The sequence below is a fragment of the Nibrella saemangeumensis genome (assembly GCF_039541915.1).
Classification (GTDB): domain Bacteria; phylum Bacteroidota; class Bacteroidia; order Cytophagales; family Spirosomataceae; genus Nibrella; species Nibrella saemangeumensis.
On record NZ_BAABHD010000084.1, the window covers coordinates 346029 to 461371 of the forward strand.

Here is a 115343-nt window from a genome sequence, read left to right on the forward strand (position 1 = left end):
CCGACGTGGCCAAATGTTTTAATGCCACCGGGTATGAGATTATGTTAGATCCTCATTTTGGTGATCAGGCTGCCGATATGTTTGTTTGCGGACCCAGCCGGAAGGCAAAGCAGGTAGCTACACAACTAGCCAAAGACATCGGTTTTGGCGAATGTTACGATCTGGGTGGTAGAGACAAATTTTCGCTGATCGAGCAATTAGCGTCAGTATGGATCGAACTGGCTCTGGTGCAGGGCTACGGTCGAAAGATAGCCTTCAAATTGTTGAAACGATAAGTTTGGCTGAAATAGCCGGTTCATAGTTACCGGCTATTTCAGCGTTGCTTATGGTGTTGTCATTATCCCGGCTTCTTTCATTCGTTCCCGCCGGATCTGCCGGGGGGTAGGGTCGATCATTTCAAATTCGGCTCCTAAGTCGTAGTCATCCTCCTCAACTATTCTTCTTCGTTTGAAAGTGCCTTTGGGAAGGTGTCTGACCAGCACGGCCAGTTTCGCCAGCGCCAGGGTACCTGCCACACCGGCCAGCAGGTTATTTTTTCCGTACTGCTTTACCGCGATGCCCGCAAAGCCCCAGGCAAACGGGACAAGGTAAACCGGATCGTTCAATCGTCGGGCGGCTACGTAACCTAGTCCTGCCGTGGCGGCCACAACCACAGCAGCCAGCTCTTCGTCCTGCTTCGGCCGCTTCCAGGTGCCTGAAGCAATCAGCGTTCCCGCACCCGCTACCACAGAGGCCACCGACAGCCAGCCGGCATACAGGCTCACGGGAATCCGGACGTACCGCTCCGGTGGCTGTACCGGTGTTTTGCCAATCTCCAGCGCCCGGTGCAGCATCACGGCCGGCGGTAAGGATAAGACCGTTACTATATTGGAGCCGATAATGCTTTTCTGATCCTGACGCGAGAATAGGTAGCCAAACAGGGCATTCAGGCTGTAGCACAACATCAGCCACGGCCTGGCTTTTTCATAGCGGGGATTTGCTTCTTCCGCCGGCAGCGCCTGGTGAATACTCAGGCCAATAGTACCGGCGTAGATCGTCGGCCAGATGGTGTAGAAAGTCCAGTCGGCCGGCGTCAGCAGGTTCTTGTCGGCCAGCCGCCGGTATTTAGGCAGCACCTCCGAATGCAATTTGCTGGACGACCGGCGTTGATAGGCACCAAAGGCGTAAGTGCTGACAATACCCCCGATTACGGCGCTGGCCGCACCGATTTGCCACAACAGGTTCTTTTTCATACGTGAGCCGATTTATGGGTTACTGCTATAACTATTTTTACCTCGTTTGGTCTGTACAGGAAGGCTATGATCGAATTTTAGCCGCTCTTCTATCGTTTAGTAGTTACAGAAAACAACAACGACTAATGAAAATGAAATATGGATTTGTGGTATTGCTGGTGCTACTGGTGGCCGGATGTTCGCCGTTCCGGATTGTCCGGAACCAGGCCGATCCAGCCGCCCAATGGTCGGAATACCGGACGTTTGCTTTTGTCGATACCAACCGGATCTCCGGCACACCGGGTGCTACCTACCAGGCAGCCGTCGACATGATCAAGCAGGCTGTATCGGCTGAAATGCGGGAGCGGGGTTTCCAGCCTTCGTCCAACAATCCTGATCTGCTGGTCAACTTTGGTGTGGTGGTACAGGAAAAGACGCAGACCCGCCAGACTACCATTCAGGAAGCTCCGCTCTATATCGGGCAACGCCGGTATCACTGGCAGAGCAGGGAGGTGCCGGTGGGTAATTACGAGGAAGGAACCATTAACATACACGTGGTCGATGCTCAACGGGATGCCCTGCTCTGGGATGCCGCCGTCGCCAGTGTAATTACCCGGCGCAGTACCGATCCGGCACGGATTGGCGAGGCTGTCGACCGCTTGTTCCAGAAGTTCCCGGTTCGGCAACGGTAAACTGCCGGAGGGGAATACAGGCTGTTGGGTAAAAAAAGAGTTTATTTTGCCCGCAACGGTGCTTTTCATAGTACATTCGGCGAATTAAGTTTGATGACCTATGGATACGGTTACCCGTTCAGCATCGTACCTGCAGCAAATTGTGGATAGTACCCTTAGCGGAATTACTGTTTATGATTGCGTACGCGATGAGAACGGCACCATTGTTGATTATCAGATTGTCCTGATTAATCAGGTGGCCGCTGCATTTAGCGGCCGGTCTGTGGAAGAGCTGACCGGCCGGCGATTTTTTGAGGAGTTTCCGCGTCTTCGGGAAACCCAGATTCCCGACCGGTACAGGGAGGTAGTGGAAACAGGGGTGCCGCAGCGGTTTGAACTGGCCTACCGGCTCACGCACCGGCCGGATACGAATTGGTTCGACGTATCGGTGGTGAAGCAGGCTGACGGCGTCGTTTCCAGCTTTGTCGACATTACCGCTACTAAAGCAGCGACAGCGTCGCTGGCGCAGCAGGCCACCCTCCTGGATAAAGTCTTTTCCAATTCCACCAACGGCATTATCGTGTTCGATACCGTACGGGATGCCGGCGGACAGATTGCCGACTTTCGGGTCCGATTGTGCAATCAGTATGCCCAGCGGACCAATGGGTATGTCATGTCGCTGGAGGCTGGCCGGCTGCTGACCGAACTATACCCGAAAACAAAGGAGCAGGGTCTGTTTGCCCGGTATGTCGCCCTGCTTGAGACCGGTGAGCCATTTACGGGCGAACACCACTACCCCCATTCCGGGCAGTGGATTCAGTATTCCGCTGTAAAACTGGACGATGGATTCTTATTATCGTTCTCGCTGATTACCCAACAGAAGCGGCTGGAGCAACAGGTACGCGAGGAGGCTCAGTTTTCGCAGGGGCTGCTGGATGGCTCCATGGCCTGTATCACCTCGCTGGTCCCCTTGTATGACGAAACTGGCGCTATCATCGATTTTGTTTATACCGCCGTTAATCAGGCTGCGGTTGTGCTGGAGGGACTACCCGCCGGACAGATGATTGGCCGGCGGATTACGCAATTGTTCCCCGGTGTGGTTACCTCTGGTTTGTTCGACCATTACCGGCAGGTATTTGAAACCGGCAAAACCCGGCGGTTAGAAAATTATTACGATGCTGATGGGTATACGGGGTGGCTCGATATGTCGGTCATACGGAAGGAGAACAGCCTGATCCTGACGTACCTGGATATTACCGAAACCAAAAAAACACAACAGGCTTTGCTGGAAACCGCCGAGTCCCTGAAGGGGGTACTGGACGGTGCGCCCAGCGCTATTCTCTTGTTAGATACCATTCGGGATGAGCAGGATACCATCACCGACTTCCGGATACAGGCGGTCAACCAGACCGGGGCTGATATGTGTGCAATGTCCATTAAGGAGGCCATTGGAGTACCCCTGTCGCAGGTATTCACCCGTTACAAAGAGAAAGGCTTGTTTGAGCGGTTGTGTCAGGTGGCGCAATCGGGCGAGGCCCAACGGTTCGAGAGTTTTTATGATCCGGACGGCGGTCGCATCTGGCTTGATGTATCGGCCGTGAAGCGGGGCGATGGTTTGGTGATGAGCTTGCTGGACATCTCGCACCTGAAAGACACCCAGACCCAACTCGAACGGCAGGCGAATTTGTTGCGCAGCGTATTGGACAGTTCACCCAACCTGATTATTGGCTTTGATGCTGTACGAGACGAGGCCGGCCGGATAGCCGACTTCCGCTATGTTGTGCAGAATGACTTGGCCCGGCGCTCGGTACCGCGCACCGACGAGGACGTTATTGGCCATACTATGCTGGAGTATTTCCCGTCGGTAACGGAGAATGGTCTCTTTGATATGTATGTTCGGGTGGTCGAAACGGGTCTGCCCCAAAAGCAGGAATTGTACCACGATACCGATGGGCTGACCGGCTGGTTCGAAGTGTCGGCCGTGAAGCGCGACGATGGCATTGTGCTGACGTTGCTCGACAAAACGGAAGCCTACCAGGCTGAACAGCAGCGAAAAGAGCTGGTGGCAGCACTGCAGCGCTCCAATCAGAACCTGGAGCAGTTTGCCTACGTAGCCTCCCATGACCTGCAGGAGCCGCTGCGCAAGATCGAGTCGTTTGGCGATGTGCTGACGGACCAGTACCGGGACCGGCTGGACGAGAATGGGACTGATCTGGTTCGGCGAATGCAACAGGCCGCGAGACGTATGTCGGTGCTGATCCGCGATTTGCTGGCGTACTCCCGACTGACCACGCAGCGACAGACGTTCACAGCTGTGCCTCTCGCGTATCTGCTGGACGATGTACTCACTGATCTGGAAGTAACCATGCAGGAGAAGCAGGCACAGGTTGAGGTCGATTCGCTGCCGGTAGTCTGGGGCGATCCGGTGCAACTCCGGCAGCTACTGCAAAACCTCCTGAGCAATGCCCTGAAATTTACCCGGTCGCAGGAGCATCCGTATATTCGGGTGGCGGGCAGACTGGCCAAAGGGGCCGACGTTCGGGAGCCGGGAGGGCTACTTCCCGGTCAGCAGTACGGCATCATTTCGGTTAGCGACAATGGCATTGGCTTCGACGAAAAATACAAGGATCGGATTTTTGGACCCTTTCAGCGGCTGCACGGCCGGAGCCAGTATCCCGGTACCGGTATTGGGCTGGCGATTGTGCAGAAGGTAATCGATAACCATAGGGGGAGCATTGACGTCCATAGCCAGATTGGTCAGGGCACAACCTTTGTAGTTGCCCTGCCGGTGGAAGCCAGCCCCGAGTAAGGGCAGTAAACAAAAAACGGAGCAATTCGCTCCGCCTTTTGTGCCACTTCGAAACCCAATTTAACCTGTTATCGATATCTCCTCTTCCAGGTGATGTAAAGATGGCCGGTCAAAGCGGCAATCGGTATGACCCCGCTTACCCGCCTGGTTGATTTATATCATACGTGTAAAGCACCCTAAAAAAGAAACCGCCCGAAGGCGGCTCTGTGTCAGTTAATTAAGGGAGGGCGTCAGCGCATTGGTCAACGACTGCAACTTCTGTTTGTACCGTCGTTTTTCGTACCAGTTGGCATTTTTGGACGAGGCCGTCAGAAAGATACCGGCGGCCAGCACTACGGTAGCGATTCCCAGACCAATGGCCAGTGGTGTTAGCGATTCGCTTTCTTCGTCCTCTTCCTCTTCGTACCCCTTCTCGTTCATCATTTTGCGCATCGCTTCCGATACCACCGTATCCGGCAGAACGTGGCTCATGGCTACCTGCATCTTGTTCTTGAAACCGGATACCACTTTATCTTTACCCTGCATCAGCGCATCGTACCCGTCTTTGGCAACCTTGGCCGGATCAGCCAGACCGGAGTCGGTAACGCGGGCGTTCTGCGCCCCGGCCTTGTTGAAGAAATCGGTATCGGTGGCTCCCGGCATCAGCGCTGTAACGGTAACATTGGTGTCCTTGAGTTCATTGCGCAATGCTTCGGCAAACGAGTAGATGAATGATTTGGTTGCCCCATACACCGCCATCAGCGGATTCGGAATGGCCGACACTACGGAGGCCAGCATCAGGATTTTGCCTTCGTTCCGCTCCACCATTTCTTTCAGGTAAAGTTTGGTCAGGTGAACCAGCGAGGTGGCATTGAGCTGGATAATGCTCAGTTCTTTCTGTAAGTCAGTTTCGGTGGCAAATTTGCCGTACTCGCCCATACCGGCGTTGTTAACCAAGACATCAATGGTGAGTCCCTGCTGCTTGGTTTCCTGGTAGATCTCTTCGGGCGCGCTGGCCTCCATCAGATCTTTGGCAATTGTTGTTGTTCTGATATTGTATTGCTGCTCAAAGTCGGAGGCTACCCCGCGCAGACTATCGTCGTGACGGGCCACCAGTACCAGGTTATAGCCATCCTGGGCAAACAGCCGCGCTAATTCAAGACCAATTCCGCTTGTCGCCCCGGTGATCAGGGCCGTTTTTCCGGTCTGTGATTCCATAACGTTCTCGTTAAATGTCAGAGGTTATACGCCTGCGGTGCCTTTCACCGCTTAGGCTATCAACCACATTACATCACAGATGTTACAAAAATGTTTTCAGACGGAGGGTTGGGGCTCTGGCTCTACTTTTTTACGTTTAGGCGAATACGTTCGGAAACCAATGAACTGATAAATTGGGCACCAGGTCAGGTAGGCCGTTAGCGCCAGCGCTCCGGCAACCACCATCAGGACAATGCCGATGGGCTGAGGAAACGTATTGGTATAATACAGGGTCGCAATAACAACGGCTGTAATGAGCCGGGCCGCAATATCAGCATTACTCAGGTTACGTTTCATGACCAGAAATTTTTGGTGTTATTAGATATCGTAAAGATAGGCTGGGTAGTAACCTGCTGTGAATGAGGAAAATCATACTGTGCACTGACTGTTCTTCTCCCCGGCTGGCGGCCGGCCTGCTTACCTTGCAGCCATAAACTCTTTAGCCGCATCTGGTTATGGCCCTTGTATTTTCATCGGTTTGCCGAACGCTCTCTGCCTGGTTTCTGGTAGGAGCACTTACAACCTGCACTTGTGTTAACAGTGTTGCGCAGGTTGACATTGACGCTGACAATACGCTAACCCGGCAGGCGTACGAGGACCTGCTGCGTTATGCATCGTCGGTAGGTATTCAGGCGTCGGACCGGACAGCCTTACATCCGGAAAGGCACACGCTGGCTCTCCTGCATGAACTGGCCTATGGTCGTTCGGTGAGGTTGTCGTATCAGGGTGTCAGGGAGGTAATTGATTCAAGTCGTATTAAGCTGGCCTACACCCGACTGCTGGCCGGTGAAGATGCCCAGTCGGTGGCGGTAGCGCTGGAGCCGGGCGATAACCGGTACTGTACACTGGTCGAGAGTTACCGGTATGTGCTGGATGAGACGGAAACCGGTAAGTTACTGTCCGTGCGCGAACGGCGGGAGCGGTTGGCGACTACGCTGAATACCTATCGCTGGCTGAACCGTTTTCCGAATACGGATAAGATCCTGATTACTATTCCGGCGGCTCAGTTACTGGCCCAAACCACACAGGGCGTAGACGTTCTGTCCATGCGCGTTATTCTGGGTAAACCCGCTACGCCGACCCCAACCCTGGCGTCTACCCTGACCGGCGTGGTTATCTACCCGTACTGGTATGTACCGAAGAGTATCGCGACGAAAGAACTCCTGCCGAAAATCCGGAAGAATCCGGCAGCGGTGCTGGAGCAGATGCGGATGCAGGTGCTGAATGCGAAAGGACAGGTGCTGAATCCGGAGCAGATCGACTGGAAAGCCCTCGGACCTGGTAACTTCCCGTATGTGCTCCGGCAGTCGACGGGCTGTGACAATGCCCTGGGTATTCTGAAATTTGCGTTTCACTCACCGTTCGATGTGTACCTGCACGACACCAACCAGCGTGAGTTATTTGAAACCACCAGACGGTATCTGAGCCACGGCTGCATTCGCGTTGAAAAACCGCTTGAACTGGCCAACTGGCTTCTCCGGGACCGGCAGCTGACCAACGCACAATTGTCCTGCAAAGTCGAGCGGCAAAAACCAACCACCTTGCCGGTGCGGGCCGGGGTAGCCGTTTTTGTCATGTACCACCTGGTAGATGCCGACGCGGATGGGTGTCTGACCTGGTACGACAATGTCTATGGGCGTACGTTATAAATGAAAGGCATCGCCACGAAAAAGCCCCGGCAGGTATCTGGCCGGGGCTTTTCTAAACAGCGTCGGTCACGTTATTTCAACACGACCCGCACATCAATCTTCCGCATGGTAGGCCGGCGCACGGCGGTAGAGTCGCCGGGGGTAATGGTCACGCCGGTACCTTTACCGACCGCATCGACCCGGTTGTTGTCGATCCCCGCGTTGAGCAATTGCTGTTTAATGGCATACGCCCGCTTCCGGGACAGGTCCATGTTGGTGAGTCCGGTTCCCGAGGAGGCATCGTTGGCATACCCTACCAGTTGAATCTGGGCGTTGGGATGGGTGCGCAGTATGTTTACCAATTCCGTAATAGCTGCCTGAGAGGACGGGGCTAAGTCCATCGTACCCGGCTGAAAGGCCACTGCCGGCAGGGTAAACACCCGGCCTTTCGGGGCGGTTGGATTACTGAGGTACGGCGTCAGTTGATCGGACAGTGGGCCGCGAGCCGCCGTGGTGCTAACCACCGGACTTGCACCGGCGACTGATGTAGAACGGGCCGGGGTGGTAGCACCCGGAGCCGGCGGAACGGCCAGCGAGCGGGCGACTGTATCGGCCTTGATGGTGTCACTCGACAGGGTAGAGGAGCCACTAACCTCTTCGCTGCCGTCGGAATACCGTTCAGTGTTTTTCCAGATATAATAACCACCAGCCGCGACAACCAGCAGCAGCAGGATACCGACGCCCCATTTGGCTAGTGAACCGGCATTATCGCCGGATTCAACTTCCGGTTCGAAGGTAACGGGGGTGGGAATTGTGCGGGTAGTCGTAGTGCGGGGTGAGGCTACCCGAGTTGCAGCCGATACCTGATTGACACGTTTGGCGGGGGCAGCTACCCCGGCCACAATCTGATGCAGGCTGAGTTTTTCGATCAACTGCGGCAGTAGCTCTTCGGGAACTGCGTTGACGAAAGCCTCCCGCTGATCGAACAGGTAGGCCGCTAGTCCGTCGGCGTCCAGGTTTTTTTCTTTCACATGACGTCCCAGCACATCCAGCACAACGGCGGTCACCAATCCGAGCAACGAGATAGCGGAAGAGTTACGGATGTTGGCGTACCGCGACACCATGTTGCCGATGGAGCTTTTCATGGCCGGCAGCAGGTGACTGATGTCCTCGTTACCGGTAGTGATGAAGGCGTGCGTCTGAGCCGCATCTTTAAGCGTGCTGTTCAGGTTGGCAACCAGGTGACCGTCGTAATGGCCTCGTTTGATCTTGTTGTAGAGCTGATCTACGCCAATTTCCGTTGTTGTTCGTTTCAGCATCCCACCAAAAACCACGTAAACCTGGGCTTCGGTCGCTTTACGGGCTTTTTCATTCAGCTCATCTACGTATAATGCGATCTTCGACGCTATTTCCGGATTGAGTACTTCGTCAATTGTGTTAAAGAAATTCATTGTAAGTAAGGAATCATCAATGGCTATTCGGGACAACGCGCGCTCACGAAACTATTTCTGCCTCTGTTGTGCCTGTGTTGGTCACGCTGGGGTTTTCGTATACTGTCTGGCTGGTAGCGACGGTATAAAATTAGGCAGGATTACCACATCGGACAAAACAAATGAACTATAAAATTATCGCTTCGGCATCTTTTCGATAATCTCCTGATACTCTCCTTCTACAGCCCGTAAACGCTGCTGACAGAAGGTGATGAGTTCGGTGGCCCGCCGGATTTTGGCGGGCAGATCATCCAGCGGAACTTCTTCGTTTTCGATTTCGTCAACCAGGGTCAAAAGCTGGTCGTAGGCATCCTGGTACGTCATTAGGTATGGGGGGCTATCTCGGTTACGGTGGCGGTAATCAGGCCATCGTGCAGTTGAACTTGTATGGTATCGCTGGTTGCCAGATTGGCTGCCTGGGTTTGGACCCGGCCGTTCCGGAGCAGCAGCGCATAACCCCGCCGGAGTACGTTAGACGGGTCCAGGTGGCGGACGGTCACCGCCTTTTCGGTTAATTCAGTCTGCCGGTTGCGCAGGTAATTGTGGCTCACAAACCGCAACCGCTCCGTGGCCATGTCCAGATGCTCACGGGCCGACAGCAGCGCTTCGCGGGCGGCTGCGGCCAGCCGATCACGCAGGAGCAGGCAGGATTCTTCAAAACTGCGGTTATGGTCAATCAGCCAGGCGGCTGCCTTTGTGGGCGTTTTTACGCTCCGGTGGCAAAGCATATCGGTGATACTGACGTTCCGCTCGTGCCCGATGCCTGCCAGTATAGGGCGTTCAAAGCCGGCTACGGCCAGTCCCAGCAGGTAGGTGTCGAAGGAGCCGAAATCCAGCTGGGAGCCACCACCCCGCACCATGACAACGGCATCATACGGTACCTCGCTGCCCCGGATTTTCTCCAACTGCCCGACAATAGCCTGTTCGGCTCCCTGCCCCTGCACCTGACACAGGTATTCGTCGACCGTAAATTGATAGCCGAAGAGGTTATGCTGCAACTCGTGCCGGAAGTCGCGCCAGCCGTCGGAGCCGGGGGCGGCAATCAGGGCTACCCGCTGGATCACGGGCGGACAGGCGAGAACCTGATTGGCGGTTATGTACTCGCCGTTTTCCACCCAGACCTGGTCCGGATGGTCGCGTACGAGGGCATCCAATGTTGCCTGTCGCTCCTGTTCCAGATTTCCCAAGGTGTAGGAATGATCGATTTTGAGAATTTCCAGCCGAAGCCCGTACACCGGATTAAAGGCCACAGAAACCAGCAGCAAGAGTTTGATATTGCGGGCGAAGGCGACCTGCGTGGCCGCTTCAAACTGCTCGATAATAGGGTAGTGTTTCCGCCAGATACATGCTTCCAGCTTGGCCAGCGTATCGCGGCCGTCGCGCTCCACCAACGTCAGAAAGCAATAACCCCGGTCGGGATACTTCTTGATGTCACTGGTTTCGGCAATGACCCAAAACGCTTTTTGCCCAAAGGCATCATCCATCAGGGCCTCAATGGTAAACGCAAGATCGGAAAGGCGGATGGGAGACATAGGGGATTGAGTGATTGAGTGATAGAATGATTGAGTGAAGATTTGCCCGTCAGTATTTCACTCAATCATTCTATCACTCAATCACTCATTAATTTTTAGAGTCCTTCAAACTGCCGCAGGAAACGCACATCATTCTCGGTAAAGAGCCGGAGGTCGCGCACCTGGTATTTCAGCATGGTGATGCGCTCAATACCCATACCGAAGGCGAAGCCGGTAAATTCGTCGGGATCGATGCCGCAGTTGGCGAGTACATTGGGGTCTACCATACCGGAGCCGGCAATCTCGACCCAGCCCGTCTGCTTGCAGACGTTGCAGCCTTCCCCTTTACAGATCAGGCATGAAATATCAATCTCGGCGCTGGGCTCTGTAAACGGGAAGTACGACGGCCGGAACCGGATTCTGGTGTCCTTGCCGAACATCTCTTTTACAAAGTGGTACAGCGTATCTTTCAGGTCCTTAAAACCCACGTTGCGGTCGACATACAGCCCCTCTACCTGGTGGAACAGGCAGTGCGCGCGGGCCGAAATGGCTTCGTTGCGGTACACGCGGCCGGGCATAATGGAACGGAGGGGGGGCTTCTGCCGCTCCATCAGCCGGATCTGGACGTTCGACGTATGCGTTCGCAGCAGCATATCCGTTTCGGAACCCTCACTCTTTTTTTCAATAAAGAACGTATCCTGCATCTCCCGCGCCGGGTGGTTGTCGGGGAAGTTCAGCGCCCCGAAATTATACCAGTCCGTCTCGATTTCCGGACCATCGGCCACGTTAAAGCCCATCCGCTCAAAAATCTGGATGATGCGCTGGCGGGTTATGCTCAGCGGGTGCTGGGTACCCGTCAGATTTGGTATAGCGGGCAGCGTCAGATCAACAGCAGGACCGGCTGCGGTGGCAGATGCCTGCTCTTCCAGCATCTGAGTATAGGTCTGGAACCGTTCGAGAGCAAAGTCTTTTAGTCCGTTCAGTTCCTGTCCTACGGCCCGGCGATCTTCCTGGGGTATGGTTTTGAGTCCTTCAAACAGTTCGGTGATGACACCCTTCCGACTCACAAAACGTAGCCGGAATTGTTCGAGCTGGTCTTTCGTATCAACGGTGTAGTCTTCAATCTCCCGGTATATTTCTTTTACTTTCTCCAGCATAGCCGCCAATTAGGATTCATCTGTAACAACGGTCGCAAAGATACAGAAAAGTTTATTGAGGTGTCGGGCCGACGGCCGGCCAATTTGGTGCATGAATTTTCGGTAAAATGTAAAAAATAAAGGTATTGAACCCCGGATTTGATACCTCCGTTTGGCAAAAATTATAAAGTATAGTAAAAACATATTTTGTAATAGGTGAATATAGGTCTGATTGTTGCTGTAGAGAATTGTAGAAAAGCTGCCACACTCTATACAAGAATAGTACAGGTGCTATACAGTAATAGGAACTGTGGCTTACGCAAGCTATTGATTGTCAAACCAAATCGTTCAAACACTAACCTCACTCAATTTATTATGAAAACGACGACCAGCGAGTCCATCTTCGACCACATGTCTATGCCATTCCACAAAAGTGTGGAAAAAGATTCCAGTTCCTCATGTCTGCAAAAATTGCTTATTCCGTTTTATGACCGTAAACGTACCGTGGCAGTAGATGAAATTGTTCGGTTAGAAGGCTCTGGTAACTACACCAACTTTTTCCTGAAGGATGGGACAAAAATGCTGGTGTCCCGTACGCTGAAAGAGTACGAAACACTGCTCGACGGTCAGGCTTTTGTACGGGTTCACAAGTCGTGCATTGTTAACCTCGGTTTTGTGCGGAAATTCTACGTTAAAAAGGAAGGTGAACTGGAGTTGATGGATGGTCAGCAGGTAAAGATCTCCCGCCGTCGGGCTCAAACCTTTATCGATCGTATCCGCGAATTCCAGCCGGCCGCGCTGAGCTAAGCCTTAGGCGGGAAATATACCGTGCCGCAGTGGCGTAAGAAGCCGCAGGGTAGTACTACGTAGTTCTACGTAATCGTGCGGGTAGATTCACCCGAAGTACTGCGAAGAGTTTTTTATAACGGACTGACCTTCAGCAAAGTGACTATAACGGTTCTGCTGAGGGTCAGTCCGTGTTTTTACGGGTATCCCTGAGAAAAAGTAGCTTTGTATTGTCTCTTTACACCAAAGCAAACACTCAAACGCTACTGCAATCATGGATGCTAACCTCCTCTCTCTCAACCAGACAACGCCGGTCGTTCCTTCTTTTCCGGCATCGTACCAACGTGGAATCCAGCGCATAGCTCTGCCTTACCTGAACCGGACCATCATGGTCTCGGTTGATGACATCATGTACCTGGAGGGCGAAGGAAACTACACGTTTATCTTTACCCGTGACCGGAAACGGTTTCTGGTGTCGAAGACGCTGAAGGAGTTTGAAAAAATGCTGAACGAGATCGTGTTTATCCGGATCCACAAATCCTATATGGTAAACCTGGCCTACGTGCAGTTCGGGGTGTTGAACAAAGACCGCGTAATCCGGCTGACCGATGGTCGCGAGGTTACTATTTCGCGCCGGCGTATGAAGGAGATTACGTCGCTGCTGAATACCTATATCCAGAGTACCATGAACTAAGCAGATAACCGGTATAGCTTACCGGGAATTTACCTGCCTGTTCAGACGATATACTTTCCTCAATTATTTAGTGGGTTAATTGAACGGACAACCGTTGCCACACACCCTTCGGGTAGATGGCAACGGTTTGTTTTTGTTTTTAGAAGAGCCTGTAAGCCAGCGTAACCTGCCAGGATTTCAGCTTCTGGCTGAACTGAGCCGAATTGCCGGAGGCCCCCAGGTTAACGGCTGCCACATCCGAAATGCTGCCCTCGCGCCGGACATCAATACCCAGTTTGCCCAGGTCCAGCCCCGCACCAAGCTGGTAACCGTAATAGGCCTTGGCCCAGGCATCGTTGAGCGTACCGGTGGTATAGTCACGGAGGGCGTCCTGCAGCCGGCGGTTGTCATCGATCCGGAACGATACGACCGGACCGGCAACCACGCGGAAAGGACCGCCCTTCAGGCCCAGGAGAACCGGTACATCAAAACTCGATACGCTGACGTTTATAGTGGATGGCTGTCCATCGCGGACAATCTCGAAGGTACCGCTCTTGCGGGAATAAAGAAACTCTGGCTGCAGGTATAGATTCCTGCCAAAACGGGTGTAAATACCAAAAACGGTACCCGTACGGCTGTCGAAGCTTTCGCGGAGGTTGTCCCGGATTTCCTGACCGCTTACGCTCACGGCCGGTGACCCATTGGCATTCAGCCGGGTGGTAACGAACTCACCGAACGTCAGCCGCGACAGGTTGACTCCTCCCTTAATACCAACACTGAATCCGGACTGTGCCTTTGACGTAAGGGGGGACAGAAACAGCGCTGCGGCCGCGAGAGCAAACGAAAAAAAGGTTTTTTTCATGATTGGTTGACGATTGAAATGGATATTGAGATAGTAACGAACAGCCTAGGTAAACGATACACCAAAACCAACTTTTTTAGAGAAAGGAATGTTGATAAAACAGGGATACAATGCCTTTCTTGCAAAAGAAGCGCCTTAGCTGCGGCTGCTCGTTCACTTCGACCGCTAAGACAGCGCAACGTTTAATTACCCCCATCGGATTTTGCAAAAATCTTTTCAATGGCTAAAATTAAAACCACCTATTTCTGCCAGAGCTGTGGTTATCACGCGCCCAAATGGCTGGGTCGCTGCCCTTCCTGCGGGGAGTGGAATACCTTTGTTGAAGAGGTTATTCAGAAAGAGGAGCCGGAACGCGGTAGCTGGCGAAGCGGTACCGTGACCAAAACGGCCCCCAAACCCAAGGCGATTCACGCCATTAATTTTGAAGAACAACCCCGGCTGAGCACACCCGACAACGAACTGAACCGCGTGCTGGGCGGAGGCATTGTGCCCGGCTCGCTGGTGCTCATCGGTGGCGAACCGGGTATTGGCAAATCGACCCTGATGCTCCAGATTGCCCTGGGCTTACAGGACCTGCGGGTACTGTACGTATCTGGCGAAGAAAGCGAGCAGCAGATCAAGATGCGGGCCGAGCGGTTGCCGGTACCCACCAGCGATTGCTACGTGCTGACGGAGACTTCCACGCAGAATATCTTCCGGACCATCGAGCATTTTGAACCGCAGGTGCTCATCATTGATTCGATCCAGACTATGCAGTCGTCGATGGTGGAGTCCGGGGCGGGTAGTGTATCCCAGGTACGTGAATGTACCGCCGAATTGATGAAATTTGCCAAAGAGAGCGGTACGCCGGTATTTATGATCGGTCACATCACCAAAGAAGGCTCGCTGGCCGGTCCTAAAGTGCTGGAGCATATGGTGGATACGGTGTTGACGTTTGAGGGCGACCGGCACAATACGTACCGCATTTTACGTACGAACAAAAACCGGTTTGGCAGCACTTCCGAACTGGGCATTTACGAGATGCTGGGAACGGGGCTGCGGCAGGTAACCAATCCGTCGGAAATCCTGATTTCGCAGCGTGAAGAAGCCCTGAGCGGCATCGCCATTGGTTCCATGCTGGAAGGCAACCGGCCACTGATGATCGAAATTCAGTCGCTGGTGAGTATAGCCAATTATGGAACGCCCCAGCGGAGCAGTACCGGTTACGACAACAAGCGGCTGCAGATGCTGCTGGCCGTGCTGGAGAAACGGGGTGGTTTCCGGCTGGGTCAGCAGGACGTCTTCCTGAACGTAGCCGGTGGTCTGAAAGTAGAGGACCCGGCGATTGACCTGGCGGTATGTGCGGCCATTGTGTCGTCGTACGAGGACATCGCCATCGCGCCCTCCATCGCCTTTGCGGCCGAAGTGGGCCTCGGTGGCGAAGTCCGGGCGGTGAGCCGTATCGATTCCCGTATTTCAGAAGCCGAAAAACTTGGTTTTAAGCAGATTTACATCTCCAAATACAACACCAAAGGCCTGGATCTGAAAGGCTACAGAATCGGCATTAAACCCGTAACCAAGCTGGATGAGGTGTTTCAGGGGGTACTTGTTTAAGAATGTTCAAGGTTTCATGTTACAAGTTGGGAACATGAAATCTTGAACCCGAAACTACGAACTCTCCCCAAAGGTCAGCAAGTTTCCATTCACATCAACAATGGAAAACTCCCTGACGCCCCAGGGACGTTCCTCCAACTGGCCTTGTTTGGCCAGAATGTTGTGGGTCAGACAGGTCTGGTAAAAAGCATCAATACCCGAAATCCGCATGTAGCACATGCCGTAGTTGTCGAGCGGGTTAAGCGTAGGCAGCAGGAATAGGTGCAGTTCTACGTTGTCTTTCCGAAGCATAAGGTAGTCTCCGTAGTCGTTCACCAGGGTAAATGAGAGCTGATCGACGTAAAAGTTTCGGGTGGCTGCCGGGTCGAGCATTGGCAGTTTCGGGGCAATGGAGGTGAGCTGGAAGGTCATACGTGTAGTGATTAGATTTCCCGGTACGAACGCACATATTGTGAGGGTGTCTGCCCCGTAATATCTTTGAACTGCCGGTTAAAGTTCGATAAGGTTCGGTACCCACTTTCGTAACTAACCTGCGTTACGCTTAGTTTGCCGTCCATCAGCAGTTTACAGGCATGCCCGATCCGGACTTCGGTGACAAACTCCGAAAACGTCTTGTTGGCGCGGGTCTTGAAATAGCGGCAGAAGGCCGAAGGGGTCATATCGGCCAGGTCGGCAACGGTGTTCAGGCTGATCTCATCCTGAAAATGCCCCAGCACATAATCATGAACCATCTGAATGCGGTCGGTTTCTGAGGGTTTCACGGTATTGGTGTACCCCAGACTGGTAATGAACCGGTAGTCGTGCGTTTGAGACAGGTGGTCCAGCAGCGTAAGCAGTGTCATGACCCGCTGAAAACCAACGGGCTGTTCGGCAAGCTGGTGCAGGTAATTGGCGGCACTGGAGCGGGTAGAGTTCCGCCATTCCAGTCCGCGCCGGGCGTGTTCCAGCAACTGCCGAATCAGGGTCATCTCCTGCCTCTGGAAAAACTCATGCCCCAAAAAATCTTCTGGGAAATACACTACAATACCACGGGCCTGCAACTGTGTTTTCCGTTCGAAGTATTCCTGATCGCTTCGCCAGAGGTGGGGCAGGTTTGGTCCCAGAAAGACCAGGTCTCCGTCTGAAAAGGGCTGAATCGAGTCGCCAATGAAGCGGGTTCCGGTACCTTCTACCACCAGAAAAAGCTGAAAGTGCGGATGGAAATGCCAGTTAGGGTCAAAGAAAGGGTCGCATAGCTCCTTCACAATAAAGGAGGAACTAATCGGTTCGAGGTCCTTTCGGAGTGCATTGCGCATATATTTACCGATTTTTGAAAAATCTGGCTCATATTTTCCTTGAATGGGTAAAATAGTGCCAGAGCCTGTGAATAAAAGCTTATAGGCTCGGATAATTACTGATCAGAAGTATATAAATGTTTATCGGTAAGTGAGCAGATATTGGTTATTCGGCTCCGTGTATAATCGCTGAATATTTCAGACTTTATCCAGAAGTTGTCAGCTATTTAAGGCTTTGCCCTGAGCCATCTGCCACGTATATTCGCGCCTGGCAACTGGCTAGCCTGCATACCTTTCCATTCCCGTATTAAAAGCTCTCTGGCATATGAAGCATCGTGTACTACTGGTTATCGGATTCTGTCTGGTTTTATTTAATTGCCGTCGGCAACCGGCGAGTACGCCCAGAGATTTCGAAGGGCGCCCGCGAATTTCTGCGGTATATCCCATAAAAAAGCCCGTTATGAACGGGCTGGAGCAAAGTCAGAAGGAGGTAGGGCAGTAGGGTTACTGGGCAGGTGCCGTATCCGGTTTGGCCGGGGCGGACGTGCCGTTGCCGTTTGAGGGGGGTGTATCGGTTGAAGCAGTACTTTTGGGCTTGGCGGTCGATTTGGCTGGAGTCCGGCGGGCGGCTGTGGCTGAAGCGGTTGTTTTGGCGGAGCGGTTGGCCGAAGAGGCTTTAGGCTTTGCTGCTGCCGAATTAGCGGATTCGGCGTCGGTTGCTGATTTGCTGGCGGCCCGTTTTGCGTTCTTCTCGGCTTTAGCCTGATTTTTCTCCTGTTTCTGCGCGTCTTTTTTGGCTTTCTTCTCGGATTTCTTTTCTGCTTTTGCAGACTTCTTTTTCTTCTTTTCTTCTTTTCCGAAAATGTTCAGGATCTCATCCGCCAGCCGGCCGGCGGATTTGGTAATTGCTTTTTTAACCTTCCTGGACTGCTCACCCGCTTCGCTTAATTTGGCTTCAATGGTGCTGGCAATCTCCTCCGTGAGGGACTTTTTTTTAGCTTTCATACTTGTGTTGGTTTGAGAGAATAAAATCTACAAAGGAATACATAAAAAACAGGGCGTTCAAAAGCCTGGTGTTAAGTTTTTGTTACACTTTGTGAGGAAGTCCCAGCAGAGAATACCGGCGCTGACGGCGATGTTCAGCGAATGTTTTGTCCCGAACTGAGGAATTTCCAGGACGACATCGGCCTGCTCGACGAGGGGCTGTTTTACGCCGGTAACTTCATTCCCAAAGACAAACGCATACCGGTTATCCGGATCTGGTTGAAACGTATCCAGGTTCACACTACCCTCTGCCTGTTCTACAGCGGCAATGACCCATCCATCCTGCTTCAACTGTTGTGCCAGCGTAACGACATCGGGTACATATGTCCAATTAACTGATTCAGTGGCCCCCAAGGCAGTTTTAGTGATGTCGCGGTGGGGGGGCGTGCCGGTAATGCCGCAGAGGTAGATTGTCTGTGCCCGGAAGGCATCGGCCGTGCGGAACACAGAGCCGACGTTGTTAAGGCTGCGCACATCATCCAGGATCAGGCAATACGGGTATTTGGGTGCTTCCCTGAACTCGTCTACCGATAAGCGGTTTAATTCATCGAGACTTAATTTTCTGGGCATTTCTGAATAACTTGGAATCTCTATACAGGTTTTATTGGGTCAGAATTCTGAGCCAGTAGTCGTTCAATGGAACGGAGGGAATCCCGGATTTCGGTGAGCAATGTCTGATTGGTGTCGTTGGGTGCATAGGTTTGCCCATACCGGCTTGCTATAAGCTTCTGTCGCTGTTCGATGATCCGGTTGCGGAAGGTCTGCGCGTCCATAATACCGATGAGCTGCATATCATTGGCCTGCCCTTTGCTCTGCCCGGCCGTCTCAAATTTTAAAATGCATAGGTTAAAGTATTTCAGAAGGGGCCCTTCCACAAACGTAACATCCTGAATGTTTTCCAGCGGAATGGTCTTCTCGGTCTGCACAATAATGCCTTTTTTAAACCGGAGCGACCGTTCGGATAGCTCGCATTCCAGCAGATCAAAGTAATGACGGCTCCACCACTGACCCACCCCCAGTAGCCAGAACGGAAGAAGTATTATGCCAATGATGGAAATCATCAGAAAAAAGGCAATGTACAGAAGCAGATACGACCGGATGAGCGGATTAAAGGCAGCTTTCAGCAGCACGAAATTTGAGGTGGCTTCCACGTCTTTAGGGGTTAGCTAAGGTTCAGAATCGGGGAAAAGTAAGGGCAGTTCGCCTGAAAATTGGTATATTTGTTAAAATATCCCTGCTTCTTTTTGTGAATACGTCCACTAAAGAAAAGCCGGCAAAGAAGGGGGCCGAAACCCCCCTGAACCGGCAATATAATCAGATTAAAGCGAAATACCCCGGAGCGATGCTGCTGTTCCGGGTGGGTGATTTCTACGAGACTTTCGGCGAAGATGCGGTGAAAGCCAGTAAGATCCTGGGTATTGTTCTGACCAAGCGGAACAACGGCGGCACCGGCGAGACCGAGCTGGCCGGCTTCCCCCATCACTCCCTGGATACCTACCTGCCCAAGCTCGTCCGGGCGGGAGAGCGGGTGGCCATCTGCGATCAGCTGGAAGATCCGGCTATGGCCAAGGGGATCGTCCGGCGGGGGGTAACCGAGCTGGTGACGCCGGGGGTATCGTTCAACGATAACGTGCTGGACACCCGGCGTAACAATTATCTGGCGGCCATTCATTTTGCCAAGGACGATCAGTTTGGCATAGCCTTTCTTGATGTATCGACGGGGGAATTCCTGACGGCGCAGGGCAACGCGGCTTACGTCGATAAACTGCTGCAAAGTTTCAATCCGTCGGAGGTGCTGTACTGCAAGCGCAACCGGCAGGAATTTACGGCCCTGTTCGGCAGCTCAGCATCGGGCGATAAGTTTCACACCTACTCGCTCGAAGACTGGGCCTTTACCTACGATTTCGGCTATAACTTCCTGAAGCAGCACTTCCAGACCTCGTCGCTGAAAGGCTTCGGCATCGAAGGCATGCCCGACGGCATCATCGCGGCCGGCGTTATCCTGCATTACCTCAACGAAACCGAGCACAAAGACCTCCAGCATATTTCGCGGATAACACGGCTGGAAGAGGATCGATACGTCTGGCTCGACCGATTCACCATCCGCAACCTCGAACTGGTAGCCTCCACGCAGGAGGGAGGGGTACCGCTGATTCAGATTCTGGATCAGTCGGTAACGCCGATGGGTGCCCGGCTGATGCGCAAGTGGCTGATGCTGCCGCTGAAAGAAAAGTCGCTGATTGAGGAGCGGCTGAATATGGTGGACCTGCTGAAGGAAGATGCCGACCTGCTGGATACCATGGTGCAGCACCTGAAGCAAATTGGCGACCTCGAACGGCTGATCTCCAAAGTGGCCGTCCGCCGGATCAGTCCCCGCGAAATGGTGCAGCTCAAAAAATCCCTGCAGCATATTCTGCCGGTGAAGGAGATGCTGCTGACGGCCCTGAGCCAAAAGCCTGATTCGCCTTCACTACGCAAATATGCCGATCAGCTGAACCCAGTCACGTTCCTGCTCGACCGGATTGAAAGCGAACTGCGCGACGATCCGCCGGCGCTGTCGAATCAGGGTGGGATGATTAAGAGCGGTATCAACGCAGAGCTGGACGAACTGCACGCCATTGCGTATACGGGTAAGGATTACCTGCTGCAACTCCAGAACCGCGAAGTCCAGCAAACGGGTATTTCGTCGCTGAAGGTGGCCTACAACAAAGTATTCGGCTATTACCTGGAAGTAACCAACGCCCACAAAGACCGCGTGCCGGCCGACTGGATTCGGAAGCAAACGCTGGTAAACGCCGAGCGGTATGTGACCCCGGAACTGAAGGAGTACGAAGAGAAGATCCTGAACGCCGAGGAGCAGATTTTCAGCATTGAGTCGCGGATGTTCAACGAACTGGTGCTCGCGGCCGGCGAATACGTTGGGGCCATTCAGCAGAATGCCCGCGTGGTGTCCATTCTGGATGTGCTGTCGTCGTTTGCCCGGATAGCCGTCAAAAACAAATACGTGCGGCCGGACATTACCGATAGTAAAGTGCTGAGTATTAAAGATGGCCGCCATCCGGTGATTGAGCAGCAACTGCCGCCCGGCGAGCCGTATGTGCCAAATGATATTTACCTCGACGACGAAACGCAGCAGATCATCATCATCACCGGTCCAAACATGGCGGGTAAGTCGGCCTTGCTGAGGCAAACGGCCCTGATTGTGCTCATGGCGCAGTCGGGTAGTTTTGTGCCGGCATCGTCGGCGGAGATCGGGCTGATCGACAAGATTTTTACGCGGGTTGGGGCTTCCGATAACCTGTCGCGGGGCGAATCGACCTTCATGGTGGAAATGACCGAAACGGCCAGCATCCTAAATAACCTCAGCGACCGCAGCCTGGTGCTGATGGACGAGATCGGGCGGGGTACCAGTACGTACGATGGAGTATCCATTGCCTGGTCCATTGCCGAATTCCTGCACGAGCATCCGCAGGCGCGGGCCAAAACCTTGTTTGCCACCCACTACCACGAACTGAACGATCTGGCGAATGATTTTCCCCGCATCAAGAACTACAATGTAGCGGTGAAGGAAGTCGGCAACAAAGTAATTTTTGTCCGTAAGCTCAAGGAGGGTGGGAGCGAACACAGCTTTGGTATTCACGTGGCCCAAATGGCGGGTATGCCGCCGGGTATTGTCAGCCGCGCCAACGAAATCATGCACAAACTGGAGTCATCGTCTATCCGTGAATCCAACAAGGAAAAAATCCGGGAAGCACCCCGTCAGAATGAATTGGCCCTGAAAATTCTGGAAGTGGGTGATCCCAAATCGGAAGCCATCAAGGAAAAGCTTAGAAATATCGACGTAAACCGGCTTACCCCGATTGAAGCGTTGCTCAAGTTGAACGAATTAATGAAATTGGCGGAATAAACCTTAAACCCTAACATGAACCTAACTACCCGCGTACAATTATCGCTAATGATGTTCCTCCAGTTCTTCGTATGGGGAGCCTGGTACGGACAGATGAGTAAATACATGTTTACCCAATTGGGGGCCACCGGCGATCAGGTGGGAAATGCCTACACGGCGTTTTCGCTCGCCATGATTATTGCCCCCTTCTTTGTGGGTATGATTGCCGACCGGTACTTTGCCGCCGAGAAAGTGCTGGGTATTCTGAACCTGCTCGGGGCCGGTGTTCTGTACTTCCTGATCCAGGAAAAGAACCCTGATACGTTCTTCTGGCTCATTCTGGCATATTGCATCACCTTCGCCCCGACGCTGGCCCTGACGGCGTCTATTGCCATGCAGCAGATGACCAGCCCTGAGAAGGAATTTCCGGGCATTCGGGTATTGGGCACTATTTCCTGGATCGTGGTGACCAACATCGTTGGTTTTATGAATGTGGGCGATAAGGTGACCATTTTCCAGCTTTCCATGTTCTCGGCGCTGGCGCTGGGCGTGTTCTCGTTCTTCCTGCCGAACACCCCGCCGAAGCAAACGGGTGGCGCTACGGTGTCGCAGATTCTGGGTCTGGATGCGTTTAAGCTCTTCAAGGATCGTTCGTTCGCCATTTTTTTCCTGTCGTCAGTGCTGATTTGTATTCCCCTGTCGTTCTACTACGCCATGGCTAACCCCTCGCTGACGGATTCCGGCATGACCAACGTAGAGAATAAAATGTCACTGGGGCAGGCCTCGGAAGTAATTTTCATGCTGCTGATTCCGCTGGCATTCGTGCGGCTGGGCGTGAAAAATATGCTGATTGTGGGTCTCATTGCCTGGATTGTTCGCTTTATCCTGTTCGGCTACGGCGACGGCAACACCAGTGAGTGGATGCTGTACATCGCTATCATCCTGCACGGCGTCTGCTACGACTTCTTTTTTGTAACGGGTATGATCTACACCGACAACAAAGCCGGCGAAAAGATCAAGTCCTCGGCCCAGGGTCTGATTACCCTGGCCACGTACGGCATCGGTATGGGTATCGGCTCCAAATTATCAGGTCTGGTTGCGGATATGTACACAGGGGCCGACGGCAAAATTGACTGGACCTCGGTCTGGATGGTACCGGCCGGTATTGCCGGTGTGGTGCTGCTGTTGTTTATCTTCATGTTCACCGATAAGCAGCGGTCCGGTGCCATTGACCACACCAGGGTTGATGTAGCGTTCGAAGATGTGAAGTACGAAGAGCATTCGGGCCGGGCGGGTCGGAAAGCAAACCCGTAACACACATTCGCCTATAAAGCAGCAATGGGCGCGGACAATCTGCGCCCATTTTGCGTTTTAGAATTATATTTCGCAGGGTTAACCAGCCGTCGCCGTTATGGAGAAGAAAAAAAGGATTGTATTTTACGATAACCTCAACGGCCCTCATGAAGCACAGGTCCGGGAAAATGCCGCTCTCACGCCGGAACAGTGCTGGGCAGCCTTTCAGCGGATGAAGAGGCTACATGAATTCCTATTTAAACGTCCCGAAAAACGAGCAGAAAGAATCCTGATAGAAAAGCCGTCATGGAAGTAGATGTGGATGTGGATGATATAAATATAGATCACAATAAATTAGAAAGTTAATTCATTTTGCGCATCCTTACCTACAACGTCAACGGCATACGTTCGGCGATCAACAAAGGCCTGCTGGCGTGGCTGGCTGAAAACCCCACGGATATTCTTTGCTTCCAGGAAGTAAAAGCTACCGAAGATGTGGTCAGCCTCACCGCCTTTGAAGACCTTGGTTACCAGTACCACTGGCATTCGGCCGTCAAAAAAGGCTATAGTGGGGTAGCTACTTTTTCCAAAATCAGACCCGATAATGTGGTGCTGGGCTGCGGCATTGCCGAGTACGACTGCGAAGGCCGTATCCTGCGCACCGACTTTGGCGACTGGACCCTGCTTAACTGCTACTTTCCGTCGGGCACGACCGGCGAGGTCCGGCAGTCCGTAAAAATGCGGTTTCTGGATGACTTTACCAGCTTTGTTGACGACCTCCGCCAATCCCGGCCAAAGCTGATCGTTGTGGGTGATTACAACATTGCCCATACGGAGCGGGACATTCATGACCCGGTGCGGAACAAAAACACCACCGGATTTTTGCCTGAAGAGCGTGCCTGGATGACACAATGGTTTAATAACGGCTTCACGGATGCGTTTCGGTACAAACATCCCGACGAGGTAGAATATAGCTGGTGGAGTTACCGGGCCGGGATGCGGACCAGCAACCGGGGCTGGCGCATTGATTACGTGTCGGTGACGGATAACCTGAAAGAGGCCATTGCCGGTGCCGGGCATCACCGCTTCGCCGTCCACTCCGACCATTGCCCGGTGTGGGTAGAACTGAATGTGTAGCGTAAACTGTTATCTTTACAAAAAGAACAGCCAGGTATGTTACTCGAATTTCCGGTGGTTTTGAAGAAATTAGATACGATGACCGACGACGAATTTTTCGCGTTCTGTCGGGCCAACGATCCTATGGAGTTCGAACGGGATAAAAACGGAAATATCATCATTGTGTCACCCACCGGATCTAAAACAGGACTTCGTAATATCACCCTAGGCGGTGAACTGTACGCATGGAATAAGTACCATGATCTAGGCTATGCCTTTGACTCATCAACGGGGTTCAACCTGCCCAATGGCGCTACCCGTTCGCCGGATGCCGCCTGGATTGTCAAAGAACGGTGGGAGGCTATACCCGAAGAACAGCAGGAGAAGTTTGCGCCCATCTGCCCGGACTTTGTAATTGAACTTCGCTCGGCTAGTGATGATCTGAAATACCTCCAGAACAAAATGGAGGAATTCCGGGAGAATAACTGCCGGCTCGGCTGGCTCATTGACCGGAAAGAGCAGAACGTGCATATCTACCGGCCAGATCAACCCGTCGAGACTGTCCAATCCTTTGACAGTATGCTATCCGGTGAAGATGTACTGCCGGGTTTTACGTTTGACCTCCGTTTGCTGAATCGTTGAAACCATCTCCGTACCGCTATTTCCTGATCTACAAGCCCTACCTGATGCTCTCCCAATTTTCGAAGGAGGGCGACAAACCCACGCTGGCCGATCTGGATTTTCCGTTTGAGAAAGACATCTACCCCGTTGGCCGGCTCGACAGCGACAGCGAGGGTCTGCTGCTGCTGACCAACGACAAGCAACTAAATCACCGACTGCTGAATCCGAAGTTCCGTCACCAGCGCACGTACTATGTGCAGGTAGATGGTCAGATTACCGATGAGGCCATTCGGCAGCTTAGCCAGGGCGTAACCATAGCCGTTGATGGGAAGCCTTATGCAACACTGCCGGCTCAGGTGCTGGCCATTCCGGAGCCGGTGCTTCCGGAGCGCAATCCGCCCATCCGGTACCGGGCCAATATTCCCACCAGTTGGGTGGCCATTACCTTACAGGAAGGCAAAAACCGGCAGGTTAGGAAAATGACAGCCGCCGTGGGATTCCCGACGCTCCGGCTGGTGCGCTGGGCTATTGAGAAACTAACGGCAGAAGGGATGCAACCCGGCGAGGTACGGGAACTGGACTGGCCTGCGGTAAAGCAGGGATTGACGCTATAGAATCTGAGCCAGAGGAAGTAAGCATGCTGAAAAGAAACGTAACTTTACGGAAGGTGTTGTCTAGCAAAACCCTATAATACGTTGATAAGGTAAAGGTTTGTATGAGTGAGGTGTTGATGACATACGATAGCATACGGACATTCCTGGATGGAATGCTGTGTATGATGGTCTGCTACGCGTTATTTACTTATGTTCAGTACCGCATACCCCTCTACTGGCAGTACGCCTTGTATATCATCTGCATGGTGCTGAACTTCCAGTTTATTGACCAGAGCTATCGTGACCCAAATTACCGGCCTGGTCAGGATGTGTGGGTAGTGTTCTTTGAAACGGCCGCCCTGGTAATGTACATCCGGTTTGTAGTTTTGCTAATGGACATTCCGAAGCGGGATCCTAAAAGTTTCCGTTTATTGAAAGGTATGTTGCTGGTGTTGGGAGTGGGCCTGCTGATCGATATACTGTTGTATCTCTGGGGAGCCTCGGTACCTGTCCGGAGCACGATCTACATCGCCAACCGTTACCTGTTATGTGCCGGCGGGCTGGTGTTTTTTGCCAGAGTGATACGGTTACGGACACCAGTAACGGTCTATTTTATTACCGGAACCGCCTTTTTCCTGATAGGCTGTCTGGCGGCACTCTCCATGAACTTTGTTCCGCAACTGTTTCTTCGGAATCCCGCCAATCCATTTTCTTATCCACTCACTGTGCTAGAGATTGGGGTCGTTGCCGAAATTCTTTGTTTTATCATGGGAATTTCACTGCGGTCTTATCAGAACGAACGGGATAAGCTGCGCTACCACGAGCAATTGGTAGAACAATTGCAGGAGAATGAACGCAAACAACAGAAACTCCTGCGCATCCGCGACGATATTGCCCGCGACCTGCACGATGATGTCGGGGCTGACCTGAGTGCCATATCGGTGCTGAGCAAGGCGGCCATCAAGCAGGTGCATTCGCAACCGGAACATGTTGCCGATGTATTAATGACCATCAGTAAAACCGCCCGGCGGGTGATCGAATCCATGCGGGAGATTGTCTGGAGCCTGAACTCGCAGAACGATTCGTTCGATAAGCTAAGCTACCGCATGAAAGAAGTAGCATACGCTTTATTTGAAGACACGCCCGTTACGCTGCACCTGAATCTGCCCCCCGCCGACCGGCAGGGTGTGTTTCCGGCCGATATGCGACGCGACCTGTTCCTGATCTATAAGGAAGCCCTGAATAATGTGACCCGCCACGCCGGGGCGCAGAATGTCTGGGTTACATTGGCTTATGCAGAAAATGCGTTGCGACTGACTGTTCAGGATGATGGCGTTGGGTTTACCCCGGAGAGCGTCAGCAGCGGCAATGGGCTCTTCAACCTTCGCCGGCGGGTAGCGGCCATCAATGGTACACTGAATCTCGAAAGCCAACCCGGCAAGGGCACCATGCTCACCGTTGGCTGTCCGGTGGTGGTGCAGCCGTACGAGCTGATGAATGTACAGTAAGCTTATAAACTTATACGCATGGCATTGGCGAGTTTGAATATTTCTTTGAAGCATTGGGCGGTTAGTACTGCATCTTCCAGCGCGTTGTGAAATTCGTCTTCACGCTCCAGCCCGAAATAACCGGCGATGTCTTTCAGACTTAGGCCGCGAGGGACTGATTTGCCGTTCTGTTTCAAGATGCGGAAGACAAAGTAACCGAGGGTGTGGGTATCCAGCAGGGTGCGGGAGTAAGGCCACTTCATCTTCTCCAGGCGGTAAGCTTCGCGCATGAAATTGATGTCGTTGATGACGCTTTGCCCGCAGATGATCACATTTTTCAGGTAAGGCGTTTTGTCCAGCTGCCCGGCCGGCAGACGGATGTTCAGTTTCTCCAGAATCCAGTTTTCCAACTCTGGCAACACATCGTAGATCATCGGGGCATCTTCCAGTTCTTTGAGGGAGATGTTATGTACTTTTTCCGAATAGAGGGAAAAGGCTTCTTCGTTTTCAGGGTAGACGTTAGTCAGGTAGCGTCCCTTCTCGTGCCAGTCATCATCGAACAAAACGCCCCCAATTTGAATAATTTCGTTCCAGTCCGGCTCCGGGCCGGTCATCTCCAGATCAAGTACAAGAAACGGCATTTCGGTATAGCTATTATTCAGGCCGTAAAGCTAAGGGGAAAGCCGGTACCTGCTGATCGAAAAATTGATAAACTTTTTTTGAAAAATAGCTCTGTTGTTTTTTAAGGCACACAATAAAAGAAGAACTCCTGCGTTATTGGTATAATTCTGTCGCTAAAAAGCCCCGGTCGCATCACGGCCGGGGCTTTTGTGTTGCTTCATGTGTATAAGAAGAAAGTACCCTGATTGCTCTTGTCTTCTCTTACTAACCTTGACCACCATAGCTCTCCAAAATTGGAAAAGTCCTGATTTTAGGCCTGAGTATAGTTATTTATAAGGTATTTTGAAAAATTATACATTTATTTTTCAAAGCAGAAACATTGCACCTAGCATTGGTGTTTTATAGGTGTGTTTCATTCAAAAGCCCCGGTAGTGTACCTGCCGGGGCTTTTTATTTTCTTCGCGCTGTCGGCATCTACCTGTGCATAGTCAAAATATTTCACCGAAATAAAATTGTCCTGCCCTACCTTTGCGGCCGAAATCGCTGAACGATTCGTCCAGTGTCTCTTATCCAAAGTCTAATTATCAAAACAATGGATTACCGCATAGAAAAAGACACAATGGGCCAGGTGCAGGTGCCGGCCAACGTTTATTGGGGTGCGCAAACCCAGCGCTCCATCGACAACTTCAAAATTGCCCAGGACATTAATAAAATGCCCAAAGAGATCATCCGGGCGTTTGCATACCTGAAAAAGGCAGCCGCCCTGACCAACCTCGACGCGGGCGTCCTTCCCCAGGAAAAATCAGACCTGATCGGCCAGGTGTGCGATGAAATTCTGGCAGGTAAGCTCGACGACCAGTTTCCGCTGGTGGTCTGGCAGACCGGTTCGGGTACACAGTCGAACATGAACGTCAACGAGGTAGTCGCCTATCGGGGGCACGTCTTGCAGGGTGGACAGCTTACCGATGAGAAGAAGTTCCTGCACCCGAACGATGACGTTAATAAATCGCAATCGAGTAACGATACCTTCCCGACGGCTATGCACATTGCCGCTTACAAGATTCTGGTGGAGGTAACGATACCCGGCATCGAGAAACTGCGGGATACGCTGGCGGCCAAGTCGAAAGAGTACATGAACGTGGTGAAGATTGGCCGGACGCACTTTATGGATGCTACTCCGCTGACGCTGGGTCAGGAATTCTCCGGCTATGTGTCGCAATTGGATCATGGTCTGCGGGCTATTCGTAACACGCTGGCACACCTGTCGGAGCTGGCACTGGGTGGTACGGCTGTTGGTACCGGTATCAACACCCCTCCGGGCTATTCCGAAAACGTAGCGAAGCATATTGCCAACCTGACCGGACTTCCGTTTATTACCGCCGAAAATAAGTTTGAAGCCCTGGCTGCGCACGACGCCATTGTGGAAGCGCATGGTGCCCTGAAAACCGTAGCGGCCAGCCTGATGAAGATCGGCAACGACGTGCGGATGCTGTCGTCAGGTCCGCGTTCCGGTATCGGTGAAATCTTTATTCCTGACAATGAGCCGGGTTCGTCCATCATGCCCGGTAAGGTAAACCCCACTCAATCGGAGGCCATGACGATGGTAGCCGCGCAGGTCTTCGGCAACGACGTGGCCATCAACTTCGGCGGGGCCATGGGTCACTTCGAACTGAACGTGTTCAAGCCGGTGATGATCTACAACTTCCTGCACTCTGCCCGCCTGATTGGCGATGTCTGCGTATCCTTTAACGATAAGTGCGCCGAGGGTATCCGCCCGATTGAGGAGAATATCACAAAGCACGTGAACAATTCGCTGATGCTGGTAACGGCGCTGAACACCAAGATCGGCTACTACAAAGCCGCCGAAATTGCCCAGACTGCCCACCGCGAAGGCTCAACGCTGAAGGAAACAGCCGTTAAACTCGGCTACCTGACGCCCGAGCAGTTTGACGAGTGGGTGAAGCCGGAGGATATGGTTGGAGAGATTAAAGTCTAAGGAGTTCAGAGGCCGGCGCACCAACCGGCCTCTTTTTGTTTCAACTTTTTTAAAAGCCAGCAGCTTGCCCGTCTTTGCGAGACTCGGTAGCCCCGTGGTAGACTTTGTTTTTGGCATCATACATGATAGCCTGGTAGCCACCGTAGCCGCCCATGCCGTAGCCAACCTTGTGGCCTTTCTTCATTAGATCGCGGATGGTTTCGTAGGGGTAACCGGCTTCCAGGGTGATCATACCGGCGTCGGTCATCTTCTCACCCGTCGGCTCCGATGAGCCCTGGTGGTCGATGCGGGGGGCGTCGCCGGCTTCCTGCGGATTCATGCCGAAGTCGATGATGTTCATCAGGATCTGAACGTGGCCCAGGGGCTGGAAACTGCCGCCCATCACGCCGAAGCTCATAAACGGCTGTCCGTCTTTGGTGACAAAGGCCGGGATAATGGTTTGAAATGGGCGTTTGTGGGGAGCGTAAGTATTGTTCTGTCCTTCAGTCAGGCTGTAGAGTTCGCCCCGGTCCTGAAGCATGAAGCCCAGGCCGTCGGGGACCATGCCGGAGCCAAAACCCCGGTAATTGCTCTGAATCAGCGACACCATATTGCCTTCCTCATCAGCCACCGTCAGGTAGATGGTATCGCCGTCTCGCAGGGCAGGATTACCAGCCTCTACCCGGCTGGCGGCCCGGTCGGGGTTGATGAGAGTACGCCGTTCGGCTGCGTAGGCTTTGCTGATGAGCTCCTGCACCGGAATTTTGGCAAAAGCGGGGTCGGCATAGTATTTAGCCCGGTCTTCAAAGGCCAGTTTTTTGGCTTCCACAAACTGGTGAATATGCTCGGGACTACCCCAGGCTACCTTTGAAAAATCGTACGGCTCCAGCAGGTTCAGCATCTGCAATACGGCAATACCCTGGCTGTTAGGCGGCAACTCCCACACATCGTAACCCCGGTATTTTGTCGAAACCGGCTCCACCCACTCCGAAGTGTGATCGGCTAAGTCTTTGGCGGAGAGGTAACCACCTGCTTTCTTCATGAAGGCATCAATAGTCCTGGCAATGTCGCCCTTGTAGAAGGCATCGCGGCCACCTGTAGCGATCTTTTCCAGCGTATTCGCCAGGGCAGGATTGCGAAAGATGTCACCCCGCTTCGGTGCCGCTCCGCCAGGGGCGTAGGTTTCTCTAACGTTTGGGTATTTGCCGAAGCGGGTAATCATCGACGGCCAGTAAAAAGCGGCTTCGTCGTGTACGGGGTATCCCTCGCGGGCGTAGCGGATGGCGTGCGACAGAATCTTCGGCATGGGTGTTTTGCCAAACCGCTTGTGCAGTTCAAACCAGCCGTCTACACAGCCCGGCACCGATACGGGTAGCGGACCATCCGATGGAATATGCTTCAGCCCCCGTTTCTGAAACTCAGCCAGGGGCAGGCTGTAAGGCGAGCGCCCCGAGGCATTAAGGCCGTACAGCTTTTTGGTTTTGGCATCCCAGAAAATAGCGAACAGGTCGCCACCAATGCCGTTGACGTGCGGTTCAACCACGCCTTCCATGGCATTGGCTGCAATGGCGGCATCAATGGCGTTGCCGCCGTTGCGTAATACGTCGATAGCGGCCTGGGTCGATAGCGGGTGCGAGGTACAGGCCATGCCTCGCTGGCCCATAACAACCGAACGGGTAGCAAAAGATTTTCCGGACAGACGATCCTGGGCAACAGTAACAGCAGACAGGCAACTCAGCAAGCAGAGTGTGAGTAAAGGCTTCTTCATTTGTTAACGGAATGGGTTGGCCGAATATAGTAAAAGAAAAGCCAGCTGCTACCCTTCCGTTTTCATTATCGCCACTGTTTCAGGTTTGCAGGGAGGGATGCATTACTTGCCTGCGTTGCTTCTGAACCGTTGCCCGTTTCCAGATAAAATAGGTAATGACCCACAGACATAAGACAGTAGGCAGGATCTGGCTGTAGGGCTTGAACTGGGGGAGCACCGTGCCCGTGAATGCCGAGACGATAGCGTTGTAGGCTGAGCACATTTTGTAGATATGCTCGTACAGCCACCAGGTTCTAAGTCGCTCAAAGAACCAGACATGTTTAACAATATCATAGCCGGTCATCAGGACCAGGGCCGATAAAGTCGGATAGACAACCGCTGGAGACCAGTTGCGGTCGGATAACTGCACATGAGCCAGATACAGTACCCCAGTCAGTAAAACGCCAACCGCAATCAGCACATCAATAGGAGTGGCTGGGCGTTCGCGACGCCTGACGGTGCGGTAGCCGGAGTAGCTGCCGTAGCCGCTCAGGAGTGTCAGCATGAGCAGGAAAGGAGTCGATCGAAAAAAGATTGTACCCAGAAAAGCGGTGCCGACTACCACGCTCAACAGGTAGAGAAAATAGCGTCCGAAGCGAATATGCCGACTCGGCCGGTTTTGATTTACCAGGGCAATCAGGCCGATTACTAAAGCAACTGTCCCAAACAGAACGTGTACAAGGATGTTTAATTTATGCAGTAAGGTCATACAAAATCGGCTGCCGGATCTTAATTGTCAGGTACATCTCATCCGGGTTTGTGGCCCGGCAGCCTTTCGTAAAGTTGGCGGGTATTCTGGAAGGCGGCAACCGATTCGTGACCAGGAAACTTGGTCTGTGACGAACGCCTTTCGTCACGTAATCGCTGTAGAAAGTGTATCTGTGCGTTAAATTGCCCGAATGAAGATTAACCGGCTCCTCGATCATGTCTGGATTCGCAACCTGATGGGCTTAGCAGTCTTACTGGCGGTGCATCTATTGGCGGACATTTACGCCATTGGCCGGCGGCCCGGTTTAACCAAGGTTACACCTTACTTCTATCTGGTATTGTTGTACGGCTGGCTGGTTTTTCATAATCGGATTCTGTTCGAGGGGTTATTTCTCCGGGGCCGGAAGACAGCCTATTTCGGCTGGCTGCTGTTGTTAGTGGCATTTAGCTCGTTCAACATGAATTTCATCCTGCATACAGAGTTTGGTATCTCGCGGTCACTGCCGTATATCGTCAGTTTTTGGGTGTATACCGTCACCGGATTAGGAGTCTATATCACTTATAAATACCTGCGCTCACTCAATCAGCCGGCAACGCCTGCCTCGCCACCGGCTACGTTGGATACCGTGCAACCAGTCACATCCGGACCTGCGCCTGAGGAGCCTGCTTCCTTTTTGTGTATGGTGGATGGTGAGCGCCTGGATATTGCTTACCCGGATATTCTGTATATCGAGAGTCTGGAAAATTACCTGAAGATTTTCACAAAAACGAAACCCTATATTATCCGGCTGACCCTGAAAGAAGCCGAAGCCCGGTTACCCAGGCGGCTCTTCGTAAGGATCAGCCGGTCGCATATTGTTAACCTCACGCATGCTACGCGGGCCGATCAGGACACAGTCAAAGTGGGAGAGAAGGAGTTACGAATCGGTAAGGTGTACAAACGGCATGTTTTGGAGCAACTGCCGGGCTAACCAATTTGCTTACTTGACATACCCTAGCTTCCGGGGAATGGTATAAATCTCCGTCTGCCGGCCGTCGATGTAGCGGAACTGCTTACCGTCAAAATAGCCGTCTTCTTCCAGCATAATGCGGACAGTCTTTTTCCATTCGGGTATTTCTACGGCTGCATTTAGTTCAATAGAATAGGCCGTATTGGCGAACAGTGGGTAATCGCCGGGGCCGGGTACGCCCTGCTGCTGGTCCCACATCCCAATGGTCGGGCCGGCCGCGTGGCCGTGTACGCCGATCGGGTGCGTGTAGATGGTGCCCAGGATGCCTTCTTTTTTCGCCTGCTCCAGCGCTTCTTTCAGTATTTGGTTGCCCGTTTTGCCGGTCTGAAAGCGCTCCGTCAGGATGTCCTGTAGCCGATTGCCCTGCTGGAACGCTTTGCGGATGGATTCCGGCACGTCGGTTTCCCCCGGTCGTAGTACGTAGGCGTGTTGCTGCTGGTCGGTGTTCAGGCGGAGGTAGGTAATGCCGAAGTCGACGTGGAGCAGGTCGCCGGGCATGATGACCTCCCCGGACGGGCGTTTGGCAAAGGTACGCAGGTGATCGAAGCGGGCGGCATCAGGGCGTTGCACATCCACGGTCGGGTGGAACCAGGTATCCAGACCCAGTTCGGTGATGCGCTGCCGGAACCACCACACTACATCGTCGGTGGTGGTAACACCGGGCTGGATCACCTGCTCCGAGAACCCTTCCTGAATAAGCTGGTGTGAGAGCCGGCAGATGAGCGGGTAAATGGCCATTTCCTTCTCGGTACGCGTTTCCAGCCAGGCTACGGCCAGCCGCTCGGCCGAAACGATACGTTTCTGGTAGTCGGCCGGCAGTTTCTCCATAAACTCGCGCTGCTCGGTGTAGGAGAGACCGTCGGCGTGGGCGTAGTTGGTCGAGAAGTTGAGTCCAATCTTTTTGGGTTTCCGCTCGCGGATCATATCCACCAGCGCTTCCCACTGGTTCGGTTTTACATTGATGTCCCAGGCTCCTTTGAGCAGGTTACCGACATCGTACCGGGCAATCGCCAGTTTTTCAACCTCCCCGGCACCGCCATCAGTCCCGGCACCTTTGTCGTAAAAGACCATGATGGTGCGCCGGCGGGCCGACAGCCAGGTAGCCGGCAGCATGGTTTTCAGGACCGGGTCTTCGTTGTATTCGCGGGAGATAATCACCCACATATCAATGCCTTCCCGGCGCATCAGTTGCGGCAGCAGGTTGGTGAAGCGGTCTTCCAGGATCTCATCGACAACCCTGGCACGTTCGCGTTCGCTCAGAATGGCGGAGGGACTTTGGCCGAAGGTTAGGCCAACGCAAAACAGACAAAGCAATAAAAGGAGGAGTGGTAAACGGTAGGTCATACGGCGGTCTATTTGGTCAACAATATAACAAATAGACCCTTGGAGTAGTAAGCGATACGATTTTTTTGCAGATTACCGCTGCTTTGCAAGACCTCCTCTCAACGGGAATTCGTAGAAAAAAGAGCGTAAAGCCGCCCAAGTATGAAGCAGATACTTTACAAAAGTTTGTTTTTAGTAGCCCTGCTAGAAGCAGGATGTGAAGGACTTCCGCTCTGGGGACATCGAAGTGAGGGAAATCATTTACCAGAGAGTCCACTTAACCTGAGCGACATCAACTCACCCGATGATGACTTTAACTCTGAGGCCCCATCCTATGGCGAGATAATACCGCTTGTGTTTTCGTCTAAGCGGGGCGGGAAGTCCCATTTTGATTTTGTGAAAGAGTCGATGGACTACGGATACATCCGGAAAAGTGGGACATTTTATACGGCCTTCAACCTCTATGGCGGGCTGAGTGCGATGGAAGAACAGAGGCCGATCGACTGGGCAGTTTCGGCGGCCAACTCACCGGCCAATGAACTCGGGCCTTACATTCGCTCTTATGACCAAGATCTGATCCCGAATAATAAACGGGGGCATTATGGCGAATACCTGATGTTGTTTGCTTCCGACCGGAGCGGTCAACTGGATATTTACCTCACGCACAATTACCAGGCTACACCGGTACCACCGACAACCAGCGGCAGCATACTGGGAAACAAGGTATTTAATGTACCCGTGCCGATTGCGGCTTTGAACTCGTCGGCTGATGACGCCTATCCGACGTTTAACAAAGATTACAATGAAATTTATTTTACTTCGAACCGTAACGGCACGTTTGATATTTTCCGGGCTATACTACCTGATTTCTCCGCAACCGAATTGCACACTAAGCTACCGGCCTTATCGACTTTAGCTATCGAAAAAGTGACTGCGCTATCGGGTGCGGCTGATGACAAATGCCCGTACATTAACGGCAATACGCTGGTGTTCACCTCAAACCGGCCGGGTGGGTTGGGTGGTTACGATCTGTACTATGCAACCTATCAGGACGGCAATTGGTCGGAGCCGGTAAACTTTGGCCCACGTATCAATTCAGCGCACGACGAATACCGCCCTGTTTTGCGGGAGCCGGCCCTATACGCTCAGGAGCGTCTGCTGATTTTCTCGTCAAACCGTCCCGGCGGAAAAGGAGGTTTTGACCTGTATCTGGTTGGGGTGCCTAAATAAGCAACAGGTGCCTGAATGTACCCCGGTCTGGTCTACTCTCACTTCCGTCGCAGCCGCGTCAGCAGCCACAATAGAAACCGCTGCAACAGTACCAGCACCAGAATGATACCCAGGGCTAATGCAAATAGCACCAGGTTGTTTTCGTTGCTGGCTTTAAAGGCAAAACTCAGTGAAGTAGCCACGGCCGGTGGATGCACCACGTCGGCTACGATCATCAAAACAATGGTTAATACCATAGCCAGGCCGCCTGACAGGTAGCTGGGTCCCAGCAGCACAAATGTCACCAGCCCGATAAGGGCCGCCATCATCTGCGAAATCAATAAGGTTCTAACCGTATTGGTGCCGTGTTCCGGATCCAGGTAGATCAGGAAGGCACTGGCTGCCAGGGAGGCAAACAGCAGACGCTGGTTACTGAGCAGCTCAACAAACCCAAATACGATCAGCACAACAGCCGTAGGCGCCAGAGCCAGCATCAGCTCATCTTTCAGCTTCAACCGCCGTCGTGCTTTACGCGTTGCTCCTTTTTGGGGTTCTAAGCTTTCCATGGTTGTATGTAGACCGAACCGGGGCGCCGGTGCGCTTGTACTCCGGTTCAGGGACGACTCAGAATGAAATCGCGTCGGCGTCCCGGTCCAAAACGCTTACCGCGTCACTTCCGGGATAAGTTCGATGTTGGGCAGGTCGAGGATACGGCTGGTGTGCTCCCGGATCTGCTGGAGTAGTTGCGCATCCTTCGCCAGCGATTTTCCGAAGGAGGGGATCATCTCCTGTAATTTGTTTTGCCAGGCTTCTGACTGCATCTGCTCCGGGAAGCAGCGGTTCAGCAGGTCGATCATAATGGAGACGGCCGTAGACGCACCGGGCGAAGCGCCCAGCAGGGCCGCAATGCTACCGTCGGCGGCATTGACTACTTCCGTACCAAATTCGAGAACACCCCCTTCTTCCTCATCTTTCTTGATGACCTGCACCCGCTGACCGGCTACCTCCAGTTCCCAGTCTTCCATCTTCGCGTTGGGGAAGTACTCGCGCAGCGCCGAGAGCCGGTCGTCGGGCGACTGGAATACCTGCTGAATCAGGTAGCGGGTGAGCGGTACATTGTGCAGCCCGGCCATTAGCATCGGGGCGATGTTGGTCATCTGAATCGACTTCGGCAGGTCCATGTAGGAGCCATGTTTCAGGAACTTGGTCGAGAAGCCGGCGTAAGGACCAAACAGCAACTCCTTCTTGCCGTTGATCATCCGCGTATCCAGGTGGGGCACCGACATCGGGGGAGCACCCACCGAGGCTTTGCCGTATACTTTGGCCTGATGGCGCTCGATAATGTCGCGGTTGAGGCATTTTAGCCACTGACCACTAACGGGGAAGCCGCCGTAGCCCCGGCTCTCGGGAATATCCGATTTTTCGAGCAGCCGCAGCGACCCGCCACCGGCCCCGATAAAGAGAAAACCCGCCCGTACATCGCGTACCTGACCCGTTGTAATATTTTCAACCCGGATTTTCCACCCACCCTGGCTCTTGGAGCGCCAGAGATCCCGCACCTCATGGGCAAAATACAGGTTGACACCGTCCATGCGCTGCAAGTGGTAGAACATGGCGCGGGTAAGCGCCCCAAAGTTCACGTCTGTACCGATGTCCATCCGGGTAGCCGCCACCTGTTGATTTGGCTCGCGTCCTTCCATCACCAGCGGCACCCAGTTGGTTACCTGGTTGGGATCTTCGGTGTACTGCATGCCATGAAAGAGATGCGACTGCATCAGCGCGTCGAATCGCTTCCGGAGGTACGCTACATTGTCCGGGCCCATGACAAAGCTCATATGGGAAATCGGGCGGATAAAGTTAGCGTCGCTGAGAAATCCCTGCTCGACCAGGAAGGCCCAGAACTGCTTGGACACTTCAAATGATTCGGCAATCTTAACGGCTTTGGTGGTTTCGATGGAGCCGTCGGGGAGTTCCGGTGTATAATTTAGTTCGCAGAAGGCTGAGTGGCCGGTGCCGGCATTGTTCCAGGCGTCGGAGCTTTCGGCGGCTGCCACGTCGAGCCGTTCGTAAATATCAATGGTTATATCGGGTTGCAGTTCTTTGAGCATCACCCCGAGGGTTGCGCTCATGATGCCGGCACCAATCAAAATAACATCCGGACCTGCGTTTGTCGAAGTTTTATGTTTAGCCATGCGGGTATGTTCGTACTTGCTTATCTAAACAGGTACAAATTCGGATGGCCTCTTGTTCCGGAATTTTATCGCTGAACGGCTATAGTCTTGGCAAGGTGAAAAAAGTTCATGGTATTGTGAAGCGATGCTCGTCCTCAATTGTGCTCGTCCGCGATTGTATCGCGAGACGGGCGAGGTTCGCGTTTGTAACGCGAGGGAAATATAGCTCGATTTATAGGCGCGTCACAGACGCGCACCTCGCCCGTCTCGCGATACAATCGCGGACGAGCAGAGCTTAGCTCTCCTTGAAAATTTTCTCCAGGCACTTCACCGTAATCAGGTACGTCGGTTTTACCCCCAGTGTGCCGAGGCTTCCGGACGCCAGCGTAGCGCCCGTGAGCAGCGGGTTGTCCGATGCGTAATAGGCGTAACGAATCTTGACATGGGCGGGCACGCTGCCGCGTATTTTCGACTGTGCCTGTATGGCTTTCTGGTAGTGGGCTCCCTCCATTTCCAGCCCGACGGCATTCCAGGAGGAGTTGCGGAAGTAGCTGAGGATCTCTTTGTTTTGCAGCGAGGTGCCGAGTACGGTAATCATCGCACCTTCGTACACGCCGATGCCGTGGCCCTCAAAATCGGCTTTGGTAAAGTCGTTGTCGAGCGGGTAGTTATCGGCGGTACCTTCGAAGATGTGCGACGAGGGAATCATCAGATCGCCCTTGTCGCCGGTCAGGATACCCGCTTTGCCCATGATCGAGATAGACGCTACGTTAAGCAGGTAACACTCACCGCCAGGCTCGTAGGGCTTCAGAAGTTCATCCATAGTCTCAAAGGCCTGCTCGCCAAACGCGTAGTCCATCACCAGCAGCAGCGGCTGCGTTTTTTTGATATACGCCCGGTCGTGGGCAATCTCCGGCGAGAGGGTCTTCAGGTCGATTTTGGCCGTGTCGATTAGCTGTACCAGCAGGTTGGTGCCGCCGGTATCTTCCAGTTCGTGCAGACCGTGGGCAAAGGCGTATTCGCGAACCTGCTGGCGGAATGCTTTCTGCCCCGACTGGCTCAGTTTCAAGGCCAGGTCGAAGAGGTTTTCCCAGGAGGTAGTGCCAGCCAGCGCGTGGGGGGCGTACAGACAGTTGATGACGCTGTGCGGATTAGCGCTGATGATGTGAATCGGACGATCCTGCAGGTTGCTGGCCCAGATAAATTCTTTGATGCGGTTGGCCCAGCGTTCACCGTACAGGTGCTGACCAATGCGTTCCCGCAGCATGGGGGTAAAATTAACTTCCCGGTCGGCATTCTCCTGCCGGATTTCCTGCACCGACACGCGGCCCAGACCGTAAACAATCTGAAACAGGCCGGTGTTAGTGCCCGCCGTTTCGGCAAACCGAAGGTACGCCCGCTGGGTCTCCTCGAAGGTACGGCCCAGAATGGAGCTCAGGTAGGTGAGGGCCAGTTCACGTTCTTCCTCCTCAACGTTGCCACCCGCTTTGACTATAGCTTCCAGTTTTTCCCATTCGCGGGTTTTGCCGCCCCGGTCCAGAAACACATTACGCCGGATCTTGTCGGCCTCCATGAACATAAAGGTGAGGTGCGTCAGGATGTCGTAGATCTCGCTGCGGCCGTTGGTCACCTCGATCACCATCTGTTCTTCGTCGATGCGGTAGCAGTTCCGCCGGCGTTTGGCAGGTATCAGCACCGGAAACTGTGACTTCTCGAAGCCTTCCCGCGACACCAGCGTAATGATCCGGCACGATTCGATGCCTTTCGGTAGCCGGTCCATCACGTACACCAGGCCGTCCAGTTCCACCCGGTGCGGATCATTGACCGAGCCGTAGATCTCGGGCCGGAGGGTTAGCAGGGCCTCGCGGATTTCTTCGCCCGATACCCCCGACGGTTTATAAAACCCCCGGTTGAATAGGTGGCGCATGGTTATATAAAGCCGCTCAATGGCTACCCTGGATTCCTGGGCGCGGTTGAGCGGGGGCGATTGGGTTAAACTCATCGTAGGTAGTAATGAATTAGAAAATTTGGCTGCAAATTACAGCATCTATGGAACACAACCGTAGATTTGGGATTAACTCTCTTATTCATCCATGCGCAAACTAATTTATCTACTGCTCCTCAGCCCGGTCTGTTTACAGGCGCAGCATACCCGCATTGGTCAGAATGGCCAGCCTGAACCCTTTGCCCATACCTTCTCCATTGTAGCCCGCGACGAGCGCACCGGCGACATGGCAGTGGGCGTACAAAGTCACTGGTTTTCGGTAGGCACGACGGTCTCCTGGGGTGAGGCCGGGGTAGGGGTGGTGGCTACCCAATCGTTTGTTAATAAATCATTTGGGATACGTGGTCTGCAACTCCTGAAGCAGGGCAAGACGGCGCAGCAGGCGCTGGATGAACTCTTGAAAGGGGATGAAGGCCGGGATGTCCGGCAGGTCGCCATCGTCGATGCTAAGGGGAATGTGGCGGTGCATACCGGAAAAAAATGTGTGGACCATGCCGGCCACTGGAAAGGCAGAGGCTTTTCGGTACAGGCTAATATGATGCTGAACAATACCGTACCGGCCGCTATGGCTACTGCTTTTGAAAAGAACGCGTCGCTGCCCCTGCCCGAGCGGGTCATGAAAGCCATGGATGCCGCCCAGGCAGCCGGTGGCGACATCCGGGGTAAACAATCGGCGGTGCTGCTGGTGGTACGGGGCAAGTCCACCGGTGCACCCTGGGATGATAACCACCTGGTCGACCTGCGGGTAGATGATAACCCCCAACCGCTACAGGAGCTGGGCCGGTTGCTGCGGGTACATCGGGCCTACGAGTACATGAACAATGGCGACCTGGCGGTTGAGAAGAACGACATGAAAACAGCCATGACCGAGTACGGAGCCGCCATGAAAATGTTTCCCGAAAACCTGGAAATGAAATACTGGACCGCCATTGGGCTAGCCAATTCCAAACAGGTTGCCAAAGCTGCCGATTTGCTCCGCTCCATCTACGCCAAAGACCCCAACTGGCGCGAACTCACCCGACGGCTGCCCAAAGTTGGACTGCTGACGGTGTCGCAGAAGGAGTTGAGGGAGTTAGTGAAGTAGCTACCCCTGCCTACGCATCATCTCCACCACCGGTCGGAATGCCGTTTCATATTGCTGCATGACAAAGGCTTTGTCTTCAGGTTTCAGCTGGACGAGTCCTTTCGTATTTTTATCAGCCTGCTCCGGGGTGCGGATACCGGGTATGATGGTGGAGATTTCCGGAAAACTGAGAATGTAGCTCAGGCTGAGTTCAGCGGGGCTTACCCCATACTGGCGGGCCAACTCCCAGACCGGTTGCAGCGCCTTGTTTGATGTTTCAATAAGCTCGGGTGTAAGCCGGAAGCTGCGGTGGTCGTTGGCGTCGAAGGTGGTGCTGGTGTCGAACTTGCCGGCCAGCAGACCAAACTGGAGGGGCATTCGGGCGATGATGCCGTAGCCCTGCGCCTGCATGTTGGGCAGGTAGGAGAGGATATGCTGGTTCAGGATATTGAACACCACCTGGAAGCCATGGCCGATCTGGTGCGTCAGGAAGAAGTCGGCTTCGGGTTCGGGCGCAAAGGTATTGAGCGAAATACCCCAGTAGCGGATTTTACCTTCCTGCTGTAACTGCTCCATGGCTTCAATGCATTCGCCCTGCTCCAGATGCGCTACTTTGGCGATATGTAGTTGGTGGTAGTCGATGGTGTCGCGCCGGAGCCGGTGGAGACTGTCCTCGCAGGCTTGCATAATGTAGGCTTTGGAGTAGTCGATCTCTACTTTGTTATCCCCCAGCTTCTGCCCCACCTTCGAGGCAATAATCACATCGGAGCGGTTGCCGAATACCCTGCCGATGAGTTCTTCGGAGTGCCCCAGGCCGTAGAAGTCAGCGGTGTCGTAGAAGTTGATGCCCAGATCAAAGGCGCGATGTAAGGCTTTTTCGGAGGTAGTATCGTCGGTTTCGCCCCAGCCGATGGGCATGGTGCCGGCAAAGGCGGGGCCGCCGATGGCCCAGGCTCCGAAGCCTATTTCGCTAACCTGCAAATCGGTCCTTCCAAATGAGCGGTAGTTCATGGTTGTGGCGTAAAGAAGTAAACAGTGATGTAAGCGACAGATAAGGGCGTAAAGCTACCTCACTTTACTGACTGTTTTAGCCCATAGGGTAGGCCAAAGCATAGGAACGCGTTGCTGATAATGCCGGTACGTACTGCCAAACTCACGGAGGAGCTTTTGCTCTTCAAAATAGATGCCGATCCGGATGTACAGCGTCGTCAGCACGAACAGCATGCCATAGCTAAGGGTTGGTGACAGCAGAAAAAGGCCAAGTACCAACAGAATGGAACCGGTATATAGCGGGTGGCGGACATACTGCAGCAAACCGGCCTGCACCAGAGGCTGAGGGCTTACCTCATGCTCAGGCCGGAAAGCATCAAGTCCGGTAAAATCACCCAGATCGTATTGCCGGAATGCCAGTACGGCTACGCCAAATCCCACCACCAGCAGTACTGCACCCACAACCCGGCTCCACAGGTTTAGTGCCCACAGGTAATCAGCAGGAGCCGTCCGGTGAACCGCAAGTACCAGCACAAATGTTATTACCGCCAGCCCGTTGTACAGCAGCCGGTAATACCGGTAGTAGTTCCTGATGTATTTTCTGAACCAGTCCTTTACGGTATTACTTGCCGTCAGGCTGTGTAAGGAGCCGAACAAGACCCAGGCGAGAAGGATGGAAAGATACGGGTTCATAACAAGGTTCGCAGGGAAATACGAATATAACAGTCAGTTTGAAGTTTACAGTGGGCAGTTTGCAGGGCATAGGGGCCGGAATGGAGAACGATCAGGCGGCTATGTAACATTAGTCACGGAATGGCCGCGTTGCATATGCTTGATTTGCTGAAAAATTAAGGCAAATCAAATGAGTACAATCGAACTAGTTGGGTTTTCATCATCCATTCTGATTGGGATCAGTCTGGGACTGATCGGGGGGGGCGGCAGCATTCTGACCCTGCCTGTGCTGGTGTATCTAATGGGCATCAATCCCATTATGTCAACGGCTTATTCCCTGTTTGTGGTGGGGGCAACTTCGCTGGTGGGCTCTGTTAACTATATGCGCCACCAGCAGGTCAACTACAAAGCTGCTTTGGTTTTTTCGGTCCCTTCGTTCCTGGCGGTATACCTGACCCGAAAATTCCTGGTACCTGCCATACCCGACCCAATTTTTACCACGGCCGCTTTTACGCTGAGTAAAGATGTAGCCATTATGTTATTCTTTGCGCTGGTCATGCTGGCGGCCTCTATCTCCATGATCCGCGACAAAAACAAGGCGCAGAAAGCCGAAGGGCCGGTGCAGTTTAACCTGCCCCTGATTGCGCTGGAAGGGGCCCTGGTCGGTACGCTGACCGGTATCGTTGGGGCGGGCGGAGGTTTTCTGATTATCCCGGCGCTGGTGCTGCTGGCACGACTGCCGATGAAAATGGCCGTTGGCACCTCGCTGCTCATCATTGCGGTCAAATCGCTGATCGGTTTCCTGGGCGATTTATCGAATATTCCGGTCGACTGGCCGTTCCTGCTCGAATTTACCGGGCTATCCATCATCGGAATCTTTGTGGGCTCCTACCTGTCCCGCTTTGTACCGGGCCAAAAACTGAAAAAAGCGTTTGGCTACTTTGTGCTGGTCATGGGGGTTCTTATTCTTGTTAAGGAGACACTGCTTTAAGAACGGCTCCGGTGACAAATGTTACAGACTAGGTGTTTAACGGATAGTAACTTTGTATCATTCAATCAAAAACTAAGTAAAAAAGTCATGAAAATCGAGCAGATATATACCGGCTGCCTGGCCCAGGGAGCCTACTACATTGAAAGTGAAGGCGAAGTAGCCATTGTAGATCCCCTGCGCGAAGTAAAGCCGTACATCGAGCGGGCTGAGCGCGACGGGGCTACCATCAAATACGTGCTGGAGACGCACTTCCACGCCGACTTTGTATCGGGTCATATCGACCTGGCGAAGAAGACCGGAGCCGACATTGTGTATGGTCCCAACGCCCAGACGGGTTTTGCGGCATACGTGGCCAAAGATGGGGAAGAACTGTCGCTGGGTAAGATAAAGATTCGGGTGCTGCACACCCCTGGGCACACCATGGAGTCGACCTGTTACCTGCTGATCGACGAGAAGGGTAAAGAAATGGCCCTGTTCAGTGGCGATACCTTGTTTATCGGTGATGTGGGCCGTCCGGACCTGGCGCAGAAATCAGACCTGACCGTGGATGACCTCGCTGGCTATCTCTTTGACTCGTTGCGGACCAAGGTGATGACCCTGCCCGACGATGTCATTGTGTATCCGGCGCACGGAGCGGGTTCGGCCTGCGGCAAGAACATGAGCAAGGAAACCACCGATACGCTGGGCAATCAGAAGTTATTCAACTACGCCCTCCGGGCCAATATGAGCCGGGAGGAATTTATTAAAGAGGTGACGGACGGCCTGCTGGCTCCGCCCCAGTATTTCCCGCAGAACGTGATGCTGAACAAAGAGGGGTACGAAAGCATCGACACCGTCTTGAGTCGCGGAGCCCAGCCCTTGAATCCGGAAGCCTTCGAAGCAGCCGCCAACGAAACCAGTGCGCTGGTGCTCGATGTCCGGCCGGCGCAGGTGTTCAGTAAGGGATTCATTCCAAACTCTATCAATATAGGCTTAGGTGGTCAGTTTGCCCCCTGGGTAGGTGCGTTGGTGCCGGATGTTCGTCACGAACTGCTACTGGTGTGCGAACCAGACCAGGTGCAGGAAACCCTCACGCGGCTGGCGCGGGTAGGCTACGACAATGTGCTGGGTTACCTGGAAGGCGGCTTTGCGGCCTGGCAGGCATCCGGTAAGGAGGTGGATACCATCACTTCGATCTCAGCCGGTGAGCTGGCTGACCGGCTGGAAAAGGAGCAGGTAACGGTTGTAGACGTACGCCGGCCGGGTGAATTTGAGGCCGAGCACGCCGACGGTGCCAAAAACCTGCCACTCGATTATATCAGCGAACACATGGCTGAATTCCCGAAAGACGAAACGTTTTACGTCCACTGCGCAGGCGGCTATCGCTCCATGATGGCCGCGTCGATTCTGAAGGCGCGGGGATACGACAACGTCATCGATGTAGCGGGTGGATTCGCCGATATGCAGAAAACCGGCCGGATTAAAACCACCGATTACGTGTGCCCGACTACGATGAAGAAAGGGTGAAAGAGTGAAAGAGTGATGCTGTGGTGCCGTCTACCAATCTGAAAACCGTCAATTGCTATGGACTTCCACGCTATTTGCCGGACGCGGCCCGCACTCTTCCACTCTTTCGCCTTTCACTTAGGGATGAATAATTGCCCAGCCCTGTTGCTGGCGGATGATGAGTTCACCGTTGGCGCTGGGGGTATACAACACAAAGGGATACAGCTCGTCTTTGCTTATCTTCCGTTGTTGTAAGGTATTTTCGCACTGAACCAGCAGGGTGCCCTGCTTCTGTAGGTCCAGCAGGGTTTGCTCGTATGGACTGCCTTTCCGGAAGAGGGCTACCCCGGAGCCGTGTACCACCAGTTCAACGTCCAGCTTTCCTTTAAGCCTTGGGTCGGTCAGCGCATTCTGAATATTTTGTAACGTGCTCTTTATCTTTTCTTCATTATCGGTATTAAGTTGGTAGGCAACGTAATACCTTGGTTTGGTGGCTTCTGCTCCGTGAAAGGGAGTTTGCGCCAGGGCAGGTTTGACCAGAATCGTTGCCAGGATAAGCAGGAACGTTGCGAAGGGGTTCATAATTGCGTTTGACTGGATTGATACAGGCCGGTACTAGAAATATAGTTCGGTTACCGGCGGCTGCGTGTAGGGTTGGTATTGACAGTCTAAATATACAAGTTTTATGCAAAGTCTTTTGAAAAACTGGACGTTCATGCGGGTTATCCGGCTCGTGGCGGGGGGCCTGATTATCTGGCGTTCGTTTGTCGACGGGCAGCCAGTGTTGGGCTTGCTCGGGGGACTGTTTTTGGTACAGGTCATATTCAATACCGGATGCGGACCCGCAGGTTGCAGTATACCGGACTCTCGCCAATCAATCCGCCAATCGCCTAAGAAGATTCACCATGAAGAGGTATAGCGCTAAGGAGCGAAACGGAGCCGACCTGCTGGGTAAATCCATGCTGGTATGGGTGGGTTTAACGACCATACCGCTCGCGGCCGGAACCTCCTGGATACTTTCTCCGCCCGTGTCCAGGCCGGCTCAGTCGGTCAATAAAATCCGGACGGCTACCCGCCGTTCACCGGACCAGACAAAAAACGATGCCGAACTGGTGACGTACGGTAAAGAACTTATCGTAAACACGGCCACCTATCTCGGCCCGAAAGGCAAAGTGGCGTATCTCTCCAACGGTATGAATTGCCAGAACTGCCACCTGGATGCCGGCACCAAACCCTGGGGGAATAACTATAAGGCGGTGGCCGCTACGTACCCTAAGTATCGCGAACGCTCCGGCACCGTCGAAAGTGTCGGCAAGCGGGTCAACGACTGTATGGAGCGGAGCCTGAACGGCAAGGGGCTGGACAGCAATAGCCGCGAACTGAAGGCCATGGTGGCCTACATCAACTCGGTGGGTCGTAATGTGCCAAAGGGTGTTACCCCAAAGGGAGCGGGTATCTGGAAAGTACCTTACCTGGACCGGGCTGCCGACCCCCGGAAAGGCCGGATGGCGTACCAGCAAAAGTGCGTAGCCTGCCACGGTGCTAAGGGTGAAGGCATTGCCAGGCCGGACGGAACGGGCTATACCTTTCCGCCTTTGTGGGGAAACCACAGCTACAACCAAGGCGCCGGGCTGTACCGTCTGTCGCGAATGGCCGGCTACATCAAAACCAATATGCCGCTGGGCGCTACCTCTGAGGCTCCGCAGTTAAGGGATGAAGAAGCCTGGGATATTGCCGCCTTTATTAATTCGATGCCGCGTCCGGCCAAAGACCTGCGCAACGACTGGCCGCACATAGCCGGAAAGCCAATCGACCATCCCTTTGGCCCCTATGCGGACGGCTTTTCGGAGAAACAGCACAAGTATGGGCCGTTCAAACCCATCCAGGCCTGGCAGGACCAGCATAAAACCCGGCTGAAATAAATCAAATAGGAGTCGGTTCTGTAACCTTAGTCACGGAAAGGCGGCAGGCATCGGTGGTAACTTTGTAACATCAATAACGATTGCAAAGGATATGACCAGGCGTTTTCCGTCTTTTTTGTTGGTATTCGGGCTGTGGGCGACTGCGCTCACCGGCCGGGCCGAACAGCCTGATACGCTAACCAGTGGTTCTCCCTGGCTCCAGCGCGACCGGTTTCCCATTCGGGTCCGCTCGCTTTTCATGGCTACCGACAACCAGCCGGGCCTGACCGATGCCTATGCCTGGGGTGTTGGGGTAGGACTGGGCTACCAGACACCCCGCCTGTTTAACCACCTGCAACTTGGCGGAACGGCCTTTTTCCGCGCCAATGTGCTTTCGTCGGACCTGGCCGCCCGTGATCCGCAAACAAACGCGCCGAATCGGTACGAAGTCGGTCTGTTTGACCTGCAGCGTCCCGGTAGCCACGCGCTGATTAGCCGGATTGAGGAGCTGTATGGGCGCTACCATCTGGCGAAGAAATCCAGCGTCACGGTAGGCCGGCAACTACCGAAGTCACCGTTTATCAACGCACAGGACGGCCGGCTTTCCCCGACCTTTGCCGAAGGTGTATCGCTGGAATGGGGCGAGTGGGCAAACACCCGCGTGCAGGTCGATTACTGGCGTCGGATGGCACCTCGCTCAACGGTCGGCTGGCATGGCATAGGTGAAAGCATAGGTCTGTATCCGGTTGGGGTGGATGGTAGCGGGCGGCCATCGCAATACGCGGGCAATACCCGGTCGGCGGGCATTTTTCAGCTTGGCCTGACGCATAAACTGGGGCTGGTGGTGCTGCAGGTCTGGGATACCCACGTAGCAAACGTGTTTAACCTAGCCTACGTCCGTGCCGATGCTACGCTGCCCGGCAGCGGAGCCGGGAAGTGGATAGCCGGTCTGCAACTGGCCCGTGAATGGGCAACCGGCAACGGGGGCAATGCGGATGAGGCAAAGGCGTACATGGCTCCGCAGAACCGGTCGACAATCGGGTCGGGGCGCATCGGGTTTCAGGCACTCCATTGGGCGATGCATCTCAATGCCACCCGAATTACGGCAGAAGGGCGGTTTCTGATGCCCCGCGAATGGGGCCGCGAGCCGTTTTATACCTTTCTTTTCAGGGAGCGGAACGAAGGCTTTGGCGACGTTATCGCCTTTAGTACCAATCTTATCCTGATGCCGGTCAAACGACTCAAAGGCGAAGCCAGTGTCGGGTATTACCAACTCCCGGACGTAAAGAATGTGGCGCTGAATAAGTACGGCATGCCCGCTTATTTGCAGGCACACCTGAGTGTCAATTACCGGATTGTGAACGGCCTGGATGCGCAGTTGGTTTATTTATATAAAGCTGCCGCCGGCAATACCTACGACAGTGCCCGCTATGTGTACAACAAGGTAGGTATGAACCAGCTAAATGTAATGCTTAACTATCATCTATAAATCAGTTTCATGGAGTTATTAGAGTTGATTCGGAAGCCCTGGCCCTGGTATGTGGCAGGGCCGCTTATCGGGCTTACAGTGCCTGTGCTGTTGCTGATCGGCAACAAATCATTTGGAATTTCATCGTCATTGCGCCATATCTGTGCGGCCTGTGTGCCGGCCAACATTCCTTTCTTCCAGTACAATTGGCGGAAAGAGGTCTGGAATCTGTTTTTTGTGGTGGGTGTGCTGGTGGGTGGTTTTCTGGCTACCCGGTTTTTGGCCAACCCCGATGCGGTCCAGTTGTCGGCGGCTACGGTGGCCGACCTGAAGGCGCTTGGCATTCAGGATTTTTCCGGGCTGATGCCGGCTGACCTGTTTGATGTATCTAATTTGTTTACCCTCAAGGGCCTGATTTTCTTTGTGCTGGGTGGATTTCTGGTAGGCTTTGGCACCCGGTGGGCGGGGGGGTGTACATCTGGCCACGCGATTATGGGCCTGTCTAACCTGCAATTGCCCTCGCTGGTAGCAACCTGCTGTTTTATGGTCGGTGGTTTTGCCATGACGCACCTGATTCTGCCGTACCTGATGAAGTTAGTTTAATTAATCCTGAAAAGATCTGTACTGCAATGCAAAAGATAGATGTTTCCCCATCCATGGTGTGCGATGCACCCAACGATATGCAAAAAACGGAACACTGGACGGCCAATCTTAAATATATGGTCGTTGGTATCCTGTTCGGTATCGTCTTTGTAAAGGCCGAAATCATCTCATGGTTCCGGATTCAGGAAATGTTCCGCCTGCAAAGCTTCCATATGTACGGCGTCATCGGCTCGGCCGTGGTGGTGGGGATGATTTCCGTGTGGCTCATCAAGCAGTTTCACATCAAAACCATCGCCGGCGAGACGGTTGAGTTTCACCCGAAAAAATTCACGAAAGGCCAGGTATTTGGCGGACTCATGTTCGGCCTGGGCTGGGCCATTACGGGTGCCTGTCCGGGACCGCTGTTCGCCCAGATTGGTAGCGGCTATCTGATCGTCATTGTGACGCTGCTGAGCGCCATTGCCGGCACCTGGACGTACGGTTACCTGCGGGAGCGGTTGCCGCATTAAAGGTGAAAGAGCGAAAGAGTGTGGCCCGCTACTAAACACTCTTTCGCTCTTTCACTCTCTGTGACAAAGGTTACTGACTACCTCTTTTTCAGGCGCTACCTTTAACCGGTACTTAACTTTTTTCGTCATGAAAAGAAAATATCAGGTATTGATCGTTGGAGGTGGCAATGCCGGTTTGTCAACGGCCGCCCAGTTGCTGCGCAAAGAGCGGGCACTGTCGGTCGGTATTATTGAGCCGTCGGAAAAGCATTATTATCAACCCGCCTGGACGCTTGTCGGGGCCGGGGAATTTGACGTACGGGATACCGAAAAAGCCGAGCAGGATTATATCCCGGAAGGAGCCGACTGGATTCGCGACGCCGTCGACTCGTTTCAGCCTGAACAGAATCAGGTGACCTGCCGGAGCGGGGCTGTGTACACCTACGATGCGCTGGTGGTTGTGCCGGGTATTCAGCTCGACTGGAGCAAAATCAAAGGACTGCGTGAAACGCTGGGGCAAAATAACGTAACGAGCAATTATGCCTACCAGACGGCCCCCTATACCTGGGAACTGATTAAGAACTTCAAAGGTGGAGTGGCCGTGTTTACCAATCCGCCGACACCAGTAAAGTGCGGGGGCGCTCCGCAGAAAATCATGTATCTGGCCTGTGACTACTGGCAGAAGAATGGTGTGCTGGACAAAACCGAAGTGCATTTTGTATCGGGCGGTACCATCATCTTCGGCGTAAAGGAGTTCGCCAAAACGCTGGAAGGGGTCGTCAAACGTTACCGGATTAAAACGCATTTTCATCAGACCATAACCGAGATCGACGGGCCGAACCACACCCTCTACTTTGAAGGGAAAGACCCTGACGGAAGCCTGGTGAAACAGTCCCTGACGTTTGACATGGCGCATATTACGCCCCCGCAGTCGGCACCCGATTTCATCAAAAGCAGCCCGCTGGCCGACCCAACGCAGCACTTAGGCTGGGTAGAGGTCAATAAGTTTACCTTCCAGCATAGTCGTTTTTTCAATATTTTCGCCTGCGGAGACGTCAGCAATGCGCCTACCTCCAAAACCGGAGCCGCCATCCGGAAACAGGCCCCGGTGATGGTCGAACACCTGTTGGCCTTTCTGCAGAAGACGCCATCGAATGCGCAGTATGACGGCTACACCGCCTGCCCAATCCCAACCGAATATGGCAAACTGATGCTGGCGGAGTTTGACTATTCCAACAAGCCCAAAATGACGTTCCCCTTTGACCAGACGGTGCCGCGCTGGACCATGTGGCTGCTCAAAAAATACGTGCTGCCGTGGCTGTACTGGCACCGAATTCTGACCGGAAAAGCCTGAGTTGTTGACTGGTTAATTGGTTCATTAGGGTGGTCTCGCTAATCAACTGATGAACCATTTAACTAATTAACCAATCAACGAGTCAGCCTAAAAGTGGTTACTTTGCCGCATGAAAGCTCGCTTTATAAACGTGTTTCTGCTGTGGACAGCGCTTTTTATCCTGACGTTACCGTGTTCGGCCCAGTTTCAACCCATGGGTGGGCAACCCGCTCAGGACGGTATCCGGCAGGGGCGGTTTATTGGGGTGGTAGCGGGTACGGCTCTGTTTTACGGCGTGACGCTGGTCATGCTCAAAAAAACGTGGTATAAAAAGAAAGTCAGGTTTCATTCCTTCAACGACAACCGCGAGTGGCTGCAAATGGATAAGATTGGCCACGCGGCCACGGCCTACTGCATGAGCCGGGGTGGTTACGAGCTCATGCGCTGGAGCGGGGTCAGCGAGCGGGCTTCTATTCTGACCGGCGGGCTGCTGGCGCTGCTGTTTCAATCGACCATTGAAGTATACGACGGCTATTCGGAGGGCTGGGGGTTCTCCAAAATGGATATGGTGGCCAATGTGGCCGGTACGATGCTGTTTGTGGGGCAGCAGTATGGTTTCGGCGAGCAGAAAGTGACCATGAAGTATGGGTTTCGGAAGAGTATTTACCCGCCGTACCGCTCCGACCTGCTGGGCCGTAAAACGGGTGTGCAACTGTTGAAAGATTATAACGCCCAGCAATACTGGCTGTCGCTGAACCTGGCGTCGGTGCTGCCGGTTGGACCATTGTTTCCCCGCTGGCTGAACCTGGACCTGGGCTACAGCGGCAGCGGCATGATTGGCGGGCACGAAAATCCCATTGTGTTTGACAAAGACGGCCGCGAGGTGAAATTCCAGCGGTATCGTCAGTTTTATATATCGCCGGATGCCGACCTGTCGCGGCTGCCGGTCAATTCGTCGCTGCAGCGCTTTATCGGCACGGCGCAATTCTTCAAGATACCGGCACCAACCGTTGAGTTCAACCGGATTCATAAAGTTCGGTTCCACCCACTGTCCCTGAGCAAAGACTAAACAGGCTGCCGTTCAACCCGTCAGGGAACCTTTTATCTACTCTCTGCTTTTAGTGGATAAGATTTGACCCGCTCCCGACAAAAACAAGATGAGTGAGAATCCGTTTTTGCAACCGTACCGCACCCCACACGAAACGGTACCGTTCGACAAAATCAAGAACGAGCATTACCTGCCGGCCTTGAAAATCGCCATTGAGCAAGGGAAAAAAGAGGTTGACGCTATCGTTACTAACCCGGCCAAACCGACCTTCGAGAACACGATTGTGGCCCTGGAACGGGCCGGTGAGCAGGTAAGTAAGGTATCGGCGGTGATGTTCAACCTGAACAGCTCCGAAACCTCCCCCGAACTGCAGGCCATTGTCCGCGAAGCTTCGCCGTTGCTAACCGAATATGGCAACGACATCTCGCTGAACGAAAAACTCTTTGCGCGGGTGAAAGCCGTATATGAGCAGCGGGATAAGCTGAAGCTGGACACGGAGAGCAAAATGCTGCTGGAGAAATCCTACAAAGGGTTTGCCCGCAACGGCGCTAACCTGAGCCCGGCCGATAAGGAGAAGTACCGGGAAATCAGCAAGGAGCTCTCGCAATTGTCCCTCAAGTTCGGCGAAAACGTGCTGAGCGAGACCAACGAGTATATGCTGGAAATTACCGATGAGAAAGACCTGGCTGGTCTGCCGGATTTCGCCCGTGAAGCGGCTAAGCAAACCGCCAAACAGAAAGGCAAAGCCGGTTGGGTATTCACGCTTCAGGCTCCGAGTTACCTGCCGTTCATGCAGTATGCCGAGAACCGCGATCTGCGGAAGAGACTCTTCCTGGCCTATAACTCCCGGGGTTTTCAGAATAATAAGAATAACAACGAGCAGACGATTCAGCGCCTGGTGCAGCTTCGCTACGATCGGGCTAAATTGATGGGCTACAATACCCACGCCGATTACATGCTCGAAGACCGCATGGCCGGTTCCAACAAGCGTGTGCAGGAGTTCCTCGACGAAATGCTGGGCTACTCAAAGCCCGTTGCCGAGAAGCAGTTGGCGGAGCTGACGGCATACGCAAAGGATAAAGGTTTCAAAGGCGACCAGATCGAAAACTGGGACTACAGCTTCTACGCCGAGAAACTGAAGAAGGAGCGCTACAACCTCGATGACGAGATGCTGAAGCCCTACTTCAAGCTGGAGAACGTGCTGAACGGGGCTTTCACGGTGGCTAACAAACTGTACGGTCTTACCTTCAAGGAAAACAAGGACATTCCGGTATACAATCCGGAGGTCAAAGCCTACGAGGTATTCGACGAAAACGGCAAATTTCTGGCGGTATTTTACGGTGACTTTCACCCCCGCTCCGGCAAACGCGCCGGTGCCTGGATGAACGGAATTCGGGGGCAGGAAGTGGTTAACGGTGTTAACATCCGCCCCCACGTGGTAAACGTCTGTAACTTTACCCGCCCCACGGAGACACGTCCTTCTCTGCTGACCTTCAACGAAGTAACTACGCTGTTCCATGAGTTCGGTCACGGTCTGCACGGTATGCTGGCCAACGGCAAATATAAGAGCCTGTCGGGTACCAGCGTGGCCTGGGATTTTGTGGAACTGCCGTCGCAGGTGATGGAGAACTGGTGCTACGAGCCCGAAGCGCTGCGGCTGTTTGCAAAGCACTATCAGACCGGCGAGGTGATTCCGCAGGAACTGATCGACAAAATCCGCGCCAGCCAGAACTTCCTGGCCGGTATCGGCAACCTGCGTCAGGTACGCCTGGGCCTGGTGGATATGTACTGGCACAGCCAGAAACCAACCGGCGAATCGGTATCCGATGTAGAGAAGAAAGTAGACGAGAAAACAAAGCTGTTCCCGACAGCTCCGGGTGTAGCCATCAGTACAGCCTTCTCGCACATCTTTGCGGGTGGGTATTCGTCCGGCTACTACAGCTATAAATGGTCGGAGGTGCTGGATGCCGATGCGTTCGAAGCCTTTAAAGAAAAAGGAATCTTTAACCGCGAGGTAGCCACCAAATTCCGCAAGAACGTGCTGGAGAAAGGTGGCACCGAAAAGCCGATGGAACTGTACAAGAAGTTCCGGGGCCGGGAACCGTCACCGCAGGCCATGCTGCGCCGGAGTGGCTTGGTGCTGTAAGAAGAACCAGCGTAAATGGATTTTAGAAGAAGCCGGCTCTCACCGGCTTCTTTCTTTTTGCTCGTCCCCGACGGTTCTAACTATCCAGCCAACTCTTAAAGGCCTCCGCTTTTTCGCGGCTGACGAAAATTTCCTCATCGGTGGGGCGGTTGTGCAGCCAGAGCCGCAGGCGGCCGTTGAAGTGCGGCTCGATGCGCTCAATAGCGCCCAACTGGCTGATGTACTTCCGGTTGATTCGGTGGAAGAGTTTAGGGTCCAACTTGCCCTCTAGTTCGTCCAGCGTTTCGTCAACAATGAACTTGCGGTTTTCGCTGGTGACCAGAAACACTACTTTTTCGTCGGCGTAGATGTACTGGATGTCGCGGGTATCCACTACCTCAAACCGGCCACCCTGTTTCAGGAGAAAGCGGCTTTTGTAGGCAACGGGTTTTACGCCGTAGGCTTCGAGTACCTTCGTCAGATTTTCGGGAGTGGAGGTCTGCTGGTTTCGCTTGAACTTGCCGATCGCCAGTTCCAGTTCGTCCTTTTCGATGGGCTTAAGCAGGTAATCAACGCTGTTGACCTTGAATGCCTTCAGCGCGTATTCGTCATAGGCGGTAGTAAAAATGACGGGCGTAGTGATGTTAACCTGCTGAAAGGCTTCAAAACTCAGCCCATCGGCGAGCTGAATATCCATCAGCAGCAGATCCGGTGCCGAACGTCCTGTATCCTGGTTAGTCTGCCACCACCGCACAAGGGCCCGTACGCTTTCCAGACGGTCCATCACTTCAGCCTCCGGCTCTACCTCCTGTACCAGCGATTCCAGCCGTTTGGCCGCCAGCGGTTCATCTTCCACAATTAGTACTTTCATATTCTGGTCGTAAGTCAGAGCGGGTCGTCGCCAGGCAGTCTGGTATTAGCCCTATCGACTGGCGACTACCCACTATTGACTTTATAAGAGTGGTAACCTGACAATAAAATCCTTCTCCGTCTGCTGAATTTCCACCTGCCGGCCGGCGAGTTGAGCGTAGCGGCTTTGCAGGTTACGCAGACCAATACCCGTGGAAACGGTATTCAGGCGGCTTTTCAGCTGAAGGCTGTTTCCCACGATGAGGTGCTGGCCGTCTGAGGTGATGCCCACCGTTAGCGGGTTCTCCTGCGAGCATTCGTTATGCTTGACTACGTTTTCGAGCAGGGTCAGCAGGCCCTGGGTGACAATCTGCTTCTGTTTGTCTTCGTCGGCAAGCTGAATGGCGTACCGGAAGTTGTCTCCGAAGCGCATATGCTGAATAAACAGGTACGATTCGGCAATGCGGAGCTCCGTGGCCAGCTCCACCGTGTTCTGGTCGGAATGCTGCAAATTGTAGCGAAACATCTTCGACAGCCGCTCCACAAACTGCACCGCTTTTCGGGAATCCTCCGGAATCAGGGCGGTCAGGATGTTCAGCGAATTGAACAGAAAGTGTGGGTTTATCTGATTCTTCAGCGACTCGAATTCTGCCTTCAGCACCGCTTGCTTCAAGCCTTCCTCCATCAGCAGCAGGCCTTTCCAGCGTTCCACAAACGACTTCAGGGAGTACACGGCGGTGATGGCCGAGGTAATGACGGCAAACATCCCGCAGGTAAAGAAATAATCCTCAGCCGCGAAAGGTACCTGCCACATGACCCCGATCATGTTGAGCAGAATAAATCCGGTTATGGCAGCTACAATGCCGCTGGAGGTAAGCGTTACGGCCACGAATCGTTGCGGGGAGAGTTGTTCGGCAGTCCGGTTGATCAGGTAAGGCACCACCCAGGCCAGGAGCAGGTAAATCGCAAAGCCGGTCGCAATCACGAGCCCTATTAGTTGAAGCTTTATGGCAGTGGGTACGGCGGTATCAACGGTAAGCAGAAAATACGCTAACAGCAGGGCTACCAAAGCAATACCAATAAACCGGCCAAATCGATGTTTCATGAATATTGATTATTCTCCTTACCGGAACCAAGCCCCTTAAACCCGGCCAATGGAACTCGCTCCTGAACTTTTGAACTGAATGCGGGGCTCTCCGCGATACTGAATCTTACTGGCTCCCGTAGCTTCTGCCCACAACTGATTGAGCACATTCAGCCGGGCTGAACAGGCTCCCGTTACATCAATCCTGGCTTCGCTGACCTGAAAATCGAACGCCTGCAACTGCGAAGCGCCCGTCAGGTCGGCCGACAGCCGCGCACCGTGACCAACCAGCGTCAGCCGCGAGGCTCCGGATACATCCGCCGTCATCTGTTCGGCTTCGCCATCGTAGTTGATGTTGCAGGCTCCGCTAATGCTCAGGTCCATCGTCTGTTGTTTGGTGAATCCATTGAGTTGCACGGCGCAGGCTCCCGATACGTCGAGCTTCTTAAGATCGGGCGTAGTGATGGTCAGGAACAGATCACGCTGCCGTCGCCAGAAGCCGAAGCGGGAACCTAGTTTCAGGGTGCGGCCATACTGCCGGACCCGCAGGCAGTCGATAGCCCGGCGCGTGCCGCGCAGGGTGATGGTTGCGGTGTTGCCGGGCGTTACCAGCACGTTCAGCGCTCCCCAGATTGCCAGGGAGTCAAACGGGCTGAGGTCGCGGTTCTCGGTGACATCTTCGTACGATTCTTTTCCCACCTGCCACCAGACCGTGCCGATCAGGGCCAGCAGCCCGACCGACAGCAGGACCAGGTGAAGGTAATGGGTAACCGCATCCGGCGCTAACAGGTCCATAGCCAGTAAATTAATAGTCAGTAAAGTACTCATTTTCTTTTTTGGTGTGAATAGTTTGTCGAATCAAAGTTGGCGGAACTGGTTGCTAAAATCAATTGAAGTTCGATGAAGCACCAAAATGGGCGGATGATTGCCGACGCTAAAAAGATGAGCCGTCGGGCCTCCTTCATTCCCCGAAAAGGTTATTTTTGCTCCCCTCATTAGAAGGCCGAGTGCCAAACGTCAAACGTCGACCATCAAAACTTAAACGCAAAAAGATATGCCCAGCTGGTTTTTAGGGAAAATACGTTACCAACAAACCGACGATTCGCTGACCGATACCCGTAAAGACGGTTCCGGCGAACTACCCCGGCTCAAGACCATCAACGAAGCTTACCTGCTTGATGCCGTTTCGTATACCGACGCCGAAGCCCGGCTGTACCGGCTGGTTGCCGACAATACGCCCGAATTCAGCATCACCGCCATCCGGCCCATGCGGCTGAGCGATGTGTTTCATTTCGAGGGCGGGGAAAAGTGGTATAAGTGCAAGGTTATTTACATGACCGAAGATGAACGCAGCGGTAAGGAGAAGAAGGTCATAAACATGATGCTGGTAAATGCCGGAACCGTAAAGGAAGCTCACGCCCGCATTGAAGAGAGCCTCCGGACCATGCTGGTGCCGTTCGAGATCACCGACATCAACCTGACGCCGATTCTGGAGGTCTGGCCATACGAGCCCGAAGAAGAGAAAATTCCGGCAAACCTCCGGCCGTTGAGTGAGGTAGCCGTTCAGGCGTAACTAAACAGCAATCCCCGGCCTGCCAGGCCGGGGATTGCTGTTTCTGAGGATTGGATTTACCCTTAACGGGTCACGTGATCCGGTCCTTTTCTGATGGTAAGAATTCCCTTTTTGTAGCGTACGGCGAGCGAGACCGTAGAGCGAATCGGAATGCCGTCAAACGTAGCCGGCTTCCAGTTGGGCATGTCTTCAAAGGCATCCATCAGAAACGTTGGCTCATCATCGTTGGCCGGCTTAAAGGGTTTGGGCGAATTCACCTGGCCTTCCTGCGATGGGAAGATAAAATACAGGTTTTCGACGGCACCGTCTGTACCGACATCAAAGCGGACCAGCATTCGGGGGGCCCGCAGGGGATGCAGGTCCCGGTCCATGTAGGTCTGCAGATGGGTAATCAGTTGCTGCGGATCCGCAGCAAAGCGCGCTTCCTGCAGGAAGTCGGTGCAGGGAACAACCTCACCGGCCTGACCATAGCAGATCGCTTTTTTGCGTGTTCCGTTTTTATAGTATTCCCGTCGCTTGAGGGTACCGTCTTCGGTGTAAACCAGGAAAGCACCATGCCGGACATTATTGCGGTAATCGCTGATCCAGTACAGTTTTCCGCTTGGATACCAGTATTTGGTAAATCCATTTTTGATCCGTTTTTGGTAATCGCTGTACTGCTCTTCCATCTGCAGCACTCCGCCGGTACTATACGTCCTGAGGGTAGCCAGGAGGTTGTTGCGGTCATGATAAACAACTTCTTCGATCCGGTTGCCACGATCATGACGTTCTTTGCGGGCATACATCCGGTCATCCGGGGTGACGGAGAGCAAACTAACTACTAGAAGTCCCGTGAAGGACAGCAAAAAAGGGCGTTGCGTTGCCATAAGTGTGAGGGTTTGGGTGTGGTAAGCTGGACTTTACCCAAAGACAACGGAACTGGCTAAACGTTGCAGCATTCAGGAAATTACCCGTAGCGGTTTTCAGGCTGATTTTATTAGAATTTACTGTTATGAAAGAACCCCTCTTTAAGGCGCATCAACCAGCAACTACGATTTACCTGGTTGATGTGCCCTAAGAGGGGTCCGGAAGGCCTAGTCGGCTTATTGACGAGCGGGATTACTACTGGCCTAAGTCACCCGTCAGGTTATAGATGGCCTTAATTTCTTCTAAGATGCTTTTAAAGTCAATGTTCAGATCAATAATACGTCCGGTTCTCAGATCAAATACCCAGCCATGTACCTCAGGATATCCTTCTGTTGCATAGGTTACCTGGAGGGCCGCCGTTTTGATGATGTTTACGCACTGCTCTTTTACGTTTAATTCAACTAAGCGGTCGTATCGCTTATCCAGGTCGGTTATGGCATCGAGTTCTGCTTTATGCAGTCGATACACATCGCGAATGTTACGCAGCCAGGGATTGAGGATGCCTAAATCCTGCGGAGTCATGGCCGCTTTAACGCCCCCGCAGTTATAATGGCCGCATACGATTATATGCTTTACCTTTAAATGCCGGATCGCATAGTTAAGCACAGACATTACATTAAGGTCAACATTATTGACCAGGTTTGCGACGTTACGATGCACAAATACCTCTCCCGGCCCCAGGCCCATCAGATCTTCTGCGGTGACCCGGCTATCGCTGCAGCCAATGTATAGGTATTCCGGCGTTTGCGTTTTTGCCAATTGCGTAAAGAAATCTTCACTGCTGCTTTTTTTCTGCTCAATCCATTTCTTGTTGTTCTCAAAGATTTGCTCGTATGAGGTCATAGTATATGGTTTTGGGGGTTAAATTCTCTGGGTGGTCGACGTGCGTATTTGCTCGTCAAAAAAGGGTACTTCGCCGGTCGGTCTGCTCGTATAGCGCCCGCGCTCAATTTTCATTTCGCCTTTGTCAATAAACTCAGCAATAATCGGACTTGTTTCTTTAATCGGCTTTATTGTTAAATGTTCATTTAACCCGGACAACTTTACATGATTGACAAACCGATCATTGCCTTGAAGGGCTAGTTCGGGCGTGATCTGGCGCTGAGCCTCCTTGACGTGTTTACACATAAAAAGGGTTAAATCGGTTCTACTAGAGAATATAGAACTCATTTGGTTTTGCCGGCTCCGGAACATCCGTCTCGTTTAAAAGCTGCCGGATATTGATTTCTATCGTTCGGGCGATTGCTGTTACCGATACATCGCTTGGACGGTTCCGGAATGGGTCCTGCAAGTGATAGGCACTTTTCTCGATTAGAAAAAATCCGACCGATATGACCAGCAGGAGCGGTATTTCAAAAATAATTCTGACGTCCTGTAAGGCAATAGATAACGTGACCACAAACAGGTAAATAATAAAATGCAGAAAGTGGCGGTATGTGGCCGGAAAAACGGTGCCGTTAATGCGCTCGGCTTTACCCATGGCATCAACCAGCCGGACCAGTGTGTTATCCAGTTGTAAGTGCGGGAAAATCTCTAACCTGTTGTTGCTGCGCAGGTCTCTGATATCCCTGGCATTAAGCTGAATAAGGGCCAGTGGCTTGTTGAGGTGCGTTTTTATATAGGACTGATCCGTTTCGGAAAGCAGATGACCGACACCTTCGACCGGATCCAACCCCCGCAGCGACTGACCCAGCGAATAGCACCAGGCAATCTGCCGGTAGGCTAGTTTCCGGATTAGGTCGGTCTCATCTCTTCCCAGCAGGGACTGCAACTGGATCACAAAGCTCCTCGAATCGTTGACAATCGCGCCCCATACTTTACGGGCCTCCCACCACCGGTCATACGACTGGTTCATTTTGAACGATAACAGAATAGAGATAGCCGTTCCCAGAAAAGCCGGAATGGAGAGCGGCATTTCCGGCAGGTATCTGAACGACTTCTGGGTAAGCACGTTCGTTACTAAACCAATCAGTAGCACAACCAGAAGATCATATTTAACTTTGTTGGCTATGTACTTTAAAGGGATTTTTTTATCTAAAAGCATTGGTGAATGGCCTTTTCAACGTAACTGCTAAACACCCGTTCTGTTGCGCTGCCGTCCAGAAACTGAGGATAGAACACGCTGCTGCGGCCTTACTGGCTTGTGAATAGTGCCTGATAATCAATCCGATGCTTAACTGAATGGGTAAACTTCACCTGACCGCAATCTGAACGCTTTCAATAAAAAGAAGTAGCCTATCACCATCCCAGATGCTAAAACCGATAACCGACCGATCAAAGAAAAAAAGTAAAGAATCGATTACGAAGTGTCATAACCTCTAAATTAGTCAATTAGTAGGGCCTGAATGGTACGCACAACCTGGCGTATTTTCCGTATTTACGACCTCGTTAGCTGAAGGGAGTACGTAGCGTTTTCTTCGTTTTCTTTGTGTCCTGCCGGCAATCACTCGTACCCAATCTCCGTCAGGTACGGCAAGTACGGCTCCAGTTTATCAGTGGAACGGAAGGCGGTTACCTGCCGAAGCTGGTTGGTATAGGCATCGTGGCGGAGTTCGACAAAGAAGTCGGCCAGGCTGTAGAGCAGGAAGATAAATTCGTCTTCGTACCGGTTCGCCAGCAGGTCGCCCTCGAAGTAGAGGACGTCCAACTGCTCGCTTTTGGGAAGTTCAGTAAAGTCGGCGGGGGCCATGGTGTTTGGTATTAAGGGGCCAAAAATACGCAATCCTTACAGCTTTACGCGCTTGCCGGTGTCGGCCGCTCTATAAATGGCTTCGACAATGCGGATGTCGCGCAGCCCTTCTTCACCCGGTACCTGCATCGGTTTGTTCTGCATAATGCTCATGGCATCGTCGTCCATCTGCTTGGCCTGCTGAAAGGGAACCTGGTACTGGTGGTTAAACTGGCCCAGCGGGCTGCTGCCTTTTAGCCCGGCATAGCCCTGGTAAGGCTCAACACGGATGTCGCCTTTCTGGCAGTTGATGGTCAGGAAGTTGACGTTGCGGCCGAATGTCGTTTCAATATCAGCCATCACCCCGCCCGGAAACTCCAGCGTGGCTACGCAGGTTTCGGCCAGCCCGTTTTTGTAGATCTCCGGCCGGGTGGTCGAGGTCTTCGCCGAAACCACGGCAATGGGTTCCATACCGGTACCCAGCCGGGCACTCTGGATGGAGTACACCCCCATGTCGTGCATGACTCCGCCCCCCATTTCTTTGATCTGCTTCCAGTGGTTAGTGCGGTTCTCGCGATACCCGGCCGCCGAGCTCAGCTTCTGTACCTTGCCCAGCAGCTGCTGATTCACAATTTTGCGGTATTCCTGCGTGTTGGGTTCGTGCTGGAGCCGGTAGCCAATCGCCAGCGACTTTTTGTTCTTGCGGCAGGCATCGATCATGTCCTGGCACTCTCTGGCATACACCGCCATCGGCTTTTCGCACCAGACGTGCTTACCCGCATTGGCCGCCCGGACTACGTATTCCCGGTGCATCGACGGCGGCAGTACCACATACACCACGTCAATGTCGGGGTTGTTGGCGATCTGGTCGAAGTTCTGGTAATTGTAGATGTTTTTGTCGGGGATGTTGTACTTCTGCTTCCAGGTTTCGGCTTTTGCCGGTGTGCCCGTTACAATTCCGGCGAGGTAGCAGTTTTTGGTCTGTTGCAGAGCCGGTGCCAGCAGGTCGGTGCTGTAGTAGCCGAGGCCTACCAGCGCTACGCCCAGGCGCTCTTTCTGCCGGCTGGTTGCCGCCAGTAATACATTGGGGGAAAACAGGGCGGAAGCACCGCCTAATGCCAGGGATTTGAGGACGTCTCTGCGGGAAAAGAAGGTCATTGATTGGGGAGTTTGGATTGCTGGAGGCTAAATAAAGCGAAAAGCAGGGAAAAGACAAGTTTGTGTATGGGTTGCCCCCCTGCTGATCCGGACTGGAGACTACCTAATCAGCGCCAGGCACGGTGTTACCAGTAACTAAGGTTTTCCGCTGAAAAGCAGGATGAGATAAACTGAGTTGCCGCCTGCGCTGTTTACCTGGAAAATACTCGCGCTATGAAATCATCCACAAAGGTGTCGTGTCTGATACCTTTTTACAATGAAGGAGAGCGGGTCTTTGACGTCCTGGATGTAGTAACGAAAGTTCAACAAATTGATAAAATTATTTGCATTGACGACGGTTCTGAAGATACCGCTTACCGAGATATACAGAAGAAATACCCGGACGTGGAGGTGCTGCGTCTCGCCCAGAATGGAGGGAAGACGGCCGCCATTAAAGCGGGACTGGAAAACGTAGATACCGACTTTGTGCTCCTGATGGATGCCGACCTACAGAACGTTGACCGCCGGGAGCTGGTGAAAGCCATTCGGGCGGTTCAGCGCTACCCGTTCGTCGATATGGTCATTCTGCGCCGGGTATACGCCGACTGGTTTGTAAAGTTTAACCGGGGCGACATCCTGCTGTCGGGTGAGCGCATCATCCGGACCAGTGACCTGCGGGCCGTCCTTGAACAGCCGGTGGAGGGCTTTCAGCTCGAAATGGCCATCAACGAATACATGCAGGAGCAGAGCAAGATGGTTCGCTGGTTTCCGTGGTCGGCTACCAATACCTACAAAATGGAAAAACGCGGACCGGTGGAGGGCTTCATCCACGATTTCAAGATGTACGCCCATATCCTGCAATATGTCGGACCTGTAGGTTTTGTGAAGCAGGTCGTGACTTTTGGCCGGCGCCCCATGCGGCTACCAAGTAAATAATACTGCCCCACCCCGTTCGGGGTGGGGGTAATCAAATTTCCCCAAACAGCAGCACCGGATAGACCTCGCCGGCAGCAAACTCCGACTGGTCTGCGGGGAGCTCCATAAACCCGTTGGCGTCAATGAGATTAGCGTAGTCGCCGGAGCCGCTGCCGGGCAAGGGGTACGCAAGCTGACTGCCGTCCGGCTGGCTGGTAAGCCTGACCGGCAGAAAGTACGTTAAGGCAGGTTTGAAAAGAACCTGCTCCGCCAGGGTGGCATATCGCGTGGATTCCGGTTGCCCCTTCATGGATGCGTTCAGAAAGGGTAGCAGGTAGCGGAAAAGGCACATGGTCGTAGAGACTGGATTGCCGGGTAAGCCAAAAACCACTTTACCGGTATCCGTTGTGCCGAACCAGAGCGGTTTACCGGGACGCTGGGCAATCTTGTGAAAGCGTTCGCGAACGCCAAGCGCCATCATGACCGCCGGGACAAAATCGGCCATCCCCGCCGATACCCCTCCGCTCAGGATCAGCAGATCATTTTCTGCCAGAATCGATGACAGCCCTCTGGTCATTTTCTCCTGATCGTCGGGCAGATGGTTCAGCGAAGTTTCTATGCCCAGTGTCAGCAGGGCCGCCTGCAGCATATAGGTGTTGGAGCCGCGAATCTGGTGGGGGAGAGGCATTTCGTCGACGCCCACCAGTTCGTCACCGGTAGAGATGAGAGCAACCCGCGGGCGGGCGCTGACCGCAACCGTTGGTTTACCAACCGAGGCTAATACCGCGATTTCGGTAGGGCGGAGCCGGGTACCGGTGGTGAGCAGCACTTCGCCGGCCTGCCGGTCGGTTGCCTGGCGGTGAACATTCTGGCCGACAGAAATTTCCTCAATCGTGATCGTAGCCATGCCGTTTTCCGTTGTAAGGTCTTCGTACCGTATAACGGTATCCGTGCCGTCGGGCAGTACGGCCCCGGTCATGACCTCCAGACATTCGTTTGCCGAGGTCAGGCTGAACAGCGGCTGGCCGGCAAACTGCGTGCCGGCAATGGGAAAGGTCCGTTGCCCGCTGGCAAAGGCCTCGTAGCGGATGGCAATCCCATCCATCGTTACCCGGTCGAATGGCGGGAAATCGCGGTCTGCCTGGATGTCTTCCCGCAGGATACGGCCAACGGCTCTGGTTAGCGGAACGGTTTCGGCGGGCAGCGGATGACTATGGCTGAGAATGTGGGAGAGGGCTTCGGTAACAGATAGCATGCTGGGGTTGGTTGACTCGGTGACTGTAAAACGGGTAAATAAACGGATTGCGTGGTCAAATTACTATTTCCTGTTGATTTGCGCTAAAGTATAGCCGCCAATTTGGCTGCAACGGTTTTTCTTCTAATTTTAACCTGAATATTCCTAAACGCTTACCGGGTAGTTCTTATGTGCCAGTTTCGCTTGCTTTTTATCTCTGTTCTGTCTGCGCTGCTTTCGTTGCCTGCCGCTTACAGCCAGCCGCCCAAACCTACGCCAAACCAGGCGACCGAAAAAGTAGACCGTGATTATGAGCTGGAAGCGACCATGCTGGGTTACTTTGGTAAAGACGGAGCCCGTAATCCTACGCTCAAAGCCAACAAAGGGGACCGGGTTCGCATTACTATCACTAATGGCGAGCAGATGACGCACGACATTGCACTGGAGAAGTCGGGGGTGAAAAGCAAGACGCTTCAGGAAAAAGGCACCCGTACCAGTATCACCTTTACAGCGGGGCAAAGTGATACCTATTACTGTACTGTACCAGGGCACCGGACGGCCGGCATGGTCGGCAGTTTTCAGGTGGTGGATGGTGTGATCTCCGATGTCACGGTAGCCGGGCAGATACCGGTGAAAAACGGGCAACCGGTTAACCTCAATTTTGAGACGGGCAGCCTGAAAGACTGGACCGCTACCGGCGATGCCTTCACCAATCCGCTGGTCAGCCAGGAGCCTTCGCCGGTTCACGAAAAAGATATGGTCATCGGTCGGGAAGGGACGTATTTTCTGAGCAGCGGGGGTAATGTCAACTACAAACTTACCGGCACCTTAACCTCGGTACCCTTTACCGTTACCCAGCCTTTTGCTGCGTTCCGCGTGTCGGGCGGTGCCTTGCAGGACACCCGCGTCGAACTGGTACAGGCAGACAATAATAAAGTGATCTTTCTGATTACCGGGCAGGGGCGGGCCACCCTCCAGCCGGTGGTGGTTGATCTGCAACCTTACCTGAACAAAGGTATTTTTATCCGGATCATTGATAATGAGACAGGTATCTCACAAATACCGTATATACCCAACGACAAGTGGGCACACATCAATTTTGATGATTTTCGCTTTTACGCCAGCCGTCCCGACTTTCCCAATGAACTGAAGCAAAAGGACATCATCATTCTGCCGCCCCTCGATCCTGTGCTGAACGCCGGCCTTTCCGGCACCGATGCGGCTAAGGCGATGACCCCGCCGAAAGGGTTTAACGTAACGCTGGCAGCCGCCGAGCCGGACATTATTCGCCCCATTGCATTTACCATCGACTGGCGGGGCCGGCTGTGGGTAGTGGAAGGGCACACCTATCCTGTACCGGCACCGGAAGGACAGGGCCGCGACCGTATCCTGATCTTTGAGGATACCAATGGCGATGGCACACTCGACAAGCGAAAAGTCTTCATGGAAGGGTTGAACCTGGTCAGCGGTATCGAAGTCGGCATGGGTGGGGTATGGCTCGGGGCGGCACCGTACCTGTTGTTTATTCCGGCCGATTTTAAAAACGATAAGCCTGCTGGTGCTCCGCAAAAACTGCTCGACGGCTGGGGTACCCAGGATACCCACGAAACCCTGAACAGCCTGCGCTGGGGACCCGACGGCTGGCTGTACGGTAACCACGGCGTTTTTACCCATTCCAACGTAGGGAAGCCGGGCGCGCCGGACGCAGAGCGAACAAAGATTAACGCAGGTGTCTGGCGGTACCACCCGACACTGCACCAGTTTGAAGTATTTGCCGAAGGGACCAGTAACCCCTGGGGCATCGACTTCAACGACTATGGGCATGCGTTCATTACGGCCTGCGTGATCCCGCATATGTACCACATGATCCAGGGCGGGCGTTACCAGCGGCAGGCCGGCAAGCATTTTAACCCCTACACCTACGACGACATCAAGACCCATGGAGACCATGTACACTGGGTGGGCGAACGGGGGCCTCATGCCGGTAACTTCCGGTCGGCCTCGGCGGGTGGTGGCCACGCCCATGCCGGGGCGATGGTGTACCTGGGCGGCAGCTGGCCGCAGGAGTACCGGAACACCATTTTCATGAACAACATCAACGGCGCCCGGCTGAATAACGACCAGCCCAACCGCGCCGGGTCGGGTTATCAGGTTAGCCATAGACCCGATTTTCTGGCCATGAATGATTCGTGGTCGCAATGGCTGAATATGAAATACGATGCCAGCGGATCGGTGTTCGCGATCGACTGGTACGATAAGAACCAGTGCCACAGTTCCAACCCGGATGTACATGACAAAACACTGGGCCGGATTTTCAAGATCACCCACGAGAATGACAAATGGGTGCAGGTTGATCTGGCAAAGGCGTCGGATCTGGAACTGGTGAATTACCAACTGCACCCGAACGAATGGTATGTGCGGCAGGCCAGAATGCTTTTGCAGGAGCGGGGGCCTAACAAAAAAGTGCATAAAGCCCTGAAGGACATGCTGGCGAAAAATCCGGATGTCACCCGGAAGCTCCGGGCGCTCTGGGCCCTGCACGTGACCAAAGGCCTAACCGAAAAGGATCTGACGGATTTGCTGGCCAATGACAACGAATACGTCAGAAGCTGGGCCGTTCAGCTACTGGCAGAGGATAAAAGTGTTGCGCCTGAAACGTTGAAGCGTCTGACCGCAATAGCCCAGTCCGACAACTCGGCGCTGGTGCGGCTTTACCTGACATCGGCCATGCTCCGGCTGGAGCCGGCTCAGCGGTGGGGAGTAGTAGAGGCATTGGCTCAGCGGACGGAGGATAAAGACGATCATAATCAGCCACTGATGGTCTGGTATGCCGCCGAGCCGCTGGCTGCGGTAGACGCGAAGCGGGCGTTGCAACTGGCCGAAAAAGCTAAACTGCCAAAGATTTTGCCGTACACTATCCAACGCATCGGGGCCATTGGTTCAGAGGATTCAAAAAAACTGCTGCGCGAGTACAACGACCGGCTAGGCAAGCTGGATCATTCGCACCAGAACCACGAAATTCAGATGCTAATCAGCAAAGCGTTGGAGAAGTAGAATTTCGTGTTTTTGTAGTCCCGAAGAATGAGGGATGACAAAATAACAGGATGATAAAGCTTGATTTTCGAATATCAACATATCCTTAACCAGATGAATCTGAACACACCAATGAATAGAAACGGATGGCGAATGCTGATGAGCTTATGCTTGTTGGGCTGGGCCACGCTAGCAAACGGTCAGGCTGATAATCAATCCAAAGAAATATTCAAAATACGCCAGCAGCAGGCAGCCAATCAGGCCACAAAAGCTCCAGACAAACCGGCCCTTCCGGAAGGCAATTTTAAGAAGACAACCCTTACCCGCGACTTCATCTCCGAAGGGGTAGCGGTGGCCGACCTGAACAAAGATGGCAAGATGGACATTGTGGCCGGCTACTACTGGTTTGAAGCCCCCAACTGGACCCGGCACGAGATGGCTCCCTCCCGCGTGTTTGATCCGCGCAAGGAGTACAGCAATTCGTTCCTCAATCTGGGTATGGATGTGAACCAGGACGGCTGGGATGATGTAGTAATCGTCGACTTCCCCGGTAAACCGGGCTTCTGGTTTGAGAACCCAAAGAACAAATCCGGTGAATGGAAGAAGCACATTCTGGCCGATTCGGTAGGCATAGCCAATGAGTCACCCGCGTTCGTTGACATCGATGGCGACGGCCGGCTGGATATTCTCTGCGGAGATCCGGCCAAAAAGCAGATTATCTGGCTGAAATCACCCTCCAAACCCGGCGAAACTGCCTGGAAGCGGTTTGCGCTGAGTCAGGAAAAAGTACCCGGCACCGAGCCGTTTTCGCACGGCATCGGCTACGGTGATATCAATAAAGATGGCATCAATGATGTAATCGTGCGGGAAGGCTGGTTTGAAGGTACAAAAGATACTAAAGCAGGCAGCTGGGTGTTTCACCCGGCCAGCCTGGGCGAACCCTGCTCGCATATGCAGGTGCTGGACGTGAATGGCGACGGCAAGAATGACGTGGTCAGTGCGTCGGCGCACGCCCTGGGTGTCTGGTGGCACGAGCAGGTGAACGATGAGCAGGGTAATATCAATTTCCGGACCCACCTGATAAGCAATACCACGGCCCAAACACATGCTTCTATCATGGCTGATCTGAACGCCGACGGCCGTAAGGACTACATCACCGGCAAGCGCTTTCTGGCTCATCATGGCCGCGACCCCGGCGACAGCGACCCCGCTATTCTGATGTGGTTTGAATTTACGCCCGGTAAGGAGCCTTATTATAAAGAGCACATTATTGATAACGATTCAGGTGCCGGCCTGAACATCACGGTCCGCGACATGAACGGTGACCGCAAACCGGATATTATTGTTGCCAATAAAAACGGGGTTTTCCTGTTGGAGAACCAGATTGGAAAGTAGCGGGAAAGGTTGCGTTTTTTCGGCCTGATAAATCAGGGGGAAAGTGTGCGCTTCCGCTCAGTAAAAAATAAACTTATTTGCCTTATAGGCTAAAGGTCTGCTTTGGTTAGGGTATCTAAAGTCGGCCATTCGACGCAGGATTTCGGAAGTACCGGTTATGAATTCAACCTACAGGCGCTATTCAGATGAAACAATTCTGACGTTAATCGCCGAAAGCGATGACGAAGTGGCCTTTACTGAACTTTATCGCCGGTATTTTCGAGTCCTGTTTAATTATGCCTTCAGCAAAGTTGACGACCGGTTTGCCGCCCAGGAAATTGTGCAGGAGTTATTTGTTTCGCTCTGGCAGCAGCGGCATAAGCACGCTATTCAGGCCTGTCGCACCTATTTGTTTTCCTGCATTAAGAACCTCATTATATCCCACTATCGGAAAGAGTTTACCCGTACCCACCATTACAACCAGTGGGAGATTCAGCACAACCCCTATATGGAGTTGGCGGACCAGTTGATTCTTACGGCTGATCTCCAGGATCGGTACGAAAAAGGCCTTCACCTGTTATCCCCAAAATGTAAGGAAGTCTTTCTGCTGAGCCGTAGAGGCCTTTCGAACCGGGAAATTGCTGACCAGTTGGTGATCTCCGAAAAGACAGTTGAGCAGCATATTACCAAAGCGCTGCGCATTTTAAAGGATTACCTGAAGGAGCATTTTGTTTATATTTTTCTCCTGGTTCCACTTTTTTAACTTTTTTTTCAAATCGGCTAAGGGTTAGCCGGCTGGCAGGCGACTTAGGGTTCGTTACGATCACTACCCGATGCCACCCCCTAAAATTTCTCCCGCTTTACTCGACAAATACCTCCGCAACCAATGCACGGATGAGGAAAAAGAATTGGTTGAGGCCTGGTATGCATCGTTACAGGGAAAACCGGACTATCTGGACTCTTTATCCGAAACGGAGCAGGGGGAGTTACAGTCCGAAACCTTCCAGACGATTCAGGATCAACTCCATATTGGCCAGCAATCCGGGACCAGACCATTGCCGGTACGCCGATTACTCTGGCTGGCGGCATCGGTTAGCCTGATAATGGGGCTATACATTACCTACCGGTATACGTCTCGTCAGGATATCTCGCCTACGGCGGTATCGTATGTAGCGCCCACGAGGAAAAACGTTGCGGAACGTGCCATCGAATTTACTAATCGGGAGCCACGCCCGGTACGGCACCTGCTTCCTGATAGTAGTTCGGTCTGGATGCAGGCCGGGGCGTCTATTGCCTACCCCAAAAAATTTGATTCCAATAAACGAGTCGTCAGTTTTTCAGGAGAAGGGTTTTTTCAAGTCAGAAAGGATCCGTTAAGGCCGTTCCATATACAGAGCGGGGTGATGCGGGTAAAGGTGTTAGGCACGAGCTTCAATGTCAAAGCGCCGGTCTCTCACAAGGTTTTCCAGATTTCGGTGGTAACCGGCCGGGTAGAAGTAAGCGCCCCAGACCGGCAGCAGAAGCCGCAGCAGGTTATTCTAAAGCCGCAGCAACAGGCATTTTTTGAAACTGAGTCCGGCCGGTTGCTTTCTTCGCCTGTCCCTGTTCAGGTCAAAAAAGAAATCTACGAGTCTGTCTCCGTCGTGTTCAATAATACACCGTTAGATCGGGCCATTGCCCAGTTGGAGAAGCGGTTCAATATTCAGATCAGGTTAGCCAACCCCGGTCTCTCATCCTGCCGGGTAAGCGCCGATTTTGAGCAACAGTCGTTGCCCTTGATCATGGAAATGCTTTGCACCGCGCTGGATGCAACCTATACCATGTCTGGAAATACTATAGTCATCGACGGATTGCCCTGCGAATAAACAGAAAATAGGATAAAACATTACTAACCATGCACCAACTGGCTTAGCTACACCAACTGGTAACATAAACTTAACAATTTCCCTAAACCTTTAACGATCCGGCAATATGAGCCTATTTACATTTGCAGCATCAAAATCGGCAAGCGCAGTATTCAGCTCCTGCATCATGTGTCATCCGGATTTTCTACCGGCAGGCTGAGTGACCTAAGTCAGTACGTATACAGCCATACGGTACATTGAAAAGAAAGTAAAATCCATATCTATCAAACCTCATATCATGCAATACTCACTACTTAAAAACTCTGTAGACTGGGGTAAAATTATGCGCATCGGTTTACTGCAATGTACGCTGGTCATTTTACTGGCCGGCCTGGCCCACGCCAGAGATATCGCTGCACAGTCGATCCTGAGTAAGGATATGACGCTTCAGCTTTATAATGTTACGCTCAAGGAGGCCCTGGAGCAGATTCAGGAAAAAGTCAATACCAAATTCGTTTACAGCAGTCGTGTTTCGCTGAACGAACAGGTGTCGATTGATGTAAAGAATCAGAAGCTCTCAAAAGTGCTGGATCAGTTGCTTGTGCCCAGAGGCATCACCTACAGGGTCATCAACGAACAAATTGTGCTGGCCCGGGATAAAGGGTTTAAAGAAGCCTCTCTAATACCTACCCTTGACAGCAAAATGCAGGGTTACCTGAATCAGGAAATCCGGATCAGGGGTACGGTTTCGGCCGCCGACGGCCAAGGCACGCTGGCCGGGGTAACCGTGGTACTCAAAGGCACCACAAAAGGAACGACCACTGATGGCGCTGGTAATTACGAAATTTCGGTACCGAACGCGTCGGCTGCGCTGGTCTTCAGCTTTGTGGGTTATTTGCCGCAGGAGGTAACGGTGGGCAACCGGTCGGTGGTAAACGTAACCCTGAGTATCGATAGCAAAACCCTGGAAGAACTCGTCGTAGTGGGCTACGGTACCCAGAAAAAGGTGAACCTGACCGGTGCGGTATCGCAGGTACAGGCGAAAGACCTGGAGAACCGACCCCTGAACAATATGTCACAGATTCTGCAGGGTATGCTGCCGAACCTGAATATCACGTTCAGCACCGGACAGCCTGGGCAGGGCGGGAGCCTGAACGTTCGCGGTGAAACCTCTATCAACGGAGGTGGTCCTCTGGTGCTTATCGATGGCGTACCGGGTGATATCAACCGCATTAACCCCAACGACGTAGAGTCAGTATCGGTGCTGAAAGATGCCGCAGCTTCGGCTATTTACGGGGCCAGGGGTGCTTTCGGGGTCGTGCTGGTAACAACGAAATCGGCCAAAAACGGCAAAACCAGCGTGTCGTACAGCAACAACTTCGGCTGGTCGACACCCACGGTGAGCACCCGGTTTCTGACCAATGGCTACGAGCACGTCAAGCTGAACGATGAGGCCTTTATTCGCGCTACCGGTAACAGCTATACCCGGTATTCCGAAGAGGATTATAAAGAACTGGAGGCTCGTCGGTACGACAAAGTGGAGGATCCGGCCCGGCCCTGGACGGTAGTCAAGAACGTAAACGGCAAAGACATATACAATTACTACGGGAATTATGACTGGTGGAATACGCTGTTTAATATGACACAGCCGTCGCGGCAGCATAATGTGAATTTGTCCGGAGGAACCGATAAAATTAATTATTTTCTCTCCGGGTCGATTTTCGAGAAGGAGGGAATCATGAGGACCAACACGGATAAATTCACCTCCTATACCCTGCGGAGTAAGATCAACGCCCAGGTAACGCCCTGGCTTCGCATCAGCAACAATACGCAGTACTTCGACTCCAAGTATAAATATCCGGGTCTGGAAGGTGGAGCCAATGCCAACTTTGTGGCCATTACGGTACACGCCATGCCAGCCTATGCGCCCCAAAATCCGGATGGTACGCCCACGTATAATACGTTGAAAAATAACTATTCGATCGGTGACGGCTTATTCGCCAACCTGTTGAAAGGCGTGGCCGGCGGTGAAAAGAAGGTGCATGAACTGACTACGATCAACTCCGTTACCATCGACTTCACGAAGAACTGGAATCTGGTTGCCAACCATTCCTATTCGTTCTACATCGCCGATGACTGGTACCGGTCGGCGGTAGCACAGTACTCTATTCAACCGGGTATCATGACCACGGTACCGAATTACAATACCGATCAATTACGGCAGACCATGTGGTTCGACCCGATGAACGTGTCGAACCTGTACACCTCATTTAACAAAACGTTCGGGAAGCATTATCTGGCGGCAACGGCCGGTATGAATTACGAGTCCAAGAAGCACCAACGCTTGTTTGGCGCCCGTAAGAACCTGCTGTCCGAAAGTCTCAATGATCTGAACCTGGGAACCGGCGAACAACTCTCCGGGGGCGATTCATACCAGTACTCGCTGTTCGGAGCTTTTTACCGGGCCAACTACGACTATGCCGGTAAATATCTCCTGGAAGTAAACGGTCGGTACGACGGAACATCGCGGTTTGGCGAAGGCCGGCGGTATGGTTTCTTCCCATCGGTATCGGCCGGCTGGCGGATCAGCGAAGAGGAGTTCTTTACGCCGGTTCGCGGCATTGTCAATAACCTAAAAGTCAGAGCCTCTTACGGTACGTTGGGTAATCAGCTGCCGTCGAATAGCAATTCGTCCAGCTTTTACCCGTATATCTCTATCATGCCAACTGCGCTGTCGAGCTGGATTAACAACGGTCAGAAGCTGACGTATGTAAACAGTCCGAACCCGATCTCTCCATTTCTTACCTGGGAAAAAGCCACTACCTCCAACCTGGGTCTGGATGCGGATGTGTTGAGAAACCGGCTGAATATTTCGTTTGATGCCTACATCCGGAACACCACCGACATGCTGGTGCCGGGCAGAGTGCTCCCGGCCGTGTTTGGTGCAACCGTACCGACCGAAAACGCGGGCGATCTGCAAACCAAAGGTTTTGAATTGGCCCTCGCCTGGCGCGACCAGTTTAAAGTGGCTGGAAAGCCGTTATCCTACAATGCCTCCTTTATTCTCTCCGATTCTAAATCGACCATTACCAAATACGACAATCCGAACAAGATTTTGTCGAGTCGGTACGTAGGGCAGGTAATTGGGGAAATCTGGGGTTACCCGATTGATGGCTATTTCAAAACAGACGAAGAAGCGCAGTCGTATAAAGTAGACCAGACGATCGTGAACCGGCAGCGGCTGAGTGCCCCCGGCGAATGGAGTAAATTACGGGCCGGGGATCTCAAGTTTATCGACCTGGATGGCAACGGCAAAATCGATCAGGGGGCCAACACCCTGGCCGATCACGGCGACCTGAAAATAATCGGCAACGGCCGGGCCCGCTACCGGTACGGCGTTAACCTGGGTGCCAACTGGAACGGCTTCGATCTGTCCGTATTCGCGCAGGGTATTATGCGTAAACACTGGTATCCGGGCAACAATGCCGATAAGTTCTGGGGACCTTACTCCCGTCCCTACTACTCGTTCATTCCGGAGGATTTTGCGGATGATGTCTGGACGCCGGAGAACCCCAACGCCTACTTCCCCGTGCTGAGAGGCTATACCGCCCTGAACGCGGGTGGCGACCTGAACGCCCCCAACGACCGGTACATCCAGAACGTAGGGTACCTGCGGCTGAAGAATGTGGTGCTGGGGTATACGTTCCCCGAAAGTTTAACAAAGCGCATCTATATTCCCAGAGCCCGTGTCTATGTAAGTGGAGAAAACCTGCTTACCTACACACCCCTGCGGACCAAATACATTGATCCGGAGCAACTTGATGGTGATGGCACCAACGGACGGACTTACCCCTTATCCAAAACGGTTTCCGCCGGTCTGAGCATCAATTTCTAACCCGACTTTCCTTTTATTGCGATGAAAAAAGTAATCAGTATAATCGCCATTTCCCTGGGTCTGGTCTCGTGTGATCTGAACCTGCTGCCGCAGGATGCCATCTCGCCCGAAACCTTTTTCAAAACAGAGAGTGACCTGCAACTCTTCACGAACTCCTTTTATAACGCGCTTCCTTCCGCCGAAGACATTTACAACGAGGACGTCGATAATGTGGTTAAGAACAGTCTGCGGGATGAATTACAGGGAACCCGGGTGGTGCCTACCAATGGGGGTGGGTGGAGTTGGAATACCCTCCGGAATATCAATTATTTCCTGGCGAATTCTAACAAGTGCCCCGACACCAGGGCCGTAGCCAAATACAATGGGCTGGCCCGTTTCTTCCGGGCTTACTTCTATTTCAACATGGTCAAGCGCTTCGGTGATGTGCCCTGGTATTCTCAGGCCATCGAAGCGAACGATGAAGCCATGCTGACCAAAGCACGCGACCCGCGAACGGTAGTGATGGACTCGGTGATGGCCGATATCAACTATGCTATTGCTAACCTGGACGCTTCCCGGCAGGTATATTCCGTTACGAAATGGACGGCGCTGGCGCTGAAATCCAGAATCGGCTTATACGAAGGTACCTTCCGGAAATACCATCCCGAGTTTAATTTGCCAGGGGCAGATAAATTCCTGGATGAAAGTATTTCGGCTTCGGATGAACTGATGAAAAAAAGTGGCTATACAATTTATAAAGCCACACCGTCTACGGCGTACCTCAGGCTCTTTTCGTCGGACAACGCGATTCCCGAGGAGGTCATTCTGGCGCGTGATTTCAGCGATGAATTGCAGGTATACCATAACCTGAATTATTACACCATGACGGCCTCGTACGGCCGGCCGGGTCTGGAGAAGAAATTAGTGAACAGCTACCTGATGGCCGATGGTACCCGTTTTACGGACATCAAAGGTTACGAAACCATGCAGTTCCACGATGAGGTCCAAAACCGTGATCCGCGTTTATCGCAGACCATCCGTACGCCGGGTTATACCCGTATCGGTGAAAACACCCCGCTGGCACCGGAATTTGGTGCGACGGTAACGGGCTATCAACTGATCAAATTCGTGTCGGCGCCTAAGTGGGATACGTTCTCCAAGGACATTACCGATATGCCGATCTTCCGGTACGCGGAAGTGCTGCTGAACTACGCCGAAGCCAGGGCCGAGCGGGGTATCCTGACGCAGGAAGATCTGGATCGTTCCGTCAAACTGGTCCGCGACCGGGTGGGCATGCCCAATATCAATTTGGCCAAAGCCAATGCGAGCCCTGATCCCTATCTGGCCGATCAGTACACGCAGGTGAAAGGCAACAATGCCGGGGTGATTCTGGAGATCCGGCGAGAACGGCGCGTAGAACTGGTGATGGAAAACTTCTTCCGCTGGGATGATATCATCCGCTGGAAAGAAGGCCAGCTGCTGACCAAAACCTACAAAGGCATGTATTTTCCGGGGCCGGGCAGTTATGACCTGGACAAAAACGGAAAGGTTGATCTGGTGATCTACGAAGGTACCAAGCCAACCGTGCCCGGCGCACAACTCCTTAAATTAGGCAGTGAGATCCTGCTTGAAAATGGTAATAAAGGGGGTAACATTGTTATCAACGGGCATATCAACAAGAAATTCAATGAGGCCCGTGATTACCTCTACCCGATCCCGAGGCAGGAGCGCTTGCTAAATCCCAACCTGACGCAGAATCCTAACTGGGAGTAAAGGGTAAAATTACGATTGGTACAACGGTCATCCGTCCATAGTATTATAACCAGTCCGTTGGTCGGTGTACCGGCGGACTGGTTATAGTGCCGGAAAAGACTGCCTAAACCTTGACTTCAATGTTTTCAGATAGAAGAGCATTCCTTGAAAAAATGTCCCGGCTCGGGACACTAAGCCTGTTACCGGCTTCCACCGCCCTGGCCGACACGGCACCCGCAGAAACGGTGGAGGAGAAAAACCATTTTGTGGTGGGGCCGTACCTGCAGAACATAGCTGCCAATGAGGTAACGATTATGTGGCTCACCCACAAAAACTCGTTTAGCTGGGTTGAATACGGGGCGGGTACGTATACCAGCAAGCGGGAATTTGGGTATACCAACGGATTGATTGAGGCTAACAACCGGATTAATAAGATAACCCTCTCCAATCTTAAGCCCGGTACTCCTCATAAATACCGGATCGTTTCGACTGAAGTTCTGGGCTATAAAGGGTCGAAGGTCGAGTTTGGCGAGACCATCACCAGCCCGATGTATGAGTTTAAAACGCCGGCTGACAACGAGGAAGAGTTTAAGATGGTTATCTTCAACGATATCCATGACCGGCCGCAGATTATTCCGCAACTGCTGTACCGTCATGGCTACACCGGTAATAAGCGGGATTATGATTTTGTGGTGTTCAACGGCGACTGTTTTGATCACGTTTCGGATGAACGCCAGATGGTCGATCACCTGATTAAGCCGACGGTGGATATTTTCGCCACGGAACTACCCTTCATCCTGATCCAGGGCAACCACGAATGTCGGGGCAGTTTTTCCCGGCATATACCGGCGTATTATGCATATCCGGAAGGTAAGTACTACTACGCTTTTACGCGGGGACCGGTCCGTTTCGTGATTCTGGATTCGGGTGAAGACAAAACCGATAATAGTGTGGAGTACGGAGGCTTATCCGCCTTTGACCGGTATCGGGAAACGCAGAAGAAATGGCTGGAAAAAGAAATAGAAAGCAGTGAGTTCAAAAAGGCTGCATTCCGGGTAGTTCTGATCCATATTTCTCCGTATCACTCGGGGGACTGGCATGGCCCTATGCACTGCCAGGAGGTATTCGGCCCGTTGCTGAACAAAGGGCGTATTGACCTGCAGATTTCAGGGCATACGCACCGCTACAAAACCCATGATCCGGATGCGAGCCATAACTATCCCATCGTGATCGGTGGAGGGCCGCTGGAGGGTAACCGGACCCTGATAAAACTTCACGCGACGACTAAAGAGCTTAACCTGAAAATGATTCGTGACGATGGCGAGGTTGTTGGTAAATATACCTTACCGCGTAAAGGTCAGAGCCTGACGGAAAATGTGCCCAGCTCATCTAAAAAATAATTCTTCATCGATTACCCATCCTATGCGTACGATTCTTAGCCTGTTTTTTAGTATAGTCTCGATAGTAGCCTGTGCCAACGATGGACCAGACGGCCGGCCCGCCAAACGGGTCAAAAGCCTGAAGGTAATGACTTACAATATTCACCACTGCAATCCGCCCTCAGCGGGAAACAAGATCGATGTACCGGCTATCGCCCAGGTTATTCGTAAAGAAAAGCCTGATTTTGTAGCCTTGCAGGAGGTCGACGTTAACACCGAACGGTCCGGCAAAGGAATGCATCAAGCCCGCGAACTCGCCAGGTTGACCGGTATGCACTATTTCTTTTCCAAGGCCATCGACCATCAGGGCGGAGATTATGGCGTGGCGGTGCTGTCGCGATTCCCTATTCTCGACTCAACCCGGTTTATTCTGCCGGTAGACCCGGTCCTTGGGGGCGAAACCCGCACCATTGCTGCGGTTACGGTAGAAATTGCCAAAGGCAAACGGGTGATCTTTGCTAGTACCCACCTCGATCTGAAAGAACCGAACCGCATCAGTCAGTCGGAGCGTATTATTGCTCATTTTAAAGACTCAGGTCTGCCGATGATCATTGGGGGTGATTTTAACGCCCGACCCGAAAGCCCGGTGATTAAACTTTGGGACCAGCATTTTACCCGGAGTTGTCAGGAGTGCGCGCCTACCATACCGGTAGAAAAGCCTAACCGCACCATTGACTTTATCATGTTCAAGCCGGATGGGGCCTTCAAAGGCCAGTCGACCCGGGTGATTGATGAGCAATACGCATCTGATCACCTGCCGGTTGTGGCGGAGTTGAAGGTTAACTAGCCTTGTAGCCGTCGACACATAAACAGAAAAAGTCCAGGAAACCCACCCGAAAACGTTACTTCGGGTGGGTTTCCTGGTATAATGCTTCATGCGTTTAGTCCTGCTTTTCGACAATTCAACCGGCTGATTCAACAGTACGGTTTTTCTTTTTTTCGGGAGGAAGTTGCCTGCATGACCTTTGAGCAACAATCAGCAAAAAGGTTCATGAAAAACTGGTCATTCGTCTTTAGTCTCCTCTTGGCCATACCTACACTGGCGCAGGTAAAAATCGCCGGCTCTGTGACCGACACTAAAGGCGAAGCATTGCCAGGGGTCAGTGTTTTTCTTAAAGATACCTACAGTGGGGCCAGCACAAACGAGAAAGGGGAATACCGCTTCACGGCAACGGAAAAAGGCTCTCAGATGCTGGTCGTTTCGATGGTGGGCTACAAAGAGGTGCAGCAGCCAGTACAGCTTGATCAGGAGACGGTCATCGTTTCGGTTACACTGGAAGAAGCAATAAACAGGCTGGAGGGAGTCACCATTACCGCCGGGAGCTTTGAGGCCAGCGACGGGAAAAAAAGTGTGATGCTGAAGCCGCTGGATATTGTCACCACGGCCAGCGCAGTGGGTGATCTGGCGGGAGCCATCAATACCCTGCCGGGTACCCAGAAAAATGGTGAATCCGGACGGTTGTTCGTCCGGGGTGGCGCCAGCAACGAAGCGCGGCTGTTCATCGACGGTCTGTACGTGCAGAATCCGTTTCAATTGTCGGCCCCCAACCTGCCAACCCGCACTCGCTTCTCACCGTTTATCTTCAAGGGCACCAACTTCAGTACCGGCGGATACTCGGCAGAATATGGTCAGGCGCTTAGTTCCACCCTCGTACTCAATACCATCGACTACCCCGCCCGGACGCAAACCGACCTGTCGTTGCTGTCGGTGGGGGGCAGCCTGTCGCATACGCAGCATAGCGAGAGAACATCGGTCACCGCAGACGCATCCTACTTTAACCTGGCACCGTATTACGGCCTCATCAGCCAGAACGTTCGCTGGACAAAGCCACCTGTATCGGCAGACGGCTCGCTGCATCTCCGGCAGAAGGTAGGGAAGCAGGGGCTGCTGAAGGTCTATTCGCTGATCAGCACCGCCCAGTCAGCCCTGTACCAGCCAGACCCGGCGAATATTGACCGGGAGCGGAGCGTAGCACTGAACAACCGCTATGTGCACCTGAACAGCAGCTATCGGGATGCTCTGAGCGCGAACTGGTGGCTGAAAGCAGGGCTGGCTTATTCTTTTCTGAATGACCAGACTCAATTGGCACCGGCCCAAATTGGCCGGAAGGAGCGGAGCCTGCACGGCAAACTAACACTGGTAAATCAGGTAAGTCAGAACATTTCACTGAACATGGGTGCCGAACTCATTGCCAGCGGTTACCGCCAGCACTACCGCGACAGTGCAGCGGCTTCACCAAAAACAGCTTTGTTTAGCGAGAACCTGGCCGGTGCGTTCATAGAGGCTGATGTGTACGTTACCCCTAAACTGGTTGCCCGTATCGGCAGCCGCACCGAATACTCTACGCTGCTGCAGCGGGGTAACTGGTCACCCCGCATCAATCTGGCCTATAAAACCGGCCTTTATAGCCAGGTGTCACTGGCTTACGGTTCATTCTACCAGAGTCCGGAGAATGATTTGCTAATCCGGAGTAGCCGGCTGGATTTTGAACGGGCCAATCACTTCATTCTTAACTTCCAGCGTGTTCGCCAGAAGCAGGTACTCCGGGTAGAGACCTATTACAAGCAGTACGAACACCTGGTAAAGTTTGACAAAGCGGGTTCAAGGAGGTACGACAACAACGGTTATGGCTATGCGCAGGGCGTGGATCTGTTCTGGCGGGACACCAAAACCTGGCGGGGTACGGATTACTGGGTGTCGTATTCGTTCATCGATACAAAACGAAACTACCGCGACCTGTCGGCATTACAAACCCCTTCGTTTGCGTCGGCGCATAACCTATCTATTGTTTTTAAACGATTTATTGCCCCTTTGAAATCGCAGGTAGGCTTTACCAATTCCGTCACCAGCGGCCGGCCCTATTCAGACCCGAACGTAAGTGAAGGGGAGATGCGAAAAACACCCGTTTACCACGACCTGAGCGTCAACTGGAGTTACCTGCACCGGTCCAACATCATTTTGTACGCATCGGTCAGCAACGTCACGGGCCGCAAAAATACCTTCGGTTACCTCTACAACCCAACCCCGGACGAAACTGGTATTTATCGCCGTCGGGAGATTGGGCAGGGTGCAACCCGGTTCGTATTCGTCGGACTGCTGGTTACCTTTTCAACAGACAAAACCGCTAATCAATTAAACAACCTCTAATACCTAAAATCATGAAACTGATTAAACAAGTAGTCGTCCTGTTGACCTTAACCCTGTTCACTACCTTCACCGCGTTTGGCGAAGACGGCGTTTATGAAAAGGCAATGGCCAAAGCCATTGAAACGCTATATACCACTAAACAGGTGGATGAACTGATCCCGGTTGCCAACCAGTTCAACCTGATCGCCCGGAAGGAAACCAGCCAATGGCTGCCGCTGTATTACGAAGCCTTATCGTACCTTTGGCTGGCAGGCCGGTCGAAGAACGCAGCCAAACAGAGCGGTTATCTGAACCAGGCCCAGGCGGTGCTGGACAAAGCGCAGACGCTGAAGCCCAACGATTCGGAGTTGGTCACGCTACAGGGGTATCTGTACATGATTACCGTAGCCAGTGACCCGGCCACGTACGGCCCTACGCTGGCTGGTAAGGCCATCGGCACATTGCAGAAAGCCCATCAGCTTAACCCGGAGAATCCCAGGGCTATGCTGCTGCTGGGCCAGATGCAGATCGGTACGGCGCAGTATATGGGCGGTTCCACCACTGAACCTTGCGAATTAGTTGCAAAATCACGTTCTTTTTTCGCAAAAGAGCAGGGCCAGACCGATCTGATGCCACGCTGGGGGCAGTCGATGGTAGGGAAGGTGATAGAGGGGTGTGGGCGGTAAGCTTTATAAAATGTTCATTTTATGTCCAATCAATCAGCCAGTCGTGTCCATCCTTTGCTACTCTTTAGCCTGCTCTGGCTGATGGGCATTCCTACAGGTTACCTGAACTGCCGGTCCTGTTACTCGTCCTGGGAGGGTGCGCTGACCATGTCTATTTTTACGGGAGCGTTCTGGGCGTTTCTCTGGACGGGTAACGGGCTGCTTACCGATTATCTGAATACGAAAATTGACTGGGTACGCGAGCCCGGCAAGCGGTTTCTCGCCGGTATCGTGGGTACTGTTATTTTTTCGGCCATCATTATCTTACTGATCAATGCCGCTTTTCATATTATCTGGCTTGGAAAATCTGCTACAGGGTTCTTTGCTGACAGTGGAGTCATAGGGTCTTTTATCAGTTCATTTATGATTACCACACTGGTGTCGCTGTTCCTGCACGGGAGGTCCTTTTTGTTCTCCTGGCGGCAGTCGGCTATCAATGAGGAACGGCTGAGTGCCGAGATCTTGTCGTCGAGGTACGAGTCACTGAAGAGTCAGGTCAACCCGCATTTCCTGTTCAACAGTCTGAACGCCCTCACCAGCCTGGTGTACAAAGACCAGGATCAGGCGGTATTGTTTATCCGGAAACTGGCCGATGTGTACCGGTATGTGCTGGACACGCGGGATACTGAATTGGTGCCGCTTCGCCATGAACTGGCCTTTGTCAATGATTATGTATTCCTCCAGAAAATCCGCTACGACGAAAGCCTGCAAATCGACATCCGGGTTGACTCCATGTTAAATAGTCACATACCGCCCCTGGCACTGCAGATGCTGCTGGAGAATGCGGTAAAACATAATATCATTTCGGAAGATGATCCCTTGCAGGTTGAGGTGTTCATTGAACAGGATTATTTGGTGGTGCGGAACAACCTCCAACCGAAGAGTACGATGGAGGAAAATACGGGCCTGGGTCTGCAAAATATCGCTGCCCGGTACGAATTTCTGTCTAACCGAAAGGTCCTGGTCGAGGCCACACCGAAATACTTTGTCGTAAAGCTGCCTATCCTGCGTAGTCAGCCCAGCCCCGAAATCACTGCCGTTACCTCATGAATGTACTGATTATTGAAGACGAAAAACTGGCCGCCGAACGACTCCAGCAACTGGTAGAACAGCTGGATGAAGCCATCACCGTACTGGCACGCGTAGATTCAGTAAAGAAGGCGGTGCAGTATCTGTCGGCAAATCCCCCGCTGGATTTGATCTTTATGGACATTCAACTGGCTGATGGCTTAAGCTTTGATATTTTTGAGCGGGTCGAGGTAGCGTGTCCGGTAATCTTTACCACCGCCTACAACGAATACGCCATCAAAGCCTTTAAGGTAAACAGCATCGATTACCTGCTGAAGCCGATTCAGGAGTCCGATTTACAACAGGCGTATGTCAAGTTCCGGAAGCTGAGTCCGCAGGAACGGCTGTCGCGGCAGCAGGAGAGCATCGTCAAGCTCGACGAAGCGTTCCAGCGCTTGACCAGACAATACAAAAGTCGCTTTGTGGTAAAGGTGGGGGAGCACCTGCATTTTGTGCCCGTTGAGCAGATCGACTGCTTCTTTAGCCGGGATAAAGGCACCTTTATTCAACGGAGTGATAAACGAAATCTGGTGATCGATTATCCGCTGGAGGTAGTCGAGGAGTTGGTGAATCCGACGTTGTTTTTCCGGGTAAGCCGGAAGTTTGTTGTCAATCTCAACGCCATCAGGGATGTAGTGGCGTATTCCAACAGCCGGCTGCGCCTGTTCCTGAAAAGCGGGGAGCCGGAAGAAATCATTGTGAGCCGGGAAAAGGTGCAGGCCTTCCGGGACTGGCTGGACAGCTAGCTCAGAGCTGTTACACAGAGATACGCAGAGAAGCACGGAGGTATATTAAAAAACTCTGTGTACCTCTGTGTATTCTCTGCGTATCTCTGTGTAATAACCCTAACTTTGCTTGCAAAGAACCGCTATGAAAGAGTTTTCGCACCTGGACCCCAAAGGCAATCCCTCTATTGTCGACATCAGCGATAAGAAAGTAACCAAACGCTCAGCCCGCGCCCGCAGCGTTGTGGTGCTGGGCGAGGAGGTAATGAAGTTGCTGGATGGTAACGATATTCATACCCGCAAGGGGCCTGTCTTCCAGACCGCCATCATTGCCGGTACCATGGCGGCCAAGCGTACCGATGATCTGATTCCCCTTTGCCACTCCTTAGGCCTGGAAAACTGCCATATCACCATCGTGACACGAGGCCACGACGCGATTATTGACTGCCACGTCACCACCGAAGGGAAAACCGGTGTGGAGATGGAAGCCCTGGTTGGAGCCTCGGTGGCAGCCCTCACGATCTACGACATGTGCAAAGCGATTTCGCACGATATAGTGATTTCTGAAACGAAGTTGATGGAAAAAACCGGTGGCAAACATGACTTCCGACGCGACAACTAAACAGCATACCAAACATGCAAAGCTGGGCCGGCCGGCGCTGGGTACCTTTGCCCGCACCGAACTGGCTATTCTGGGTACGCCCTGCGGCAACATCAAAAAACTGGCGTACGAATTGACCCAACGGCTGAGCGCCGAAGCAACGGTCGCCTACGTAGATGCCGACCATAAAGGGGAAGATACCGTAGAAACGATACCGGCGCTGTCGGCGGGGGCTTCTATGGTGTTTACCGATAAAATTACCTTTAATCGCTTCGACCTGAGCCGGCCGCTCAACGACTACCAGTGGAAGCCGCTGTTTACCGATTATGACCTGGTGCTGGTCAACGGCAATCATTTTACCGCTCAGGTTCAGATTGCGGTGGTCGACCCGAAGAAGCCGCTGGAGAAAAAACTGGACCGGTTGACCGACGTACAACTCCTGTTACTGAAAGATACCGACACCGTTCCCGACTACCTGCAAACGCACCTTGGCGAGAAGCTGTCGGGTATCCCCATGTATCACTTTGACGAAACCGACCGTATTGCCGACTGGGTGCAGGCGTATGTACGGCAGCAGGCGGCCCCCTTGCTGGGGCTGGTGCTGACCGGTGGGCAAAGTACCCGTATGGGCCGCGATAAAGCTACGCTGGCGTACCATGGGAAACCCCAGCGGGAATATGCCTCCGACCTCCTGGCAAAATACTGCGAAGAGGTATACTGGTCCGTCAACGCCGAACAGGCGGCTGAACTGAACGGCCAGACGCAACCCTATATCACCGATTCCTTTTTGGGCTTAGGTCCGTTGGGTGGTATTTTGTCGGCGTTCCGGCAGCGTCCGGATGCAGCCTGGCTGGTGTTGGCCTGCGATTTACCATTGCTGTCCGAAAAAAGTCTGGATGCGCTTGTGGCCGGGCGTAACCGTTCCAAAATGGCCACGGCGTTTCTGGACTCCGACGGGCGTTTTCCCGAGCCGCTGGTCAGCATCTGGGAGCCCCGTGCTTACCCGGTACTGCTGCAATTCCTGGCGATGGGCCACTCTTGCCCCCGCAAAGCGCTCATCAACAGTGATATTGCGCTGCTGAATGCGCCAGACGTGCAGGAACTCACCAATGTTAATGATCCCGCGACTATGCAGGCCGTGTCGGCGCAGCTAAACGAATAACATATTCTGCAAACGAGCGGTTGTATGTCTCAGCCAGCTTCCCGGCCGGCTTTTAACCAAAACGGTCACTTTAAAAAGCCAGTCGCGAGGCTGGCTGAGACATATGAAACGTACCTGTACCCGTCTGGTGGCAGCAGCCATCTGGTTATTGTCGGCCTCCTCCGTCATCGCGCAACCCTCCGTAACCGACCTGCGTGAATTCAGCCGGCAGCGTTACCAGCACCAGAAGGCCCTGAGCCTGACACTGGGCGGATATGCCGTAGCCAATATGGCCGTGAGTGGCATAGCAGCCACGCAGACCACTGGCGAAACTAAATACTTTCACCGCATGAATACCTACTGGAATGCGGTAAATGCAGGCATAGCGGGTATCGGGTTACTCGGTCTGCGCAACCGGCCCGAAAACGAATCGCTGGGTCAGGCGGTGCGGCAGCATGAAAACATCAAACAGTTTCTACTCTTAAACGCCGGTCTGGATGTCGCTTACATAGCCGGTGGCCTCTGGCTGATGGAGCGGGGCAACAACCGGCCCGATCAGCGGGATAAGCTAAGGGGATTTGGCAAAGCTGTTCTGGTGAACGGGGGCTTTCTGTTAGCCTTTGATGTCGTCAATTATTTCATCTTTAAAGGGCGTGATAAGCGCCAGCAGCAGTTGCTGGAAATTTCTCCCATCGGCGGTCGTATCGTACTGCCGATAAAGTAAAGTATATTTAGGGTTTACAATACCCTCAACGCCCTTCAGGGGTTTGGGGAATAACTATGAATCAGGACGAACGATTTTTACGCGAAGCCATCCGGCTGGCCCGTGAAGGTATGAACAGCGGGCAGGGCGGCCCGTTTGGAGCCGTTGTCGTGAAAGACGGCGAAATCATTGGCAGTGGCCCCAACCGGGTAACGTCGACCAATGACCCCACCGCCCATGCCGAAGTGGTGGCCATCCGCGATGCCTGCGAACACTTAGGTACCTTTCAACTGGAGGCCTGCACCTTATACGCATCCTGCGAGCCCTGCCCCATGTGCCTCGGTGCTATCTATTGGGCGCGTCCGAGTCGGGTAGTGTACGCTGCCCGCCACGCTGATGCCGCCGAAGCCGGTTTCGACGACTCATTCATTTATGAGGAAATAGTCAAACCCCATGAGCACCGACGCATTCCCATGCAGCAGATGCTCGCCGACGAAGCCAAAACTGTTTTTAAGGAGTGGATAGTAAAGGGCAGTAAAATACCATATTAGCCTTGTCTTCTCACCATATTGTACGCGACAAACAGGAGCCGGCTTTGTTAATTGCCAACGGCGAAGGCTGTGATCCGGAGCTGCTGGGGCAGTTGCTGGAGTGGAGCCCCTTTGTGGTGGTGCTCGACCATGCCATTTGGCGGGTGTTCGCGCTGGACATCAAAGTAGATGTGCTGCTGGGCGATTTTGACCGGAAAGTAGATCTGGACACCGTTCGGGAGCGGCAATATCCCATTGAGATTGTGCATGCGCCCGACCAGGACAAAACGGATCTGGAGAAGGGCATTGAACTGCTGATCGAACGCGGGTTCCCGGCGGTCAACATCGTCTGGGCTACCGGCCGCCGGGCTGATCACTCGATTACGAATATGACCAACATTGTGCGGTACAAAGACCAGATCCGCATCGTCATGTACGACGACTACTCCAAAATCTTTCCCCTGCACCAGACCTTCGAGAAATGGTACACCAAAGGCACGCCCATCTCGCTGATTCCGGTAGGCAAAGCAGACGGTATTGTCTCTCAGGGCTTGAAGTACAATCTGCACGACGAAGCCCTCATACTGGGCTACCGTGCCGGAAACAGTAACGAAGCGGCCGACGACGGCTTCGTCCGCATATCTGCCCGCGAAGGCGACCTGCTGATTATGGAGTGTTGGGATTGATGGAGTATGGCTAACGACAGAAGATACTTATTCCCTGTTATTACCGCCATGGTTTGTGTTCTACTATATATGTTATATATGTGGTTGCAGCCAGTATATACTTATATTGTATTGGATAAGAGATTTGATGCCCACCAGTATAATGCTTTATTTCAATTTATGGCAGGGCAAACACAATCGTTGGCCGTGTACTTTCCATTTAATGGGCGTTTGCTAGTGCCTTTCCTGGCTAGTTTGATCTCCTCCTATGATGCAGTCTTTGCTTTTCAATGGATAAACGCCATCAGTATTATAATTACTTTTGGTTTTTTGATTTACCTATGGAACCAGGAGAATCTTCACCCGGCCGCTATCGCTGCTGGTAGTCTCTGGTTTTTTGTTCACTGGAAAGGTCCAGTCCGGATGTACCTGCCAGACCCTATAACAGCCGATGTGCCAGGGTACTGGCTGCTTACTCTATGGATAATTCTATTGAACCGGTTTACTGGAGGGTTTTGGCAGTGGAGTGTCTTAATTATTACCGCCTGTCTTGGTACACTTCAGAAAGAATCGTTTATCGGTATAACAGCCGCATCCATATTGTGGTGGGTGTGGAAACAAAAAAAGGAGGGCTTTCCGGTTCAGGTTCAATGGCCTATACTCACAATTGTCCTTACTATAATTACCCGAGCGCTGGCAAGTTTTTATTTTCCTCCGGTGATACAGGGGTGGAAACAAAGTTCATTCATTACCGTAATCAAATCGCTTTGGCTGTATATCCTCGAACCGCAACGGGTGCTTCTACTTCCAATGTGGTGGCTAATGGCTTATGGAGTCTTCTGGATAGGTTTGCTGCTGACAAACGTTAAAAGGGATTTGTTTTATATTCTCAGTATAACAGGAATCTTGCTCAGCGCTGTCGGAGGTAATGATGTTTCGCGGTATGCCACTACTTTTTTTCCGGTCTTAATGACCCTTATTCTCCGGGGGGTAACAGCTTCAAAAAATCCTGGGCAAATGGCTGCCCTTATTTTACTGGCATCCCTACCCCTCTCCCGCTTCTGGGAACTTGAACCGGATCTAGGCAGATTTCCTCAGCAACGTTATCAGTGGTGTGTTGAGTGCTGGTCATTGGCTGAGACAGGACTCTGGGCAACCTACATTTTGCTGACCGGCTGGGTCCTTTATTTGAACAATAAAAGACAACAATTGCGGCTTAGCGAATCAGAATAAGCTTGCCGGTTTGTTTGTTCTGCGCCCCTTCACCGAGCGGCAGGTCTGTTCCCTGATTGCTGATCGTTAGCCGGAAAAGATACATGCCGGGAGCCACACGGGCGCTATTCTCATCGGTCCCATCCCAGAACCATTCATTTAAACCAATACGGACTGGTTTTTGAAACCGACGTATGGGACGACCATTTATGTCGGTAATCTGCCAGACGGCCTCATCCGGAGCCTGGGAGCCGGAAAGCTGAAAGGAAATCCTCACCCGATCGGTAAACGGATTCGGATAGGTGCTGATGGATTCTACCTGGGGAGCGCTATTAACCCTGAAGGTAACCTGATAGGGTGGCGCAACATTGCCGGCCATGTCCCGGCCTCTGGCAGTTAACTGGTAGCTCCCGTCCGCTAATCTGTCAGAAACATAAGTAAGGCTGAATTCATTCGTCGCTGCGTTTGCCTGCTGTTTTACGTTTGGATTCAGCCAGTTAATACGTCGTGCCGGACATTTTTCGCACGGACCCTCCAGATAAAGATCAATACCACTGGTATCCTGACGAATCAGGTATTTGTTTTCATCGGTAAGTTTAAGGGCAATTAGGGGAGTAGCGGAAACCACATCGCCGTCTTTAATTCGGGCCTCATCAATGGACACCTCTAAAACGGGTGCCCACTTATCCGGTACCACATAGAACGGCACATCAAACGTATTATTTAAATACGACTGTTCGGCCTGAAGCTGCGGGTTAACGGTTACCACAAGTTGATTCTGACCGGGTATCCCCCTGGTTTCTACAGGAATGCTCAGGTTCGTAGTTAAGCCAGGTTCCGGTGCCGGCATTCGCTTATCAACCGTTCCGGCTTGCGCTGAATTTTCGCTGTACAATGTATACCGAACCAATACCGAGTCGGTAAATGACCGGGCAGACAGGTTGGTAAAGTTGACCAGTAAGGTAGTTTTCTCGCCTTGCTGTAGGGTAGGGCCTATTGGTTTTGCAGCAAAAGCATACCCTTCAGGGACACCGATATAAGCTACCTGCCAGTCGCGAAAAACTGACTCCTGACTTTTCAGGCGTAGAAAAGGATACCGTTCGGATGAGATGGAACTGAGCGACGTAGACCGGTTGCCAGTACGCAGAAGTAGCGTTTCACGACCGGCTTTATCGATGCCCCAGATCTCAACCGGGGCAGGTGAGGTTGATTGGCGGGTCCAGGTCAGGTGCTCCCAGGATTGGGCGGGTCCGATGGCTGGGGTTTCAGTGGCGGTTGGGGTCACCGTGTTTCTGGCAAACTGCTCCGGACGGCGTTGCCACCAGCCTTCCGGACCGTCTTGCATAATGGTAAAGGAACTTGTTACCCAGTCAGATTCTCTTTCTGTTGCCTGCCCGGCGCGTTTTACCCGCCAGAAATAGGTAGTATTTTGCGTTGGCAGTGTTGGTTTCCACTGGATAAGTGCGCCTGCCAGGAGTGTAGCCGATTGAACCGCCGAACTGGTAAACTGAGCCGTTGTATCCAGTTCAAGGATGTACTGTTGGATTTCGTCTCTGAACGTCTGGGCTACTAAGGTCAGCGAACGTGAGCCGTTGGCCGGGACCTTTAGCAAACTAAACGCTTCCGGCAACAGCGGAACGATGGCCGGACCTGGCAGATTGACCTCTACCCAGGCTTCATTGTTCCCGAACGTTTCTTCCGCAATAAGTTCATCCGGGTTAATGCGGGCCGTAAATCGGTTGATGCCAAAACTATTCCGGTCGTTGGGAATGGTTATCAGAAAGGTGTCTTTAAACGCGACCGCTTCAGGAACGGTACTATTGTAAACACCAAGGGTTTGTCCATTACTTCCACTCCGGCGAATGCGTATGGTGAGCGGAGTCTTACGGTGTAAGCCAGCGTTTTGAACGATCAGTCTGACAGAAACCGAATCACTCAGGGTGTTCAGTGCCTTACCGTCAGCCGCCGTCACCTGAATATCGCTGGTCTCCAACGCATAATCTGGTTTGCGGAGTGGAAACAACCGAACGGCAGGGTCACCTTGCAGCACCAACTGATGGGTGTTGGTTATATCGAGCGGGAAAGGTTGATTCGTTACGATCCGACGGTTCGTTTCCTGCTGTATAGTACCTATGGATTGGTGCATGAACAGGCTATCGGACAACACTTCGTAAAAATGAGTGGTATAATTATTCAGGTAGTAAGGAAAACCTAAGTGACTCTGGGCAATTACGGCGACGGCTCCCCGGTTCGGGGTTAAAATCCAGTCGGCACCGATGGTGGCTAGTCCGAAAAAGAAATTTCCGACCGCACAGCCGTTCATCAGCAGCATCGGATAGCGGCCTTTATTCCGGTAACCGAGCAGGTCGTTTGATACCAACCCAATATCCAGATCGGTCACCCATAAGCTCGAATGGCCAAAGAACGTCATAAAGCCAACACCCTCGTTAACCGGAGCAGACAGGTTGACGTACTCGACATCATCGTCGGATTTCTTCGATAACGTGCTTACCTGACTGCCCAACGCCGATTGTTCGACAATACGCTTGTATCCTTCTACATATCCACGAAACTGAACCAGTTCTGAGGCCGATCGACCCCCACTCAAATGAAGAATACGCTTTCGCCAAAGTTGGTCTCCCGAAACAGATTCGTGCTCTTTTACTTTATTCAGGTAACCAATAATCTCCGCCGGTGTGGCTGCGTTGACCCGGCCCGTCGGGATGGCTGGTAAATCTTCTGGCTGGTTGTTCAGACCGGCACTGAACAGGGCATCCGATGGCGGAAAACCGTAAGTGGGCACAAGATCAAGCAAGCTTTGCTGCCCGTTTTTCCGGACACCCGGCGCACTGCGCCCCCGGCCGAGCAGCAAAAGATACTGTACCGGCGCTTTCTGAAGCCGGTAATCCAAAAAGCGCCGGATGGCCAGCGGGTGCCGCTCCCCGTAGCTAAACTGGTTGAACAACTGCGCAACATCCACCGATAAGGTGTCAAACGAACCGCCATCCTGCGATGCTCTGTAAGAGGCATAGGCTTTTACGGCATCCGGTACATTACCGGCAGGTTTCATCAAACTGCTATGGGTAATAATCAGGTAGTTCGCCTTAGCCACATCCAGGGGCTGGAATCGAACGGGTTGAATAGCCGAAACCGCAGTGGGTTGGCTGAAGGCAATGACGGTTCGGCCGGTTGCCGTATTTGGCACAAGCATTCGGGGGGCCGTGCCCTGGCGGTTACTGCTGAGACGGATGGGAGCGGAGGGATCGGTTATGTCTAAAAAGCTGGTGCCCGTTGCCGCATCTGTTAATTCCAGGAGCGATTTCCCGGCCGGATTAGGCGCTAGCTTAAATTGCCTGAAGGGTAGGCCGGCCATCAGGAGCCGTTGTGGATACCTGACAAGCAGGTACGATAAAGAATATTTATCGTCTGACGTACCTTGGGAGATGGTAGTCAGAATGAGTTGGCCGTTACTGGTTATTCGGTCCCAACTGACCGGGTATTTAGCGGTTTTATTTTCGTACAGACTGAACGATGCCCGACCCAGGGTCTGACGGTTCGTAACTGAGCCAGCCAAAAGTTCAATGGTATGGAAGGAGTGCTCCCGGCCTGTCAGCAGCCACTCTGCCGTAGGGGATGGTCCACTTTGAACCACATTCGTCAATGTAAACGACTGCTCGGCAGGCTGTCCCTGCTTAAGAATTGGACCTGACCATCCTTCACCCGTTTCGTAATGGCAATATTCAATCTTGCTTAGGATGCCGTGCGGATAGCCTGTATACTCGTCCGTAAATACCCGCAATTCCTCGGCCCAGTGAAACGGCTCTGGTGTCAGGCCGGTAACGTCGGTATCGGTTGAGGTGGCCATGCGCTTGCCGGACTTGCCGTCGAGTCGCCAGGTCAGAAAATAGGCGGTGGAGTCGGAGAAAAGGCTGTAGTATTTATGGGGCTGGGCGCTGGCGGGGCGGTAAAGCAGGGAGTCCTGGGTACCATCGTTACCCCGACCGTAGAATTCTATATAGTCTGAACTATCAAACTTTTTATTGGCTTCGCCCTGAACGTGAATGGCCTGCTCGACTCCCCGGTGAAAAAGCTGAATAGTGCTGGGGTCAATGGTATCCACAAGAAGTCCTGCGTTCTGAAGCTGGGCATATGTGATGCGGTAGAGGCCCGGTTGGGCAATGGGAATCTTATAGTAAGTCTGCTGGTAATTGATCCATTCATTGCCGAAGCGGACGGTTTGGGCCGGCAACCGCGTGACAAACAGAAGTAGACATACAAACAAGGTAACAAAACGCATCATATCCGGTAGGCAAAACAAGGCTTTAAAGTTACATATTTTTTCGCTTCCATCCGTGTAGCTGGGACCGACGTTCAACCCGGCTTTTATCCGCTGATCCATAAATGATAATCTTTTTTATAAAGTACCTTGCATAACAAAGTACCTTACACTACCTTTGTTTCATCAATGGTACAAAAAGCACATACGCACCATGAATATAGAAAACGCTCAGGTGCAGATGCGGAAAGGAATTCTGGAATTCTGCATACTGCACATTATCTCAAGAGGGGAAGTATATGCCTCCGACATGCTGGACGAGCTCACCTCGGCCCGTATCATGGTCGTAGAAGGCACGCTGTACCCCCTGCTGACCCGGCTCAAAAACGCCGGACTGCTCGATTACAAATGGGTAGAGTCTACGTCGGGGCCCCCGCGTAAATACTATATCCTAACGGACCTTGGCCGTACTTCGCTGAATGCGCTGGATGAAACCTGGAAAGAGTTGGCAGAATCTGTTAACTTGATCGTCGGTAAGACGAACCAGCATCGAAAGGTTGTTAACGAACACCACGAAGCGCTGGACGTTGATTCGCCAGGCAACCGGCCCAATCAGCCGGGATTATCCGCAACTGACCTGTAAACGACCTCTTAACCTACTCACATAGTCTATCTCATAAGGATTTTTCAACCATGAAAAAGACAATCAGTATCAATATCAGCGGGGTCATCTTCCATATTGAAGAGGACGGCTACGATAAACTGAAAAGTTACCTGTCTTCGATTCAGCAATATTTCTCCGGCTACGAAGACAGTCAGGAAATAGTAACCGATATCGAGAACCGGATTGCCGAGAAACTGCTGGCCAAACTGAAGGCAGCCGAAAAACAGGCGATCTCCATCGAAGATGTCAACGAACTCATCAGCGCCATGGGTACCGTAGCCGACTTCGAAGCGGTCGAAGAAGAAGAGGTACTGGTGGGAGGCAGCCGCCAGTATGCCGCCGATAACGGTTATACCACAACCGGTGGGCCACAACCCGGCGCATCGGGGCGTCAGTCGGCGGCCGGCATTGGTGCTTCGTCAACCACCACGGCTCCTCCGCGCAAGCTGTACCGCGACCTTAACCGGAAAACCATCGCCGGCGTCGCTTCGGGTATTGCCCACTATTTCAACATCGACCCGGTATGGGTGCGTTTGTTGTTCCTGACACTGGTGCTGGGCCTGCCGCCGTTCAGCGAAGCCGTTTTCAACAATGGGGGCGGGTTCTTCAGCGGTCTGGCCGGCTTTACCCTCCTGTTTTATATTGCCATGTGGATCGCCTTCCCCGGTTCCATGCAACTGGAGGAGGATAAGTCCATCAAAAAGTTTTACCGGAACCCCGACGATAAAGTGCTGGGCGGTGTTGCCTCTGGTCTGGCGGCCTACTTCGGTATTGATCCGGGCGTAGTCCGGCTGCTGTTCGTACTGGGTATTGTGTTCTTCGGGGTAGGGTTCCTGGCGTATATTATCCTCTGGATCATTTCGCCGGAGGCCCAGACCCTCACCGAGAAAATGGAGATGAAGGGGCAGCCGATTACGCTGACTAACATCGAGCATAACATCAAGCGGAGTCTCAATATCAACGACAGTGCCGAGGAAAGTACCATTACCAAAGTATTGTTGTTCCCCTTCCGGTTCATTGCCGTTATTGTGAATGGCCTGGGTCGTGCTTTGGGCCCCTTTCTGGGTGGCTTGGTAGCAGTAATCCGGGTATTCGTCGGGGTTATTATGCTGGTTGTTGCCTTTGCCCTGATGGTGGCGGCTCTGGCCGTGGCAGGTGTCGGGCTGGGGATCAGCAGCGGAGCTACGTTCGGCGACAGTGATTTTCCGCTGCATCTGCTCCGGCAGGACATTGGTGCCCCGCTGATCATGGCCGGTTTTGTGGCGGTATTTCTGCCGTTCCTGGCGCTGGCGATACTCGGTGTCATGCTGATTACCCGACGGACCATGGTAAGCAGCCGTACCGCCCTGACGTTGCTGGGTGTCTGGCTGGTGAGCATAATCATCCTGTCGGCCACGGTTCCGAACGTGGTCGCCAACTTCCGGAGAACCTCCTCGGTAGAAGAAACGAAAACCTTAACGGTAGCGGGTACGCCTACGTTTGATCTGAACCGGATTGATGCCGATTACATGGACTCTCCCGGTATTCGTCTCGAAGGCTACGAAGGTGCCGATTACCGGCTGGTGCAGACGTTTAAGGCCAAAGGCCGCACCAGAGCCGAAGCTGAAGCCAACGCCCGTACCATCACGTATAACGTGACCAGCCGCGATTCCGTCATCCGGTTCGACGATGGCCTCGAACTGGCCGCCAACGCCCGCTTCCGGGTTCAGGAACTGGACATGAACCTGTATATTCCGTATGATAAACCGTTCCGTATGACGGAGAGCTTCGCCCGCTACATCCGTAACGAATTCGGCAACAGGGAGATGGAGCGTATGAACCAGACAGTATGGCAGTTCACCAGAGCCGAAGGACTGGTCAGCCTTAACTTCCCCCGGGAGCTGAACCGCGATAGAAACGGCGATTCAGACGATGACTTGGATAACCTGACGGATGAAGTCGAAAACATCCTGGACGAAGAGTTAGGTGACGATTTCTCTACCCAGGGCGAATATACCCGTCAGTTTGATGTGTCGTCATTCAAGAGTGTGAATGCATCCGGGGCTTTTTCGATCCGGATCGTTAAAGGCGATACCTTCAAGGTGGTAGCCGACGGCCGGGAACGGGACATTAATGACCTGCGGGTAAAAGTCGACGGTGACCAGCTCGAGGTGTCGCTCGACCGGAGCGGCCTGTTCAACTGGAAAGATACCAAACGCATCGGCCTGACCGTCACGATGCCCGCCATTAGTGAATTGAAGCTTTCGGGAGCCTCCCGCTCCATGCTGGCCGGTTTTGGCCAGATGGACGATCTGACGATCGACCTGTCCGGTGCCTGCCGGTCGGTGGTTGATGGCGATGTTCAGAAGCTGGCGGTTGATCTGTCGGGCGCATCGAAGGCCATCCTGAAAGGGCGGGCCGATGTGCTTGACGCTCAGATCGGCGGAGCCAGCAAGATGGATGCCACCGGAATGGACGTTCGCCGGGCCACCGTAGAGGCCGGCGGAGCCAGTAGTGCCGATATGGGCCAGGTGGAGTCGCTGGAGTCCAAAACATCGGGAGCCAGCAAAATACGCCGGCGGGGAGGAGATGTGGAATAAAACATGGGAGGCTATTGCAACTATCCGAATCGTTTTCCCATCTTTATCCAAACAATCCATTATACGCTATCATGAGTAAATACACGATTGGCAACCGTTCCCTTTGGATAGTGGGAGCGTTGCTTACTGTTTTTTCGTTGTTGTCGTTTACCGCCCGCCATACCCTGGTTGCCACGCTTCAGGACGAAACCCGTACGTTTTCGGTGCGTGATTTTGACCGGCTGGATGTGGGTAGCGCCATGGAAATAACGGTTCGTCAGGGCAGCACCTTCAGCGTAACGGCCAGCGGTCGCAAGAGCGATCTGGATGACCTGGAGGCATCGGTTACCGGTGGTAAATTACGCGTCCGGTACCGCGACAGCCGCTGGAATTCCAATCGCAAGCGCGTAAAGCTGGACATTGCCATGCCGCAGCTGCGCGGAGCCGACTTCTCGGGCGCATCCCGCTCTACGGTAACTGGTTTCCGAAATCAGGGCACGTTTGATCTGGAAGTCTCCGGAGCCTCAACCTCCACCGTCGAAGTGGATGCGACGCGCCTTAACCTGGATCTGTCGGGTGCTTCCAACCTTACCCTGACCGGTAAGGCCGAAACCCTGGCCGGTGAAGTTTCCGGCGCATCATCGCTGAAATCCTTTGACATGAGTCTGAAAGACGCCAGCCTGGAATTATCAGGTGCCAGCTCGGCACGGGTAAACGTAACCGGGAAACTGAACGTCGACGCCAGCGGGGCCAGCAGTGTCCGCTACCGGGGGGCTGCTGCCGTCCGCTCCAATACCTCCGGGGCCAGTTCGGTCCGTTCCGAAGGCTAACGCCTTTATTAGGAAAGCGCTTGACAGGAAGCAGCCTATCCGGGCTGCTTCTTTTCTTTTGTAAGGAATTTCGGCCGGAAAAAAAGGTTAGGGCAGCCAGTTCTAATTTTTTTCTAATACGCATCTTTTATATTTCCTTCAGCCGATACTTTATCTTTGGCTGGCCCCAAGCGGTTTTGGTGATGAACACGAAGAAAATTCTGATTATTGAAGACGACCGGCGGATTGCCCAGAACATTAGCCGGGGCTTGCAGCAGGAAGGGTACGAAACAGAAATTGCCTACGAGGGGTACAATGGCCGTAATCTGGCCCTGAGTCAGGAGTTTGATCTGGTCATTCTCGATATCAGCCTGCCCGGTCTGAATGGTTACGAAATTTGCCGTAATCTTCGCGAGCAGAAACCGTATCTGCCGGTCATCATGCTGACCGCCCTTGGCGAGATGGAAGATAAGGTAGAAGGGTTCCGGCTCGGGGCCGACGATTACCTGGTAAAACCCTTTGATTTTCGGGAACTGACCGCCCGCATCAACGCCTGTCTGCGCCGGTCGGAGATGCTGAACATCCATAAACACGAGGAAGTGCTGCAGGTTGCCGATCTGATCGTTAACGTAACGACTAAAACTGTTCAGCGTGGCACCAAATTTATTGAGCTGACGGCGCGGGAGTTTGCCCTGCTGGAATACCTGGTACGGAACAAAGGCCGGGTTGTTTCTAAAACTGATCTGGGCGAACAAGTCTGGAACCTGAACTTCGACCCCGGCACCAACGTGGTGGAAGTGTATATCAACTACCTCCGGAAGAAAATCGATAAAGACTTTGAGCCAAAGTTGATTCATACCCGGTCGGGCATGGGCTATGTGCTTAAAGAAGACTAACAGCCATGCAGATTAAAACCCGCATTGCGCTCCAGTTCTCCTCAATTGTCGCTGCCATTCTGGTGGTATTCTCGCTGGTTATCTACTTCATCTCCTCAACGTACCGGCAGGAAGAATTCTACGAACGGCTCAGGAGCAAGGCGCTTACGACGGTACGTTACCTGATTGACGTCAAAGAGATCAGCGAAGAACTGCTCCGGATTATCGATAAGAATAGCCTTACCGCCCTACTTAATGAGAAGGTCCTGATCTTCGATGAGCAGAACCGGCTGATTTATTCCAGCGTCGATGATGAGGTGGTGGCTTATCCCAAAGGAATTATCAATACGGCACGGGAACAAAGGGAAATTGAAACGGTCTACGGTGATCTGGAAGTTGTGGCCTTTCTCTATGAGGAAGATAACCGCAGCGTGGTTGTGCTGGCAATGGCTCACGATAAATTTGGGAAAAGTAAGCTGGGAAACCTGCGAAATACCCTGATCTGGGGTCTATTGGTTGGCCTGAGCGTAACCATCGGTCTGGGTATTTTCTTTGCGGGGCAGTCGCTGCGGCCCATCAGCCGGATCAATGAGCAGATTTCAACCATTACGGCCCGTAATCTCCGGAACCGATTGGATGAAGGCAACCGGAAAGACGAAATTGCGCATCTGGCCATCAACTTCAACCGGGTGCTGCAGCGGCTGGATCAGGCGTTTGAGCAACAGCGCAGTTTTGTGTCCCATGCCTCCCACGAACTGCGAACGCCCCTGGCCGCCCTCAAATCAGAAATTCAGATTGGCCTGCGGCAACGACATAGTGCAGACGAGTACCAGGCTATTCTGGAGAACCTGATGAGCGATACCGACCGGCTGATCAGCCTGACCAACAACCTGCTTTTTCTGGCGCGCACGCTCGAAAACATCAGCCAGATGCCGCTCGCTGCCGTTCGGGTGGAAGATGTGCTTTTTCTGGCTAAAGAAGAACTCGTTACTGCCAAACCCGGCTATCAGATCGATATTGATTACGAAAACCTGCCTGACGCCGAAACGGAAACCATGGTGCGCGGCAATGAAGAACTGCTGAAACGGGTGCTGTTGAATCTGCTCGATAATGCGTGTAAGTATTCGGCCGATAACCGGGCTAAGGTGCGTATCCGGACAGACGAGCGGCTCTGTACCGTGACCGTAAAGGACAACGGCATCGGTATTTCCGAAAAGGATCAGGAGAACATTTTTCAGCCATTTTACCGGGCCGCCAATGCCGTGGGGTACGATGGCTTTGGGGTGGGCCTTTCCATCTGCCAGAAGATCATTGAATTGCACCAGGGCGTGATTTCGGTAACCAGCCGGCTGCACCACGGCAGTAGCTTCATCATCCAGATTCCGCACCTCTGAACACCGTAGCCAGAGGTGTTTTCGGGCCGTTTAGGAATCTAATTTTATTCTAATTTTTTTCTAACCGTTTTCCAAGTATAGTTTCCTACCTTTCGGCAACAGTTAACAAGACGAACTTTAGTGAGCCTTCACTACCAGTAACGGTCGTTGGGATCCTATTCCGGCGATACTACTCAAAAAGGGTTGAGTTTAGGTTACGTTAATCCAGGATTATCGAATAGCCATTCCCACTAGGGGATGGCTATTTTTTTGCCCGCGAATACCGTAGTTTTGCGGCATAAACGCACTTCATTTCAATGCCACAACCCAAACACGCCGAAGATTCCCTGACGGTCATGACCGAGATGGTCTTGCCGAACGATACCAACACCCTTAATAACCTGATGGGAGGCCGCCTGCTGCACTGGATGGACATTGCAGCCGCCATTGCCGCCCAGAAACACTCCAACCGCACCGTCGTTACGGCCTCCGTCGATAATGTGTCCTTCTCCGAACCCATCAAACTGGGCAATATCGTAACCATGAAAGCGCAGGTGACGCGGGCGTTTAACTCCTCCATGGAGGTGTTTATTGAAGTCTGGGCCGAAGATATTCCGGCGGGTATCCGGGTCAGTACCAACCGCGCTTTCTACACCTTTGTGGCCGTCGATCAGAGCGGCCGGCCCATAGAGGTACCACAGGTGATACCGGATAATGAAGAGGAACAGGCGCGTTTTGACAGTGCCCTGCGTCGTCGTCAGCTCCGGCTGGTACTCGCCGGCCGCATGAAACCGCAGGAAGCAACCGAACTCCGGGCGTTGCTGGCAGCCGATTAAGCTCATTTTATTCATGTATACCTATGCAGGCTCCCAAGTCGGTTAATGCCTCCCGTACCACATTGACGGAACTGATGATTCCGTCCTACGCTAATTTTGGCGGTAAAATACATGGCGGTATTTTGCTGTCGCTGATGGATAAAGTCGCTTATGCCTGTGCCGCCAAGCATTCGGGTAACTACTGCGTTACGGTATCGGTAGAAGGGGTGGAGTTCCGGCAACCGGTCGAGGTCGGGGAACTGGTCTCCCTGATGGCGTCCGTTAATTATGTCGGACGTACCTCGCTGGTGGTTGGCATCAAAGTCGTTGCCGAGAACGTGCGGACCGGCCTGGTCAAGCACACCAATACCTCTTACTTCACCATGGTGGCAAAAGGCGATGACAACCGCCCGACGGAAGTGCCGCCCTTATTGCTGGAGACGACGGAGGACATCCGGCGCTTTCTGGAGGCCATGACCCGCAAAGAACTAAAGGGGCAGTACCAGGAGCGGTTTGATAACGAGCGAAACCGCCTGCGTCTGACGGATGACCTCGGCCGGCTGGCCGATGAGCGTTGCATAATAGGAATAAAGCCAGCCTGACCTTATCACAATCAGGCCGGCTTTTCAGCTTCTATTAATTGGCTAACCGCAGCGACTGCCAGGCTACGAGCTTCCAGTCGTTGCCCCGCTTGATGTACACATCGGTGTAGCGGAGGCTCATGTTTTTCGTTTCGTTGTTGCTGGTGACGTTAACGGCCGCTTTGCCGTTAATGATGGCCGTGTTGCCATACACCCGCACCGTCTGCTCCTGTACATCAATCGCGTTGTACTTCGTTTTGCCGTCTTTCAGCGACTGAATAAAGGATTGCTTGCTGTCGGTCACCCCGCTGGAGTGGGTATAGGTCAGGTCGTTGTCGAGCACCTGATCGAGAACGGCAAAATTGTTGGCAACCTGGGCGGCAAAGCGCTTCTGTTCAGCATCTTTAACGGTTTGCTCCGGCGATTGCGCCTGGGCAAACGAAATTAATAGGGTCAGGGAAAGAATGAGCAGGTACTGCATAGGGTCTGGTTTTAATGGATACTGTATAATGAAAAATGAGGACTGAATATACTCATGCTACACATATAGTCAATCCTCATTTTTTCCAGATCGATTCACCGTCCCGGATGGTAACCGACTCGGATGCCGTTGTCGAGGGTCAGGAGTAGGGGTTCAAAACAATTCGCGGGCAATCTTCACGATGTTGTCGGACTTTCCCATCGTATAAAAATGCAGCACCGGTACCCCGGCGGCCATCAATTCCCGGCTCTGCAGGACAGACCACTCGATGCCTACCTGCCGGGCCTGTTCGTCGTTCTCGCAGGCCTGTACGGCTTTTACCAGGTCTTCGGGCATGTCGAGGTAAAAGATCTTCGGCAATACGGTCAGCTGTTTGCGGGTACTCAGCGGTTTCAGCCCCGGAATGATGGGCACGGTGATGCCCGCCTGGCGGCATTTGTCGACAAAATCGAAGAACTTCCGGTTGTCGAAAAACATCTGCGTCACAATGTAATCTGCCCCCTTATCTACCTTCTGCTTCAGGTACTTAAAATCAGACGTGTGGTCAACTGCTTCAAAGTGTTTCTCGGGATAACCCGCCACCCCAATGCAGAAATCACTGCTCGACAGGGCCGTATCGCCTTCGTGCAGGTAAATGCCCTTGTTCATGTTGCAGACCTGCTCCACCAGTTCGCTGGCGTAGGAGTAGCCGTTTTCTTTCGGTTTGAACGTGTTAAATGGCTTGGCCGGGTCACCGCGCAACACCAGTACATTGTCGATGCCAAGGTAATGCAGGTCAATCAGGAAGTCCTCCGTTTCTTCTTTGGTAAAACCCCCGCAGAGCACATGCGGTACCGGATCAACGTTGAAGCGGTGCATGATGGCCGAGCAGATACCGACCGTACCCGGCCGTTTGCGGGTAACGATCTTTTTGATGGTACCGTCGGGCATGGGCTGCTCAATGTATTCTTCGCGGTGGTAGGTCACATCGATAAACGGCGGTTTGAACTCCATCAGGGGCTCTATATTGTCGAGGAGGTTCTTCAGGTTGTCTCCCTTTATGGGCGGGATCACTTCAAGGGAAAAAATAGGTTTGCCGTTGGCGTTACGGATATGGTCGGTAATCTTGGTCATTGCTGGTTGGGTAGGGCCGCGTTTTCCCGGTAGCCTGGCTCCGGCAGGCGGACCGGCCGCTGACCCGCAAATTTAGCAGAATAAACATTGACGCTCACATAAATGCCGCTGGCCATGCCGTTGGTCCAGGGCTGAATGGTTAGCCGGCTGAGGCCCTCCGAGCGGTTTTTTACCTCGTGCAGTTTGGGAACACCCCAGCCGATGAGGGAGCCAAATGCCGCTCCGGCCAGCAGGTCGGTCGGGTAGTGGCGACCGGCAGCGTACCGAAAGTAGGCAGTTGCGGTGGCCAGGGTAAGCGTACCCGTCCAGACTACCGGCTTCAGTCGCGAGTCCGGAAAGTAGTGCTGGAATACCTCCGAAGCAAACAGGGCCGAGGCAAAGGCATTGGCGGTATGGCCCGAGAAAAACGACCGCCGTGCATCTTTGATGAATTTCTCTTCAAGCGGAACATCCGGATTATACAAAAACGGGCGGTTGCGCCGGATACCGTTCTTGATTGAGCGCTGAATGCCGTTGTTCAGCGCCAGGGTTTCAATGAACATCACGGGCACAATGGTCCAGTTGTCGCGCTTAATGGTGGGTAACCATACCAGTCCGGCAGAGCCCAGGCTGGCCAGTAGGGTTACATCACTGGCTAATTTGGCGGGGGGCGACCAGTTGTAGGTGGCACCCCGGTCAATGGCCCGGACATTGAACCGATCGAGGCTAAGAATCTCATCTTCCTCCAAAGGGAGTAAACTCAAACCCAGTCCGTAAGCGGTACCCATTGAAACGGCACCGGCACCGAGCAGAATAGCTTCTTTTTTCCATTCGAGCCGGTACGGCGACTGGCTCCAGCCGGTGAGGGTGTAGAGCGTGAAGATAAAGGAGAAAACAAATCGGGGGGTAGTTGATTTTTGCATAACGTTGGTTTAGCGTACCCAGATAACCTGTAGCGGCTGGCCCAGCCGGACCAGGCGGCCTTCTACCTCCGGATAACCCATTTCCCGGTATAGATTGTTAAAATATCGGAGCGAACCGCCCGATGGGGCCGCATTGTCGACCGGCGCACTTTCATATTGCACCAGCACCAGGCTGCCGTCGGGCCGGTGAACTACGCGGTGCGGGGCCTGCTGGGGCCGCTGCCGGCTCAGAATACTCCGGTCGGTATCGATGCGCAGCCGGGGGTTGAAGAGGTCCCGCAGGTCGGGGTGACGAATGATCTGGCCCAGGCTTTGGCGTAAGTCCTCGCACTCGGCGATACGGACGATGCCCTCGCTGACCAGCCGGCGCAGCGTTTTGTCGATGCAGTCGGGTCCTTTGATGAGGCTCAGGGCGGCACAGACTTTGCGGTCCCATTCCCTGGTCTTTTCAAAGGTTTGCACATCAAACACGCGCTCGGCCTGGCGCCGGAGCTGCAGGTCGCGGTGCCGCTCCCCACTGATGATCTTTTCCAGTTGAATTTCTTCGCCGTCCGGGTGTTTCCGGGGCTTGGAGAATGCCTGGTGGCAGTCGGACAGCACGTAGGTAGACCGCCCTTCTTCCCAGCCGCACTGCAGCGCGGTATCGCTGTTCAGGTAGGCGTGCAGCCAGTACGCTACCGTGTTGTGCGTCTGCCCTTTGGAGAAATCCTTCTGCTCGCTGATGATGTACATCCGGTCGGTGGCCCGCGTAAAGGCCACATAAAGCAGGTTCATATTTTCAATAAACGTGCGGGTCTTTTCGTTGTCGAGCTGCCGGGTTATGGCCTCGGGGGTGTTTTTTAACTCCTTTCCATTGGTGACGGGTGCTGTCTCCAGCCGGATTCGGCCGCCGTCGGCACCTGCCAGTTCCAGCGCCGGTGCCGGTACCCCTTCCAGATCCAGCCATAGGGTATGGTCATTGCTGAGGGTAACCTGCCAGTTGGCAAACGGAATAATGACAACCGGGTACTCCAGCCCTTTGGCTTTGTGAATGGTCTGGATGCTGATAGCGTCCTGCGACTCGCCTTCACCCACCGAGACCTTCTCCTGCGCAACCTCCCAGTAGGTCAGGAAATCGGCAAGGTGGCCGCTTTGCCGTTGACAGAAAGTAAGGACCTCGTCGAGGAAACGAAACAGGAACGGGCTATTTTCGGCTTTGTCGAACAACCGGAACTGCCAGGCCAGTTTTTCGACCAGTTCATACACGTTCAACTGCCGCAGCGCCACATCGTCAAGGGGATACCCGTGGTTGGTCAGGTAGTCGTACACCGCCGAGACATCTGATTCTGCGATGATCCGGAGTTCTTCGGTTTGCTTGTCGTCAGGGAAAACACCCTGGATGAAGCGGCAGAACAGGTACAGCACCTCGTAGCGGAATAGTTTCTGGTCGGGGCGATTGAGCAGTTGCATAACCGTGACCAGCCACTTCACCGGGTCTGAGAACTGGAGCGACAGCGAGTCGGCCGAGACCAGCGGAATGCCGTGGGCGTTCAGTTCGTTGGCAATGGCTTTGGCGTCTTTTTTCCGGCGGCACAGGATCGCCATATCGCCGTAGCGGTAACCTTCGCTACAGGCAGCTTCGATATGCGCCATCGTTTTCGCCAGCATGACGGCTGTCAGGTCCATTTCCTCTGTTTTAGCAACAAAATCGAGCTGAATATGCCCCTCGGGCCGGGCGCGGAGTGAGGGCTCCTGGTGAAACAGTCGCCCAGTATCGAATACTTCGGCGATTTTGCCGTGTTCGCCATCGTAGCGCCGGGCCACAAACTCAAAGAACTGATTATTGAATTCGACGATGGGCCGGGCGCTGCGCCAGTTGGTACCCAGCACCTGGCTTTCCAGCTGACCATCCAGGCTGCCGATGCGCTCGGCGGTCCAGCCGGAGCCGTGCGCCAGCCGGAGCTGACCCAGGTCCTGGCGGTGCAGGGCCACAATCTGGTCCATATCACCCCCCCGGAAGCGGTAGATGGCCTGCTTGCCATCACCCACGGCGAGATTGAAATGCTGGAACGCCAGCGCGTTTTCGATCAGCGGCAGCAGGTTGGCAAACTGAAGTTTAGAAGTATCCTGAAACTCATCGATCAGGATGTGAAAGTATTTGGTACCGAGCCGCTCGTACAGAAACGGTACCGGCTCAGAGGCTACGATGGACTGAATTTTCTTGTTGAATTCCGAGATATGCACCCGGCCATCCTGCCGCAGCAAGGCATCAAATTCAAGGCGGATCTGCTTCAGCAGGGCCAGTTTCTGCAGGTGGGGCAGCAGGCATTCATACAGGGCATACGCTTGCTGGCAGGTTGCCCGTAACGTGTCAATCTGCGAAAAACAGGCGCATAGCTCATCCACCATGCCATCAATCAGGCCCTGGATGGGTAGTGGCGTATTGGCAAGATACCAGTCTTGGGTATCGACTGTTTTGCGGTGGGTAGCCGTTGGCTCTTTATGCAGGTCTTTCTGGCAAATCGTTTTAAAGAACGCAGCAATGCTGTTTTTCTTGCCTTTAAAATCCTCTTCACTCAACCCCGTGTCTGTGATTCGCTTCCAGGCCTGCTGCGCGAGCCGGAGAATATCAGCTTCGTAGGTATGGTTATGGGTAAGTATCTGCTGGCGGATTTTCCGGATGTCGGCGGGGGATAGTTCCTGCACCCGGTTGACGGCTTCGTAGTACTGATCGGAGGTGAGGTTTTTGCCGAATTCCTTCAGCCTTTCGGGGAGCTGATTCCAGTTGTCGCCGTCCTTGGCGGTTTCGGTGAAATAGTCGCTCAGAATGTCGGTGATTTCCTCCATCTCCTCAGTACCGGCCTTTTCAATGAGGTTGTCGATGGCTAGTTCAAACACCTCATCCGTCTCCATTTCAACCTCGAAGGAATAGGGCAGACCCAGTTCGTCGGTGAAGGCGGTTACTAGCCGCTGCATGAAGCTGTCGATGGTGGTGACCGAAAAATCGGAGTAATTGTGCAGAATGGCCCGGAAAACCTGAGCTGCTTTCAGACAAACTTCTCTCCGGGCGGTTTCCGACGCGTCACTTCCCGCTGCATGCCCATATAATTCTGCTACCAGATCAGTCAGCAGGGGCGAATCGGTGCCGTCGGCAAAAGCGCGGAGTTCTTTCAGAATCCGTTCCTTCATTTCGTTGGCGGCCGCGTTGGTAAACGTGATCGCCAGAATGTGTTTAAAGTACCGGTCGTCCTGCTTCGGGTCCAGCGCCAGCTTCAGGTATTCTTTGGTCAGCGTGTAAGTTTTGCCCGAACCGGCCGAGGAACTATAAATCTTGAACATAGGGTGGCTTGCCGTTTGTCGCTGGTAAAGATAGGACGGTGACGGCGAAAAGCGAAGAAACCATTCGGCAATCGGCAGACAGATTGGTGGCTACTGATCCAGTAGTTTGTTTTTCAGGACATACCGGATCAGCGCAGCGGTATTCTTACACCCGAGTTTGCCAAGAATATTTTTTCGATGGGTATTTACCGTCAGGGGACTTAGGTACAGCCGGGCGGCAATCTGTTCGTTGGTCATACCCTCTGCGATCATGGCCACAATTTCGCGCTCCCGTTGGGTAAGTGGTTCCATCAGCGGGTTAGCGGAGGCTTTCCGACCGGCTACTCCCTCCAGCAGCACCGGAGCCAGTTCGGCGCTAATGTATATTTCGCCCCGGCTCACCATCTCCAGGGCGTGCCGGAGTTCGGCAATGCCGGTATTTTTGATCAGGTATCCATCGGCCCCGGCCTGCAGCATCTTCCGGATCGTGCTGTAATCACCCATCATGCTAACCGCCAGTACTTTTACCACCGGAGAGGTTTTCTTCAGTCGCCTGGTAGTTTCTATGCCGTTCAGTTCGGGCATTTCAATATCCATCAGCACGCACTCTACCCGGTTGTTTTGTAAAAAAGCCAGTACCTCGTAGCCATTGTGGGCTTCTCCTACCACTTCCCAGCCTTCGATTCGGTCAATCAACAGGCGCATGCCATCCAGAAAAAGCTGGTGGTCGTCGGCGAGGAGCAGGGATCGGGTCATAGTTGTTTGCAGCATCAGCGACCGGAGCACCGGCTTGTTGGTTGAATTGTCAGGCAATGCATGAGTCAGCGAATAAATACCCCATTCGGCGTATTCTCAAGGGGGAAATACCCCTTTCTACACCTGTTTTACCCCCATCCTTCTACAGACTGGTGATAAACCGGTATAGCGGTCCGGTGATCCGGACCGTGAAAGTCAGGCTTAGCCGCCAGATCGGACTTATTCGGAATCGGGAAGGAAAAGGAGAGTAATCCGGTCTGGCTCCGTGTGCACATGACCGGTAAATAAACAAAGCAAACGGATTCCTGCAAGAGGTAGGGTGACCATTCAATAAAACAGGTAGAAACCCGTAGGAAAACCACCAAGGCAGGAACTGAGTGGTTAGGGTAGACTTTACAGATTCAGCCGCAGGCCGATACCTGACTGTATATTAAAAAACAGGGGCGACGGCAGTGCTTCGGCGTACAAACCTACTTCCAGAAAAACCGATAATGGGCGATTGGGCAGAAAATATTCTGCACCCGCTACGCCCGAACCGCCCAGCGAAAGCCGGGTTTCGTATTCGTTGACGTAGGCCAGCCGGTCGGGATAATACCGGCGGCTGTTCACCTGGCCGCCAATTCCGTAGTAACCGTGAAAGCTGTCTTTTCCGAACAGCCGGTTGTGGAACAGGTAGTGGCCCTGGAGCGTAATACCCACACTCCGGTATGCGCCCCGCAGGTAATCGCGATTGTTGCCGTACAGGCCACCGAAGGTACCGATGTTGAGGTCGAAGGCCCGGTTTTCGGCAAAGTATTTACGTACGTTTATACCGGCCGGTTCGCCCAGCCGGAAACCGATCGCCCAATTGGTATATTGTGCGTTGGCTTTGTCTGCCAAGGTCATGCAAGCCAGTAAGACCATCACCGCAACAAGGTACTTCTTTCTCATAAGGCAATACATCCGGCGAACGAATCCGTTCGCCTGTTCTGGTTTATAGAGTAACGAATAAAGCGTATAGTTTGGTAAACAGTTTTGAATTGAGGATTAGGCCCTTTCGAGTACCTTCATCTGGCTCAGTACCTCCAGCAGCCGGCTATTTTCGTCGGCTGTGCCGACGGTGATCCGCAGACACCCTTCGCAGAGCTTTACCTTCGACCGGTCCCGCACAATAACCTGCTGGCTGATCAGGTGATCAAATACCGTTTTGGCATCCGGGCCGCCAGGCTGGTCGAACCTGACCAGCAGGAAGTTAGCGTCTGACGGGTACACCTGCTGTACCAGGGGCAAAGAAAGCAGTTTTTCGGATAGTACGGCCCGTTCGGCCAAAATCTTAGCAACCATTTCCTCTTTTTGGGTAACGTGGTCAATGGCGTCCAGGGCCAGTTCCTGCGTAGGAGCGCTGATGTTGTACGGCGGCTTAATTTTGTTCAGCACCCGGATTAGCTCCTCAGAGGCAAAGCACATGCCCAGGCGCAGCGCGGCCAGGCCCCAGGCTTTGGAAAACGTTTGCAGCACCACCAGATTCGGAAACTGGTCGAGCAGCGCGGTCATGGATTCTGTATCGGCAAAGTCGATGTAGGCTTCGTCCACAACGACCAGCCCGTTAAATTGCTCCAGCAGCGACAGCACCGCCTGCCGGTCGATCAGGTTGCCGGTTGGGTTGTTGGGTGAGCAGACAAACAGCAGCTTCGTATTCTCCTGAATAGCCGCCAACACCACCGGGAGGTCGATCTGGAAGCCGGGCGTGAGCGGTATCCGGATGAGGGGAACATTGTTAATGTTGGCGCTGACTTCATACATACCGTACGTGGGCGGCATAACCAGCACACTGTCCTGCTCTGGCGTACAGGTCGCCCGGATCAGCAGGTCAATGGGTTCATCGCTGCCGTTGCCCAGAAAGATCTGTTCCGGCCGAACACCTTTCAACGGAGCCAGACGCTCCTTGATGGCCCATTGGTACGGATCGGGATACCGGTTGTAATTGGCCACCGTGGCCGAGCCCAGAGCATTTTCGTTGGCGTCCAGGAACACACCTTCCCTACCGGTATATTCGTCGCGGGCGGAGGAGTAGGGGGTTAGCGAGAGGATGTGCGGACGGAGAATGGAGTTCAGCTTAAAGTTCATGATAAAGTTGGATGGAGTAAACAGGCAGTCTCCTGACAGGCAAAGGTAAAGAGGGAATCCAGCGTCTCCAAACGTTAACAGTTACTGGACAGTTCAGAGACTAACCGGCAATTATCACATTTAAAGGCGATGTAGTCATTGAACGTAGCTTCTGGAATTAACCAGTCACCTCCGCAACCGGGGCATTTTCGGGCTTCATCTTTTTTGCGCCCCCAGGCTCGCCAGTTCATCAGGAAATAATAGGTTGGTACGCCTGTTGAGGCCTCAATCCGGCGGCAAACCTCGCGTCCTTCTTTCGACAGGGTTGACTCTGCATCCTGCATTTGCCGCAGGGTCGATTGCTCACCGATCGTTCCGATGGACCAGAGCGTATAGATACTTTCGTAGTTCGATAGCCAGAGAGTAACGTTCTGGTAAGATTGGTAATCGGTTGTAAACGGAATTCGGTACAAGGGAATCGGCTCGTACGTGTCGCCACATTTTAACGGCGAAAATTCCCTGTATTTTAAGATAAACCAACTGGACTTCTCCGGAACTTCATAGTCGGCAGCGCGCACCTCCGTACCGGTGTGGACAAAGGTTATGGTACGCTTTAGGTGCGCTTCGAGTCGGGTAATGATACTGCTGCAAACCGGCATCCGGTATTTTTCATCCAAAGAGTCCATCGCCGGACACACTACCGGTATCCTGGCTATATTGCCTTCCTGCGTACATTGAAAACTGCTGCTGAGTATTTGGGAAGTCTCCTCCAGATAACCGAGAATCATTTTACATTCTTCGTCTACATACCCGTCATACGCTGCCTCGGATAAATCCAGTTGGATGTCGAACGTATACATGAGTCTTGTTGTCAGAGTTCCTTTTTCATAATAACCATACCCCGGTATTCGGGCTTCATCACCGGAAAGTCGAGGTGGTGAGTGCCGCAGTGCACAAAGCCGTTCTGCCGGTAAAAGGCGATGGCTTCGGTGCTGCTGTCCATGGCCTTCAGCCAGATCAGCGACTTCTGGTGCTGCCGGGCGATGTCAATGATTTGTTGCATGACGGCCTTCCCCACGCCCTGGCCGGTAGCGGCCCGTTCGATATAGATCCGTTCCAGTTCCAGTGCGTTCAACCCCTCATGGCCCGGTAGCGGTTCATGTAGCTTCAGCTTGACAAAGCCCACCGGTTGCTGGGCGGCCAGAATAAGGTAATACCGGTGGTTTGGGTGGCTCATGTCCTCCCGCAACACCTCCGGGGTAAAGCACTTGCCGACATACCAGGAACCTCCGTCGAACCAGAGGTGGGTATAGTGATCATTGTAGGCCCGAACGGCTACCCTGGCTACCTGCGGTGCCGCATCGGCAGTTACTGGTTTCAGTTCGATAACCTTTGCCGATGTAATTGCTTGTTCGGGTAGATCTGGTTCGCTAGTCACAGTACTCTTCTTTGAACGCCAGTGCATCGTCCTTCACTGATTTGTTGATGACCGGCTGGTATGTGATGCTGGTGCGGGTGCTCACCGACGGCGACTGGTAGTCCTCGTCAATCCGCCGGATCAGGTACGTCTGCTGATCCACCCAGAGCTGGGCTTTCTTCTTCCCCCAAACCAGGGCTTCGAGCTGGTAACAGGGCTTGCCATCCTGCGTAGCCGTCCCGATCAGTTTTACCGATTGCAGCTTTTTAGGGTCCCAACTGGCTTTGATCGGCTCATTCAGGAGCATACCCGGTATTTTTCGGGCTGCGGTGCCGGAGCCTTCGGAAATGGCCGTTAAAGCCGCACCCAGGGAAGGCTCATGCGTCGAGGCCCGGTCCTTGTGCTGTGACTTCAGCATCCGGGTATTCTTGCCATCGGAAACAACCAGGTAGCAGGTTTTACGGTTGGTAAACATGACCGACTTACTCTGCTCGTAGCGGAATTTAAAGCGGTTGGCCGGCCGTACAAAAGCCGTTTCAAAGGAGAGTGTACTGGTATGGTTCGGCTCCTTGTCTCCCTTTTCGGTGTACCAGGTCGTTACGGTGCCGGCATCCTGGTAGGTCTGTGCGGTAGCGTAGGCTTTCCGCATCCGGTCATAGATCTGCTCGGCGGTGGGCTGCTGGCCATGGGCAGCAATGCCTGTCAGTACTACCAGGGTTGTAAGAATTCCTTTCTGCATGCCAATCGGTTTGGGTTAAAGTTGACAAATTTGCCGTACGAAATTACTCTATTGACGCTAAGCGGATGCTGACGGCGTGCTTATGGGCCCGCAGCGATTCGGCTTCCGCCATCGCTTCTATGGTTTTACCTAAACGCTGCAACCCCTCCGGTGTGATGGACTGAACCGTGATTTTCTTCACAAAGCTATCCAGCGACACCCCGCTATACGCCCTGGCGAAGCCATTGGTCGGCAGCGTGTGGTTGGTGCCGGAGGCATAATCACCGGCCGATTCCGGGGTGAAATTGCCGAGGAAAATAGAGCCGGCATTGATGATCCGCTCGGCTACCGCTTCGGCGTTTTCTACGCTCAGGATCAGGTGCTCAGCGGCATACTGGTTCAGCAGGTCAATAGCCTCATCTTCCGTTTCGACCAGGATTGCCTTGCTGTTGGCAATGGCTTTTGCCGCCATATCCCGGCGCGGCAGGTTTTCGAGTTGCGTGGTTAAGACCAGATTGGTGTTCATGATGAGCTTCTTGCTGGTAGAGACCAGTAGGACCTGACTATCAACGCCGTGTTCAGCCTGCGACAGCAGGTCGGCGGCTACAAAGGCGGGTATGGCGGTATCGTCGGCGTACACGGCCACTTCCGAGGGGCCGGCCGGCATGTCAATGGCGATGCCCTCCTTAGCTACCAGCATTTTGGCCGCTGTGACGTACTGGTTGCCCGGACCGAAAATCTTGTAGACCTGCGGCACGGTTTCGGTGCCGTAGGCCATGGCCGCAATGGCCTGCGCTCCGCCTACCCGGAACACCCGGCGAATGCCCACCAGATGCGCGGCAAACAGAATGGCCGGGTGGTTGCTGGGGGTACACAGAATAACCTCTTTGCAGCCCGCCAACTGCGCTGGTACGCCCAGCATCAGCACCGTCGAGAACAGCGGTGCCGTGCCACCGGGTATATACAACCCTACTTTTTCGATGCCTACACTTTTGCGCCAGCAGGTTACCCCCGGCATCGTTTCAATTTTCTCGATAGGCTGCCGCTGGGCCTCGTGAAACGTCCGGATGTTCTGGTAGGCCTGCCGGATAGCCGTTTTCAACTCGTCGGTAAGCTGGGTCTGGGCATTGGCCAGTTCAGTCTCCTCCAGAACAAAACCCGGCTCCGTCAGGTCAATCTTATCAAACTTAAGGCTTAGCGTCCGAAGTGCGGCATCGCCGTCCCGGCGCACCTGCTCCAGAATCGGGGCTACCACCTGTTCAATCTCTTCGGACCGTTGCACCGGCCGGGCCAGCAACGCCGGCCACTCGGTGCGGGAAGGAAAGGCAATTATGTTCATAATTCCTTTTCAGTTTATCATTTTCTCAATCGGAATGACCAGAATGCCCTGGGCACCGGCGGCCCGGATGGCTTCAATGTTCTCCCAGAAGTCGTTTTCGTTGATGACGGAATGAACCGAACTCCAGCCTTCCATGGCCAGCGGCACCACCGTTGGGCTTTTCATGCCGGGTATCAGACTGATGATATCGGGAATGGCGTTGTTGGGAGCGTTCAACAAAATGTACTTGTTGTTTTTAGCGGCCTGCACGGCTTTGATGCGGAACAGCAACTTCTCCAGAATAACCTGCTGCTCATCGTTCAGGGTATTGTTGGCGACCAGAATGGCCTCCGAGCGGAAGATGGTTTCTACTTCCTTCAGGCCATTGCTCAGCAGCGTGCTGCCCGAACTGACGATGTCGCAGACGGCCTCCGCCAGCCCGATGCTGGGGGCAATCTCGACCGAGCCACTAATCTCGTGGATATTCGCCTGTACGCCCTGCTCCGCCAGGTAGTTGCCCAGCAGCCGGGGGTATGAGGTAGCGATGTTTTTGCCGTGGAGGTCGCTGATACTGCTCCAGCTTTCGCTCCGGGGAATGGCAATGGACAGGCGGCATTTGGAGAAGCCTAGCCGGTGGACGGTCTGCACGCTCCGGGCCGACTCCACGGCCACGTTTTCACCCACAATGCCGAGGTCGGCCACGCCATCCTCAACGTACCCCGGAATATCATCGTCGCGCAGAAACAGAAACTCCGCCGGGAAGTTAGACGAAACCGATTTGAGCTTGCCGGTGCCGTAGTCGAACCGGATGCCACATTCTTTGAAAAGCTGGTATGAATCTTCGCTGAGCCTGCCGGATTTCTGCAAGGCAATACGAATCAGGGTAGTCATATGCGGTTTGGTGTTTGAAATTGACCCGGATGCCCCAGGAGCGGGCAGTCGGTAAAGCGGTAACGAACAGGCTGGTTCCGGCGGTTAGCCGTGCAGAAAGCCATGATGATGGCAATGTCGGAAGGAGAGATGTAGCGCCTGCTGGAAAATCATGCCGTAAAGGTAGGCGTACCGGCGGTTATATGCAACTGTCCTGGCAATTCGGTGATTCACGAGTCTGCCGCAACCAGGTAACTGGCTCGTTCTCTAAGCGCCGGCGAAACCAGACACCTGCTGAGCGTACCGTTGCCACAATAGAACAGTAGATTGTCACTTCTTTCACTTACCTTTAAGTATACTTCGTAAGGAGAACTTTTTTATGTTGGATTCATATGTTAATCAACTCTCTTCAGCTACTCTGCTGAGTATTGTGGAGAGTAGCCAGAACGGAATTGTCGTTCTGACCGCTGTTCGCGGGGAAAAAGAGATTATTGAGGATTTTGAGGTCATATACAGTAATACGCAGGCTAAAAAGCAGCTGGGGCTGGCCGAGGAGCAGGTGTTGAATAAGCGGTTGACGGCAATTTTTCCGAGTCCGTACGAGTTGCTGTTCCGGTTTAAGCAGGTTGTGGAGACCGGCTTGCCCGAGCGCTTCGAGTTGCCTTACAACCTGGCAACGGCCCTGCCTTCGATCTGGTACGAGTGTGCCGTGACGAAGCAGGATGATGGCGTAGTGGTGACGCTGACGGATATTACCCGGCAGAAGCAGGCCTTTCAGCGGGCCGATCGCATGATTACCCGGCTGCACAGCGTGCTGGACAGTTCGCCGGCGGCTGTGTGCCTGATGGATGCCATGCGCGACCCCGAGACGGTTATTACTGATTTCCGGTTTGTCACCCTCAATAATTTCTTCAGCCAGATGGTGGAACGGCCGGTGGAGGCCCTGATCGGCGAACGGTTCCTGTCGATTTTTACGAGTGCCAGCAGCAACGGACTACTGGAAACTTTCATCCAGGTGGTTCAGACCGGCATTCCTTTCTTCATTGATATCTACCTGGAAGAGCCAGCGCTTCAGGGCTGGTATAACGTAACGGCCGTGAAGCAGGCCGATGGTCTGGCCGTGACCATGCTCGATATAAAGGATCGGAAAGAGATTGCCCGGCTGCGGGCCGCCGAAGAGAAACTGCGGGAGCGGGAACACTTTATCTGCCAGGTGGTTCAGTCTACTCCCGACGTTATCAGCGTGCTGGATCTGGACAAAAAAGAATTTATCTACCTGAACAAGGGTACTGACCTCGATGACCCGGACAGCCTGGAAGCGACCCCGGCCATTTGTTATACCGAGGTGCTGACGTTGATTCATCCGGACGACCGGGCTCTGGTAGAAGCCTATAACGAAAGTTTCCGGACGCTCCCCGACGGCGAGTTCAACACCGTGGAGTACCGGGTGATGGACGAGACGGATACCCCAGTCTGGTATAAAGCCAGGGGACGGGTATTTAAACGGGACCATGCCGGCCGGGCTACGCAGCGCCTGTGCATTTCGCAGGATATTACCCAGCAGGTGCTGGCCGGGCAGCAAATCCGCGAAACAGCGGAGCGGCTGCAGGCTGTCCTGGATGGCGCACCCGTTGGCATTGGGATGCTGGTGCCGGTCAGGGATGCGCAAGGGCAGACAGTCGATTTCTGGACCCGGGCGCTGAATCCCCGGTTTGCCCTTCGCAAAGGGCATAGCATGAGCGATATGCTGGTCCACCCGTTTTCGGACCTGTTTCCGACTTTTCACCGGAGCGACCTGTTCAATCAACTGGTGCAGGTAGCCGACCTAAACCATTCCTTCCGGAAGGAAATGTACATCAACGACGGCCGCACCAAAGGCTGGTACCAACTTTCTGCCATTCGGGAAGGCGATAGCGTCATTGTCACTTCCGTGGATATATCCGACCGGAAGCAGGCTGAAGATACGGTGCAGCAGATGCTGAACGGCTCTATGGCTGCCATTGCTCAATTGAAGGCAGTCCGGGATACCGATGGTGCCGTGGTCGATTTCGTGGTGAAAGCCGTGAACGTAGCCGGTGAGGAACTGACCCGCCTGCCCGCCGACGACCTGATTGGGCAGCCGATCCAGGACGTTCTGTCGGAGGATATGGCTCCGCTGTACGATGATCTCGTTGATGTGCTGATTACCGGGCAGCCCCTGCGGATGCAGTTTGAGCTTACTTATGAGCAGGTCGACTACTGGTTCGATCTTTCGGTGGTGAAGCAGGACGATGGCCTGATTCTGACCTGCCTCGACGTGTCGGAAATCCGGCGGGTGCAGCAGCAACTGGAAACCACCAT

At 53.2% G+C, this 115343-nt stretch carries 103 protein-coding genes (2 of these 103 cut by a window edge); 56 read left to right on the top strand and 47 right to left on the bottom strand.

Annotation, left to right across the window (positions count from 1 at the left end; genetic code table 11):
* Positions 1-275 carry the final stretch of an NADPH-dependent F420 reductase gene (locus tag ABD949_RS29050; protein WP_345249776.1) on the top strand. It extends 346 nt beyond the left edge of the window, so only the last 275 of its 621 coding nucleotides appear in the window; its start codon lies off the left edge, out of view; the stop codon is at positions 273-275.
* Positions 276-323: 48 nt separating this feature from the next.
* On the opposite strand, the gene ABD949_RS29055 is transcribed toward ABD949_RS29050, so the two are convergent.
* Entirely contained in the window at positions 324-1232 is a 909-nt protein-coding gene (locus ABD949_RS29055) for a tryptophan-rich sensory protein (RefSeq protein WP_345249778.1), read from the bottom strand.
* A 125-nt stretch (positions 1233-1357) separates the two neighbouring features.
* On the opposite strand from ABD949_RS29055, the gene ABD949_RS29060 reads away from it, so the two are divergent.
* Positions 1358-1903 carry a DUF4136 domain-containing protein gene (locus ABD949_RS29060; RefSeq protein ID WP_345249780.1) on the top strand — a complete coding sequence of 182 codons (546 nt, stop codon included), beginning with the start codon at positions 1358-1360 and terminating at the stop codon, positions 1901-1903.
* A 100-nt stretch (positions 1904-2003) separates the two neighbouring features.
* Positions 2004-4691 (top strand): PAS domain-containing protein, encoded by a 2688-nt coding sequence (locus ABD949_RS29065; protein ID WP_345249782.1) that lies wholly within the window; start codon positions 2004-2006, stop codon positions 4689-4691.
* A gap of 213 nt (positions 4692-4904) precedes the next feature.
* Here ABD949_RS29065 and ABD949_RS29070 read toward each other — a convergent pair whose 3' ends face one another.
* Entirely contained in the window at positions 4905-5888 is a 984-nt protein-coding gene (locus ABD949_RS29070) for an SDR family NAD(P)-dependent oxidoreductase (protein WP_345249784.1), read from the bottom strand.
* Positions 5889-5984: 96 nt separating this feature from the next.
* Positions 5985-6224 (bottom strand): YgaP family membrane protein, encoded by a 240-nt coding sequence (locus tag ABD949_RS29075; protein ID WP_345249786.1) that lies wholly within the window; start codon positions 6222-6224, stop codon positions 5985-5987.
* Positions 6225-6382: 158 nt separating this feature from the next.
* Between ABD949_RS29075 and ABD949_RS29080 the strand changes: the two genes are divergently transcribed.
* Positions 6383-7576 (top strand): L,D-transpeptidase family protein, encoded by a 1194-nt coding sequence (locus ABD949_RS29080; RefSeq protein WP_345249788.1) that lies wholly within the window; start codon positions 6383-6385, stop codon positions 7574-7576.
* A gap of 71 nt (positions 7577-7647) precedes the next feature.
* Here the strand turns inward: ABD949_RS29080 and ABD949_RS29085 are convergent, their stop codons facing one another.
* The 4 genes from ABD949_RS29085 to pheS form a co-directional block, all read right to left on the bottom strand.
* Positions 7648-9006 carry an OmpA family protein gene (locus tag ABD949_RS29085; protein ID WP_345249790.1) on the bottom strand — a complete coding sequence of 453 codons (1359 nt, stop codon included), beginning with the start codon at positions 9004-9006 and terminating at the stop codon, positions 7648-7650.
* Positions 9007-9180: 174 nt separating this feature from the next.
* Positions 9181-9369, bottom strand: coding sequence for an exodeoxyribonuclease VII small subunit (xseB, locus tag ABD949_RS29090; RefSeq protein WP_345249792.1), 189 nt, complete (start codon positions 9367-9369; stop codon positions 9181-9183).
* On the bottom strand, positions 9369-10577 hold the full coding sequence (locus ABD949_RS29095; RefSeq protein ID WP_345249794.1) for an exodeoxyribonuclease VII large subunit: 1209 nt from the start codon (positions 10575-10577) through the stop codon (positions 9369-9371). The genes xseB and ABD949_RS29095 overlap by 1 nt, the downstream gene beginning before the upstream one ends.
* 95 nt (positions 10578-10672) lie before the next feature.
* Entirely contained in the window at positions 10673-11713 is a 1041-nt protein-coding gene (gene pheS / locus ABD949_RS29100; RefSeq protein WP_345249796.1) for a phenylalanine--tRNA ligase subunit alpha, read from the bottom strand.
* A gap of 354 nt (positions 11714-12067) precedes the next feature.
* Here pheS and ABD949_RS29105 point away from each other — a divergent pair, with 354 nt between their 5' ends.
* Both ABD949_RS29105 and ABD949_RS29110 read left to right on the top strand, forming a co-directional pair.
* A complete protein-coding gene (locus tag ABD949_RS29105) occupies positions 12068-12499 on the top strand; it encodes a LytR/AlgR family response regulator transcription factor (RefSeq protein WP_345249798.1) in 432 nt (143 codons plus the stop codon).
* 253 nt (positions 12500-12752) lie between these two features.
* Complete coding sequence (locus ABD949_RS29110) at positions 12753-13172, top strand: LytR/AlgR family response regulator transcription factor (protein ID WP_345249800.1); 420 nt, start codon at positions 12753-12755, stop codon at positions 13170-13172.
* Positions 13173-13311: 139 nt separating this feature from the next.
* Here the strand turns inward: ABD949_RS29110 and ABD949_RS29115 are convergent, their stop codons facing one another.
* Positions 13312-14013, bottom strand: coding sequence for a porin family protein (locus ABD949_RS29115; RefSeq protein ID WP_345249802.1), 702 nt, complete (start codon positions 14011-14013; stop codon positions 13312-13314).
* A gap of 219 nt (positions 14014-14232) precedes the next feature.
* Between ABD949_RS29115 and radA the strand changes: the two genes are divergently transcribed.
* Positions 14233-15606 carry a DNA repair protein RadA gene (gene radA / locus ABD949_RS29120; RefSeq protein ID WP_345249804.1) on the top strand — a complete coding sequence of 458 codons (1374 nt, stop codon included), beginning with the start codon at positions 14233-14235 and terminating at the stop codon, positions 15604-15606.
* A 54-nt stretch (positions 15607-15660) separates the two neighbouring features.
* Here radA and ABD949_RS29125 read toward each other — a convergent pair whose 3' ends face one another.
* The 5 genes from ABD949_RS29125 to ABD949_RS29145 all read right to left on the bottom strand — a co-directional run bounded on the left by ABD949_RS29125 (position 15661) and on the right by ABD949_RS29145 (position 19075).
* Positions 15661-16017, bottom strand: a complete 357-nt coding sequence (locus ABD949_RS29125; protein ID WP_345249806.1) for a bleomycin resistance protein — start codon at positions 16015-16017, stop codon at positions 15661-15663.
* 11 nt (positions 16018-16028) lie between these two features.
* Positions 16029-16901: an AraC family transcriptional regulator gene (locus ABD949_RS29130; RefSeq protein WP_345249808.1), complete on the bottom strand. Its 873-nt coding sequence runs from the start codon at positions 16899-16901 to the stop codon at positions 16029-16031.
* 483 nt (positions 16902-17384) lie between these two features.
* On the bottom strand, positions 17385-17885 hold the full coding sequence (locus ABD949_RS29135) for a hypothetical protein (RefSeq protein ID WP_345249810.1): 501 nt from the start codon (positions 17883-17885) through the stop codon (positions 17385-17387).
* A 57-nt stretch (positions 17886-17942) separates the two neighbouring features.
* Positions 17943-18494, bottom strand: coding sequence for an RNA methyltransferase (locus ABD949_RS29140; protein ID WP_345249812.1), 552 nt, complete (start codon positions 18492-18494; stop codon positions 17943-17945).
* A 20-nt stretch (positions 18495-18514) separates the two neighbouring features.
* Entirely contained in the window at positions 18515-19075 is a 561-nt protein-coding gene (locus ABD949_RS29145; RefSeq protein WP_345249814.1) for a PH domain-containing protein, read from the bottom strand.
* Positions 19076-19170: 95 nt separating this feature from the next.
* On the opposite strand from ABD949_RS29145, the gene mutS reads away from it, so the two are divergent.
* The 7 genes from mutS to ABD949_RS29180 all read left to right on the top strand — a co-directional run bounded on the left by mutS (position 19171) and on the right by ABD949_RS29180 (position 26941).
* On the top strand, positions 19171-21831 hold the full coding sequence (gene mutS, locus ABD949_RS29150; protein ID WP_345249815.1) for a DNA mismatch repair protein MutS: 2661 nt from the start codon (positions 19171-19173) through the stop codon (positions 21829-21831).
* Between the two features lie 15 nt (positions 21832-21846).
* A complete protein-coding gene (locus ABD949_RS29155) occupies positions 21847-23124 on the top strand; it encodes a nucleoside permease (RefSeq protein WP_345249817.1) in 1278 nt (425 codons plus the stop codon).
* Positions 23125-23221: 97 nt separating this feature from the next.
* Entirely contained in the window at positions 23222-23419 is a 198-nt protein-coding gene (locus ABD949_RS29160; protein WP_345249819.1) for a hypothetical protein, read from the top strand.
* A 56-nt stretch (positions 23420-23475) separates the two neighbouring features.
* Positions 23476-24240, top strand: a complete 765-nt coding sequence (locus tag ABD949_RS29165) for an exodeoxyribonuclease III (RefSeq protein WP_345249821.1) — start codon at positions 23476-23478, stop codon at positions 24238-24240.
* 36 nt (positions 24241-24276) lie between these two features.
* Positions 24277-24861, top strand: a complete 585-nt coding sequence (locus ABD949_RS29170) for a Uma2 family endonuclease (protein WP_345249823.1) — start codon at positions 24277-24279, stop codon at positions 24859-24861.
* Positions 24858-25454, top strand: coding sequence for a pseudouridine synthase (locus ABD949_RS29175; protein ID WP_345249825.1), 597 nt, complete (start codon positions 24858-24860; stop codon positions 25452-25454). Before ABD949_RS29170 ends, ABD949_RS29175 begins: the two co-directional genes overlap by 4 nt.
* 101 nt (positions 25455-25555) lie before the next feature.
* The gene (locus ABD949_RS29180) at positions 25556-26941 is read left to right on the top strand and encodes a sensor histidine kinase (protein ID WP_345249827.1); all 1386 of its coding nucleotides are present in this window, start codon (positions 25556-25558) and stop codon (positions 26939-26941) included.
* Positions 26942-26943: 2 nt separating this feature from the next.
* Here ABD949_RS29180 and ABD949_RS29185 read toward each other — a convergent pair whose 3' ends face one another.
* Entirely contained in the window at positions 26944-27561 is a 618-nt protein-coding gene (locus ABD949_RS29185) for a 3'-5' exonuclease (protein ID WP_345249829.1), read from the bottom strand.
* A gap of 572 nt (positions 27562-28133) precedes the next feature.
* Here ABD949_RS29185 and fumC point away from each other — a divergent pair.
* The gene (gene fumC / locus ABD949_RS29190) at positions 28134-29537 is read left to right on the top strand and encodes a class II fumarate hydratase (protein WP_345249831.1); all 1404 of its coding nucleotides are present in this window, start codon (positions 28134-28136) and stop codon (positions 29535-29537) included.
* A 49-nt stretch (positions 29538-29586) separates the two neighbouring features.
* Here the strand turns inward: fumC and ggt are convergent, their stop codons facing one another.
* Positions 29587-31284: a gamma-glutamyltransferase gene (gene ggt / locus ABD949_RS29195; protein WP_345249833.1), complete on the bottom strand. Its 1698-nt coding sequence runs from the start codon at positions 31282-31284 to the stop codon at positions 29587-29589.
* A 79-nt stretch (positions 31285-31363) separates the two neighbouring features.
* Positions 31364-32032 carry a hypothetical protein gene (locus tag ABD949_RS29200; protein ID WP_345249835.1) on the bottom strand — a complete coding sequence of 223 codons (669 nt, stop codon included), beginning with the start codon at positions 32030-32032 and terminating at the stop codon, positions 31364-31366.
* Positions 32033-32222: 190 nt separating this feature from the next.
* Here ABD949_RS29200 and ABD949_RS29205 point away from each other — a divergent pair, with 190 nt between their 5' ends.
* Positions 32223-33002: a LytR/AlgR family response regulator transcription factor gene (locus ABD949_RS29205; protein WP_345249837.1), complete on the top strand. Its 780-nt coding sequence runs from the start codon at positions 32223-32225 to the stop codon at positions 33000-33002.
* 9 nt (positions 33003-33011) lie between these two features.
* On the opposite strand, the gene ABD949_RS29210 is transcribed toward ABD949_RS29205, so the two are convergent.
* Positions 33012-34385, bottom strand: a complete 1374-nt coding sequence (locus ABD949_RS29210; protein ID WP_345249839.1) for a M24 family metallopeptidase — start codon at positions 34383-34385, stop codon at positions 33012-33014.
* Positions 34386-34526: 141 nt separating this feature from the next.
* On the opposite strand from ABD949_RS29210, the gene ABD949_RS29215 reads away from it, so the two are divergent.
* The gene (locus tag ABD949_RS29215; protein ID WP_345249841.1) at positions 34527-35594 is read left to right on the top strand and encodes a TolB family protein; all 1068 of its coding nucleotides are present in this window, start codon (positions 34527-34529) and stop codon (positions 35592-35594) included.
* 38 nt (positions 35595-35632) lie between these two features.
* Here the strand turns inward: ABD949_RS29215 and ABD949_RS29220 are convergent, their stop codons facing one another.
* The 3 genes from ABD949_RS29220 to ABD949_RS29230 form a co-directional block, all read right to left on the bottom strand.
* The gene (locus ABD949_RS29220; protein WP_345249843.1) at positions 35633-36139 is read right to left on the bottom strand and encodes an HPP family protein; all 507 of its coding nucleotides are present in this window, start codon (positions 36137-36139) and stop codon (positions 35633-35635) included.
* Positions 36140-36235: 96 nt separating this feature from the next.
* Positions 36236-37765 (bottom strand): malate:quinone oxidoreductase, encoded by a 1530-nt coding sequence (locus ABD949_RS29225; RefSeq protein WP_345249844.1) that lies wholly within the window; start codon positions 37763-37765, stop codon positions 36236-36238.
* A gap of 274 nt (positions 37766-38039) precedes the next feature.
* Entirely contained in the window at positions 38040-39746 is a 1707-nt protein-coding gene (locus tag ABD949_RS29230; RefSeq protein ID WP_345249846.1) for a DUF6909 family protein, read from the bottom strand.
* Between the two features lie 91 nt (positions 39747-39837).
* On the opposite strand from ABD949_RS29230, the gene ABD949_RS29235 reads away from it, so the two are divergent.
* Positions 39838-40833: a DUF1028 domain-containing protein gene (locus tag ABD949_RS29235; RefSeq protein ID WP_345249848.1), complete on the top strand. Its 996-nt coding sequence runs from the start codon at positions 39838-39840 to the stop codon at positions 40831-40833.
* Here the strand turns inward: ABD949_RS29235 and ABD949_RS29240 are convergent, their stop codons facing one another.
* Both ABD949_RS29240 and ABD949_RS29245 read right to left on the bottom strand, forming a co-directional pair.
* The gene (locus tag ABD949_RS29240; RefSeq protein WP_345249850.1) at positions 40834-41823 is read right to left on the bottom strand and encodes an aldo/keto reductase; all 990 of its coding nucleotides are present in this window, start codon (positions 41821-41823) and stop codon (positions 40834-40836) included.
* Between the two features lie 54 nt (positions 41824-41877).
* The gene (locus ABD949_RS29245; protein ID WP_345249852.1) at positions 41878-42495 is read right to left on the bottom strand and encodes a methyltransferase family protein; all 618 of its coding nucleotides are present in this window, start codon (positions 42493-42495) and stop codon (positions 41878-41880) included.
* A 169-nt stretch (positions 42496-42664) separates the two neighbouring features.
* Here ABD949_RS29245 and ABD949_RS29250 point away from each other — a divergent pair, with 169 nt between their 5' ends.
* Together ABD949_RS29250 and ABD949_RS29255 are read left to right on the top strand one after the other, a co-directional pair.
* The gene (locus tag ABD949_RS29250; protein WP_345249854.1) at positions 42665-43465 is read left to right on the top strand and encodes a sulfite exporter TauE/SafE family protein; all 801 of its coding nucleotides are present in this window, start codon (positions 42665-42667) and stop codon (positions 43463-43465) included.
* A gap of 87 nt (positions 43466-43552) precedes the next feature.
* The gene (locus ABD949_RS29255) at positions 43553-44971 is read left to right on the top strand and encodes an MBL fold metallo-hydrolase (protein ID WP_345249856.1); all 1419 of its coding nucleotides are present in this window, start codon (positions 43553-43555) and stop codon (positions 44969-44971) included.
* Positions 44972-45088: 117 nt separating this feature from the next.
* Here ABD949_RS29255 and ABD949_RS29260 read toward each other — a convergent pair whose 3' ends face one another.
* On the bottom strand, positions 45089-45532 hold the full coding sequence (locus ABD949_RS29260; RefSeq protein ID WP_345249857.1) for a DsrE family protein: 444 nt from the start codon (positions 45530-45532) through the stop codon (positions 45089-45091).
* 103 nt (positions 45533-45635) lie between these two features.
* Here ABD949_RS29260 and ABD949_RS29265 point away from each other — a divergent pair, with 103 nt between their 5' ends.
* From ABD949_RS29265 to ABD949_RS29300, 8 genes are all read left to right on the top strand, one after another.
* Positions 45636-45869, top strand: coding sequence for a hypothetical protein (locus tag ABD949_RS29265; RefSeq protein ID WP_345249858.1), 234 nt, complete (start codon positions 45636-45638; stop codon positions 45867-45869).
* Complete coding sequence (locus ABD949_RS29270; protein ID WP_345249859.1) at positions 45856-46872, top strand: c-type cytochrome; 1017 nt, start codon at positions 45856-45858, stop codon at positions 46870-46872. Before ABD949_RS29265 ends, ABD949_RS29270 begins: the two co-directional genes overlap by 14 nt.
* A gap of 91 nt (positions 46873-46963) precedes the next feature.
* Positions 46964-48340 (top strand): hypothetical protein, encoded by a 1377-nt coding sequence (locus ABD949_RS29275; protein WP_345249860.1) that lies wholly within the window; start codon positions 46964-46966, stop codon positions 48338-48340.
* Positions 48341-48349: 9 nt separating this feature from the next.
* Positions 48350-48922 carry a YeeE/YedE family protein gene (locus ABD949_RS29280; protein WP_345249862.1) on the top strand — a complete coding sequence of 191 codons (573 nt, stop codon included), beginning with the start codon at positions 48350-48352 and terminating at the stop codon, positions 48920-48922.
* A 26-nt stretch (positions 48923-48948) separates the two neighbouring features.
* Positions 48949-49431 carry a YeeE/YedE family protein gene (locus tag ABD949_RS29285; RefSeq protein WP_345249864.1) on the top strand — a complete coding sequence of 161 codons (483 nt, stop codon included), beginning with the start codon at positions 48949-48951 and terminating at the stop codon, positions 49429-49431.
* A gap of 127 nt (positions 49432-49558) precedes the next feature.
* Positions 49559-50764 (top strand): NAD(P)/FAD-dependent oxidoreductase, encoded by a 1206-nt coding sequence (locus ABD949_RS29290; protein ID WP_345249866.1) that lies wholly within the window; start codon positions 49559-49561, stop codon positions 50762-50764.
* Between the two features lie 109 nt (positions 50765-50873).
* On the top strand, positions 50874-51812 hold the full coding sequence (locus ABD949_RS29295) for a DUF2279 domain-containing protein (protein ID WP_345249868.1): 939 nt from the start codon (positions 50874-50876) through the stop codon (positions 51810-51812).
* Between the two features lie 88 nt (positions 51813-51900).
* The gene (locus tag ABD949_RS29300) at positions 51901-53937 is read left to right on the top strand and encodes a M3 family metallopeptidase (protein WP_345249870.1); all 2037 of its coding nucleotides are present in this window, start codon (positions 51901-51903) and stop codon (positions 53935-53937) included.
* A 76-nt stretch (positions 53938-54013) separates the two neighbouring features.
* Here ABD949_RS29300 and ABD949_RS29305 read toward each other — a convergent pair whose 3' ends face one another.
* The 3 genes from ABD949_RS29305 to ABD949_RS29315 all read right to left on the bottom strand — a co-directional run bounded on the left by ABD949_RS29305 (position 54014) and on the right by ABD949_RS29315 (position 56677).
* A complete protein-coding gene (locus tag ABD949_RS29305) occupies positions 54014-54787 on the bottom strand; it encodes a LytR/AlgR family response regulator transcription factor (RefSeq protein ID WP_345249872.1) in 774 nt (257 codons plus the stop codon).
* 81 nt (positions 54788-54868) lie between these two features.
* Entirely contained in the window at positions 54869-55870 is a 1002-nt protein-coding gene (locus ABD949_RS29310) for a sensor histidine kinase (protein ID WP_345249874.1), read from the bottom strand.
* Between the two features lie 36 nt (positions 55871-55906).
* Positions 55907-56677: a head GIN domain-containing protein gene (locus ABD949_RS29315; RefSeq protein WP_345249876.1), complete on the bottom strand. Its 771-nt coding sequence runs from the start codon at positions 56675-56677 to the stop codon at positions 55907-55909.
* 226 nt (positions 56678-56903) lie between these two features.
* Here ABD949_RS29315 and ABD949_RS29320 point away from each other — a divergent pair, with 226 nt between their 5' ends.
* A complete protein-coding gene (locus ABD949_RS29320) occupies positions 56904-57422 on the top strand; it encodes a DUF4494 domain-containing protein (protein WP_345249878.1) in 519 nt (172 codons plus the stop codon).
* A 62-nt stretch (positions 57423-57484) separates the two neighbouring features.
* Here the strand turns inward: ABD949_RS29320 and ABD949_RS29325 are convergent, their stop codons facing one another.
* The 6 genes from ABD949_RS29325 to ABD949_RS29350 all read right to left on the bottom strand — a co-directional run bounded on the left by ABD949_RS29325 (position 57485) and on the right by ABD949_RS29350 (position 62154).
* Positions 57485-58288 carry a toxin-antitoxin system YwqK family antitoxin gene (locus ABD949_RS29325; protein WP_345249880.1) on the bottom strand — a complete coding sequence of 268 codons (804 nt, stop codon included), beginning with the start codon at positions 58286-58288 and terminating at the stop codon, positions 57485-57487.
* A gap of 235 nt (positions 58289-58523) precedes the next feature.
* Positions 58524-59171, bottom strand: a complete 648-nt coding sequence (locus tag ABD949_RS29330) for a carbonic anhydrase (protein WP_345249882.1) — start codon at positions 59169-59171, stop codon at positions 58524-58526.
* An 18-nt stretch (positions 59172-59189) separates the two neighbouring features.
* The gene (locus ABD949_RS29335; RefSeq protein ID WP_345249884.1) at positions 59190-59456 is read right to left on the bottom strand and encodes a carbonic anhydrase; all 267 of its coding nucleotides are present in this window, start codon (positions 59454-59456) and stop codon (positions 59190-59192) included.
* 22 nt (positions 59457-59478) lie between these two features.
* Positions 59479-60372 (bottom strand): bestrophin family protein, encoded by an 894-nt coding sequence (locus ABD949_RS29340; protein WP_345249886.1) that lies wholly within the window; start codon positions 60370-60372, stop codon positions 59479-59481.
* Between the two features lie 399 nt (positions 60373-60771).
* The gene (locus ABD949_RS29345) at positions 60772-61017 is read right to left on the bottom strand and encodes a hypothetical protein (RefSeq protein ID WP_345249888.1); all 246 of its coding nucleotides are present in this window, start codon (positions 61015-61017) and stop codon (positions 60772-60774) included.
* Positions 61018-61053: 36 nt separating this feature from the next.
* Positions 61054-62154, bottom strand: coding sequence for a Gfo/Idh/MocA family protein (locus ABD949_RS29350; RefSeq protein WP_345249890.1), 1101 nt, complete (start codon positions 62152-62154; stop codon positions 61054-61056).
* A 213-nt stretch (positions 62155-62367) separates the two neighbouring features.
* Here ABD949_RS29350 and ABD949_RS29355 point away from each other — a divergent pair, with 213 nt between their 5' ends.
* Positions 62368-63069 (top strand): glycosyltransferase family 2 protein, encoded by a 702-nt coding sequence (locus tag ABD949_RS29355; RefSeq protein ID WP_345249892.1) that lies wholly within the window; start codon positions 62368-62370, stop codon positions 63067-63069.
* 31 nt (positions 63070-63100) lie between these two features.
* Here ABD949_RS29355 and ABD949_RS29360 read toward each other — a convergent pair whose 3' ends face one another.
* Positions 63101-64303, bottom strand: coding sequence for a molybdopterin molybdotransferase MoeA (locus tag ABD949_RS29360; RefSeq protein ID WP_345249894.1), 1203 nt, complete (start codon positions 64301-64303; stop codon positions 63101-63103).
* Between the two features lie 168 nt (positions 64304-64471).
* On the opposite strand from ABD949_RS29360, the gene ABD949_RS29365 reads away from it, so the two are divergent.
* From ABD949_RS29365 to ABD949_RS29450, 18 genes are all read left to right on the top strand, one after another.
* A complete protein-coding gene (locus ABD949_RS29365) occupies positions 64472-67336 on the top strand; it encodes a PVC-type heme-binding CxxCH protein (protein WP_345249896.1) in 2865 nt (954 codons plus the stop codon).
* A gap of 111 nt (positions 67337-67447) precedes the next feature.
* Complete coding sequence (locus tag ABD949_RS29370; protein ID WP_425576820.1) at positions 67448-68710, top strand: FG-GAP repeat domain-containing protein; 1263 nt, start codon at positions 67448-67450, stop codon at positions 68708-68710.
* Positions 68711-68867: 157 nt separating this feature from the next.
* The gene (locus ABD949_RS29375; protein ID WP_345249898.1) at positions 68868-69452 is read left to right on the top strand and encodes an RNA polymerase sigma-70 factor; all 585 of its coding nucleotides are present in this window, start codon (positions 68868-68870) and stop codon (positions 69450-69452) included.
* A gap of 70 nt (positions 69453-69522) precedes the next feature.
* A complete protein-coding gene (locus ABD949_RS29380; protein ID WP_345249900.1) occupies positions 69523-70554 on the top strand; it encodes a FecR family protein in 1032 nt (343 codons plus the stop codon).
* Between the two features lie 277 nt (positions 70555-70831).
* Complete coding sequence (locus ABD949_RS29385; protein WP_345249902.1) at positions 70832-74428, top strand: TonB-dependent receptor; 3597 nt, start codon at positions 70832-70834, stop codon at positions 74426-74428.
* Between the two features lie 21 nt (positions 74429-74449).
* Positions 74450-76180: a RagB/SusD family nutrient uptake outer membrane protein gene (locus ABD949_RS29390; RefSeq protein WP_345249904.1), complete on the top strand. Its 1731-nt coding sequence runs from the start codon at positions 74450-74452 to the stop codon at positions 76178-76180.
* Positions 76181-76332: 152 nt separating this feature from the next.
* Entirely contained in the window at positions 76333-77559 is a 1227-nt protein-coding gene (locus ABD949_RS29395) for a purple acid phosphatase family protein (protein WP_345249906.1), read from the top strand.
* A gap of 22 nt (positions 77560-77581) precedes the next feature.
* A complete protein-coding gene (locus ABD949_RS29400) occupies positions 77582-78385 on the top strand; it encodes an endonuclease/exonuclease/phosphatase family protein (RefSeq protein WP_345249908.1) in 804 nt (267 codons plus the stop codon).
* A gap of 204 nt (positions 78386-78589) precedes the next feature.
* Positions 78590-80746 carry a TonB-dependent receptor gene (locus ABD949_RS29405; RefSeq protein ID WP_345249910.1) on the top strand — a complete coding sequence of 719 codons (2157 nt, stop codon included), beginning with the start codon at positions 78590-78592 and terminating at the stop codon, positions 80744-80746.
* An 11-nt stretch (positions 80747-80757) separates the two neighbouring features.
* Positions 80758-81411 (top strand): tetratricopeptide repeat protein, encoded by a 654-nt coding sequence (locus ABD949_RS29410; RefSeq protein WP_345249912.1) that lies wholly within the window; start codon positions 80758-80760, stop codon positions 81409-81411.
* Positions 81412-81432: 21 nt separating this feature from the next.
* Complete coding sequence (locus tag ABD949_RS29415; RefSeq protein ID WP_345249914.1) at positions 81433-82500, top strand: sensor histidine kinase; 1068 nt, start codon at positions 81433-81435, stop codon at positions 82498-82500.
* The gene (locus ABD949_RS29420) at positions 82497-83264 is read left to right on the top strand and encodes a LytR/AlgR family response regulator transcription factor (protein WP_345249916.1); all 768 of its coding nucleotides are present in this window, start codon (positions 82497-82499) and stop codon (positions 83262-83264) included. Before ABD949_RS29415 ends, ABD949_RS29420 begins: the two co-directional genes overlap by 4 nt.
* A 124-nt stretch (positions 83265-83388) precedes the next feature.
* On the top strand, positions 83389-83865 hold the full coding sequence (gene moaC, locus ABD949_RS29425; protein WP_345249918.1) for a cyclic pyranopterin monophosphate synthase MoaC: 477 nt from the start codon (positions 83389-83391) through the stop codon (positions 83863-83865).
* Positions 83843-85006, top strand: coding sequence for an NTP transferase domain-containing protein (locus ABD949_RS29430; RefSeq protein WP_345249919.1), 1164 nt, complete (start codon positions 83843-83845; stop codon positions 85004-85006). Before moaC ends, ABD949_RS29430 begins: the two co-directional genes overlap by 23 nt.
* Positions 85007-85109: 103 nt before the next feature.
* Entirely contained in the window at positions 85110-85709 is a 600-nt protein-coding gene (locus ABD949_RS29435; RefSeq protein ID WP_345249921.1) for a DUF6992 family protein, read from the top strand.
* Between the two features lie 56 nt (positions 85710-85765).
* Complete coding sequence (locus ABD949_RS29440; protein ID WP_345249923.1) at positions 85766-86239, top strand: nucleoside deaminase; 474 nt, start codon at positions 85766-85768, stop codon at positions 86237-86239.
* A gap of 2 nt (positions 86240-86241) precedes the next feature.
* Positions 86242-86904: a thiamine diphosphokinase gene (locus ABD949_RS29445; RefSeq protein WP_345249925.1), complete on the top strand. Its 663-nt coding sequence runs from the start codon at positions 86242-86244 to the stop codon at positions 86902-86904.
* A 6-nt stretch (positions 86905-86910) separates the two neighbouring features.
* The gene (locus ABD949_RS29450; protein ID WP_345249927.1) at positions 86911-88116 is read left to right on the top strand and encodes a hypothetical protein; all 1206 of its coding nucleotides are present in this window, start codon (positions 86911-86913) and stop codon (positions 88114-88116) included.
* Here ABD949_RS29450 and porU2 read toward each other — a convergent pair.
* Positions 88100-92395, bottom strand: coding sequence for a putative type IX secretion system sortase PorU2 (porU2, locus tag ABD949_RS29455; RefSeq protein ID WP_345249929.1), 4296 nt, complete (start codon positions 92393-92395; stop codon positions 88100-88102). The two genes, ABD949_RS29450 and porU2, sit on opposite strands and share 17 nt — an antisense overlap.
* Positions 92396-92585: 190 nt before the next feature.
* Between porU2 and ABD949_RS29460 the strand changes: the two genes are divergently transcribed.
* The 7 genes from ABD949_RS29460 (at position 92586) to ABD949_RS29490 (ending at position 100067) form a co-directional block, all read left to right on the top strand.
* Entirely contained in the window at positions 92586-93014 is a 429-nt protein-coding gene (locus ABD949_RS29460) for a PadR family transcriptional regulator (protein WP_345249931.1), read from the top strand.
* A gap of 50 nt (positions 93015-93064) precedes the next feature.
* On the top strand, positions 93065-95614 hold the full coding sequence (locus ABD949_RS29465) for a PspC domain-containing protein (RefSeq protein WP_345249933.1): 2550 nt from the start codon (positions 93065-93067) through the stop codon (positions 95612-95614).
* A 71-nt stretch (positions 95615-95685) separates the two neighbouring features.
* Positions 95686-96423, top strand: a complete 738-nt coding sequence (locus tag ABD949_RS29470) for a head GIN domain-containing protein (protein ID WP_345249935.1) — start codon at positions 95686-95688, stop codon at positions 96421-96423.
* A gap of 182 nt (positions 96424-96605) precedes the next feature.
* The gene (locus tag ABD949_RS29475) at positions 96606-97298 is read left to right on the top strand and encodes a response regulator transcription factor (protein WP_345249937.1); all 693 of its coding nucleotides are present in this window, start codon (positions 96606-96608) and stop codon (positions 97296-97298) included.
* A 5-nt stretch (positions 97299-97303) separates the two neighbouring features.
* Complete coding sequence (locus ABD949_RS29480) at positions 97304-98671, top strand: ATP-binding protein (RefSeq protein ID WP_345249939.1); 1368 nt, start codon at positions 97304-97306, stop codon at positions 98669-98671.
* A gap of 296 nt (positions 98672-98967) precedes the next feature.
* The gene (locus tag ABD949_RS29485; protein WP_345249941.1) at positions 98968-99486 is read left to right on the top strand and encodes an acyl-CoA thioesterase; all 519 of its coding nucleotides are present in this window, start codon (positions 98968-98970) and stop codon (positions 99484-99486) included.
* Between the two features lie 23 nt (positions 99487-99509).
* Positions 99510-100067: an acyl-CoA thioesterase gene (locus ABD949_RS29490; protein ID WP_345249943.1), complete on the top strand. Its 558-nt coding sequence runs from the start codon at positions 99510-99512 to the stop codon at positions 100065-100067.
* Between the two features lie 34 nt (positions 100068-100101).
* On the opposite strand, the gene ABD949_RS29495 is transcribed toward ABD949_RS29490, so the two are convergent.
* The 13 genes from ABD949_RS29495 to hisG all read right to left on the bottom strand — a co-directional run bounded on the left by ABD949_RS29495 (position 100102) and on the right by hisG (position 113024).
* Entirely contained in the window at positions 100102-100527 is a 426-nt protein-coding gene (locus tag ABD949_RS29495) for a nuclear transport factor 2 family protein (RefSeq protein WP_345249945.1), read from the bottom strand.
* Positions 100528-100680: 153 nt separating this feature from the next.
* On the bottom strand, positions 100681-101640 hold the full coding sequence (metF, locus tag ABD949_RS29500; protein ID WP_345249947.1) for a methylenetetrahydrofolate reductase [NAD(P)H]: 960 nt from the start codon (positions 101638-101640) through the stop codon (positions 100681-100683).
* Positions 101637-102542, bottom strand: coding sequence for a phosphatase PAP2 family protein (locus ABD949_RS29505; RefSeq protein ID WP_345249949.1), 906 nt, complete (start codon positions 102540-102542; stop codon positions 101637-101639). Before ABD949_RS29505 ends, metF begins: the two co-directional genes overlap by 4 nt.
* A gap of 9 nt (positions 102543-102551) precedes the next feature.
* On the bottom strand, positions 102552-105860 hold the full coding sequence (locus ABD949_RS29510) for a UvrD-helicase domain-containing protein (RefSeq protein WP_345249951.1): 3309 nt from the start codon (positions 105858-105860) through the stop codon (positions 102552-102554).
* Positions 105861-105950: 90 nt separating this feature from the next.
* The gene (locus tag ABD949_RS29515; protein WP_345249953.1) at positions 105951-106595 is read right to left on the bottom strand and encodes a response regulator; all 645 of its coding nucleotides are present in this window, start codon (positions 106593-106595) and stop codon (positions 105951-105953) included.
* 128 nt (positions 106596-106723) lie between these two features.
* Complete coding sequence (locus tag ABD949_RS29520; RefSeq protein ID WP_345249955.1) at positions 106724-106870, bottom strand: hypothetical protein; 147 nt, start codon at positions 106868-106870, stop codon at positions 106724-106726.
* A gap of 118 nt (positions 106871-106988) precedes the next feature.
* On the bottom strand, positions 106989-107525 hold the full coding sequence (locus tag ABD949_RS29525; protein ID WP_345249957.1) for a hypothetical protein: 537 nt from the start codon (positions 107523-107525) through the stop codon (positions 106989-106991).
* A gap of 96 nt (positions 107526-107621) precedes the next feature.
* Positions 107622-108701, bottom strand: coding sequence for a histidinol-phosphate transaminase (gene hisC / locus ABD949_RS29530; RefSeq protein WP_345249959.1), 1080 nt, complete (start codon positions 108699-108701; stop codon positions 107622-107624).
* Positions 108702-108775: 74 nt separating this feature from the next.
* Entirely contained in the window at positions 108776-109540 is a 765-nt protein-coding gene (locus ABD949_RS29535; protein WP_345249961.1) for a DUF2310 family Zn-ribbon-containing protein, read from the bottom strand.
* Between the two features lie 11 nt (positions 109541-109551).
* Positions 109552-110118 carry a GNAT family N-acetyltransferase gene (locus tag ABD949_RS29540; protein WP_345249963.1) on the bottom strand — a complete coding sequence of 189 codons (567 nt, stop codon included), beginning with the start codon at positions 110116-110118 and terminating at the stop codon, positions 109552-109554.
* Complete coding sequence (locus ABD949_RS29545; RefSeq protein ID WP_345249965.1) at positions 110111-110836, bottom strand: LolA family protein; 726 nt, start codon at positions 110834-110836, stop codon at positions 110111-110113. The genes ABD949_RS29540 and ABD949_RS29545 overlap by 8 nt, the downstream gene beginning before the upstream one ends.
* 43 nt (positions 110837-110879) lie before the next feature.
* On the bottom strand, positions 110880-112154 hold the full coding sequence (gene hisD / locus ABD949_RS29550; RefSeq protein ID WP_345249967.1) for a histidinol dehydrogenase: 1275 nt from the start codon (positions 112152-112154) through the stop codon (positions 110880-110882).
* Positions 112155-112163: 9 nt separating this feature from the next.
* Positions 112164-113024 (bottom strand): ATP phosphoribosyltransferase, encoded by an 861-nt coding sequence (gene hisG, locus ABD949_RS29555; RefSeq protein ID WP_345249969.1) that lies wholly within the window; start codon positions 113022-113024, stop codon positions 112164-112166.
* A 358-nt stretch (positions 113025-113382) separates the two neighbouring features.
* Here hisG and ABD949_RS29560 point away from each other — a divergent pair, with 358 nt between their 5' ends.
* A protein-coding gene (locus ABD949_RS29560) for a PAS domain-containing protein (protein WP_345249971.1) crosses the window boundary here: on the top strand, positions 113383-115343 show its 5' portion. Its footprint extends 748 nt past the window's final position; the window shows 1961 of its 2709 coding nt (coding positions 1-1961); the start codon lies at positions 113383-113385; its stop codon lies beyond the right edge, outside the window.

What these genes read in the sequence shown, in the direction of transcription:
- ABD949_RS29055 (WP_345249778.1), bottom strand. Translation starts at nt 1,232, where the DNA reads ATGAAAAAGAACCTGTTGTGGCAAATCGGTGCGGCCAGCGCCGTAATC.
- ABD949_RS29060 (WP_345249780.1), top strand. Translation starts at nt 1,358, where the DNA reads ATGAAAATGAAATATGGATTTGTGGTATTGCTGGTGCTACTGGTGGCC.
- ABD949_RS29065 (WP_345249782.1), top strand. Translation starts at nt 2,004, where the DNA reads ATGGATACGGTTACCCGTTCAGCATCGTACCTGCAGCAAATTGTGGAT.
- ABD949_RS29070 (WP_345249784.1), bottom strand. Translation starts at nt 5,888, where the DNA reads ATGGAATCACAGACCGGAAAAACGGCCCTGATCACCGGGGCGACAAGC.
- ABD949_RS29075 (WP_345249786.1), bottom strand. Translation starts at nt 6,224, where the DNA reads ATGAAACGTAACCTGAGTAATGCTGATATTGCGGCCCGGCTCATTACA.
- ABD949_RS29080 (WP_345249788.1), top strand. Translation starts at nt 6,383, where the DNA reads ATGGCCCTTGTATTTTCATCGGTTTGCCGAACGCTCTCTGCCTGGTTT.
- ABD949_RS29085 (WP_345249790.1), bottom strand. Translation starts at nt 9,006, where the DNA reads ATGAATTTCTTTAACACAATTGACGAAGTACTCAATCCGGAAATAGCG.
- xseB (WP_345249792.1), bottom strand. Translation starts at nt 9,369, where the DNA reads ATGACGTACCAGGATGCCTACGACCAGCTTTTGACCCTGGTTGACGAA.
- ABD949_RS29095 (WP_345249794.1), bottom strand. Translation starts at nt 10,577, where the DNA reads ATGTCTCCCATCCGCCTTTCCGATCTTGCGTTTACCATTGAGGCCCTG.
- pheS (WP_345249796.1), bottom strand. Translation starts at nt 11,713, where the DNA reads ATGCTGGAGAAAGTAAAAGAAATATACCGGGAGATTGAAGACTACACC.
- ABD949_RS29105 (WP_345249798.1), top strand. Translation starts at nt 12,068, where the DNA reads ATGAAAACGACGACCAGCGAGTCCATCTTCGACCACATGTCTATGCCA.
- ABD949_RS29110 (WP_345249800.1), top strand. Translation starts at nt 12,753, where the DNA reads ATGGATGCTAACCTCCTCTCTCTCAACCAGACAACGCCGGTCGTTCCT.
- ABD949_RS29115 (WP_345249802.1), bottom strand. Translation starts at nt 14,013, where the DNA reads ATGAAAAAAACCTTTTTTTCGTTTGCTCTCGCGGCCGCAGCGCTGTTT.
- radA (WP_345249804.1), top strand. Translation starts at nt 14,233, where the DNA reads ATGGCTAAAATTAAAACCACCTATTTCTGCCAGAGCTGTGGTTATCAC.
- ABD949_RS29125 (WP_345249806.1), bottom strand. Translation starts at nt 16,017, where the DNA reads ATGACCTTCCAGCTCACCTCCATTGCCCCGAAACTGCCAATGCTCGAC.
- ABD949_RS29130 (WP_345249808.1), bottom strand. Translation starts at nt 16,901, where the DNA reads ATGCGCAATGCACTCCGAAAGGACCTCGAACCGATTAGTTCCTCCTTT.
- ABD949_RS29135 (WP_345249810.1), bottom strand. Translation starts at nt 17,885, where the DNA reads ATGAAAGCTAAAAAAAAGTCCCTCACGGAGGAGATTGCCAGCACCATT.
- ABD949_RS29140 (WP_345249812.1), bottom strand. Translation starts at nt 18,494, where the DNA reads ATGCCCAGAAAATTAAGTCTCGATGAATTAAACCGCTTATCGGTAGAC.
- ABD949_RS29155 (WP_345249817.1), top strand. Translation starts at nt 21,847, where the DNA reads ATGAACCTAACTACCCGCGTACAATTATCGCTAATGATGTTCCTCCAG.
- ABD949_RS29160 (WP_345249819.1), top strand. Translation starts at nt 23,222, where the DNA reads ATGGAGAAGAAAAAAAGGATTGTATTTTACGATAACCTCAACGGCCCT.
- ABD949_RS29170 (WP_345249823.1), top strand. Translation starts at nt 24,277, where the DNA reads ATGTTACTCGAATTTCCGGTGGTTTTGAAGAAATTAGATACGATGACC.
- ABD949_RS29180 (WP_345249827.1), top strand. Translation starts at nt 25,556, where the DNA reads ATGAGTGAGGTGTTGATGACATACGATAGCATACGGACATTCCTGGAT.
- ABD949_RS29185 (WP_345249829.1), bottom strand. Translation starts at nt 27,561, where the DNA reads ATGCCGTTTCTTGTACTTGATCTGGAGATGACCGGCCCGGAGCCGGAC.
- fumC (WP_345249831.1), top strand. Translation starts at nt 28,134, where the DNA reads ATGGATTACCGCATAGAAAAAGACACAATGGGCCAGGTGCAGGTGCCG.
- ggt (WP_345249833.1), bottom strand. Translation starts at nt 31,284, where the DNA reads ATGAAGAAGCCTTTACTCACACTCTGCTTGCTGAGTTGCCTGTCTGCT.
- ABD949_RS29200 (WP_345249835.1), bottom strand. Translation starts at nt 32,032, where the DNA reads ATGACCTTACTGCATAAATTAAACATCCTTGTACACGTTCTGTTTGGG.
- ABD949_RS29205 (WP_345249837.1), top strand. Translation starts at nt 32,223, where the DNA reads ATGAAGATTAACCGGCTCCTCGATCATGTCTGGATTCGCAACCTGATG.
- ABD949_RS29210 (WP_345249839.1), bottom strand. Translation starts at nt 34,385, where the DNA reads ATGACCTACCGTTTACCACTCCTCCTTTTATTGCTTTGTCTGTTTTGC.
- ABD949_RS29215 (WP_345249841.1), top strand. Translation starts at nt 34,527, where the DNA reads ATGAAGCAGATACTTTACAAAAGTTTGTTTTTAGTAGCCCTGCTAGAA.
- ABD949_RS29220 (WP_345249843.1), bottom strand. Translation starts at nt 36,139, where the DNA reads ATGGAAAGCTTAGAACCCCAAAAAGGAGCAACGCGTAAAGCACGACGG.
- ABD949_RS29225 (WP_345249844.1), bottom strand. Translation starts at nt 37,765, where the DNA reads ATGGCTAAACATAAAACTTCGACAAACGCAGGTCCGGATGTTATTTTG.
- ABD949_RS29230 (WP_345249846.1), bottom strand. Translation starts at nt 39,746, where the DNA reads ATGAGTTTAACCCAATCGCCCCCGCTCAACCGCGCCCAGGAATCCAGG.
- ABD949_RS29235 (WP_345249848.1), top strand. Translation starts at nt 39,838, where the DNA reads ATGCGCAAACTAATTTATCTACTGCTCCTCAGCCCGGTCTGTTTACAG.
- ABD949_RS29240 (WP_345249850.1), bottom strand. Translation starts at nt 41,823, where the DNA reads ATGAACTACCGCTCATTTGGAAGGACCGATTTGCAGGTTAGCGAAATA.
- ABD949_RS29245 (WP_345249852.1), bottom strand. Translation starts at nt 42,495, where the DNA reads ATGAACCCGTATCTTTCCATCCTTCTCGCCTGGGTCTTGTTCGGCTCC.
- ABD949_RS29250 (WP_345249854.1), top strand. Translation starts at nt 42,665, where the DNA reads ATGAGTACAATCGAACTAGTTGGGTTTTCATCATCCATTCTGATTGGG.
- ABD949_RS29255 (WP_345249856.1), top strand. Translation starts at nt 43,553, where the DNA reads ATGAAAATCGAGCAGATATATACCGGCTGCCTGGCCCAGGGAGCCTAC.
- ABD949_RS29260 (WP_345249857.1), bottom strand. Translation starts at nt 45,532, where the DNA reads ATGAACCCCTTCGCAACGTTCCTGCTTATCCTGGCAACGATTCTGGTC.
- ABD949_RS29265 (WP_345249858.1), top strand. Translation starts at nt 45,636, where the DNA reads ATGCAAAGTCTTTTGAAAAACTGGACGTTCATGCGGGTTATCCGGCTC.
- ABD949_RS29270 (WP_345249859.1), top strand. Translation starts at nt 45,856, where the DNA reads ATGAAGAGGTATAGCGCTAAGGAGCGAAACGGAGCCGACCTGCTGGGT.
- ABD949_RS29275 (WP_345249860.1), top strand. Translation starts at nt 46,964, where the DNA reads ATGACCAGGCGTTTTCCGTCTTTTTTGTTGGTATTCGGGCTGTGGGCG.
- ABD949_RS29280 (WP_345249862.1), top strand. Translation starts at nt 48,350, where the DNA reads ATGGAGTTATTAGAGTTGATTCGGAAGCCCTGGCCCTGGTATGTGGCA.
- ABD949_RS29285 (WP_345249864.1), top strand. Translation starts at nt 48,949, where the DNA reads ATGCAAAAGATAGATGTTTCCCCATCCATGGTGTGCGATGCACCCAAC.
- ABD949_RS29290 (WP_345249866.1), top strand. Translation starts at nt 49,559, where the DNA reads ATGAAAAGAAAATATCAGGTATTGATCGTTGGAGGTGGCAATGCCGGT.
- ABD949_RS29295 (WP_345249868.1), top strand. Translation starts at nt 50,874, where the DNA reads ATGAAAGCTCGCTTTATAAACGTGTTTCTGCTGTGGACAGCGCTTTTT.
- ABD949_RS29300 (WP_345249870.1), top strand. Translation starts at nt 51,901, where the DNA reads ATGAGTGAGAATCCGTTTTTGCAACCGTACCGCACCCCACACGAAACG.
- ABD949_RS29305 (WP_345249872.1), bottom strand. Translation starts at nt 54,787, where the DNA reads ATGAAAGTACTAATTGTGGAAGATGAACCGCTGGCGGCCAAACGGCTG.
- ABD949_RS29310 (WP_345249874.1), bottom strand. Translation starts at nt 55,870, where the DNA reads ATGAAACATCGATTTGGCCGGTTTATTGGTATTGCTTTGGTAGCCCTG.
- ABD949_RS29315 (WP_345249876.1), bottom strand. Translation starts at nt 56,677, where the DNA reads ATGAGTACTTTACTGACTATTAATTTACTGGCTATGGACCTGTTAGCG.
- ABD949_RS29320 (WP_345249878.1), top strand. Translation starts at nt 56,904, where the DNA reads ATGCCCAGCTGGTTTTTAGGGAAAATACGTTACCAACAAACCGACGAT.
- ABD949_RS29325 (WP_345249880.1), bottom strand. Translation starts at nt 58,288, where the DNA reads ATGGCAACGCAACGCCCTTTTTTGCTGTCCTTCACGGGACTTCTAGTA.
- ABD949_RS29330 (WP_345249882.1), bottom strand. Translation starts at nt 59,171, where the DNA reads ATGACCTCATACGAGCAAATCTTTGAGAACAACAAGAAATGGATTGAG.
- ABD949_RS29335 (WP_345249884.1), bottom strand. Translation starts at nt 59,456, where the DNA reads ATGTGTAAACACGTCAAGGAGGCTCAGCGCCAGATCACGCCCGAACTA.
- ABD949_RS29340 (WP_345249886.1), bottom strand. Translation starts at nt 60,372, where the DNA reads ATGCTTTTAGATAAAAAAATCCCTTTAAAGTACATAGCCAACAAAGTT.
- ABD949_RS29345 (WP_345249888.1), bottom strand. Translation starts at nt 61,017, where the DNA reads ATGGCCCCCGCCGACTTTACTGAACTTCCCAAAAGCGAGCAGTTGGAC.
- ABD949_RS29350 (WP_345249890.1), bottom strand. Translation starts at nt 62,154, where the DNA reads ATGACCTTCTTTTCCCGCAGAGACGTCCTCAAATCCCTGGCATTAGGC.
- ABD949_RS29355 (WP_345249892.1), top strand. Translation starts at nt 62,368, where the DNA reads ATGAAATCATCCACAAAGGTGTCGTGTCTGATACCTTTTTACAATGAA.
- ABD949_RS29360 (WP_345249894.1), bottom strand. Translation starts at nt 64,303, where the DNA reads ATGCTATCTGTTACCGAAGCCCTCTCCCACATTCTCAGCCATAGTCAT.
- ABD949_RS29365 (WP_345249896.1), top strand. Translation starts at nt 64,472, where the DNA reads ATGTGCCAGTTTCGCTTGCTTTTTATCTCTGTTCTGTCTGCGCTGCTT.
- ABD949_RS29370 (WP_425576820.1), top strand. Translation starts at nt 67,448, where the DNA reads ATGAATAGAAACGGATGGCGAATGCTGATGAGCTTATGCTTGTTGGGC.
- ABD949_RS29375 (WP_345249898.1), top strand. Translation starts at nt 68,868, where the DNA reads ATGAATTCAACCTACAGGCGCTATTCAGATGAAACAATTCTGACGTTA.
- ABD949_RS29380 (WP_345249900.1), top strand. Translation starts at nt 69,523, where the DNA reads ATGCCACCCCCTAAAATTTCTCCCGCTTTACTCGACAAATACCTCCGC.
- ABD949_RS29385 (WP_345249902.1), top strand. Translation starts at nt 70,832, where the DNA reads ATGCAATACTCACTACTTAAAAACTCTGTAGACTGGGGTAAAATTATG.
- ABD949_RS29390 (WP_345249904.1), top strand. Translation starts at nt 74,450, where the DNA reads ATGAAAAAAGTAATCAGTATAATCGCCATTTCCCTGGGTCTGGTCTCG.
- ABD949_RS29395 (WP_345249906.1), top strand. Translation starts at nt 76,333, where the DNA reads ATGTCCCGGCTCGGGACACTAAGCCTGTTACCGGCTTCCACCGCCCTG.
- ABD949_RS29400 (WP_345249908.1), top strand. Translation starts at nt 77,582, where the DNA reads ATGCGTACGATTCTTAGCCTGTTTTTTAGTATAGTCTCGATAGTAGCC.
- ABD949_RS29405 (WP_345249910.1), top strand. Translation starts at nt 78,590, where the DNA reads ATGAAAAACTGGTCATTCGTCTTTAGTCTCCTCTTGGCCATACCTACA.
- ABD949_RS29410 (WP_345249912.1), top strand. Translation starts at nt 80,758, where the DNA reads ATGAAACTGATTAAACAAGTAGTCGTCCTGTTGACCTTAACCCTGTTC.
- ABD949_RS29415 (WP_345249914.1), top strand. Translation starts at nt 81,433, where the DNA reads ATGTCCAATCAATCAGCCAGTCGTGTCCATCCTTTGCTACTCTTTAGC.
- ABD949_RS29420 (WP_345249916.1), top strand. Translation starts at nt 82,497, where the DNA reads ATGAATGTACTGATTATTGAAGACGAAAAACTGGCCGCCGAACGACTC.
- moaC (WP_345249918.1), top strand. Translation starts at nt 83,389, where the DNA reads ATGAAAGAGTTTTCGCACCTGGACCCCAAAGGCAATCCCTCTATTGTC.
- ABD949_RS29430 (WP_345249919.1), top strand. Translation starts at nt 83,843, where the DNA reads ATGACTTCCGACGCGACAACTAAACAGCATACCAAACATGCAAAGCTG.
- ABD949_RS29435 (WP_345249921.1), top strand. Translation starts at nt 85,110, where the DNA reads ATGAAACGTACCTGTACCCGTCTGGTGGCAGCAGCCATCTGGTTATTG.
- ABD949_RS29440 (WP_345249923.1), top strand. Translation starts at nt 85,766, where the DNA reads ATGAATCAGGACGAACGATTTTTACGCGAAGCCATCCGGCTGGCCCGT.
- ABD949_RS29450 (WP_345249927.1), top strand. Translation starts at nt 86,911, where the DNA reads ATGGCTAACGACAGAAGATACTTATTCCCTGTTATTACCGCCATGGTT.
- porU2 (WP_345249929.1), bottom strand. Translation starts at nt 92,395, where the DNA reads ATGATGCGTTTTGTTACCTTGTTTGTATGTCTACTTCTGTTTGTCACG.
- ABD949_RS29460 (WP_345249931.1), top strand. Translation starts at nt 92,586, where the DNA reads ATGAATATAGAAAACGCTCAGGTGCAGATGCGGAAAGGAATTCTGGAA.
- ABD949_RS29465 (WP_345249933.1), top strand. Translation starts at nt 93,065, where the DNA reads ATGAAAAAGACAATCAGTATCAATATCAGCGGGGTCATCTTCCATATT.
- ABD949_RS29470 (WP_345249935.1), top strand. Translation starts at nt 95,686, where the DNA reads ATGAGTAAATACACGATTGGCAACCGTTCCCTTTGGATAGTGGGAGCG.
- ABD949_RS29475 (WP_345249937.1), top strand. Translation starts at nt 96,606, where the DNA reads ATGAACACGAAGAAAATTCTGATTATTGAAGACGACCGGCGGATTGCC.
- ABD949_RS29480 (WP_345249939.1), top strand. Translation starts at nt 97,304, where the DNA reads ATGCAGATTAAAACCCGCATTGCGCTCCAGTTCTCCTCAATTGTCGCT.
- ABD949_RS29485 (WP_345249941.1), top strand. Translation starts at nt 98,968, where the DNA reads ATGCCACAACCCAAACACGCCGAAGATTCCCTGACGGTCATGACCGAG.
- ABD949_RS29490 (WP_345249943.1), top strand. Translation starts at nt 99,510, where the DNA reads ATGCAGGCTCCCAAGTCGGTTAATGCCTCCCGTACCACATTGACGGAA.
- ABD949_RS29495 (WP_345249945.1), bottom strand. Translation starts at nt 100,527, where the DNA reads ATGCAGTACCTGCTCATTCTTTCCCTGACCCTATTAATTTCGTTTGCC.
- metF (WP_345249947.1), bottom strand. Translation starts at nt 101,640, where the DNA reads ATGACCAAGATTACCGACCATATCCGTAACGCCAACGGCAAACCTATT.
- ABD949_RS29505 (WP_345249949.1), bottom strand. Translation starts at nt 102,542, where the DNA reads ATGCAAAAATCAACTACCCCCCGATTTGTTTTCTCCTTTATCTTCACG.
- ABD949_RS29510 (WP_345249951.1), bottom strand. Translation starts at nt 105,860, where the DNA reads ATGTTCAAGATTTATAGTTCCTCGGCCGGTTCGGGCAAAACTTACACG.
- ABD949_RS29515 (WP_345249953.1), bottom strand. Translation starts at nt 106,595, where the DNA reads ATGACCCGATCCCTGCTCCTCGCCGACGACCACCAGCTTTTTCTGGAT.
- ABD949_RS29520 (WP_345249955.1), bottom strand. Translation starts at nt 106,870, where the DNA reads ATGTGCACACGGAGCCAGACCGGATTACTCTCCTTTTCCTTCCCGATT.
- ABD949_RS29525 (WP_345249957.1), bottom strand. Translation starts at nt 107,525, where the DNA reads ATGAGAAAGAAGTACCTTGTTGCGGTGATGGTCTTACTGGCTTGCATG.
- hisC (WP_345249959.1), bottom strand. Translation starts at nt 108,701, where the DNA reads ATGAACTTTAAGCTGAACTCCATTCTCCGTCCGCACATCCTCTCGCTA.
- ABD949_RS29535 (WP_345249961.1), bottom strand. Translation starts at nt 109,540, where the DNA reads ATGTATACGTTCGACATCCAACTGGATTTATCCGAGGCAGCGTATGAC.
- ABD949_RS29545 (WP_345249965.1), bottom strand. Translation starts at nt 110,836, where the DNA reads ATGCAGAAAGGAATTCTTACAACCCTGGTAGTACTGACAGGCATTGCT.
- hisD (WP_345249967.1), bottom strand. Translation starts at nt 112,154, where the DNA reads ATGAACATAATTGCCTTTCCTTCCCGCACCGAGTGGCCGGCGTTGCTG.
- hisG (WP_345249969.1), bottom strand. Translation starts at nt 113,024, where the DNA reads ATGACTACCCTGATTCGTATTGCCTTGCAGAAATCCGGCAGGCTCAGC.